The sequence below is a fragment of the Bradyrhizobium sp. CSS354 genome, from assembly GCF_029051725.1.
Lineage (GTDB): Bacteria > Pseudomonadota > Alphaproteobacteria > Rhizobiales > Xanthobacteraceae > Bradyrhizobium.
Genome location: NZ_JAACFU010000009.1, coordinates 57,672 through 170,436 on the forward strand (window position 1 = coordinate 57,672; position 112,765 = coordinate 170,436).

Annotated in this window: 104 protein-coding genes and 2 pseudogenes (1 of these 106 running past the window's edge); 60 read left to right on the plus strand and 46 right to left on the minus strand. The window is 64.2% G+C overall.

Translation table 11 applies throughout. The annotated features are described in order from the left end of the window. From ggt to GWG67_RS22405, 5 genes are all read left to right on the plus strand, one after another. Positions 1 to 1,300 carry the 3' portion of a gamma-glutamyltransferase gene (gene ggt / locus GWG67_RS22385; protein ID WP_275171449.1) on the plus strand. Its footprint begins 287 nt before the window's first position, so the window shows 1,300 of its 1,587 coding nt (coding positions 288-1,587); its start codon lies beyond the left edge, outside the window; its stop codon occupies positions 1,298 to 1,300. Between the two features lie 168 nt (positions 1,301 to 1,468). Beyond that, positions 1,469 to 2,083 carry a (2Fe-2S)-binding protein gene (locus GWG67_RS22390; RefSeq protein WP_275171450.1) on the plus strand — a complete coding sequence of 205 codons (615 nt, stop codon included), beginning with the start codon at positions 1,469 to 1,471 and terminating at the stop codon, positions 2,081 to 2,083. A gap of 4 nt (positions 2,084 to 2,087) precedes the next feature. Beyond that, positions 2,088 to 3,104, plus strand: a complete 1,017-nt coding sequence (locus tag GWG67_RS22395; protein ID WP_275171451.1) for a xanthine dehydrogenase family protein subunit M — start codon at positions 2,088 to 2,090, stop codon at positions 3,102 to 3,104. 2 nt (positions 3,105 to 3,106) lie between these two features. After that, the gene (locus GWG67_RS22400) at positions 3,107 to 5,398 is read left to right on the plus strand and encodes a xanthine dehydrogenase family protein molybdopterin-binding subunit (RefSeq protein ID WP_275171452.1); all 2,292 of its coding nucleotides are present in this window, start codon (positions 3,107 to 3,109) and stop codon (positions 5,396 to 5,398) included. 60 nt (positions 5,399 to 5,458) lie between these two features. Further along, a complete protein-coding gene (locus tag GWG67_RS22405; RefSeq protein WP_007606926.1) occupies positions 5,459 to 5,923 on the plus strand; it encodes an FKBP-type peptidyl-prolyl cis-trans isomerase in 465 nt (154 codons plus the stop codon). Positions 5,924 to 5,980: 57 nt separating this feature from the next. On the opposite strand, the gene GWG67_RS22410 is transcribed toward GWG67_RS22405, so the two are convergent. Then, positions 5,981 to 6,199 carry a CsbD family protein gene (locus tag GWG67_RS22410; RefSeq protein WP_275171453.1) on the minus strand — a complete coding sequence of 73 codons (219 nt, stop codon included), beginning with the start codon at positions 6,197 to 6,199 and terminating at the stop codon, positions 5,981 to 5,983. A gap of 127 nt (positions 6,200 to 6,326) precedes the next feature. On the opposite strand from GWG67_RS22410, the gene GWG67_RS22415 reads away from it, so the two are divergent. From GWG67_RS22415 to GWG67_RS22425, 3 genes are all read left to right on the plus strand, one after another. Then, positions 6,327 to 6,839, plus strand: a complete 513-nt coding sequence (locus GWG67_RS22415; RefSeq protein WP_275171454.1) for a cupin domain-containing protein — start codon at positions 6,327 to 6,329, stop codon at positions 6,837 to 6,839. A gap of 131 nt (positions 6,840 to 6,970) precedes the next feature. Further along, positions 6,971 to 7,399: a VOC family protein gene (locus tag GWG67_RS22420; RefSeq protein WP_275171455.1), complete on the plus strand. Its 429-nt coding sequence runs from the start codon at positions 6,971 to 6,973 to the stop codon at positions 7,397 to 7,399. A gap of 41 nt (positions 7,400 to 7,440) precedes the next feature. Beyond that, on the plus strand, positions 7,441 to 7,929 hold the full coding sequence (locus tag GWG67_RS22425) for a VOC family protein (RefSeq protein ID WP_275171456.1): 489 nt from the start codon (positions 7,441 to 7,443) through the stop codon (positions 7,927 to 7,929). A 158-nt stretch (positions 7,930 to 8,087) separates the two neighbouring features. On the opposite strand, the gene GWG67_RS22430 is transcribed toward GWG67_RS22425, so the two are convergent. Both GWG67_RS22430 and GWG67_RS22435 read right to left on the minus strand, forming a co-directional pair. Further along, a complete protein-coding gene (locus GWG67_RS22430) occupies positions 8,088 to 9,248 on the minus strand; it encodes a hypothetical protein (protein ID WP_275171457.1) in 1,161 nt (386 codons plus the stop codon). A gap of 2 nt (positions 9,249 to 9,250) precedes the next feature. Then, a complete protein-coding gene (locus tag GWG67_RS22435) occupies positions 9,251 to 9,952 on the minus strand; it encodes a FecR family protein (RefSeq protein WP_342761053.1) in 702 nt (233 codons plus the stop codon). Positions 9,953 to 10,003: 51 nt separating this feature from the next. Between GWG67_RS22435 and GWG67_RS22440 the strand changes: the two genes are divergently transcribed. After that, positions 10,004 to 11,434 carry a glycosyltransferase family 39 protein gene (locus tag GWG67_RS22440; protein WP_275171460.1) on the plus strand — a complete coding sequence of 477 codons (1,431 nt, stop codon included), beginning with the start codon at positions 10,004 to 10,006 and terminating at the stop codon, positions 11,432 to 11,434. Positions 11,435 to 11,490: 56 nt separating this feature from the next. Here GWG67_RS22440 and GWG67_RS22445 read toward each other — a convergent pair whose 3' ends face one another. Continuing rightward, a complete protein-coding gene (locus GWG67_RS22445; protein WP_275171461.1) occupies positions 11,491 to 12,132 on the minus strand; it encodes an OmpA family protein in 642 nt (213 codons plus the stop codon). Positions 12,133 to 12,637: 505 nt separating this feature from the next. Between GWG67_RS22445 and GWG67_RS22450 the strand changes: the two are divergent. The 3 genes and pseudogenes from GWG67_RS22450 to GWG67_RS22460 all read left to right on the plus strand — a co-directional run bounded on the left by GWG67_RS22450 (position 12,638) and on the right by GWG67_RS22460 (position 14,529). Then, positions 12,638 to 12,882 (plus strand): annotated as a pseudogene (locus GWG67_RS22450) (hypothetical protein). Between the two features lie 120 nt (positions 12,883 to 13,002). Next, positions 13,003 to 13,251 (plus strand): hypothetical protein, encoded by a 249-nt coding sequence (locus GWG67_RS22455; protein WP_275171806.1) that lies wholly within the window; start codon positions 13,003 to 13,005, stop codon positions 13,249 to 13,251. Positions 13,252 to 13,365: 114 nt separating this feature from the next. Further along, entirely contained in the window at positions 13,366 to 14,529 is a 1,164-nt protein-coding gene (locus GWG67_RS22460) for a winged helix-turn-helix domain-containing protein (RefSeq protein WP_275171462.1), read from the plus strand. A gap of 92 nt (positions 14,530 to 14,621) precedes the next feature. Here GWG67_RS22460 and GWG67_RS22465 read toward each other — a convergent pair whose 3' ends face one another. Next, complete coding sequence (locus GWG67_RS22465; RefSeq protein WP_275171463.1) at positions 14,622 to 15,050, minus strand: DUF2809 domain-containing protein; 429 nt, start codon at positions 15,048 to 15,050, stop codon at positions 14,622 to 14,624. Positions 15,051 to 15,129: 79 nt separating this feature from the next. On the opposite strand from GWG67_RS22465, the gene GWG67_RS22470 reads away from it, so the two are divergent. Further along, positions 15,130 to 16,461, plus strand: a complete 1,332-nt coding sequence (locus tag GWG67_RS22470) for an MFS transporter (protein WP_275171464.1) — start codon at positions 15,130 to 15,132, stop codon at positions 16,459 to 16,461. Between the two features lie 117 nt (positions 16,462 to 16,578). On the opposite strand, the gene GWG67_RS22475 is transcribed toward GWG67_RS22470, so the two are convergent. Beyond that, on the minus strand, positions 16,579 to 16,827 hold the full coding sequence (locus tag GWG67_RS22475; RefSeq protein WP_342761054.1) for an antitoxin MazE family protein: 249 nt from the start codon (positions 16,825 to 16,827) through the stop codon (positions 16,579 to 16,581). A 140-nt stretch (positions 16,828 to 16,967) separates the two neighbouring features. Between GWG67_RS22475 and GWG67_RS22480 the strand changes: the two genes are divergently transcribed. The 9 genes from GWG67_RS22480 (at position 16,968) to GWG67_RS22520 (ending at position 29,434) form a co-directional block, all read left to right on the plus strand. Next, positions 16,968 to 18,074, plus strand: coding sequence for an efflux RND transporter periplasmic adaptor subunit (locus GWG67_RS22480; RefSeq protein ID WP_275171468.1), 1,107 nt, complete (start codon positions 16,968 to 16,970; stop codon positions 18,072 to 18,074). A 179-nt stretch (positions 18,075 to 18,253) separates the two neighbouring features. After that, positions 18,254 to 21,391, plus strand: coding sequence for an efflux RND transporter permease subunit (locus tag GWG67_RS22485; RefSeq protein WP_275171470.1), 3,138 nt, complete (start codon positions 18,254 to 18,256; stop codon positions 21,389 to 21,391). Positions 21,392 to 21,426: 35 nt separating this feature from the next. Continuing rightward, entirely contained in the window at positions 21,427 to 22,026 is a 600-nt protein-coding gene (locus tag GWG67_RS22490; RefSeq protein WP_027516353.1) for a TetR/AcrR family transcriptional regulator, read from the plus strand. Between the two features lie 97 nt (positions 22,027 to 22,123). Continuing rightward, positions 22,124 to 22,747, plus strand: a complete 624-nt coding sequence (locus tag GWG67_RS22495) for a flavin reductase family protein (RefSeq protein WP_027516354.1) — start codon at positions 22,124 to 22,126, stop codon at positions 22,745 to 22,747. 168 nt (positions 22,748 to 22,915) lie between these two features. Beyond that, positions 22,916 to 25,183 (plus strand): acyl-CoA dehydrogenase, encoded by a 2,268-nt coding sequence (locus tag GWG67_RS22500; protein ID WP_275171472.1) that lies wholly within the window; start codon positions 22,916 to 22,918, stop codon positions 25,181 to 25,183. Then, positions 25,183 to 26,466: an acetyl-CoA C-acetyltransferase gene (locus GWG67_RS22505; protein WP_275171473.1), complete on the plus strand. Its 1,284-nt coding sequence runs from the start codon at positions 25,183 to 25,185 to the stop codon at positions 26,464 to 26,466. Before GWG67_RS22500 ends, GWG67_RS22505 begins: the two co-directional genes overlap by 1 nt. Positions 26,467 to 26,468: 2 nt before the next feature. Then, positions 26,469 to 28,565: a 3-hydroxyacyl-CoA dehydrogenase NAD-binding domain-containing protein gene (locus GWG67_RS22510; RefSeq protein ID WP_275171475.1), complete on the plus strand. Its 2,097-nt coding sequence runs from the start codon at positions 26,469 to 26,471 to the stop codon at positions 28,563 to 28,565. A gap of 50 nt (positions 28,566 to 28,615) precedes the next feature. Then, a complete protein-coding gene (locus GWG67_RS22515) occupies positions 28,616 to 29,026 on the plus strand; it encodes an acyl-CoA thioesterase (RefSeq protein ID WP_275171476.1) in 411 nt (136 codons plus the stop codon). 216 nt (positions 29,027 to 29,242) lie between these two features. Next, positions 29,243 to 29,434 (plus strand): hypothetical protein, encoded by a 192-nt coding sequence (locus tag GWG67_RS22520; RefSeq protein WP_008137732.1) that lies wholly within the window; start codon positions 29,243 to 29,245, stop codon positions 29,432 to 29,434. A 120-nt stretch (positions 29,435 to 29,554) separates the two neighbouring features. On the opposite strand, the gene GWG67_RS22525 is transcribed toward GWG67_RS22520, so the two are convergent. Then, a complete protein-coding gene (locus GWG67_RS22525; RefSeq protein WP_275171477.1) occupies positions 29,555 to 30,016 on the minus strand; it encodes a nuclear transport factor 2 family protein in 462 nt (153 codons plus the stop codon). A gap of 154 nt (positions 30,017 to 30,170) precedes the next feature. Here GWG67_RS22525 and GWG67_RS22530 point away from each other — a divergent pair, with 154 nt between their 5' ends. After that, positions 30,171 to 30,845 carry an HAD family phosphatase gene (locus GWG67_RS22530; RefSeq protein WP_275171479.1) on the plus strand — a complete coding sequence of 225 codons (675 nt, stop codon included), beginning with the start codon at positions 30,171 to 30,173 and terminating at the stop codon, positions 30,843 to 30,845. Between the two features lie 91 nt (positions 30,846 to 30,936). Next, on the plus strand, positions 30,937 to 31,779 hold the full coding sequence (locus GWG67_RS22535; RefSeq protein WP_275171480.1) for a DeoR/GlpR family DNA-binding transcription regulator: 843 nt from the start codon (positions 30,937 to 30,939) through the stop codon (positions 31,777 to 31,779). 2 nt (positions 31,780 to 31,781) lie between these two features. On the opposite strand, the gene GWG67_RS22540 is transcribed toward GWG67_RS22535, so the two are convergent. After that, positions 31,782 to 32,207 carry a type II toxin-antitoxin system VapC family toxin gene (locus GWG67_RS22540; RefSeq protein WP_275171481.1) on the minus strand — a complete coding sequence of 142 codons (426 nt, stop codon included), beginning with the start codon at positions 32,205 to 32,207 and terminating at the stop codon, positions 31,782 to 31,784. Further along, positions 32,204 to 32,485, minus strand: a complete 282-nt coding sequence (locus tag GWG67_RS22545; protein WP_275171807.1) for a type II toxin-antitoxin system Phd/YefM family antitoxin — start codon at positions 32,483 to 32,485, stop codon at positions 32,204 to 32,206. Before GWG67_RS22545 ends, GWG67_RS22540 begins: the two co-directional genes overlap by 4 nt. Positions 32,486 to 32,715: 230 nt before the next feature. Here GWG67_RS22545 and glpD point away from each other — a divergent pair, with 230 nt between their 5' ends. From glpD to GWG67_RS22580, 7 genes are all read left to right on the plus strand, one after another. Beyond that, positions 32,716 to 34,266, plus strand: coding sequence for a glycerol-3-phosphate dehydrogenase (gene glpD / locus GWG67_RS22550; RefSeq protein WP_275171482.1), 1,551 nt, complete (start codon positions 32,716 to 32,718; stop codon positions 34,264 to 34,266). Further along, positions 34,263 to 35,402, plus strand: a complete 1,140-nt coding sequence (locus GWG67_RS22555) for an ABC transporter ATP-binding protein (RefSeq protein WP_275171483.1) — start codon at positions 34,263 to 34,265, stop codon at positions 35,400 to 35,402. Before glpD ends, GWG67_RS22555 begins: the two co-directional genes overlap by 4 nt. Positions 35,403 to 35,414: 12 nt before the next feature. Next, positions 35,415 to 36,500 carry an ABC transporter ATP-binding protein gene (locus GWG67_RS22560; protein WP_275171484.1) on the plus strand — a complete coding sequence of 362 codons (1,086 nt, stop codon included), beginning with the start codon at positions 35,415 to 35,417 and terminating at the stop codon, positions 36,498 to 36,500. Further along, positions 36,500 to 37,402: a carbohydrate ABC transporter permease gene (locus tag GWG67_RS22565; RefSeq protein ID WP_275171486.1), complete on the plus strand. Its 903-nt coding sequence runs from the start codon at positions 36,500 to 36,502 to the stop codon at positions 37,400 to 37,402. The genes GWG67_RS22560 and GWG67_RS22565 overlap by 1 nt, the downstream gene beginning before the upstream one ends. Then, positions 37,402 to 38,208 (plus strand): carbohydrate ABC transporter permease, encoded by an 807-nt coding sequence (locus GWG67_RS22570; protein WP_007606994.1) that lies wholly within the window; start codon positions 37,402 to 37,404, stop codon positions 38,206 to 38,208. Before GWG67_RS22565 ends, GWG67_RS22570 begins: the two co-directional genes overlap by 1 nt. A 10-nt stretch (positions 38,209 to 38,218) precedes the next feature. Beyond that, a complete protein-coding gene (locus tag GWG67_RS22575; protein ID WP_211398805.1) occupies positions 38,219 to 38,548 on the plus strand; it encodes a DUF2160 domain-containing protein in 330 nt (109 codons plus the stop codon). A 127-nt stretch (positions 38,549 to 38,675) separates the two neighbouring features. After that, the gene (locus GWG67_RS22580) at positions 38,676 to 40,418 is read left to right on the plus strand and encodes an ABC transporter substrate-binding protein (RefSeq protein ID WP_275171808.1); all 1,743 of its coding nucleotides are present in this window, start codon (positions 38,676 to 38,678) and stop codon (positions 40,416 to 40,418) included. A 207-nt stretch (positions 40,419 to 40,625) separates the two neighbouring features. Here GWG67_RS22580 and GWG67_RS22585 read toward each other — a convergent pair whose 3' ends face one another. The 3 genes from GWG67_RS22585 to GWG67_RS22595 all read right to left on the minus strand — a co-directional run bounded on the left by GWG67_RS22585 (position 40,626) and on the right by GWG67_RS22595 (position 43,981). After that, positions 40,626 to 41,726: an alkene reductase gene (locus GWG67_RS22585; RefSeq protein ID WP_275171488.1), complete on the minus strand. Its 1,101-nt coding sequence runs from the start codon at positions 41,724 to 41,726 to the stop codon at positions 40,626 to 40,628. 184 nt (positions 41,727 to 41,910) lie between these two features. Next, entirely contained in the window at positions 41,911 to 42,414 is a 504-nt protein-coding gene (locus GWG67_RS22590) for a DUF1993 family protein (protein WP_275171490.1), read from the minus strand. 265 nt (positions 42,415 to 42,679) lie between these two features. Next, on the minus strand, positions 42,680 to 43,981 hold the full coding sequence (locus GWG67_RS22595; protein WP_275171491.1) for a lytic murein transglycosylase: 1,302 nt from the start codon (positions 43,979 to 43,981) through the stop codon (positions 42,680 to 42,682). 249 nt (positions 43,982 to 44,230) lie between these two features. On the opposite strand from GWG67_RS22595, the gene htpX reads away from it, so the two are divergent. Further along, on the plus strand, positions 44,231 to 45,163 hold the full coding sequence (gene htpX / locus GWG67_RS22600) for a zinc metalloprotease HtpX (RefSeq protein ID WP_275171493.1): 933 nt from the start codon (positions 44,231 to 44,233) through the stop codon (positions 45,161 to 45,163). Positions 45,164 to 45,297: 134 nt separating this feature from the next. After that, complete coding sequence (locus tag GWG67_RS22605; protein ID WP_275171495.1) at positions 45,298 to 45,939, plus strand: tetratricopeptide repeat protein; 642 nt, start codon at positions 45,298 to 45,300, stop codon at positions 45,937 to 45,939. A 194-nt stretch (positions 45,940 to 46,133) separates the two neighbouring features. On the opposite strand, the gene GWG67_RS22610 is transcribed toward GWG67_RS22605, so the two are convergent. Continuing rightward, positions 46,134 to 46,481, minus strand: coding sequence for a hypothetical protein (locus GWG67_RS22610; protein ID WP_275171496.1), 348 nt, complete (start codon positions 46,479 to 46,481; stop codon positions 46,134 to 46,136). Between the two features lie 164 nt (positions 46,482 to 46,645). After that, positions 46,646 to 47,452 carry a hypothetical protein gene (locus tag GWG67_RS22615; RefSeq protein ID WP_275171498.1) on the minus strand — a complete coding sequence of 269 codons (807 nt, stop codon included), beginning with the start codon at positions 47,450 to 47,452 and terminating at the stop codon, positions 46,646 to 46,648. 227 nt (positions 47,453 to 47,679) lie between these two features. Between GWG67_RS22615 and GWG67_RS22620 the strand changes: the two genes are divergently transcribed. Continuing rightward, positions 47,680 to 47,973: an antibiotic biosynthesis monooxygenase gene (locus tag GWG67_RS22620; RefSeq protein ID WP_007607017.1), complete on the plus strand. Its 294-nt coding sequence runs from the start codon at positions 47,680 to 47,682 to the stop codon at positions 47,971 to 47,973. Positions 47,974 to 48,084: 111 nt separating this feature from the next. Here GWG67_RS22620 and GWG67_RS22625 read toward each other — a convergent pair whose 3' ends face one another. Next, entirely contained in the window at positions 48,085 to 49,530 is a 1,446-nt protein-coding gene (locus GWG67_RS22625) for a short-chain fatty acyl-CoA regulator family protein (protein ID WP_275171499.1), read from the minus strand. 228 nt (positions 49,531 to 49,758) lie between these two features. On the opposite strand from GWG67_RS22625, the gene GWG67_RS22630 reads away from it, so the two are divergent. The 3 genes from GWG67_RS22630 (at position 49,759) to GWG67_RS22640 (ending at position 52,364) form a co-directional block, all read left to right on the plus strand. Further along, on the plus strand, positions 49,759 to 51,390 hold the full coding sequence (locus GWG67_RS22630) for an isocitrate lyase (RefSeq protein WP_275171501.1): 1,632 nt from the start codon (positions 49,759 to 49,761) through the stop codon (positions 51,388 to 51,390). Positions 51,391 to 51,420: 30 nt separating this feature from the next. Continuing rightward, complete coding sequence (locus GWG67_RS22635) at positions 51,421 to 51,627, plus strand: hypothetical protein (RefSeq protein ID WP_007595122.1); 207 nt, start codon at positions 51,421 to 51,423, stop codon at positions 51,625 to 51,627. A gap of 182 nt (positions 51,628 to 51,809) precedes the next feature. After that, positions 51,810 to 52,364, plus strand: coding sequence for a hypothetical protein (locus GWG67_RS22640; RefSeq protein ID WP_275171503.1), 555 nt, complete (start codon positions 51,810 to 51,812; stop codon positions 52,362 to 52,364). A gap of 128 nt (positions 52,365 to 52,492) precedes the next feature. Here the strand turns inward: GWG67_RS22640 and GWG67_RS22645 are convergent, their stop codons facing one another. Then, a complete protein-coding gene (locus GWG67_RS22645; RefSeq protein ID WP_275171505.1) occupies positions 52,493 to 53,374 on the minus strand; it encodes a metallophosphoesterase in 882 nt (293 codons plus the stop codon). Between the two features lie 80 nt (positions 53,375 to 53,454). On the opposite strand from GWG67_RS22645, the gene GWG67_RS22650 reads away from it, so the two are divergent. From GWG67_RS22650 to GWG67_RS22670, 5 genes are all read left to right on the plus strand, one after another. After that, positions 53,455 to 53,946, plus strand: a complete 492-nt coding sequence (locus GWG67_RS22650; RefSeq protein WP_275171506.1) for an NUDIX domain-containing protein — start codon at positions 53,455 to 53,457, stop codon at positions 53,944 to 53,946. A 62-nt stretch (positions 53,947 to 54,008) separates the two neighbouring features. After that, positions 54,009 to 54,956, plus strand: a complete 948-nt coding sequence (locus tag GWG67_RS22655) for a glycosyltransferase family 2 protein (protein WP_275171508.1) — start codon at positions 54,009 to 54,011, stop codon at positions 54,954 to 54,956. Positions 54,957 to 55,023: 67 nt separating this feature from the next. Continuing rightward, positions 55,024 to 55,539 (plus strand): GNAT family N-acetyltransferase, encoded by a 516-nt coding sequence (locus tag GWG67_RS22660; RefSeq protein ID WP_275171510.1) that lies wholly within the window; start codon positions 55,024 to 55,026, stop codon positions 55,537 to 55,539. Positions 55,540 to 55,576: 37 nt separating this feature from the next. Continuing rightward, positions 55,577 to 56,278: a class I SAM-dependent methyltransferase gene (locus GWG67_RS22665; RefSeq protein ID WP_275171511.1), complete on the plus strand. Its 702-nt coding sequence runs from the start codon at positions 55,577 to 55,579 to the stop codon at positions 56,276 to 56,278. Between the two features lie 40 nt (positions 56,279 to 56,318). Then, on the plus strand, positions 56,319 to 57,476 hold the full coding sequence (locus GWG67_RS22670; protein WP_275171512.1) for a hypothetical protein: 1,158 nt from the start codon (positions 56,319 to 56,321) through the stop codon (positions 57,474 to 57,476). 11 nt (positions 57,477 to 57,487) lie between these two features. Here the strand turns inward: GWG67_RS22670 and GWG67_RS22675 are convergent, their stop codons facing one another. The 7 genes from GWG67_RS22675 to GWG67_RS22705 form a co-directional block, all read right to left on the minus strand. Continuing rightward, positions 57,488 to 59,845, minus strand: a complete 2,358-nt coding sequence (locus GWG67_RS22675; protein WP_275171513.1) for a TonB-dependent receptor — start codon at positions 59,843 to 59,845, stop codon at positions 57,488 to 57,490. 148 nt (positions 59,846 to 59,993) lie between these two features. Further along, positions 59,994 to 60,398: a DUF2946 domain-containing protein gene (locus tag GWG67_RS22680; protein WP_275171809.1), complete on the minus strand. Its 405-nt coding sequence runs from the start codon at positions 60,396 to 60,398 to the stop codon at positions 59,994 to 59,996. Positions 60,399 to 60,556: 158 nt separating this feature from the next. After that, complete coding sequence (locus GWG67_RS22685; RefSeq protein WP_275171810.1) at positions 60,557 to 61,483, minus strand: alpha/beta fold hydrolase; 927 nt, start codon at positions 61,481 to 61,483, stop codon at positions 60,557 to 60,559. Positions 61,484 to 61,862: 379 nt separating this feature from the next. After that, on the minus strand, positions 61,863 to 63,926 hold the full coding sequence (locus GWG67_RS22690) for a hypothetical protein (RefSeq protein ID WP_275171514.1): 2,064 nt from the start codon (positions 63,924 to 63,926) through the stop codon (positions 61,863 to 61,865). A gap of 7 nt (positions 63,927 to 63,933) precedes the next feature. Next, positions 63,934 to 66,747, minus strand: a complete 2,814-nt coding sequence (locus GWG67_RS22695; RefSeq protein WP_275171515.1) for a DUF4159 domain-containing protein — start codon at positions 66,745 to 66,747, stop codon at positions 63,934 to 63,936. Beyond that, positions 66,744 to 67,688, minus strand: a complete 945-nt coding sequence (locus GWG67_RS22700; RefSeq protein ID WP_275171516.1) for a DUF58 domain-containing protein — start codon at positions 67,686 to 67,688, stop codon at positions 66,744 to 66,746. Before GWG67_RS22700 ends, GWG67_RS22695 begins: the two co-directional genes overlap by 4 nt. Then, positions 67,688 to 68,686, minus strand: a complete 999-nt coding sequence (locus GWG67_RS22705; protein WP_275171517.1) for a MoxR family ATPase — start codon at positions 68,684 to 68,686, stop codon at positions 67,688 to 67,690. Before GWG67_RS22705 ends, GWG67_RS22700 begins: the two co-directional genes overlap by 1 nt. A 280-nt stretch (positions 68,687 to 68,966) precedes the next feature. On the opposite strand from GWG67_RS22705, the gene GWG67_RS22710 reads away from it, so the two are divergent. From GWG67_RS22710 to GWG67_RS22730, 5 genes are read left to right on the plus strand one after another with little or no spacing between them, the layout of a single operon-like run. Continuing rightward, on the plus strand, positions 68,967 to 69,578 hold the full coding sequence (locus GWG67_RS22710) for a DUF1285 domain-containing protein (protein ID WP_275171518.1): 612 nt from the start codon (positions 68,967 to 68,969) through the stop codon (positions 69,576 to 69,578). Further along, positions 69,575 to 70,246 carry a CoA pyrophosphatase gene (locus tag GWG67_RS22715; protein ID WP_027568565.1) on the plus strand — a complete coding sequence of 224 codons (672 nt, stop codon included), beginning with the start codon at positions 69,575 to 69,577 and terminating at the stop codon, positions 70,244 to 70,246. The genes GWG67_RS22710 and GWG67_RS22715 overlap by 4 nt, the downstream gene beginning before the upstream one ends. Continuing rightward, entirely contained in the window at positions 70,243 to 70,506 is a 264-nt protein-coding gene (locus tag GWG67_RS22720) for a DUF6111 family protein (RefSeq protein WP_018454951.1), read from the plus strand. The genes GWG67_RS22715 and GWG67_RS22720 overlap by 4 nt, the downstream gene beginning before the upstream one ends. A gap of 9 nt (positions 70,507 to 70,515) precedes the next feature. Continuing rightward, positions 70,516 to 71,772, plus strand: coding sequence for a CCA tRNA nucleotidyltransferase (locus GWG67_RS22725; RefSeq protein ID WP_275171519.1), 1,257 nt, complete (start codon positions 70,516 to 70,518; stop codon positions 71,770 to 71,772). Then, on the plus strand, positions 71,769 to 72,536 hold the full coding sequence (locus tag GWG67_RS22730) for a sulfite exporter TauE/SafE family protein (protein ID WP_275171520.1): 768 nt from the start codon (positions 71,769 to 71,771) through the stop codon (positions 72,534 to 72,536). The genes GWG67_RS22725 and GWG67_RS22730 overlap by 4 nt, the downstream gene beginning before the upstream one ends. Positions 72,537 to 72,587: 51 nt before the next feature. On the opposite strand, the gene GWG67_RS22735 is transcribed toward GWG67_RS22730, so the two are convergent. After that, positions 72,588 to 73,007, minus strand: a complete 420-nt coding sequence (locus tag GWG67_RS22735) for a nuclear transport factor 2 family protein (RefSeq protein ID WP_275171521.1) — start codon at positions 73,005 to 73,007, stop codon at positions 72,588 to 72,590. Positions 73,008 to 73,048: 41 nt separating this feature from the next. On the opposite strand from GWG67_RS22735, the gene GWG67_RS22740 reads away from it, so the two are divergent. The 3 genes from GWG67_RS22740 (at position 73,049) to GWG67_RS22750 (ending at position 79,077) form a co-directional block, all read left to right on the plus strand. After that, entirely contained in the window at positions 73,049 to 76,585 is a 3,537-nt protein-coding gene (locus GWG67_RS22740; RefSeq protein WP_275171523.1) for a LuxR C-terminal-related transcriptional regulator, read from the plus strand. A 176-nt stretch (positions 76,586 to 76,761) separates the two neighbouring features. Continuing rightward, the gene (locus tag GWG67_RS22745; protein ID WP_275171525.1) at positions 76,762 to 77,955 is read left to right on the plus strand and encodes an L-dopachrome tautomerase-related protein; all 1,194 of its coding nucleotides are present in this window, start codon (positions 76,762 to 76,764) and stop codon (positions 77,953 to 77,955) included. Between the two features lie 39 nt (positions 77,956 to 77,994). Next, a complete protein-coding gene (locus GWG67_RS22750) occupies positions 77,995 to 79,077 on the plus strand; it encodes a two pore domain potassium channel family protein (protein WP_275171527.1) in 1,083 nt (360 codons plus the stop codon). A 95-nt stretch (positions 79,078 to 79,172) separates the two neighbouring features. Here the strand turns inward: GWG67_RS22750 and GWG67_RS22755 are convergent, their stop codons facing one another. Then, positions 79,173 to 79,388 (minus strand): hypothetical protein, encoded by a 216-nt coding sequence (locus GWG67_RS22755; protein ID WP_275171529.1) that lies wholly within the window; start codon positions 79,386 to 79,388, stop codon positions 79,173 to 79,175. 288 nt (positions 79,389 to 79,676) lie between these two features. On the opposite strand from GWG67_RS22755, the gene GWG67_RS22760 reads away from it, so the two are divergent. Beyond that, positions 79,677 to 80,750 carry a TauD/TfdA family dioxygenase gene (locus GWG67_RS22760; RefSeq protein ID WP_275171530.1) on the plus strand — a complete coding sequence of 358 codons (1,074 nt, stop codon included), beginning with the start codon at positions 79,677 to 79,679 and terminating at the stop codon, positions 80,748 to 80,750. Between the two features lie 107 nt (positions 80,751 to 80,857). Here GWG67_RS22760 and GWG67_RS22765 read toward each other — a convergent pair whose 3' ends face one another. The 11 genes and pseudogenes from GWG67_RS22765 to GWG67_RS22815 all read right to left on the minus strand — a co-directional run bounded on the left by GWG67_RS22765 (position 80,858) and on the right by GWG67_RS22815 (position 90,537). Next, positions 80,858 to 81,478, minus strand: coding sequence for an invasion associated locus B family protein (locus GWG67_RS22765; RefSeq protein WP_275171531.1), 621 nt, complete (start codon positions 81,476 to 81,478; stop codon positions 80,858 to 80,860). Continuing rightward, on the minus strand, positions 81,475 to 82,338 hold the full coding sequence (locus GWG67_RS22770) for a S9 family peptidase (protein ID WP_275171532.1): 864 nt from the start codon (positions 82,336 to 82,338) through the stop codon (positions 81,475 to 81,477). The genes GWG67_RS22765 and GWG67_RS22770 overlap by 4 nt, the downstream gene beginning before the upstream one ends. Positions 82,339 to 82,398: 60 nt before the next feature. Next, a complete protein-coding gene (locus tag GWG67_RS22775; protein WP_275171533.1) occupies positions 82,399 to 83,394 on the minus strand; it encodes an HAD family phosphatase in 996 nt (331 codons plus the stop codon). Positions 83,395 to 83,483: 89 nt separating this feature from the next. Further along, positions 83,484 to 85,209, minus strand: a pseudogene (locus GWG67_RS22780) (arylsulfatase). A gap of 33 nt (positions 85,210 to 85,242) precedes the next feature. After that, positions 85,243 to 86,226 (minus strand): formylglycine-generating enzyme family protein, encoded by a 984-nt coding sequence (locus GWG67_RS22785; RefSeq protein ID WP_275171534.1) that lies wholly within the window; start codon positions 86,224 to 86,226, stop codon positions 85,243 to 85,245. 595 nt (positions 86,227 to 86,821) lie between these two features. Further along, positions 86,822 to 87,025 (minus strand): YodC family protein, encoded by a 204-nt coding sequence (locus tag GWG67_RS22790; protein WP_027516401.1) that lies wholly within the window; start codon positions 87,023 to 87,025, stop codon positions 86,822 to 86,824. Between the two features lie 372 nt (positions 87,026 to 87,397). Next, positions 87,398 to 88,144, minus strand: a complete 747-nt coding sequence (locus tag GWG67_RS22795) for an HAD family hydrolase (protein WP_275171535.1) — start codon at positions 88,142 to 88,144, stop codon at positions 87,398 to 87,400. Continuing rightward, the gene (gene hemF / locus GWG67_RS22800; RefSeq protein ID WP_275171537.1) at positions 88,141 to 89,040 is read right to left on the minus strand and encodes an oxygen-dependent coproporphyrinogen oxidase; all 900 of its coding nucleotides are present in this window, start codon (positions 89,038 to 89,040) and stop codon (positions 88,141 to 88,143) included. The genes GWG67_RS22795 and hemF overlap by 4 nt, the downstream gene beginning before the upstream one ends. A gap of 3 nt (positions 89,041 to 89,043) precedes the next feature. After that, complete coding sequence (locus tag GWG67_RS22805) at positions 89,044 to 89,409, minus strand: 6-carboxytetrahydropterin synthase (protein ID WP_204514105.1); 366 nt, start codon at positions 89,407 to 89,409, stop codon at positions 89,044 to 89,046. A gap of 17 nt (positions 89,410 to 89,426) precedes the next feature. Continuing rightward, positions 89,427 to 90,059 (minus strand): 7-carboxy-7-deazaguanine synthase, encoded by a 633-nt coding sequence (gene queE, locus GWG67_RS22810; RefSeq protein ID WP_275171538.1) that lies wholly within the window; start codon positions 90,057 to 90,059, stop codon positions 89,427 to 89,429. A gap of 19 nt (positions 90,060 to 90,078) precedes the next feature. Next, positions 90,079 to 90,537, minus strand: a complete 459-nt coding sequence (locus GWG67_RS22815; protein ID WP_275171540.1) for a tRNA (cytidine(34)-2'-O)-methyltransferase — start codon at positions 90,535 to 90,537, stop codon at positions 90,079 to 90,081. 278 nt (positions 90,538 to 90,815) lie between these two features. Between GWG67_RS22815 and petA the strand changes: the two genes are divergently transcribed. The 6 genes from petA to GWG67_RS22845 all read left to right on the plus strand — a co-directional run bounded on the left by petA (position 90,816) and on the right by GWG67_RS22845 (position 98,524). After that, on the plus strand, positions 90,816 to 91,346 hold the full coding sequence (petA, locus tag GWG67_RS22820; protein WP_026232845.1) for a ubiquinol-cytochrome c reductase iron-sulfur subunit: 531 nt from the start codon (positions 90,816 to 90,818) through the stop codon (positions 91,344 to 91,346). 62 nt (positions 91,347 to 91,408) lie between these two features. Further along, entirely contained in the window at positions 91,409 to 93,481 is a 2,073-nt protein-coding gene (gene fbcH / locus GWG67_RS22825; RefSeq protein WP_275171541.1) for a cytochrome b/c1, read from the plus strand. A gap of 143 nt (positions 93,482 to 93,624) precedes the next feature. Further along, a complete protein-coding gene (locus GWG67_RS22830; RefSeq protein WP_275171543.1) occupies positions 93,625 to 94,299 on the plus strand; it encodes a dienelactone hydrolase family protein in 675 nt (224 codons plus the stop codon). Positions 94,300 to 94,391: 92 nt separating this feature from the next. After that, the gene (locus tag GWG67_RS22835; RefSeq protein ID WP_275171545.1) at positions 94,392 to 95,561 is read left to right on the plus strand and encodes a DUF4375 domain-containing protein; all 1,170 of its coding nucleotides are present in this window, start codon (positions 94,392 to 94,394) and stop codon (positions 95,559 to 95,561) included. A 249-nt stretch (positions 95,562 to 95,810) separates the two neighbouring features. Then, entirely contained in the window at positions 95,811 to 97,976 is a 2,166-nt protein-coding gene (locus GWG67_RS22840) for an anthranilate synthase component I (protein WP_275171547.1), read from the plus strand. Between the two features lie 8 nt (positions 97,977 to 97,984). Further along, positions 97,985 to 98,524, plus strand: coding sequence for an adenine phosphoribosyltransferase (locus GWG67_RS22845; RefSeq protein WP_007595035.1), 540 nt, complete (start codon positions 97,985 to 97,987; stop codon positions 98,522 to 98,524). A 25-nt stretch (positions 98,525 to 98,549) separates the two neighbouring features. Here GWG67_RS22845 and GWG67_RS22850 read toward each other — a convergent pair whose 3' ends face one another. The 9 genes from GWG67_RS22850 to GWG67_RS22890 form a co-directional block, all read right to left on the minus strand. Further along, positions 98,550 to 98,882 carry a GIY-YIG nuclease family protein gene (locus tag GWG67_RS22850; RefSeq protein ID WP_275171548.1) on the minus strand — a complete coding sequence of 111 codons (333 nt, stop codon included), beginning with the start codon at positions 98,880 to 98,882 and terminating at the stop codon, positions 98,550 to 98,552. 84 nt (positions 98,883 to 98,966) lie between these two features. Further along, on the minus strand, positions 98,967 to 99,635 hold the full coding sequence (locus GWG67_RS22855) for a hypothetical protein (RefSeq protein WP_275171550.1): 669 nt from the start codon (positions 99,633 to 99,635) through the stop codon (positions 98,967 to 98,969). Between the two features lie 60 nt (positions 99,636 to 99,695). Beyond that, positions 99,696 to 100,448, minus strand: a complete 753-nt coding sequence (locus GWG67_RS22860) for a hypothetical protein (protein WP_126260459.1) — start codon at positions 100,446 to 100,448, stop codon at positions 99,696 to 99,698. A 216-nt stretch (positions 100,449 to 100,664) separates the two neighbouring features. After that, complete coding sequence (locus GWG67_RS22865; protein ID WP_275171552.1) at positions 100,665 to 101,876, minus strand: M48 family metallopeptidase; 1,212 nt, start codon at positions 101,874 to 101,876, stop codon at positions 100,665 to 100,667. A gap of 32 nt (positions 101,877 to 101,908) precedes the next feature. Continuing rightward, positions 101,909 to 102,469 (minus strand): LemA family protein, encoded by a 561-nt coding sequence (locus GWG67_RS22870; protein WP_007595027.1) that lies wholly within the window; start codon positions 102,467 to 102,469, stop codon positions 101,909 to 101,911. A gap of 138 nt (positions 102,470 to 102,607) precedes the next feature. Next, positions 102,608 to 103,585, minus strand: a complete 978-nt coding sequence (locus GWG67_RS22875) for a small ribosomal subunit Rsm22 family protein (RefSeq protein WP_275171554.1) — start codon at positions 103,583 to 103,585, stop codon at positions 102,608 to 102,610. A 112-nt stretch (positions 103,586 to 103,697) separates the two neighbouring features. Beyond that, complete coding sequence (gene smc, locus GWG67_RS22880) at positions 103,698 to 107,162, minus strand: chromosome segregation protein SMC (RefSeq protein WP_275171556.1); 3,465 nt, start codon at positions 107,160 to 107,162, stop codon at positions 103,698 to 103,700. A gap of 218 nt (positions 107,163 to 107,380) precedes the next feature. Then, complete coding sequence (locus tag GWG67_RS22885) at positions 107,381 to 108,055, minus strand: DsbA family protein (RefSeq protein ID WP_275171811.1); 675 nt, start codon at positions 108,053 to 108,055, stop codon at positions 107,381 to 107,383. 127 nt (positions 108,056 to 108,182) lie between these two features. Next, entirely contained in the window at positions 108,183 to 108,677 is a 495-nt protein-coding gene (locus tag GWG67_RS22890; RefSeq protein ID WP_275171557.1) for a DUF721 domain-containing protein, read from the minus strand. A gap of 142 nt (positions 108,678 to 108,819) precedes the next feature. Here GWG67_RS22890 and mutY point away from each other — a divergent pair, with 142 nt between their 5' ends. Then, on the plus strand, positions 108,820 to 109,920 hold the full coding sequence (mutY, locus tag GWG67_RS22895) for an A/G-specific adenine glycosylase (RefSeq protein ID WP_275171558.1): 1,101 nt from the start codon (positions 108,820 to 108,822) through the stop codon (positions 109,918 to 109,920). 68 nt (positions 109,921 to 109,988) lie between these two features. After that, complete coding sequence (locus GWG67_RS22900) at positions 109,989 to 110,411, plus strand: PaaI family thioesterase (RefSeq protein ID WP_275171559.1); 423 nt, start codon at positions 109,989 to 109,991, stop codon at positions 110,409 to 110,411. A gap of 205 nt (positions 110,412 to 110,616) precedes the next feature. On the opposite strand, the gene GWG67_RS22905 is transcribed toward GWG67_RS22900, so the two are convergent. Next, positions 110,617 to 111,894 (minus strand): flavin-dependent oxidoreductase, encoded by a 1,278-nt coding sequence (locus GWG67_RS22905; RefSeq protein WP_275171560.1) that lies wholly within the window; start codon positions 111,892 to 111,894, stop codon positions 110,617 to 110,619. A 141-nt stretch (positions 111,895 to 112,035) separates the two neighbouring features. Here GWG67_RS22905 and GWG67_RS22910 point away from each other — a divergent pair, with 141 nt between their 5' ends. After that, positions 112,036 to 112,656 (plus strand): glutathione S-transferase family protein, encoded by a 621-nt coding sequence (locus GWG67_RS22910; protein WP_275171562.1) that lies wholly within the window; start codon positions 112,036 to 112,038, stop codon positions 112,654 to 112,656. Positions 112,657 to 112,765 lie beyond the last annotated feature (109 nt).

Genomic DNA, 112,765 nt, shown 5'->3' on the forward strand with positions numbered 1-112,765 from the left:
CGAGCGCAAGATCAACTCCGTGCCGCTGACCTCGGCGCACGCGGTCTCGATCCCTGGCGTGATCGACGCCTTTGCGACCGTTTTGCGCGATCACGGCAAGTTCGGCTTCGACCGGCTGCTCCAGCCCGCGATCAAGGCGGCCGAGGAAGGCTACGTCGTCGCCCCTCGCATCGCCTTCGACTGGAAGAACCAGTTCGAGAAGCTGAAGGGTGGCACGAACACGGAGCGGTATCTGCTGCCGCACGGCAAGCCGCCGGTGGCCGGCGACGTCATCCGCCAGGCCGAGCTCGGCAAGACGCTGCGGGCGATTGCCAAGGACGGACGCGACGCCTTCTACAAGGGCCCGATCGCGGAAGACATGGTGGAGACCCTGCGCGGAATCGGCGGCCTGCACACGCTCGACGATTTCGCCGCGCATACCACCGAAACGACGACGCCCATCGGCACCATGTACAAGGGCTACGACGTCTGGCAGTGCCCGCCTAACGGGCCCGGCCTCACCATGCTGCTGATGTTGAACATCCTGTCGCGGTTCGACCTGACGAAATATGCGCCGCTCAGCGTCGAGCGTTTCCACCTTGAGGCCGAGGCCGCGCGCATCGCGTACATGCATCGCGAGCTGCATGTCGCCGATCCCGAGCATATGCAGATCGAGGTCGCCAAGATCCTTGCCAAGGAATACTGCAACGAGCACATCGACAAGATCCGCATGGACGGCATGCTCGACCTGCCGAACGTCGCGCCGCCGATGAATCCCTCGACCATCTACATCACCGTCGTGGACAAGGACCGCAACGTCTGCTCGTTCATCAACTCGGTTGCGCATTCCTTCGGCTCGGCCATCGTCTCGAACAAGACCGGCGTTTTGCTTCAGAACCGTGCCGGCGGCTTCCGCATCCAGCCCGGCCACCCGAATTGCATCGCCGGCGGCAAGCGTCCGCTGCACACGATCATGCCGAGCCTGCTCACCAAGGGCGGCCGTTCCGTGATGCCGTTTGCGGTGATGGGCGGACAGTATCAGCCGGTTGGCCAGACCCATGTGGTGACCAACATCCTCGATTTTGGCTGCGACGTGCAGGAAGCGATCGATATGCCGCGCGGCCTGCATTACGAAGGACAGTACCAGCTCGAGGACAGCGTGCCGGCCGGTATCGTCGAAGGCCTGAAGAAGCTCGGCCACAAGACCACCAGCGTCGTCGGTCCGCTCGGCGGCGCGCAGGCGATCTGGATCGACTGGGACAAGGGCACGCTCACCGGCGGTTCCGATCCGCGCAAGGATGGTTGCGCGCTCGGATACTGATCACCGCGCACGGGTTCCCCGCGCAAGATCAGGAAAAATTGACAAAGGGCGACGCGGCATTTGCTGCGTCGCCCTTTCTCGTTCGGAACGGAGCTCATTGCTTCAGGTTAAGGGCCGATGAGCGGTGCAGGCGTGCGCTGCTTTTGCTCGAAGCGGCGGAGGCCCTCGATGTCCGAAAAACCAGGTTCCGGACCATCCGGATTCGATCGGCGCGCCTTCATCGCGGCGGCCGCCGGCAGTGCGCTGGTCCCTATGGCGGCGCGTGCCGCCGCGCAGGATGCGAACGTGTCGGCCGCCCAGGATCCGGCGCTCCCCGTCGATGTCACGCTGCGGGTCAATGGCAAGGACAAGCGCCTGCGCATCGATGCGCGCACGACGGTGCTCGACGCGCTGCGGGAGCATCTCAAGCTCACCGGCAGCAAAAAGGGCTGCGACCATGGCCAGTGTGGTGCCTGCACGGTCCTGATCGACGATCGGCGCGTGGTGTCGTGCCTGACGCTCGCGCTCGCGGCCGAGGGGCAGGAGATCACGACGATCGAGGGCCTTGCCACCGACGATCATTTGCATCCGATGCAGCAGGCCTTCGTCGACAACGATGCGTTTCAATGCGGCTATTGCACGCCGGGCCAGATCATGTCCGCCGTGGCCTGCGTCAAGGAGGGGCATGCGGGCAGCGAGGCCGACATCCGCGAATACATGAGCGGCAACATATGCCGCTGCGCCGCCTATCCCAACATCGTCGCCGCCGTGAAGCAGGCCGCGCCCGAGATCATGAAAGGCTAGGCGCATGCGACCGTTTTCCTATCAAAGGGCAACAGACCCCGACATGGCCCTGCAGGCGCTCAGCGCCGCCGCGGCTGCGAACAACCCGCTGACGAAGGCTACAGCGCAGCCGCTCGCGGGCGGCACCACGCTGATCGATCTGATGAAGCTGGATGTGATGCGGCCCGCCGCGATCGTCGATATCAATCCGCTGGCGCGCAGCTGGTCCGCGATCGAGCCCGGCAGTGACGGCTTGCGGCTCGGGGCGCTGGCGAAGATGTCCGACGTGGCCGCGCATGCCGAGATCCAGCGCAACTATCCAGTGATCGCGAATTCCCTGAAACTTGCCGCCAGCGCCCAGCTGCGCAACATGGCGACGCTCGGTGGCAACGTGATGCAGCGAACGCGTTGCAGCTATTTCCGTGATGTCTCCTATGAGAATTGCAACAAGCGTAATCCTGGCTCGGGCTGTGCCGCCATGGATGGCGTCAATCGCGTGCATGCGGTGCTCGGTACGTCCGATCAGTGCATCGCGACCTATCCCGGCGATTTTGCCCAGGCGCTGATCGCGCTGGATGCGATGGTCGAGATCACCGGCAGGTCCGGCGCGCGCCGCCTGCCGTTCGCGGACTTGCACAAGGCGCCTGGCAAGACGCCCGACATCGAGACCACGCTTCAGCCCGGTGAGCTGATCTCTGCGTTCTCCATTCCCGGCCGCTGGCCGCGCTCCGTGTATCTCAAGGCGCGCGACCGTCAGTCTTACGAGTTTGCGTTGTCGTCGGCTGCGGTCGCGCTCGACGTGCATGATGGCACGATCAGGGATGCGCGTGTCGCGCTCGGCGGTGTCGCCACCGTGCCGTGGCGGGCGCGCGAGGCGGAGGCGCTGCTGAAGGGACAGAAATTCGACGACGGTCTGGCGCAGCGTGTGGCGGATGCCGCGTTTGCCGAGGCCAAAGGCCGCCGGCACAATGGCTTCAAGATCGCGCTCGGCAAGCGCGTGGTGGCGCGCGCGCTCCAGCAGGCCGTAACGATGGAGATCTGATCATGACCGCTGCAGCTCCCGAGCCGAAAGCAAACATGGGCCGGCCCGTGCCGCGCTACGAGGCGGCCGCAAAGGTCACGGGCCGGGCGACATATGCGTCCGACATGCCGCTCGACAATCCAGCCTACGCATTCCTGGTCACCAGCGCCATCGCCAAGGGCCGCATCGACAGTTTCGATCTCGACGACGCCAGGCGGGTCCGCGGCGTAATCGACATCGTCACGCACGAGAACGCCCCGAAGCTGAAGGAATCGAAACTGTTCAGCAATGGCGGCTATGCCGGCACCACGATCCAGCCGCTGAAATCGGCCGACATCACCCATGACGGCCAGATCATCGCCGTCGTCATCGCCGAGAGTTACGAGGCGGCGCGCGAGGCCGCCAATCGCGTCAAGGTCAGCTACACGGCTGTCGCGCCGAGTGCGAGCTTCGATTCGCCGGGGACAACCACGGCAGCGGCAAAGGGTCAGAACGCACAGTTCAAGGAAGACCCGGAGGTCGGCGATTTCGCTAAGGCCTTCGACGCGGCCGAGGTCAAGCTCACCGCCTCCTATGAAACGCCGACCCAGCACCACAATCCGATGGAGCTGTTTACGACGAGTTGTGCCTGGATGGGCGACGAACTCGTCATCTACGAGGGCAGCCAGTATGTCTATGGCCTGAAGAACGGCGTCGCCGAGCAGCTCGGTATCGACGCCGACAAGGTCCGTGTCGTCAATCCCTATGTCGGCGGCGGCTTTGGTTCGCGCGGCTCGATGACGCCGCGGACCGCCATTATTGCCGGCATTGCCAAACGCTTGAACCGGCCGATCAAGCTGGTGCCGACGCGCGACCAGGGTTTCACCATCGCGACCCATCGCGCCGAGACGCGCCATGAGATCAAGCTTGGTGCGGGTCGGGACGGCAAGCTGGTGGCTTTGAGGCACGACGGCGCGGAGGTTTCGTCGCGCCCGGATGCCTATTGCGTCGGTGGCACCAAGACGACGACGCGGCTCTATGCCTGCCCGAACGTCGCCAGTCTGGTGTCGATCGTGCGCGCCGACCGCAACACGCCGGGCTTCATGCGTTCACCGCCGGAGGTGCCGTATCTCTTCGCGCTGGAGAGCGCGATGGACGAGCTTGCGGTGAAGCTGAACATGGACCCGGTCGAGCTCCGCCGCATCAACGACACCAATGTCGAGCCGATCGGCGGCAAGCCCTATACGTCGCGGTCCTTGATGGCGTGCTTCGATGAGGCCGCGAAGGCGTTCGGCTGGTCGCAGCGTTCGCCGCAGCCGAAATCGATGTCCGACGGCGACTGGCTGGTCGGCTATGGCTGTGCCGCCACCTGCTATCCGACGCAGATGGCGCCCTCTGCCGCGCGCGTCCGCCTCCAGCGCGACGGCCGTACCCGGGTCGAGATCGCCGGTCACGAGATCGGCACCGGTGCGTATACCGTCATCGCCCAGACCGCGGCCGAGCGGCTCGGCGTCCCCCTGGAGAAGGTCGCGGTCTTCCTGGGTGACAGCGATCTACCGCCGGCGCCTGTTGCCGGCGGTTCGAACTCGACTGCCAGCACCTGCTCGGCGGTGATGATGGTGTGCGACCGGATTCGTCAAAGGCTGTTCAAGGCCGTGATGCCGAGCGACAGCCTCACCGACAAGGCCAAGGAGACTGTCGGCATCAGCCAGGCGCCGAGCACCCAGGCGGCGAAGAGTGATCGTCCGCTCGACATCGAGAAGGCCTTCGACGCGCTCGGCGTCGGTATCGTCGAGGAATACGGCGAGTGGAAGCCTGAAGGCGCGCCGCTGGATTCCTTCACGGCGATGCACAGCGGGCACGCGCGGCTCGTCGGTGGCCATCAGATGAAGGACAAGATCGCCTACGCCTTCGGTGCCGAGTTCGTCGAGGTCCGCGTCAACCGCTTTACCCATGAAATCCGCTGCCCCCGGCTGGTGGGAGCGTTCGCGGCCGGGCGCATCATGAATCCGCGCACGGCACGCAGCCAGCTCATGGGCGGCCTGATCTGGGGCATGTCCTCGGCGCTGCTGGAAGCCACCGAGATCGACGAGCGCAATGCACGCTACGTCAACGACAATCTTGCCGACTATCTCGTGCCTGTGAGTGCCGACGTCCCCGGTGTCGAGGTGATCCTGCTCTCCGAGCAGGACGATCACATCAACCCGGCAGGCGTGAAGGGCCTCGGCGAGCTCGCCAATGTCGGCACCAATGCGGCGATCTGCAATGCGATCTATCACGCCACGGGCCAGCGCATCCGAAAGCTGCCCGTGCGGCTCGAAAATATCGAGGTGTGAGGGGTGGCAACGGCCTCGGCGTTGCGCTAGACACCTTGCGCCTCAAACGGAAGGTGTCTTATGCAGCGTTTACAGCGCGTGCTCCTCGCCATCATGTCGGCACTCGCGATCACCGTGATCGCCGGCGTGTCCGATTTCGTTTCCACCACGGCCTCGGCCCAGACCGCAGGGAAGACCATGACCACAGCTTCAGGTTTGCAGATCACCGACAGCGTCGCCGGCACCGGGGCTTCGCCCAAGCCGGGCCAGATCTGCGTGATGCATTACACCGGCTGGCTCTACGAGAACGGCCAGAAGGGCAAGAAATTCGACTCGTCGGTCGACCGCAACGAGCCGTTCGAATTTCCGATCGGCAAGGGCCGCGTTATCGCCGGCTGGGACGAGGGTGTTGCCTCCATGAAGGTCGGCGGCAAGCGCACGCTGATCATTCCGCCGCAGCTCGGCTATGGCGCCCGCGGCGCAGGCGGCGTGATCCCGCCGAACGCGACGCTGATGTTCGATGTGGAATTGCTCGGGGTGAAGTAAGCCCGCAAGAAAAAGACCGGCCTCTCGGCCGGTCTTTTCGCATTCAGTGCGACGCCGTTATTCCGTCGCGCGCTTGGCTGCAGCCGCGGCGCGATCGACCGCGTCCTTCGCGGCGTCCTTTGCGTCGCCCATGGCCTGCTGGCCCTTGCCCTTCACTTCTTGGACCGCACCTTCACCCTTCAGGCGCTCGGACCCGGTGGCTTCACCGATGCCCTGCTTGGCCTTGCCCATTGCCTCGTTTGCGGTGCCCTTGATCTTGTCGGTCGTGCTACCCATGAAACTCTCCTGCGGTTTGCTCGCTAGGACAACGTCCGGCGGCTACGAGGGTTCCGTTTTTGTTATGGCTCGATGTCGCGGCTTTGGGTTAGTTTGCCGCACACGGAACCAACAGAAAGCAAGTCCCATGACCGGCCATGACCATTCGCATTCCCACCATGACCACGATCACGACGATCGCTGGAAACATGATGGCGTGCGCGTCATTCCCGGCAACCAGCTCGATACCAACGTGCCGTCGACGGCGGGCATGGACCGCGCGGCCGCGATCAATTTCGCGCGCGTCGGTGCGCAGAAATTGTGGGCGGGCACGGTCAGCATCAAGCCCGACGCCAAGACCGGCGCGCACCACCACGGCCATCTCGAAAGCGTGATTTACGTGGTGAAGGGCAAGGCGCGGATGCGCTGGGGCGAGAACCTGCAATTCACTGCGGAAGCCGGTCCCGGCGACTTCATTTTCGTCCCGCCCTACGTGCCGCATCAGGAGATCAACGCCAGCCCGGACGAGGTGCTGGAATGCGTGCTGGTGCGCAGCGACGGCGAGGCGGTCGCGATCAACCTCGACATCGAGCCGGTCGAGAAGCCCGAGACCGTGCTGTGGGTCGATCCCATTCACCGCGACCCGAACGAGAAGAAGTGAGGGTCGCCTGAAAGCCAGCGGGTTCTGTGCGACAGAACCTCGCAGGCAAGGGTCCAAAAAAGATCCGGAAGCCGTGTCGGATCGCCGCTTGGCCGTCCGTCCTTGGGCAGAACCCCGCCCAAGGAGCTCCGATGCCCAGGATGATTTTCGTCAATCTGCCCGTGACCGACCTCAAGCGCGCCACTGCCTTTTACGAGGCGGTCGGTGCGACCAGGAACCCGCAATTCAGCGATGAAACAGCGAGCTGCATGGTCTTTTCCGAGACCATCTACGCAATGCTGACGACCCACGAGAAATTTCGTCAGTTCACGCCGAAGCCGATCTCGGACGCAAAGACCTCAAACCAGGCGCTGTTCTGCCTGTCCGCGGACAGCCGGACCGAAGTCGACGATATCGTCAGCAGGGCCAAGGCTGCAGGCGGGGTGGCCGATCCCAGCCCGAAGGACGAATACAGTTTCATGTACGGCCGCAGCTTCGAGGATCCGGACGGCCACATGTGGGGCGTGAACTGGATGGACATGGCAGCCTTCGCGGCGCAGTCCGAGATGGCGAACGCCTGATCTAAGCGCGCGAACATCACAACTGAAGAGGAGCATTCACGATGTCGAAGGTCGTTCCCTGCATGTGGTTCAATGGCGATGCCGAGGAAGCCGCGAAGTTCTACGTCTCGCTCGTGCCGAATTCGGCGATCACTCATGTTCAGCGCAACGTTTCAGATGGCCCGTCCGGCAAGGAAGGCTCCGTGCTCGTCGTCGAGTTCACGGTGGCGGGACAGCCCCTGGTCGCGCTCAACGGCGGCATGAAGATGGAATACACCCATGCGCTCTCGCTGATGATCCATTGTGACGATCAGGCCCAGGTCGACAGCGTCTGGAATGCCTTCCTGGCCCATGGCGGCAAGGAAGAGCAGTGCGGCTGGCTCCACGACCGCTACGGCGTGTCATGGCAGGTCGTGCCGAAGGTGATGTTCGAATTCCTCTCGAGCCCCGACAAGGCGGCTGCCGCACGCGCGATGCAGGCTATGATGAAGATGGTGAAACTGGACGTGGAGACCTTGCGCCGCGCGTTCGAGGGCAAGTCGGCAGCGTGAAGGGCGTGCCCTTGCCACATACTCGCTGTCATCGCCCGGCGTGACCGGGCGATCCAGTACGCCGAGACGGTCGTTGGTCAGTCGATAGGCCGCGGCGTACTGGTGGATGCCCCGGTCGAGCCGGGGCAAGACAGCGGAATTTGAGGCGAAGGTCGCCGCTAGTAATTGATCCGCAGCCCCACGCCGCCATGGATGGTGTTACCCACTGGCTGCGGGCCGAGCGTGCCGTTGGCGAACAGGTCGACGATCCAGCCCTTCTGCAAGCGGAAGCCGAGCCGGCCGCCATATTCGAACCAGCCCTGGTTGCCCATGGTCGGCACCACCACGCCGTCGCCGGTCACGGTGGCGACGATGCCGCTATGGCCAGCGAATGACTGCACCCAGCCGCCGTTGATGTTGGCCTCGATATTGCTGCCGTAGAGATGCGTCCACTGGCCGCCGATCTTGACCAGGCTGGTGCGGTCGGTGCCGGTCGCGATGCTGGCGTCGAACGGATTGAACGCCACTGCGCTGTCGGTGTAGCCCGAGACGCGCTGCCAGAGCTGCCAGACCTCGATCGAGGCGGCGACCTCGTCGCGGGGCGACACGCGGCTTATCCAGCCGGCGCGGCCGTAGACGGCGTAGTTCGCGGCGTTGGTCGAACTCGTGACACTCACCGGGCCGAGGCTGGTGTTGTAGCTGCGGGTGTAACGCGCCTTCTCCCACGGCGTCAGGATCGTGCCGACGTCGAAGAACGGACGCGACGAGCCCCAGTCGGTGAAGTCATAGCGCAGCGCGAACGCACCGATCGGCGCGCTGGTGATGTTGTAGCCGCCCTCGCTGTACTGCGTGTAGGCGATGCCGGCGAGCAGCGACAGATTATTGGTCAGCTCCTTGCGGCCGTGGATGCCCGCCGAAAACGAGCCGGCGGAGCCGAATGCGCTGACGCAGTTGCTGCAATTGACCTGCTCGTTGACGCCGAGCAGCACCGTGCCGAGCACCCGGTTGGTGATCATCTGGTTGAAGCGCTGGTTGGCGAGGCCGCCGATCGAGCCGCCGCTGGAATCCGCGCCGGTCGGCGTCGGCGTCGGGCTGGGCGAGGAGGACGGATAAGGGCTCGGCGACGATGACGGGTAGGGGCTGGGCGAGGGCGAGGGGCTGTAGGTCGGGGTCGGCGAGGGTGAATAGCTCGGCGCCGGGGTGGGCGTCGACCCTGCGCACTCGGACTCGCACGCCGTGGCGGCTGCCGCCGGAGGGGCCTCGACCGCGACAAACGCAAACGCGGCCACGGCGGTCAGCACGCTCGCGAGGATGAAGCGCCTGACGTTGAATACTTCCATCGTCAGCGCCCGCACAGCATGCCGTCGTCATGGACGGCGGGCGTGATGGTCGGCGAGGCATCCGCATATTGGTTGACCGCGCACAGTCCCGCGCTCGCGGCGCAGGTCGCGGCAAAGGTCCAGGGCGGCGTATTGGTTTTACTGATAGAGATCTTGCCGCCGGTCGAGGTGATGATTGCGGTGTCGCCGGGCTGGGTGAGCTGCACGCACTGTTGGCTCGTCGTGCAGACACTGGCGGCGCCGTCCTGCAGCACGACGACCGAGCGGCCGCGCTGGGAGAGGATATCGAGTGTGGTGCCGCGCACGCCGATGGTCGCGAGCGGCGTCGTGATCTTGTAGGCGGTCTTCTCGGAATGTCCGGTAACGAAACGGAATGCGCCGGTCGTCATGCGGATCGCGACGTCGCGATAGCTGTGCTCGTCGTTGAAGACCGTGCGGTCGAGCTTGAGCGTGGCGCTCGGACCGAGCGACAGATTGGTGCTGTCCGCCATCACGAAGCGCGCCGCACTGCCGGCGCCGGTGCGCACGGTCTCGTCGCGGAGCATGCTGTCGCCGACGCTGATCGGCGTCGTGGTCGCGGCTACGCGAACCACTTCATTCTGGATCACGACGGCTTCACCGACGCGCGTCTGCGCCTGGGCGCAAGGGGCCACGCACAAGGCAGTCGAGAAGAGCGTGGAGAAAAGCCAGAAACGCAAATTCATTTCGCAACCGATCGATGTGTCCCTGATCGTACCGGATCACGCGCGCTTGCGATGTGGCGGAATTATCACAAGCGCCGCGGGACCTGCGTTATGCTTAGTGACAGTTGCGGCAGAATGCGTTCAATGAAAACCGCGATCTCTATTATTCTCCGCGGTGACGCAAATTTGCCACGCAAAACATCTCCACAAGCGCAACTTGACTTGCCCGCGGTTCCGAAGGTGTCGCGGAGCGCAGTGATTGCTGTCGCGATTTTCCTGGTCGCGCATCTCGCGCTGCTGATCGGCTTGACGACGCCGGAGAAGTTCGTCTTCGACGAAGTGCACTATGTGCCGGCGGCGCGGCAGATGCTGGCACCAGCGGTGTCGCAACCGATGCTCAATCCGATGCATCCGCCATTGGCGAAAGAGCTGATCGCGCTTTCGATCGCGGCCTTCGGCGACACCGCGCTGGGCTGGCGCTATCCCGCGACGTTGTTCGGCGCGCTCGCGATCGTCGCGATCTATCTGTGCGGACTCGCGCTGTTTGCCGCGCAAGGGCCCGCGATCGCCGCCGCGCTGATCGCCGGCTGCAACCAGATGCTGTACGTGCAGGCGCGCATCGCGATGCTCGACATTTTTGCACTCGGCTTCGGCCTGCTCGCGATTGCCGCCTTCATGCACGGCTTTCGAAAGGATCGTCCCCACGCATTGTTCGCGGCTGCCGGCAGCCTGTTCGGCTGTGCTGCGGCCTGCAAATGGAGCGGCCTGTTTCCGCTCGGAATCTGCATCGTCATCGTCGCGGTGATCCGCCTGATGCAGGGCTGGCGCACTCTGTTTGCCGACGCGAAGCCGGGGGATTGGTACCGGCCCGATCTCTGGCCCGACTTCAGATTACATCACGTCGTGCTCTGCTTCACCGTCCTGCCCGCGGCGACATATCTTGCGGCCTTCGTCCCGCTCCACGGCGTGTCGTTGTCGGATCTGGTCGAGGCGCAACGTCGGATCTTCGCCGACAACACCACCACTGCCATCGCCGGACACACTTATATGAGCGCCTGGCCGTCATGGCCGCTGCTCGCGCGCCCGGTGTGGTTCCTGTTCGACAAGGGCGCGGACGACAATGTCTCCGCGATCGTCTTCCTCGGTAATCCCCTGGTGCTGTGGCCGGCGCTGCCCGCGCTCGCCGTCGTGCTGCGCGACTTCGTCGTTGCGCGTCGCTGGGATGCGTTCCTGATCGCGGTCTTCTATTTCGGGTGCTGGCTTGCCTGGGCGTTGCTGCCTCGTACGCTCGCCTTCATCTATTACTATCTGCCGGCTGCGACCGTGGCGTCGCTCGCACTGGTCTACGTGCTGCGCCGGGGCGGTCTGCCACGCTGGCTGTTGTGGGCCTATGTCGCGGTCGCGGCAGCAGGCTTTGTCGCCATGCTGCCGATCTCGGCGGCCTTCGTCGGCACGACGATGCAGACCTTCAACCGGCTGATGCTCTTCCAAAGCTGGATATGATATCGCCGCCTGCCGGGGGAACGGCAGGCGGCGTCTTTATTGGCGATGACCGAGAATTACTTCGACGCGGTCTGGGTGTCCATGTTCACGACCTGGACGCGGCGGTTGATCGGGTCGGCGCCGTTGGCGGTGTCCTTCAGCTTGGTCTTGCCGTAGCCGACGGTGACGAGGTCGGTGCCGGTGAGGCCGTAGTTCTGCACCAGGTATTTCTTGATGGTGTCGGCCCGCCGCTCGGAGAGCCCCTGATTGTATCCCTCGGTGCCGACCGCATCGGTGTGGCCGGCGACCACGAAGGTCGAGCCCTTCAGCGAGGGATCGGACAGCGCCTTGCCGAGCGCCTGCACCGACGGCACCGACGTCTTGGCGATGTCGGCCGAGTTGTAGTCGAACTGGATCTCCAGATCGATCTTCGGCTTGGTCGCGGCGAGCTCGGCAATCTGCTCGCGCTCGCCCGTCGACAGCGACCGCGTCGAGCGGTTGCGCACGGTGTTCAGGAACGTCGATTCCTTGGCCTGCACCGCCGGATCGACCTGCGGACCTGCGGACAGGCCGCGGGTCGCCGGCTTCGGCTTCAATGCATCCAGGATCTGGTTGGTAGAGACATTGCCGTCGCCGGCCATAGCCAGGCCGGCCGTCATCGACAGAACTGCCGAGAGGGTCATCGCCTTCAGTGCAAAAGACTTATTGAAACTAGTCATTGTCGTATCCTCGTTGTGACGCCTGATGGCTATTTGATGCTGCAAGCATAGGGCAGGTTCAAAAGCCCTGGTGTGATCTTGGTCACGGTGGAAACTGGGCCTCCGGGGCCACGGCAGCGAATTTCAAGCGGTTTCGGGCTCACCGAGGGCCGACCCGCGGTCCACTCCGAGGACGGACGCTAACGCGTGAACAGAGTGGTCGCACGCTGCCCGGCGAGCGTTCGAGCCGTCGCAGTCCTGTCGTGATCCGCATCACTGAGGACCGCCGCGCCCAGGTGCCGCTCGGGGTGGGGCCCGGTTCACTCAGGGAAACCTGCGCTGACCGATTGTCGCAAAGCCGTCGCGTGATGGCCTGTCTGCGGACAATTTTTCGGCCAGATGGACGCCTAGGGCGGAGCCTCCGACAAGGGCAACGAAGGGAGCCGAGTTCCATCCAGTGCCGAGGCCAAGTGATTACCAGTTCTATCGCAGTGGCCCGCCGGATCGGACCGTATCCCTGAGCTCCATGCCCATTTACATCGGCGCGGCGATGATCGCGGTGGCGATCCTGCTGTCGACGCTGATCACGGGGCTGACCTCCCGCTATGTCGGGCTTGGAGCGCCGACGGACGAGAACATGTGGCTGGTCGATCGTCTCACCGGCAATGTCTATCGCTGCCAGGCGGAGGAGCGCGGCAAGGCCTCGTGCGAACCCGATGTCGCAACAGGCAGCGTTGGCGCCGATCCAGAGCCCCGAAAGCTGGCCGCTGAGCCCTCCGCCTTCGCACCGCAGCAAGAAAATTGTCTTCTCCACGAAACGTCTTCGCCAGAGAATACGTAATTGCGGAGGCCGGCATGACGCCGGTTTCGTTTTACGGAGGAGACTTTTCGATGAAAATCTTGCTCACAGCCGCGGCTTTGGTTGCGTTCGCCATTTCCCCTGCATCGGCCGCCATGATGGCGTGCACGAGCGATAATATGATGAAGTCCGCCGCCATGATGGGCGGCACGGCGGATACGCCGGCCAAGACGGCCATGAACAAGGAAATGGCCATGGCCAACACCGACATGAGCAATGGCAAGATGAAAAGCGCCTGCATGCATTACATGAAGGCGCAGAAGGCGATGTCGATGAAGTAGGCGCGGCTCGCGCCTTCCAACCGCGCTGTCAGCAGATGGCGGCGCGGTTTTTCCTTGTCCGCTCCTGGATCGGCTTCTTGCCTGGATGCGAATCCCGCTACACTGCATTCCGCAATGTCCCGCGCGCCCAAACCGATTCCACTCACCACGACACAGGCCCGGCAAATCTGGCTTCATGCCCAGCGGCTGGACGAGCGCGCGCCGTTCGGTGACGGCGCGCAAGCCGTCGCCGACGCGGTCGCCCATCTCGGCTATGTGCAGATCGACACCATCAATGTGATCGAGCGCTGCCATCACCACATCCTGTTCAGCCGCATCCCGTCCTACCGCCGCGCCGACCTGCGCCACGCCCAGAGCGTCGACAAGAGCGTCTTTGAATATTGGACGCATGCGCTCTCTTATGTGCCGGCCGGTGACTTCCGCTTCTTCCTGCCGGCAATGCGCGAGCACCGGCGTGAGGGGCACAAATGGTTCGCCTCGGTGAAGCCTGCCGACATGCGCAAGGTGATGCGGCTGGTGCGCGCCGGCCCGCTGACGATCCGCGACATCGAGGACGACGTGCTCACCGCGAAGGAGCATCTCTGGCAAAGCCGAAAGCCCTCGAAGCGGGCGTTGCAGCTCGCCTTCTATACGGGTGCCGTGACCATCAGCGAGCGCCAGGGCATGCTCAAGACCTATGAGCTGATGACGCGCCATTTCAGCTGGGACAGGCTGCCGAAGCCCGCGTCGGCAAAGGACATTACGGCGTATCTGCTCGACCGCGCGCTGCGATCGCAAGGTGTCGTGAGCCTCGATTCGGTCTGCCATCTCAACGCGCCGCGCAAGACGGCGGTGGCTGCGCTGATCGCCTCGCGCGTCCGCCGTGGCGAGCTCGTGCCTGTCGCCATCGACGGGGCCGGCAAGCAGGCGCACTGGGCACCGCCGGCTGTGCTCGAGCCCGGCGAGCGCGCGCCGCCGGATCTCGTCCACATCCTCTCGCCGTTCGATCCGCTGATCATCCAGCGCAAGCGCACCAATCTCATTTTCGGCTACAACCATTTGTTCGAGGCCTATGTGCCGAAGGCCAAACGCAAGCTCGGCTATTTCGCGCTGCCCGTACTGGTCGGCGATGAGATCGTCGCCGCGCTCGATCTGAAGACCGACCGCCAGGCGAAGAAGCTGTTGATGCAGAAATGGACCTGGGTCGGCGAGGGGAAGAAGACCGTGCGGCGCAAGGAGCTGAAACGGGAGATCGAGGAGGAACTCGATCGTTTTGAAAAGTTTCAATTGGCGGAGTGAGATGCGCCCTCGTCGGTCTGTAGGGTGGATTAGCGAAGCGTAATCCACCTCTTTCACTTCCGCGGAGACAAACAGTGGTGGGTTACGCTGCGCTAACCCACCCTACGCACCTTGGCGAGCCGATCAATCCAAACGCCGAACGCGATCCCGGCCGCATAAGCCAGCAAGTTCCACGGCGAGAAGATGCGCCCCAGCAGCAGCGCACCGGCCGTCGTTAGCCGGAACGCATCGAGCCATGGCGTATGGACGTGCCGGGAAAACTCAACAGCGATCGCGATCGCCGCCGCGATGGCTGCGATCTGTGTCCGTGACAGCCGTGGCAGTAAAACCCCGACCAGCAGAAACACCATGGTCGCCCATAGCAGCGAGCCGCCATACTTCACCACGAAGGCGGGGAGCCCGAGCGGAAAGCCGTACCAGCGCAACGACAATCCACATGCGATCACGACCAGCGCCAGCCCGGCGCGGATCAGCGATGTCCGAAGCGGCGCAATGGGTTTGACCGGTTGCGCCTGATGCATTGCTTGCTCCATTGACTCTTTCGCGGCGATCCTCAAAACCCCGCATCAGCCCATAAAAGCAACAACCCCGGGGGAAGCCATGAGCCAGACTACGACCTATGCCGGTTCGACCGGCGCAGCCAAGTCGGAAATCGAGACCTCGACGATCCGCGCCATCTCGTGGCGCCTGATCCCGTTCCTGGTGCTGGCCTACTTCTTCTCCTATCTCGACCGCGTCAATCTCGGCTTCGCCGCGCTGACCATGAATGCCGAGCTGAAATTCACGCCGCTGATCTTCTCCTGGGGCGCCGGCATCTTCTTCATCGGCTATTTCATCTTCGAGGTGCCGAGCAATCTGGCGCTGGAGAAGTTCGGCGCCAGCCGCTGGATCGCCCGCATCATGGTGACCTGGGGCATCATCTCGGCGCTGATGGCGCTCACGAGCGGCGTCACGAGCTTCTACGTGCTGCGCTTCCTGCTCGGCGTCGCCGAGGCCGGCTTCTTCCCCGGCATCATTCTCTATCTCACCTATTGGTATCCGGCCGAATATCGCGCCCGCTTCCTCGCGGCCTTCGCCATCGCCGTGCCGGTCTCCACCGTGATCGGCGCACCGGTCTCGGGCCTGCTGCTCGGGCTCGACGGCGCCATGGGCCTGAAGGGCTGGCAGTGGCTGTTCATCATCGAGGGCATTCCCTCCGTGCTGCTCGGCATCGTCACCTGGTTCTATCTCACCGACAGGCCGGAGAAGGCGGATTGGCTCTCGGCCGAGCAGAAGGCCTGGCTCAAGACCAAGCTCGATGCCGAGATCGCGGCCAAGCAGGCGGTGAAGCATTTGTCGCTTAGTGAAGCGCTGACCTCACCGAAGGTGATCATGCTGAGCCTGGTCTATTTCGGCTTCGTCGGGGCGCTGTATGGCATGCAGTTCTGGCTGCCGCAGATCGTCAAGGCGTTCGGCCTCACCAACGCCCAGACCGGATTTGTCACCGCGATCCCGTATCTGTTCGGCACCATCGCGATGATCCTGTGGGCTCGGCATTCCGATGCCACGCGCGAGCGCGTGATGCATGTCGGCGCGCCGTTGCTGCTCACCGCCCTCGCGCTCGGCGTCTCCAGCTATCTCACCGACCCCACCCTGACGATGATCGTGCTGACAATCGCCGCGATCGGCGTGTTCTGCTGCTTCGGCGTGTTCTGGACCTTGCCGACCGCCTGGCTGTCCGGCACGGCGGCGGCCGGCGCCATCGCCTTGATCAACTCGATCGGCAATCTCGCCGGCTTCGGTGGGCCGTATCTGATCGGCTGGGTCAAGGAAGCCACCGGCCAGACCTCGACCGGACTGCTCGTGCTCGCGGTGCTGCCGTTGATCGCCGGCATCCTGGTCTTCATCGGCGGCCACGACAGCAAGCACGAGTTTGTCGAGCAGGGGCGGTGAGGGGCTAGTTGCGTAGGGTGGGCAAAGGCGCGTTCTTCGCGCGCCGTGCCCACCATCTATCTGGAGGTTTCTACGTCAGTGGCCAGATGGATAGCGACGGCAGAATCTATCCACTGGCTATTTAGGCTCGATGTCCCCGCGCCAATCAGAAACGGCATCGATGAACGCCTGATCCTCATCGGCACCAGTGCTCGTGGCGACGGCAAGCGACTGCCGATGTGCCTCCGCCCGAAATGATGCTGAGGTAACATCCGGGACCCAAGTCTCGATCGGCCGGAGCCCCCGCGCTCGGAGTTGCCGTCGATCTTCCCGAGTACTATCGCGTGATGGCTTCGCCATAAGGACCTCCGGCGGGACCAATAACATTGTGGCGTCCCGCTCCGTTAGAGCTGACTGTCATTCTTACCACCCCTTAACGATCACGCTTTCCTGATGACTGACGATTATTGACTTTTATCAGTGATTAGTCGACATTCCTCTCATTGCAGCCGAGGGAGTGTCCTCCGATGTTCGTCCGAACCGTTTTGTCCAGCTATTCCAAGCTCTTCGCCGGTGTTTCGCTGGCGTTGATGGCTGCCGCTCTCGCTGGGTGCAATGACACCGTCGCTGAAAAGGCGGAGCCGCCGCGGCCGGTTCTCGTCGCCACCGCCCACTACGATGCCGAAAAGCCCGAGCGCAGCTTCGTCGGCACCATCAGGCCGCGGATCGAGAGCGATCTGGGCTTTCGGGTCGCCGGCAAGGTCGCCAAGCGTCTCGTCGAAGTCGGCCAGACCGTCGAGATCGGTCAGCCCCTCGCGACCCTCGATGAGGTCGACCTGAAGCTCCAGGCCGAGCAGGCCGTCGCCGAGCAGAGCGCTGCGACCGGCGTGCTGGCTCAGGCCGCCGCCGCCGAGCAGCGCGCCAAGGATTTGAAGGCCAAGGGTTGGACCACCGATGCGCAGCTGGATTCGAGCCGCGCCGCCGCCGATGAGGCCCGCGCCCGCCTGAACCGGGCCGAGCGCTCGGTTGAACTGACCAAGAATTCCCTTTCCTACGCGACGCTCAACGCCGACGCCCGTGGCGTCGTCACCGCAACGCTGATCGAGCCTGGCCAGGTGGTCTCCGCGGGCCAGACCTCGATCCGCGTCGCCCGCTTTGCCGAAAAGGAAGCGGTCGTCGCGATCCCTGAGACGCTGGTCGGACGTGCCAAATCGGGCGCCGCCAGTGTCACTCTTTGGTCGGAGCCGGGCAAGAAATATACAGCCAAGCTGCGCGAGATCGCGCCCACCGCGGATCCTGCCACGCGCACCTATCTCGCAAAGTTCTCGCTACCCGAGGCCGACGACAAGGTTTCGCTCGGCATGACTGCGACGCTGACGCTGTCGGACGCCGCCACCGAGCGCGTCGCGCGGCTGCCGCTGTCGGCGCTGTTCAACGAAGGCGGCAAGCCGTCCTTCTACGTCGTCGACGACAACGGCGCGGTCACGCTGAAGCCGGTCGCGGTGAAGTCCTATGAGAGCAACGACGTCGTCATCACCGGCGGTGTCGAAGAGGGCGCCAAGATCGTCGCTCTCGGTGTGCAGAAGCTCGATCCAAGCCAGAGGGTGCGGATCGTCTCGTCACTGTCCTTTTAAGTCTCGCTTACGAGTTACGTCGTGTGAGGTGAGTTTCGGCCCAAGCGCAAATGCTTTGGCTGAAGCGGCGAAGCGATCCAGAACCTGCCCAGCCCCCTGGATTGCTTCGCTGCCTCGCGACGACGCATTGAACAGAGTGGCTGTCGTTTTTTTGCAACCGGATCTCTTTGGAGAGTGCGATGAAGCGCTTCAATCTTTCGGCCTGGGCCGTCAGCCATCCGACGCTGATCCTGTTCCTGATGCTCATTCTCGGCGTCGCCGGGTTCTTCTCCTATCAGAAGCTCGGCCGCGCCGAGGATCCCTTCTTCACGGTGAAGGTGGTCAACGTCTCCGTGCTGTGGCCGGGCGCGACCGCGCAGGAAATGCAGGCGCAGGTCGCCGATCCCATCGAGAAGAAGATCCAGGAGCTGCCTTACTTCGAGAAGGTCCAGACTTATTCCAAGCCGGGCTTCACCGCGCTCCAGGTGACCTTCCGCGATTCCACGCCGCCGAAGGACGTGCCGTATCTCTTTTATCTGTTGCGCAAGAAGCTGGCCGACGTGCAGGGCCAGCTGCCCTCGGGGATTTTGGGACCCGTCGTCAACGACGAGTTCTCCGACGTCGATTCCATCCTCTACATGATGACCGGCGACGGCGCCGACTACGCCCAGCTCAAGAAGGTCTCTGAGGGTTTCCGTCAGCGCCTCCTGAAGGTGCCGGGCGTGACCAAGGTCGACGTCTACGGCAACCAGGATGAGCGCATCTTCGTCGAGTTCAGCCATGCCAAGCTCGCCACGCTCGGCATCACGCCGCAGGCGCTGTTCGATTCGCTCGCCAAGCAGAACAATGTGACTCCGGCCGGTACGGTCGAGACCTCGTCGCAACGCGTGCCGCTGCGCGTGACCGGTGCGCTCGACGGCGCCAAGGCCGTCGCCGAAACCCCGGTCGAGAGCAACGGCCGCGTGTTCCGTCTCGGCGACATCGCCACCGTCACCCATGGCTATGTCGACCCGCCAAGCTTCATCGTGCGCCAGGAAGGCAAGGCCGCGATCGGCATCGGCGTCGTCACTGCCAAGGGTGCCAACATCCTCGATCTCGGCAAGGAGGTCGAGAAGGCGACGGCTGAATTCATGAAGGCGGTGCCGCAGGGCGTCGACATCAAGCTGATCGCCGACCAGCCCAAGGTGGTCGAGCACGCCGTCAGCGAGTTCGTGCACTCCTTCATGGAAGCCCTCGTCATCGTGCTGTTCGTGTCGTTCCTGGCACTCGGCTGGCGCACCGGCATCGTGGTCGCGTTGTCGGTGCCGCTGGTGCTCGGTATCGTCTTTGTCGTCATGAACACGATGTCGCTCGACCTTCACCGCATCACGCTGGGTGCGCTGATCATCGCGCTCGGCCTGCTGGTGGATGACGCCATCATCGCTGTCGAGATGATGGTGGTGAAGATGGAGCAGGGCTGGGACCGCATGCGTGCGGCGTCCTTTGCCTGGGAGTCCACTGCGTTTCCGATGCTCACGGGAACGCTGGTCACGGCCGCTGGCTTCCTCCCCATCGGCTTTGCCAATTCCGCGGTCGGCGAATATGCCGGCAGCATCTTCTGGATCGTGGCGATCGCGCTGGTCGCGTCCTGGTTCGTGGCGGTGATCTTCACGCCCTATATCGGCGTCATGTTGCTGCCCAACATCAAGGTGCACCACAATCACGATCCGCACGCGGTCTACGAGACCCGCATGTATCGGGGCCTGCGCGCCATCGTGCAGTGGTGCGTCAACCACCGCATTACGGTGGTGGCTGCGACTGTCGGCGTCTTCATCGCCTCGATCGTCGGATTCGGCCACGTCCAGCAGCAGTTCTTCCCGCTGTCCGAGCGTCCGGAGCTGTTCCTGCAGCTTCGCCTGCCCGAGGGCACCGCCTTCAACGTCACGGAAAAGGCGGTGAAGAAGGCCGAGACCATGCTCAAGGACGACAAGGACATCGAGACCTACACGGCCTATGTCGGGCAGGGCTCGCCGCGCTTCTGGCTCGGCCTCAATCCGCAGCTTCCGAACGAGGCTTTTGCCGAAATCGTCATCGTCGCAAAGGGCGTCGAGGCGCGCGAGCGCATTAAGGCCAAGCTTGAAAACGCCGTCGCCGACGGCGCGCTCAACGAAGCCCGCGTGCGCGTCGACCGCTTCAATTTCGGTCCTCCCGTTGGTTTTCCCGTGCAGTTTCGCGTCATCGGACCCGACGCCAACAAGGTGCGCGAGATCGCCTACCAGGTCCGCGACGTCATGCGGCAGAACAAGAGCGTCAAGGACGTCCAGCTCGACTGGAACGAGCAGTCGCCTTACCTCAAGCTCGTCGTCGACCAGGACCGCGCCCGCGCCATGGGCCTGACCCCGCAGGACGTGTCGCAGGCGCTGTCGATGCTGATCTCGGGCTCACAGGTGACGACCGTGCGCGACGGCATCGAGAAGGTCGGCGTGGTCGCGCGCGCCGTGTCGTCCGAGCGGCTCGACCTCGGCGCAGTCGGCGATCTCACCATCACCTCGCGCAACGGCGTTGCCGTGCCGCTGCAGCAGATCGCCAAGATCGAGTATGCCCACGAGGAGCCGATCATGTGGCGGCGTAACCGCGACATGGCGATCACCGTGCGCTCCGACGTCGTCGACGGCGTGCAGGCGCCCGACGTCACCGGCCAGATCGCGCCGAAGCTGAAGGCGATCAAGGACAATCTCGAGCCGGCCTACCGCATCGAGGCGGGCGGCGCGTTCGAGGAATCCGCCAAGGGCAACGCCTCGATCTTCATTCTCTTCCCGCTGATGGTCATGGTGATGCTGACGCTGCTGATGTTCCAGCTGCAGAGCTTCTCGCGCCTGATCCTGGTGTTCCTCACCGCGCCGCTCGGCATTGTCGGCGCCTCCTTCGGGCTCAACATCGCCAACGCCCCGTTCGGCTTCGTGGCGCTGCTCGGCCTGATCGCGCTCGCCGGCATGATCATGCGCAACGCCGTGATCCTGGTCGATCAGATCGAGACCGACGTCTCGCACGGCCTGACCCGCCGCGAGGCGATCGTCGAGGCCACCGTCCGCCGGGCCCGCCCGGTGGTGCTGACGGCGCTCGCCGCCATCCTCGCCATGATCCCGCTGTCGCGCTCGGCGTTCTGGGGGCCGATGGCCATCACCATCATGGGCGGATTGTTCGTTGCGACCTTCCTCACGCTGCTGTACCTGCCGGGCCTCTACGCCCTCTGGTTCCGCAAGAGCCTGGATGAGGCGGGCACGCCTGAGCAGCCTGCCGCGCCGCAGCATGGGAGCGATGACCAGCACGCAATTCCGCTTGCTGAGGCGGCTGAATAAGTGAAGATAAACTGCTGATTGACGAGTCCTGACAGATGACACTGGTTTCGGAACATATCGAAGGCGACACCCGGGATCGTATTCTCGAGGTGGCTGAGCGGCTGTTCCGCCAGATCGGCTATCTCAAGACCACGGTCGGCGACATCGCCAAGGAGCTCAAGATGAGCCCCGCCAACGTCTATCGTTTCTTCGAATCGAAGAAGGCGATTCATCAGGCGGTGGCCCGCTCGCTGATGGGCGAGGTCGAGCTGGAAGCGCAGCGGATCGTGGCGAGGCCCGGTCCGGTGCTGCCGCGCTTCCGTGAGCTGCTCACCACCATCCATCGCATGAACACCGAGCGCTATGTCGGCGACAATAAGCTGCACGAGATGGTCGAGATCGCGATGCAGGAGGACTGGGACGTCTGCGTCAACCACATGGAATGCATTGCCGGAGTCATCGGCCAGATGATCGCGCAAGGCGTGGCCTCCGGCGAGTTCGAGGCGCCGGACCTGCAACTGGCCGCGCTGTGCGCCTGCACGGCGATGATGCGCTTTTTCCACCCCCAGATGATCGCCCAGTGCGCTACCAAGCCGGGCCCGACCATCGACCAGATGATCGATTTCGTCATCGCGGGATTGTCCCCGCGGCACTGACGCGCCCAGGAATTTCCCCCTATAAGCGGATCTGCCGTCGTTCCGGGTTCGGTCCTGCGGACCGCCACGGAACGACGGGCAGTGGAGAAGCAAGCGCGTGACCGACAAAGACCTGCACTTTTACGAGCCCGCCAAGGGCCACGGCCTCAAGCACGATCCCTTCAACGCCATCGTCGCGCCGCGGCCGATCGGCTGGATTTCGTCGCGCGACACCAAAGGCCACGTCAATCTCGCCCCCTACAGCTTCTTCAACGCGTTCTGCTATGTCCCCCCGATCATCGGCTTCTCCTCCACCAACTGGAAGGACACGGTCGAGAACATCCAGCAGACCGGTGAGTTCGTCTGGAATCTCGCCACCATGGACCTGGCGAGGCACATGAACGCGACGGCGGCGCACGTTGGCCCTGAGGTTGACGAGTTCGAGGTCGCCGGCCTCACCGCTGTGCCCGGCAGGCTCGTCAACGTGCCGCGCGTCGGCGAGAGTCCCGTCGCCTTCGAGTGCAAGGTGTCCGACATCGTCCGGCTCAAGGGCGCCGACGGCAAGGAGGCCAATGCCTGGCTGACGCTCGGCGAGGTCGTTGCCGTTCACATCGACAAGGCTATGATCAAGGACGGCGTCTACCAGACCGCCGCCGCCCGCCCGATCGTCCGCGCCGGCCGCAGCGGTGATTATTTCGAGATCAAGCCGGAAAATATGTTCGAGATGGTGCGGCCGGATTAGATCGGCCGACCTCCGTACTCCCGGAACTGCCACCACGCCTCGGCCGTTATGGCCCTGGGCGGCTGCCCGGCCGCGTCAATTCGCGTCTTTTCGCAGGTGAAGTGTTCACCGCCGCCGGCCACTTTCCGCTAAAATGCCCGATCACCGCGCCGATGCATGAGGTCCGCCATGAGCTTCCGCCGCGACAGCCTGACAAAGCCGATCTTCTCCTGGGCACGCGGCGTGCTGCCGGCGATGTCGGACACCGAGCGTGAGGCGCTGGAGGCCGGCGACGTCTGGTGGGACGCCGATCTCTTTACCGGCAACCCTGATTGGTCGAAGCTGCTGAAGGTCAAACAGGCAACGCTGACTGAAGAGGAGCAGGCCTTCCTCAACGGCCCCGTCGATGAGCTCTGCGCCATGCTCGACGAGTGGAAGATCTTTTGGGAATGGCGCGACCTGCCGCCCGATGTCTGGCACTTCATCAAGCGCGAAAAATTCTTCGGCATGATCATTCCGAAGGAGTTCGGCGGCCTCGGCTTCTCGCCTTATGCGCACTCGGAAGTGGTGCGCAAGATCTCGACCCGCTCGATTGCCGCCGCGGTGACGGTGATGGTGCCGAACTCGTTAGGCCCTGGCGAACTCCTGATGCACTTCGGCACCAAGGAGCAGCAGCAGCGCTGGCTGCCGCGTCTTGCCGACGGCCGCGACATTCCCTGCTTCGGCCTCACCAGCCCCGAGGCCGGCTCTGATGCCGCCTCGATGGTCGACACCGGCATCATCTGCAAGGGCACCTTCGAGGGCCAGGAGGTGCTGGGTCTGAAGCTCAACTGGCACAAGCGCTACATCACGCTCGGCCCGGTCGCGACGCTGCTTGGCCTTGCCTTCAAGGCCTATGACCCCGATCATCTGGTGGGAAGCCAGGAAGAGCTCGGCATCAGCGTGGCGCTGATCCCGACCAACCTTCCCGGGGTCGAAATCGGCAAACGCCATCTGCCGTCGATGCAGGTCTTCCAGAACGGTCCGAATTGGGGCCGCGACGTCTTCATTCCGCTCGACTACGTCATCGGCGGCCAGGCGCGGCTGGGGCAGGGCTGGAAGATGCTGATGACGGCGCTCGCCCCCGGCCGCGGCATCTCGTTGCCGTCGCTCTCCGCCGCCGGCGCCGCCTATGCCGCCCGCACCACCGGCGCCTATGCCCGCATCCGCGAGCAGTTCGGCATCTCCATCTCCAAATTCGAAGGCGTCGAGGAGCCGCTCGCCCGCATCGTCGCGACCGCCTATCAGCTCGATGCGGCCCGCCGGCTCACATGCGCCGCGCTGAATGCCGGCATCCATCCGGCCGTCATCTCGGGCATCATGAAGCTGCACGCGACCGAGCGGATGCGCACCGCGGTCGACGACGCCATGGACATCCATGGCGGCAAGGCCGTGATCGACGGTCCGCAAAACTATCTCGGCAATCTCCACCGTGCCGTCCCTGTCGGCATCACCGTCGAGGGCGCCAATATCCTCACCCGAAATCTCATCGTGTTCGGACAGGGCGCCATCCGCGCCCATCCTTATCTGCTCGACGAGATGAATGCGCTCGCGGATGCCGATCGCGAGCGCGGGCTCACTGCCTTCGACAAGGTGTTCTGGAAGCATGTCGGCCACAGCTTCGAGACACTCTTGCGCGCCTTCGGCCGGAGCTGGAGCTTTGGCGTCTTCGCGCTTGCACCCGATGCGGGTGACGCCAGGCCATTCTATCGTCAGCTCTCGCGCTACTCCGCGGCGTTTGCCCTCTGCGCCGATATGGCGCTGTTGACGCTCGGCGGCGCGCTCAAGCGTAAGGAGATGCTGTCGGCGCGCTTCGGCGACATCCTGTCCGAGCTGTATCTGCTCTCGGCCGCGCTCAAACGCTGGCAGCACGAGGGCCAGCAGAAGGAGGACTTTGCCGCGCTCGAATGGTGCATGGCGACGGGCTTCCGGACCATCGAGAATCGGCTTGCGGAGATTCTCGCCAATCTGCCGAACCGTTTCGTCGCAGGCATCCTCAAATTCGTGGTCCAGCCCTTCGGCGCCCGCGTGCTGGGTCCCTCCGACCGGGTCGTGCATCAATGCGCGAGCTTGGTGCTGGAGCCGTCGGCCGCGCGCGACCGCCTCACGCCCGACCTCGCTTATGTCGACGACGATGGCGGCTTCGCCCGGCTGGAGCGTGCGTTCAACCTGGTCGCAGGTACGGACGCCATCGCCAGGCGCATGCGCGCGGCGCATATGAGCGACTGGAAGGATGCGGTGGCCAAGGGTGTGATCACGCAGGCCGAAGGCGAGCAGCTGGCCGCGGCCCGCGAAGCCGTCACTGAAGTGATCGAGGTCGACGATTTTGCGCCGGAGGCGCTGTCGCCGATTTACAAGAAAACCGGCGACGTGCATCAGTTCTTCCAAGAACTCGGTGAACAGAGGGCGGCGAGCTGATGGCACGACCGGTTTTCATCGTCGACGGCAGCCGGACGCCGTTTCTGAAGGCGCGCTCGGGGCCGGGGCCGTTCACGCCGGTCGATCTCGCCGTGCAATGCGGCCGGCCGCTGCTGGCGCGCCAACCGTTTGCGCCTGATACATTCGATCAGGTCATCCTCGGCTGCGTCAACGTGATCGCGGACGAAATGAACCCGGCCCGCGTCGCCGCGCTCCGGCTCGGCATGGGCGAGGACATGGTCGCCTTCACCGTGCAGATCAATTGCGGCTCGGGCATGCAGTCGATCGACACCGCCTACCGCTACATCCGCGAGGGCCATGCCGACATGATTCTCGCCGGCGGCACCGAGGCGCTTAGTCACGCGCCGCTGGTCTGGCCCAATTCCGGCGTGCGCTGGTTCGCCGGCCTTGCCACCGCCAAGGGCGTCGCCGCGAAGCTTGCCGCAGCCTTCAAGCTGCGGCCGCGCTATCTCAAACCGATCATCGGACTCGAGCGTGGGCTGACCGATCCCATCACCGACCTGAACATGGGCCAGACTGCCGAAGTCGTCGGCCATCTCTTCGGCATCACCCGCGCGCAGTCCGATGCCTATGCCGCCGAGAGCCATCGCCGGCTCGCGCATGCGCAGGCAGAAGGTTTTCTCAAGGGCGAAGTCGAAACCGCGTTCTCCCGCGACGGAAAATTCTTCAACCATGACGATGGCGTGCGTCCGGACTCGACAGCCGAGTCGCTGGCAAAACTGAGGCCGGTGTTCGAGCGTCCCTGGGGCCAGGTCACTGCCGGCAATTCCTCTCAGATCACCGACGGCGCGTCCTGGGTGATCCTGGCGTCCGACGAAGCGGTCGCCAGGCACGGTCTGACGCCGAAGGCCGTCATCGTCGACAGCAACTGGGCCGCACTTGATCCAAGCATCATGGGTCTCGGTCCCGTGATGTCTGCGACGCCGCTGCTGAAGCGCAACGATCTCACCATCCAGGACGTCCAGACCTGGGAGCTGAACGAGGCCTTTGCCACCCAGGTGCTCGGCTGCCTCGCCGCCTGGAATGACGACAAGTTCTGCCGCGAGATTTTGGGGCTGGACGGCGCTGCCGGTGAGATCGACCGCGAAAAACTCAATGTCGATGGCGGCGCCATCTCGCTCGGGCATCCCGTCGGCACCTCCGGCAATCGCATCGTGCTGCATCTCGTCAACACCATGAAGCGGCTCGGCACGCGGCGCGGCGTTGCCACCGAATGCATCGGCGGCGGGCTCGGCGGCGCCATGCTGATCGAGGCGGTGTGACCATGGATTCCAGGATCATGACCGCGCTCGGCGATCGCGTGCTGGAGCTCGGGCCCAAGCCCGCTGCCGACAGTCCTTACCGCCACTTCAAGCTGACGCGCGACGCTGACGGCATCGCCTGGCTTGTGTTCGACCGCGCCGATGCCAGTGCCAACACGCTGTCCTCGGACGTGATGGAGGAGTTCGACGCCGTGCTGGCGGCGATCGAGACCGAGCGCCCTGCCGGCCTCGTGATCCGCTCCGCAAAGCCGTCCGGCTTCATTGCTGGCGCCGACGTCAACGAATTTCGCGGCGTCGCTGATGCCGGGATGGTCGAGACGCGGATCCGCGCGGCCCATGCGGTGGTCGACCATCTGGAAGCGCTGAAGCTGCCGACGGTCGCGGTGATCCATGGCTTCTGCCTCGGCGGCGGGCTCGAAGTCGCGCTGGCCTGCCAGTCGCGCATCGCCATCGACGGCGCCCGCTTCGGCTTCCCTGAGGTGATGCTGGGGCTACATCCCGGTCTCGGCGGCACCGCGCGCTTCACTGCGCTGGTCAATCCGACCCAGTCGATGGCCCTGATGCTGACCGGCCGCACCATCGATGCCCGCCGCGCCAAATCGCTCGGCCTCGTCGACACCGTGACGCAGGAGCGCCACGTTCGCAATGCGGTGAAGGACGCACTGTTTGGCCGGCTAAAGCGGGTACGGCCGGGGATGCTCACGCGCGCAGCCAATTTCGGCCCGGTGCGCGGGCTGCTGGCCAGGCGCATGCGCTCGGAGGCCGCGAAGGCCGCGTCCCGCGAGCATTATCCGGCGCCCTATGCCTTGATCGATCTCTGGGAGACCCATGGCGGCCGCAAGGCCGCGATGCTCAAGGCAGAGCAGGCCTCGTTCGCCAAGCTGATGGTGACGCCGACTGCGCAGAATTTGATCCGCGTGTTCTTCCTGCGCGAGCAGATGAAGAAAGCGGCAGGCTCCGGCAACACGATCAAGCATGTCCACATCATCGGCGCCGGCGCCATGGGCGGCGACATCGCGGCCTGGTGCGCGGGGCAGGGGCTGCGCGTCTCGCTCGCCGACATGAAGGCGGAGCCGATTGCGGGCGCGGTCAAGCGCGCCGCCGAGCTCTATGGCAAGATCATCCGCAAGCCGACCGAGGTGCGCGACGCGCTCGATCGCCTGATCCCCGACGTGGACGGGGAGGGCGTTCGCAACGCCGATCTCATCATCGAGGCGGTGCCGGAGAAGCTCGAGCTCAAGCAGAAGGTCTATGCCGGTCTCGAGCCGCGGATGAAGCCGGGCGCGATTCTCGCGACCAACACGTCGAGCATTCCGCTCCAGGATTTGCGCACCACGCTGGCGCGGCCGGAGCGGCTGGTCGGCCTCCACTTCTTCAACCCGGTGTCGCGGTTGCAACTGGTCGAAGTCGTCAGCCATGACGGTAACGATACGCAGGCGCTGAAGCAGGCACTCGCTTTCGTCGGCACGATCGATCGGCTGCCTTTGCCGGTGAAGAGCTCTCCGGGCTTTCTCGTCAACCGCGCGCTGACGCCCTATATGCTGGAAGCGATGGTGATGCTGGACGAGAAGATCGACCAGCGCCTGATCGACGCTGCCGCGGAGCAGTTCGGTATGCCGATGGGGCCGATCGAACTGGCCGACCAGGTCGGGCTCGACATATGTCTCGATGTCGGCGACATGCTGCGCACCAAGTTCGGCGATCTGCTGCCGCCGACGCCGGCCTGGCTGCGCGAAAAGGTCGCCAAGGGCGAACTCGGCCGCAAGACCGGCAAGGGCTTTTACGTCTGGCGCGACGGCAAGGCCGAGAAGGCGCCGTTACCCGAGACCGGTCCGCGCGTCACCGACCAGATGATCGACCGCCTGGTGCTGCCGATGTCCAACGTCTGCGTTGCGGCGCTTCGCGAGGGTATCGTCGATGATGCCGACATGGTCGATGGCGCCATGATCTTCGGCACCGGTTATGCACCGTTCCGTGGCGGCCCGTTGAACTATGCGCGCACGCGTGGCGTGGATCACGTCGTATCCACTCTGCGCGCGCTGGCCGGCAGATTCGGCGAACGCTTTGCACCGGATCCGGGCTGGGATAATTTCAAGTGAGCAGTTTCAAGTGAGCGATTTCAAGTGAGCAGTCTTCGAGTGAGAGAGGCATGAACGAGCAAGACAACGCGGGGCCGGGCGGCGATCTCTGCATTCGCACGCTGGCGATGCCTGCCGACACCAACGCAAACGGCGACATCTTCGGCGGCTGGCTGCTCAGCCAGATGGATGTCGGCGGCGGCGTGTTTGCGTCAAAGGTTGCGAAGTCGCGCACCGTGACCGTCGCCATCGAGGCGATGAATTTCCGCAAGGCCGTCTATGTCGGCGATCTCGTGTCGGTTCACGCCCACCTCGTCCGCGTCGGGTGCACCTCCATCACCGTGCATCTGGAAGCGTGGGCGCTGCGCCGCGGCGAGCAGCAACCGTTCCTCGTCACCGACGGCAACTTCACCTACGTCTCGATCGACGAGCACGGCCGCCCGCAGCCGGTTCGCCCGACCGACACCGCGATCGCGACGTAATCGCGCGCGGCGTTGCGCCTCATCTCAGGTGCGGCGCTGCCAAACGCGGCGCGACTGAGTCACGACGCCGCGGCTTTGCCAAGAACCAGTCATAAAACGGATGAGGTCCCGGCGTACTCAGTTGCCTGTCGATTCGGGGTGGAAACGGCCTCATATGCCCTAGGAACCTTTGGGCAGAGCTGCCGTTATTTGCCCGCACTGAGGAATCTACGGGCCATGCCGGACAGCTACATCATCGAAGTTAATTCAGAGACCGCGGGAATCGTTGTTCGTGGCCAGGGGGGCTACTGCTTCTTCGCCTCGTCCCACCAATTCAACCGTCTCGAAGGCCAGCTCTTCCGCAACGCCCGCGAAGCCGAGCGCGCCGCGCGCAAGCTGGTTAACGGTGATGTGAAGGAAGCGGCGTAAGCGCAGCTGTCATTCCGGGGCGCGCGTAGCGCGAGCCCGCAATCCATTTTGCCGCAGAGAATGTCGACGAACGGATTCCGGGCCCGCGCCTTTCGGCGCGTCCCGGAATGACACCGTCAATCACAACTTCGTCGCCGCCCGTGAGAGCAGCTTCCAGTCGTCGCCCTGCTTCTGCCAGTTCATCAGGATGTGAAGGTTGGTCGGCACTTTTTTCCCATCGGCCGCCATCTCCTGTTCCGCCACCCAGTGGAAACGCACGATCGCGGCGGGGCCGACGACCTTGATGGTCGGGTCCTTGTACTCGATCGACAGGAATTTGGATTTGCCGTCGGTGGCGTTGGTGACGAAGGTCGCCTTGTCCTCGACCTTGCCGCTGGAATGGCTGTAGCTCACCTCGTCGGCGCAGAGCGCGCCGAGCGCCTTGGGATCGGCCGCGATCTGGGCGAGACGGAACGCCTCGACCTTTTTCGCCACGGCTTCCTCGTCCGCCGAGGCTGCCAGCACCGGTATCGTCAGCGCTGAGACTGCAAGAGTGGAGACAGCAAGAGTCGAGAGAGCCAGATCGCGTCGGTTGATCGTCATCGTTTCCTCCTTTTTGATCTTGCATGGAGTGTTGCAGCCGCGCGCGACTTTGTCGAGTGTCGCGTGGTGGTTATGCACGTGCGTCATTGCGCGATTGGCGCTGTATTGATACGGCTTTCGTATTGATGCGTCATATATTCGGGAAAGTACGGACATGATCAAGGCTATCGGCAGGGCGTTGCTGTTCGACATCGACGGTACGCTCGCCAACACCGATCCGCTGCACCTGAAGGCCTTCAATCAGGTGTTCGGCCCTCGCGGCCATGTCTTCGATCACGCACGCTTCTCCAGGGAGCTGCAAGGTTTCGCGAATATATCGATCGGCGAGCGCTTTCTGCCAGACGAGGCGCCGGAACGGCGTGCCTTGATCCTAAATGAGAAGGAGGAAGTCTTCCGCGAGCTCGTCGCTGGGCAGATCGAGCCGCTGCCGGGCCTGATGGCGCTGCTCGACAGGGCGGATGCGGCCGGTATTCCCATGGTTGCCGTGACCAACGCCCCGCGGCTCAATGCGGAGATGCTGCTGTCCGGCCTCGGCATCACGGACCGCTTCAAGGCGCTCGTGATCGGCGCCGAGCTGTTGCACGGCAAGCCGCATCCGCTGCCTTATCAGGAAGGGTTGCGCTTTGCCGGCGCCAGCGCGATGGCCTCGATCGCCTTCGAGGACTCCCGCACCGGCGTGCAATCGGCCGCAGCGGCCGGCATTCCGACCATCGGCATCCGGACCAGCCTCAGCCACGCCGATCTCGTCGCCGCCGGGGCTATCGCCTCCGCCAGCGCCTTCGACGATCCCACGCTGCTCGCGCGCCTCGCTGCCGCGATGGCGTGGTGAGGACCTTCGTCCGTTAACCGTGATCGGCGCGCGCATTGACCGAAGGCGCGAACCGCCGCACCATGCAGCTTCCTGACCTAAGGCTATCGCCGTGACCGGACTGACTCATCGCCAAGCCGAAATCCTCAACATCGCGCGAGCCTCGGGCCGCGTCATGGTCGAGGAGCTGGCGCGCCGGTTCGAGGTCTCGGCGCAGACCATCCGCAAGGATCTCAACGATCTCTGCGAGCGCCGCTCGCTGACCCGCATTCATGGCGGCGCCATCATCGCCTCCGGCGTGGAAAACCTCGCCTATGAGGCGCGGCGGTTCGTCGCCGCCGACGAGAAGAAGGCGATTGGAGCCGCGGCCGCCTCACTGATTCCGAATGGCTGCTCGCTCTTCATCAACATCGGCACCACGACCGAGGAGGTCGCGAGCGCGCTGACCTCGCACGAGGATCTCCTCGTTATCACCAACAATCTCAACGTCGCCATGCTGCTCTACCGCCATCCCCGCATCGAGGTGGTGGTCGCCGGCGGCACGGTGCGGCGCGCCGACGGTGCGGTGGTCGGCTCGACCGCGACGCAGCTGATCGGCCAGTTCAAGGTTGACTACGCCATCATCGGGGCGTCCGCGATCGACGAGGAGGGCGCGCTGCTCGACTTCGACTATCGCGAGGTGCAGGTGGCGCAAGCCATCATCGCCAACGCCCGCAGCGTCATGCTGGTCGCCGATTCCACAAAACTCCGCCGCAGCGCGCCGGTGCGCATCGCCCATATCAGCCAGATCCAGACCTTCGTCACCGACCAGGAATTGCCCGAGCGCCTCGCCACCATCTGCCACGGCAAGGGCATCGAGGTGATGGCGGCGATGCCGAAGGCGGCGGACGTCGATGATGCCCAAGCCGAGGCACAAGAAGCGCCCGAGGCCGCGCCGGTGGTGCGGCTGAGGTAGGACTATGGGTTGTCCCACGGGTTCAGCAGCGAGACTCCGAAGGCCGCAAAATCCTTCACGTTGCGTGTGACCAGCGTAAGGTTGTGCGCAAGGGCAGTCGCGGCAAAGAAGCCGTCCATAACAGACAATGCGACGCCGCTTCTGCGGCTCTGAGCCATCAGGTCACCCCAGCGTTCCGCCACCGCGTGGTCGATCGGCAGGGTGCGCCCGGCAAAACGCTCCGGCAGATCGTGGGCAAGCCAGGCGGCCAGTGCTGCGCGCCGACGGCCGTCCTCCAGCAATGCGATGCCGCGACGAAGCTCGGCGATCGATGCCACGCTGATGAACGCACGATCCTCGTCGATCGTATCAAGCCATGACAAGACTTTCGGCGAAGGGGCCGGCCTCTGGACCTCCGACAACACGTTGGTGTCGAGCAGTAGATTCACGGCGTCTCGTCGTGCGGCGCGTCGTGCACGCGTTCGAGCTCGAGGTCGGCGCTACGCAGCGGCGAAGCCAGCAGGAATTCGGCCAAGGTACCTTTGCGCGCCGTCTTGCGCGCCCATTCCTCGGCGGAAACGATCACCGCATTGGGCTTGCCGTGTCGGGTGATGATTTGCGGGCCAGCTTGGGCACGGTCGATCACCTCGGAGAGCCGGGCCTTGGCGTTAGCAAGCGTCCATGAGTCCGTCGCTGGTGAATCTGGTGCAGTGCTGTGTTCTGTCATGCAGATAAGACCAATATGACTATAGTAACTAATAATGGTCATCGCAGACTAATCAAGAGCAATAATGCTGCTCTAGTCCTCTCCTGAACTGCTCATTTCCGCACCCATTTGCCCCCTTAGAAGTTCCGCTTTCACTTCCTTCCGCCTCTCTTTCATCTTGCTTTCGTTTCTTGGTGTGATCTAATCAAAAACGAAAGTAACCGCTCGATTGAACGGGCGGTCGCCGGGGGATGCGTCTGTTGGAGCGTATTTTCGACCTCGCCATTATCGGAGGCGGCGTTAACGGCTGCGGCATCGCGCGCGACGCGGTGGGCCGCGGCAACTCCGTTTTCCTGTGCGAAATGAATGATTTGGCGAGCGGGACGTCGTCCTGGTCGACCAAGCTGGTGCATGGCGGCCTGCGCTATCTCGAATATTACGAGTTTCGGCTGGTTCGCGAGGCGCTGATCGAGCGCGAGATCCTCTGGGGCATCGCGCCCCACATCATTCGCCCTCTGCGTTTCGTCTTGCCGCACCACGCGGGCCTGCGGCCGGCCTGGCTGCTGCGCCTCGGCCTCTTCCTCTATGACCACATCGGCGGCCGTCATCTGTTGCCGGCGACGCGCTCGGTCGACCTTCGGCGTGACGAGGTCGGCCGCCCGCTGATCCCGAACCGCTATGGCCGTGCGTTCGAATATTCCGACTGCTTCGTCGATGATGCCCGTCTCGTCGTGCTCAACGCGCGCGATGCCGCCGACAAGGGCGCCGAGATCCGCACCCGCACCCGTGCGACGGATATCAAACAGTCAGACGGCATCTGGACCGTCAGCATGATCGACACGCTGACCGGCGCGCGTTCGTCGATCCAGGCCCGTGCGCTGGTCAATGCCGGCGGTCCCTGGGTCGAGGATGTGCTCGGCCGCGGCGCCGGCGTCAACGCCAAAGCCAAGGTGCGCCTGGTGCAAGGCTCGCACATTGTCGTGAAAAAGCTCTACGACCACGACCGCGCCTACATGTTCCAGAATGCCGACGGCCGCATCATCTTCGTCATTCCCTATCAGGACGATTTTACGCTGATCGGCACCACCGACCGCGACTATGACGGCGATCCTGCCAAGGTGAAGGCGACGGCCGAGGAGATCCAGTATCTCTGCACGGCGGCAAGTGAATATCTGGCGAAGCCTGTCACGCCTGACGACGTGGTCTGGACTTATTCCGGCGTGCGTCCGCTCTACGATGACGGCGCCAGCGAAGCCAAGGCCGCGACACGCGACTATGTGTTCGAGCTCGACACGCCCGGCGGCGTGCCGCTGCTGTCAATCTATGGCGGCAAGATCACGACCTACCGCCGTCTCGCCGAGGAGGCGCTGGAGCGGCTCGCGCCCTATCTTCGCAGTGCGAAAGCGCGCGAAGGCTGGACCGGCAAATGGCCGCTGCCCGGCGGCGACATGGGCGTGTCCGATGTCGACGGCCTGATCGCCGAGCTTCAGCGCGGCTATCCCTTCCTCAGCCACGAGCATGCGCGGCGCCTGGCGCGCGCCTATGGCACGAGGGCGATCAAGCTGCTTGGGGATGCGAAATCGGCGGCCGATCTCGGCCGGGCCTTCGGTGCGACGCTGACCGAGCGCGAAGTCCGCTATCTCATGGCCCACGAATGGGCCGTTACCGCCGACGACGTTGTCTGGCGCCGTTCCAAGCTCGGCCTGCGACTAAGTGCCGATGAGATCGCGGCGCTTGACGACTGGATCAGGACCCACGCCGTGCAGCAAAGTCCTCTGCTGGAAGCGGGAGGACGCTCATGACCGTGACACTCGATCACGTGACCCGGACTGTCGACGGTATCCCACATATCCGCGACGTCTCGCTGACGCTCGAGAGCGGCACGCTCAACGTGCTGCTCGGGCCGACGCTGTCGGGCAAGACCTCGATCATGCGGCTGCTCGCAGGCCTGGACAAGCCGACATCGGGCAAGTTGCTGGTCAATGGCAAGGACGTCACCGGTGTCGACGTGCGCCAACGCTCGGTCGCGATGGTCTATCAGCAGTTCATCAACTACCCCTCGCTGTCGGTTTACGAGAACATCGCTTCGCCCTTGCGCGTGCAGGGCAAGCCGCGCGCCGAGATCGAGGCGCGGGTCGCGGAAGCCGCCCGGCTGCTCCGGCTCGAGCCGTTTCTGAAGCGCACGCCGCTCCAGCTTTCCGGCGGCCAGCAGCAGCGAACTGCGATGGCGCGCGCGCTGGTGAAGGGCGCCGACCTCGTGCTGCTCGACGAGCCGCTCGCCAATCTCGACTACAAGCTGCGCGAGGAGCTGCGCACCGAGCTGCCGCGCATCTTCGAGGCGTCCGGTGCGATTTTCGTCTATGCCACCACCGAGCCGACCGAGGCACTGCTGCTCGGCGGCAATACGGTGTGCATGTGGGAGGGGAAAGCGCTTCAGATCGGCGAGACGCCGAAGGTCTACCGGCGGCCCCAGACCTTGCGCGTCGCGCAGGTGTTCTCCGATCCGCCGCTCAATCTCGTCGGCATCGAGAAGAAGAACGGTTCTGTGCAATATGCGGGTGGCATCGCCGCGCCGGCGTCCGGTCTTTATTCCTCGCTCGCCGACGGCGCCTATCGCGTCGGATTTCGTGCCCATCAGCTCGCGCTTGCCAATGGCGAGACTGACCGCCACGCCTTCCATGCCACGGTAACGGTGACCGAGATCACCGGTTCGGAGAGTTTCGTGCATCTGACCCGCGATGGATCCAACTGGGTGGCGGTGTTGCACGGCGTGCACGAGTTCGAGCTCGGCCAGACGCTCGATGCCGTGCTCGATCCCAACGACGTTTTCGTGTTCGATGCTGCCGACCGGCTGGTCGCGGCACCCGCCATAGCGTTTTCAAGCGAAGTGCGTAGCGGTTCGCGTGAAGAAAACGCGTCAACAATCAAAGTTTCCTGAGGGAGGTGCGACATGGCCCGCATTGACCTCGTCGATCTCGCCCACTCCTACGGCGGCAATGATGCGCCGCAGGACAGCTTTGCTCTCAAGCCTGTCACCATGACGTGGCGGCAGGGCGGCGCCTACGCGTTGCTCGGGCCGTCCGGCTGCGGCAAGACCACGCTGCTCAACGTCATCTCCGGCATCATCACGCCGTCGCGGGGGAAAATCCTGTTCGACGGCGAGGACATCACACCGCTGTCAACCCAGAAGCGCAACATCGCCCAGGTGTTCCAGTTTCCGGTGATCTACGACACCATGACGGTGGGGCAGAATTTGGCGTTCCCTCTGAAGAACCGCGGCGTGCCGAAGGTCGAGATCGACAAGCGCGTCGCCGAGATCGGCCGCCTGCTCGACCTCGAGCCCTATCTGAACCGCAAGGCGACACGGCTCACGGCCGATGCCAAGCAGAAGATCTCGCTCGGCCGCGGCCTCGTCCGCTCCGACGTCGCCGCCGTGCTGTTCGACGAGCCGCTCACCGTGATCGACCCCGAGCTGAAATGGCAGCTCCGCTCCAAGCTGAAGGCGCTGCATCGCGAGCTCGACCTTACGATGATCTACGTCACCCACGACCAGACCGAAGCGCTGACCTTCGCCGACACCGTGGTGGTCATGCATGACGGCCGCGTGGTGCAGAGCGGTACGCCGGCCGAGCTGTTCGACAAGCCGGCGCACACCTTCGTCGGCTATTTCATCGGCTCGCCCGGCATGAACATCCTGCCGGCCGAGGTGAGGGGCCGCGAGGCCAGGATCGGCGGTCACGTCATCGCGCTCAACCGTAGCTACGACAAGCTGCCTGATGGCGCGAAGATCGAGATCGGCGTCCGTCCAGAATTCGTTGAGGCCGTCGCGCCTGCGCCCGGCCTGCTCAGTGCGAAGATCGAACGCGTGGACGACCTCGGCCGCATCCGCTTCGCGCGGGCGCGGCTCGGTGACGCAAAACTCGCGGCACGCGCGCCGGCCGGCTTCACCAGCCCGGACGGCACGGCCGGCCTGAAATTCGACCCGTCGCACGTCCACGTTTATGTCGACAGCCTTCTGGTGGAGGGAGCCGCCTGATGGACAAGACCGTCAACCAAAAAGCCTGGTTCCTGGTGCTGCCGGTGTTCCTGGTCGTCGCCTTCTCGGCAGTGCTGCCGTTGATGACGGTAGTGAACTATTCGATGCAGGATACCTTCGGCAACAACCAGTTCTTCTGGAACGGTGTCGGCTGGTTCAAGGAATTGCTCGATCCTTCGACCGATCTCGGCGGCCGCTTCCTGGCTTCGCTCGGCCGCAATCTGTTCTTCTCGCTGGTGATCCTCGCGATCGAGGTGCCGCTCGGCATCGTGGTCGCGCTGTCGATGCCGCGCCAGGGCTGGACGGTCGCGGCCTGCCTCGTCATCCTGGCGCTGCCGCTGCTGATCCCGTGGAACGTGGTCGGCACGATCTGGCAGATCTTCGGCCGCCCCGATATCGGCCTGCTCGGCTATGTCCTCAACGCCATCGGCATCGACTATAATTACGTCTCCAACGAGATCGACGCCTGGGTCACCGTCATCGTGATGGACGTCTGGCACTGGACGAGCCTGGTCGCGCTGCTCTGCTACGCCGGCCTGAAGTCGATTCCCGAAGCCTATTACCAGGCGGCGCAGATCGACGGCGCCTCGCGCTGGGCGGTGTTCAAGGCGATCCAGCTACCGAAGATGAACCGCGTGCTGCTGATCGCGGTGCTGCTGCGCTTCATGGACAGTTTCATGATCTACACCGAGCCGTTCGTCGTGACAGGTGGCGGTCCCGGCAATTCGACGACCTTCGTGTCGATCGAGCTGGTCAAGATCGCGCTGGGCCAGTTCGACCTCGGCAAGGCCGCCGCACTGTCGCTGGTCTACAACCTCATCATCCTGATCGTCTGCTGGATCTTCTACACCGTCATGACCAATGCCGGCGCCGAGCGGAAGCCGCAGGAAGGAGCCGCGTGATGCACTCGATCCCCGGCCGTCGCCTCATTATGGCGCTGTTCTTGATCTTCCTGCTGTTGCCGATCTACTGGCTCGTCAACATGAGCTTCAAGACCAACGCCGAGATTGTCTCGACGATGACCCTGTGGCCGCACGCCCCGACGCTCCAGCATTACAAGCGCATCTTCACCGACGAGAGCTGGTATTCCGGCTATATCAACTCGCTGGAATATGTCGTCCTCAACACCATCATCTCGATCTCGGTGGCGCTGCCGGCGGCCTATGCGTTCTCGCGCTACCGTTTCCTCGGCGACAAGCATCTGTTCTTCTGGCTGCTGTCGAACCGCATGGCGCCGGCCGCGGTCTATGCACTGCCGTTCTTCAACCTCTATTCGGCGATCGGGCTGTTCGATACGCCCTGGGCGGTCGCGCTCGCGCACTGCATCTTCAACGTCCCGCTTGCGGTGTGGATCCTGGAAGGCTTCGTTTCCGGCGTGCCGCGCGAGATCGACGAGACCGCCTTTCTCGACGGCTATTCCTTCCCGCGCTTCTTCATCAAGATCCTGGTGCCGCTGATCGCGAGCGGCATCGGCGTCGCCGCCTTCTTCTGCTTCATGTTCTCCTGGGTCGAGCTGCTGCTCGCGCGCACGCTGACCTCGGTGCAGGCCAAGCCGATCGCGGCGATCATGACGCGTACGGTGTCGGCCGCAGGCATGGACTGGGGCCTGCTGGCCGCTGCCGGCGTGTTGACGATCATCCCGGGCGCGCTCGTGATCTGGTTCGTCCGCAATTATATCGCGAGCGGTTTCGCGCTCGGTCGGGTGTAGGGAGGCATCAATGGAATCTATTGCATGGATGGCCTGGACGCCGCCGACGGCGATCTTCTTTGTCGCGCTCGCCTGCACGTTGGCCGTGATGACCTGGCTTGGGGTGGCCTATCCCGAAGCCGAGCGCGTCGGCGTGCTGCGCATCCCGACCACGCGCGGCGACCGTCTGTTCATCTCCCTGATCACGGCGGCGGTCATCCACCTGCTCTGGATCGCTTTCGCCGGCACTGACGCCCTCGCCACGCTGCCGATCGGCGAGGACGGACTTGAAATTTCGCGCCTTTGGATCGCATCAGGAATTTCGCTGGCCACGGCCGTACTCATTTTCCGCACGGTCTAGCCCGCGAAGGAACGGCCAGATCCGGGACCAACCCGGGTCTGTAAAAAGTTTGTCGCTGCAATGGAGGAATAACATGCGGCAGTTTAGGAGAAGGGAACGTTCATTGACCAAGAATAGCTTTCTGACGATGTCCAGCGTCGCCGCCATCGTCGCGGTGTCGCTGGCCGTCTCGGCGCCGGTGCGCGCCGCCGACGACGCCGCGATCCAGAAGTGGATCGCGGAATTCCAGCCCTCGACGCTGTCGAAGGAAGACCAGAAGAAGGAGCTGGAGTGGTTCGCCAAGGCCGCCGAGCCCTTCAAGGGCATGGAGATCAACGTCGTCTCCGAGACCATCACGACCCACGAATACGAGGCGCAGACGCTGGCCAAGGCGTTCTCCGAACTCACCGGCATCAAGCTCAAGCACGACCTCATCCAGGAAGGTGACGTCGTCGAGAAGCTGCAGACACAGATGCAGTCCGGCAAGAACGTGTACGACGGCTGGATCAACGATTCCGACCTGATCGGCACCCACTTCCGCTACGGCCAGACCATCGCGCTGTCGGACTACATGACGGGCGAGGGCAAGGACGTCACCGACCCCATGCTCGACGTCAACGACTTCATCGGCAAGTCGTTCGGCACCGCGCCGGACGGCAAGCTCTACCAGCTGCCCGACCAGCAGTTCGCCAACCTGTACTGGTTCCGCTACGACTGGTTCACCAACGCCGACTACAAAGCCAAGTTCAAGGCCAAGTATGGCTACGAGCTCGGCGTGCCCGTGAACTGGTCGGCCTATGAAGACATCGCCGAGTTCTTCACCAACGACATCAAGGAGATCAACGGCGTCAAGGTCTATGGCCATATGGACTATGGCAAGAAGGACCCGTCGCTCGGCTGGCGTTTCACCGACGCCTGGCTGTCGATGGCCGGTAACGGCGACAAGGGCATCCCGAACGGTCTGCCGGTCGACGAATGGGGCATCCGCATGGAAGGCTGCCGTCCGGTCGGCTCCTCGGTGGAGCGTGGTGGCGACACCAACGGTCCGGCCGCGGTCTACTCGATCACCAAGTACCTCGATTGGATGAAGAAGTATGCTCCGCCGCAGGCCCAGGGCATGACCTTCTCCGAGTCCGGTCCGGTGCCGGCGCAGGGCAACATCGCCCAGCAGATGTTCTGGTACACCGCCTTCACCGCCGACATGGTGAAGCCGGGCATCGCCGTGATGAACGCGGACGGTACGCCGAAGTGGCGTATGGCTCCGTCGCCGCACGGTTCGTACTGGAAGGAAGGCATGAAGCTCGGCTACCAGGACGCTGGCTCGCTGACGCTGCTGAAGTCGACCCCGGCGGATCGCCGCAAGGCAGCCTGGCTCTATCTCCAGTTCATCGTCTCCAAGTCGGTGTCGCTGAAGAAGAGCCATGTCGGTCTCACGTTCATCCGTGAATCCGACATCTGGGACAAGTCGTTCACGGAGCGTGCGCCGAAGCTCGGCGGCCTGATCGAGTTCTACCGCTCGCCCGCGCGCGTGCAGTGGACCCCGACCGGCAACAACGTGCCCGACTATCCGAAGCTGGCGCAGCTGTGGTGGCAGAACATCGGCGATGCGTCGTCCGGTGCGAAGACGCCGCAAGCCGCGATGGACTCGCTTGCCGCTGCGCAAGATTCCGTGATGGAGCGTCTGGAGAAGTCCGGCGTGCAGGGCGCCTGCGGTCCGAAGCTGCACAAGAAGGAAACGGCCGAGTACTGGTTCGCCAAGGCCCAGAAGGACGGCACGATTGCTCCGCAACGCAAGCTCGCCAACGAGAAGCCGAAGGGCGAGACGGTCGACTACGACACCCTGATCAAGTCGTGGCCGGCACAGCCCCCGAAGCGCGCGGAAGCGAAGTAAGCGCTGCCTCGAGCGACATCAAAAAACGAAAGGCCGGGAGCAATCCCGGCCTTTTTCTTGTTTTGCGTGACGTAGTACTCTCTCGATTATCGTCCGCTGTCATCGTCCGCGAAGGCGGACGATCCAGTATTCCAGAGGCGGTCGTGATTGAATCGAGAAGCCGCGGCGTACTGGATGCCCGCCTTCGGGCATGACAGCTGTGCCCGCTTATTCAGCCGGTTCGGCCGCCAGCGTCGGATAGTCCGTGTATCCCTTGGCGCCGCCGCCGTAGAACGTGTTCTTGTCCCAATCGTTCAGCGTCGCGCCCTGCTTCAGCCGCTCGACCAGATCGGGATTGGAGATGAACGGCTTGCCGAAGGCGATGAGATCGGCCGCGTTCGCGTCCAGCACCTTGGTGGCGAGATCGAAATCATAGCCGTTGTTGGCGATGTAGGCGCCGGGGAAGCGCTTGCGCAAGCCGGCATAGTCGAACGGGGCGATGTCGCGCGGACCGCCGGTGGCGCCTTCGACGACGTGGAGATAGACGAGCTTCAGCGCGGCGAGCCCGTCGACGATATGGTCGTACAAGGCTTGCGGGTTCGAATCCGAGATGTCGTTGGCCGGCGTCACCGGCGAGATGCGGATGCCGGTGCGCTCGGCGCCGGCTTCGGCCGCGACGGCCTTGGAGACTTCCAGCATCAGCCGTGCGCGGTTCTCGATCGAGCCGCCATAGGCGTCGGTACGCTTGTTGGTGCCGTCCTTGGCGAACTGCTCGAGCAGATAGCCGTTGGCGCCATGGATCTCGACGCCGTCGAAGCCGGCCTCGAGTGCGTTCTTCGTGGCGCGCTTGAAATCGTCGATGATCCCCGGAATTTCGGAGAGCTCGAGCGCACGGGGCTCGGAGACGTCGGCGAAGCCGCCGTTGACGAAAGTCTTGCCCTTGGCGCGGATCGCGCTCGGCGCCACCGGGGCTGCGCCATTGGCCTGAAGGTCGACGTGCGAGATGCGGCCGACATGCCAGAGCTGGATGAAGATCTTGCCGCCGCGCTGGTGCACCTGATCGGTGACCTTGCGCCAGCCGGCAACCTGCTCCTTGGAGTAGATGCCGGGGGTGTCCTGGTAGCCTTGGCCCTGCTGCGAGACCTGGCTTGCTTCGGTAATCAGAAGCCCAGCCGAGGCGCGCTGGGCGTAATAGTCGGCGGCGAGCGCGACCGGTACGAAGGTGCCGGGAACGGCGCGGTTGCGCGTCAGCGGCGCCATCACGAAACGGTTCGCCAGCGTGATCGGGCCGAGCTTGTAGGTCTCAAACAATTTGGTCGAACGGCTCATGAGAATGCTTCCAGGCGGTGAGAGATCCGGAACACTTGTGCATTGCGACAGGAGGCGCAAGGGAGGAGCCATACGGAAAGCGCTGGCGAGCTGCGCACGGGCCTTGCGCAGCTTAATTGATGTGCAATTGCGGGCCGCGGCAGTGGATTTGATCTCCCTGCCGCGGTCGCACGAGTTGGAAAACTCAGTTCGCGCCCATGTAGTCGCGCTTTCCGATTTCGACGCCGTTGTGACGCAAGATCCCGTGGGCGGTCGCGGCATGGAAATAGAAGTTCGGCAGCGAGAACGCGCTCAGGAATTGCTGGCCCTTCATGGTGATGGACTTGTCGGGGCCGGCCGGGAAGGTGACGTCCTTGGTGTCGGCGCCCTCGAACTGCGCCGGCTTGAACGATTTCACATAGTCGATGGTCTTGGCGAGCCGCTGCTTCAATTCGGCAAAGCTGGTCTCGGTGTCCGGTGTGGACGGCACTTCGCTATGGGTCAGCCGGGCGCAGCCCTTGGCTGCGAAATCGCTGACCAGCTGGATCTGCTTCGAGAGCGGCAGCATGTCCGGAAACAGGCGGGAGCCGAGCAGGACGGCGGGATCGACCTTCTTGGCCGCACAATGCGCCTCGGCTTTCGTGAGCAGGCCGGTCAGGCTGTTCAGCATTTGCAAATAGGCGGGAACGACGGCGTCGTGGAAGGACATGTGATGCTCGCTCTGTGGTGGGAAATCTCAGGAGAAAAACCTGAGCCACTCACATGGGAACCTCATGGAAAAATACAATCGCGCGAGCGGCTTGTGCAGTGCGAAAATTCTACCGAGCGGGCTTGTGGTGCTATGGGCGCCATACCCTGCTGTCATCGTCCGGCTTGACCGGACGATCCAGTACTCCGAGGCAGCTGTGATTGTATCGACAGGCCGCGGCGTACTGGATGCCCGCTTTCGCGGGGCATGACAGCAATTCTAGTGCTTAGCGGATCGTGGCCGCCGGCTGTGCCTGCGCCGTGCCACCGCGCATGCGGGCGAGCAGCTCGGCCGTCGGCCAGGAATCGGCGGGCAGACCGTATTTGATCTGCATCGCCTTCACCGCGGCGCGGCTCTGCTGGCCCAGCACGCCGTCGACCTTGCCGACGTTGAAGCCGGCCTGGACCAGAAGCTGCTGCAATTGCTTGAGCTCGTTGAACGGCAGCTGCGCGACCGGTGTGGACGGCTTTCGCATCGGAGCCGCGCCCGCGATGCGGGTGGCGAGATAACCCGCGGTGGTCGAATAGATCAGCGAGTTATTCCACTCGGTATAAGCCGCGAAATTCGGGTACGCCATAAAGGCCGGACCGAAGCGTCCCATCGGCAGCAGCACGGAGGCCGCGAGATTGTCGTTCGGCAGCGGCCGGCCGTCGGGATAGGTGACGCCGAGTTGCGCCCATTTCGAGCGCGGCTCTCGCACCGTGAGGTCGGTCTGATCCCACGGCAGGTTTTGCGGCACCTTGATCTCCTCCAGCCACGGCTCACCGCGCCGCCACTTCAATCCGTTGGCGATGTAGTTCGCGGTCGAGCCGATCACATCGTCCTCACTGCGGAGGAGATCGCGTCGTCCGTCGCCGTCATAGTCGACGGCATAGTTGACGTAATGCACGGGCAGGAACTGGGTCTGTCCGAGTTCACCGGCCCAGGATCCGACCATCTCGTCGGGATGCAAATCACCGCGGTCGATGATCTTCAGCGCGGCGATGGTCTCGTTCACGAACATCTCCGAGCGGCGGCAATCATAGGCCAGCGACACCAGCGATTTCAGTGTCGGCAGATTGCCCATGTTGACGCCGAAGTCGCTCTCCAATCCCCAGAACGCGGCAATCACCGCCGGCGGCACGCCGTATTCCTTTTCCGCGCGGGCGAATGCGGCCGCATGTTGCTTGATGTGCTGCTGGCCGTTCTGCATGCGATAGGGCGCGGCCATGCGGCCGGCAAATTCGGTGAAGAGCTGGCCGAACACGCGCTGGCCGCGGTCGCGATTGACGATGCCCTGGTCGTAGACGAGGTAAGGCGAGGCCGCCGCGATCGTCCGCTGCGACACGCCGGCGGCAACAGCCTGCTGTTTCACATCGGCCAGGAAGCGATCGAAGTTCGCGCCATTGTGGCACGACGCCGCGCGTGGGGAGGGCGCGGCGGCCCTGGGGACCGCCGGCTTTGCGGGTGGCGGAGCGAACTGGGCAGAGGCGGGAAGGGCGAGCGTGAGCAGGGCGGCGGCCGCGATCGCAAATCGGGTCTGGAGCATGAGGTTTCCGGCGGGGAAGGGGCGTGGGGAATCTTGCCAAAGCTTAAGGGAATTGAGCGCCTCAAACCATCCCTTCGTCATGACCGCGCAGGCGGGACAAGCCCGGCCATGACGGAAAAGCAATGTTGGGCCAGTGCCGCGTCTCCGCGACGCACCCTGAAACCTTGCACGTGGACGGGGGTCATCCCTACCTCATGCTCGCCGGCCCGCAACGCCTCCAGCGGCCACGGCCGGCCTCGGGAGACGGCCATGAACTATCTTCGTACCGCAATGCTGCTCGCAGGCCTCACCGCCCTGTTCATGGGTGTCGGCTATCTGATCGGCGGTGCCGGCGGCGCCATGATTGCGCTCGTCATTGCCGCGGCGACCAATCTCTTCACCTACTGGAATTCCGACCGGATGGTGCTGTCGATGTATGGCGCCCATGAGGTCGACCGCAGCAGCGCCCCGGAGCTGGTCGGGCTCGTGGCCGAGCTTGCGAGCCGCGCCGGCTTGCCGATGCCGCGCGTGTTCCTGATGGATGAGCCGCAGCCCAACGCGTTTGCCACCGGGCGCAATCCCGAGAATGCCGCGGTTGCGGTCACCACCGGGCTGATGCGCCAGCTCAGCCGCGAGGAGCTCGCCGGCGTGATCGCGCACGAGCTCGCGCATATCAAGCACCACGACACGCTGCTGATGACTGTGACCGCGACCATTGCGGGTGCGATCTCGATGCTGGCGCAGTTCGGCATGTTCTTCGGAGGCAACCGCGACAACAACGGCCCGGGCATCGTCGGCTCGATCCTGATGATGATCCTAGCCCCGATCGGCGCCATGCTGGTGCAGATGGCCATCAGTCGTACGCGCGAATATGCCGCGGACAATCTCGGCGCACGCATCGCCGGTCAGCCGATGTGGCTGGCATCGGCGCTGGTGAAGATCGAAGGCGCAGCGCATCAGGTCCCGAATGTCGAGGCGGAACGAAATCCCGCCACCGCGCACATGTTCATCATCAATCCGCTGTCGGGTCATGGCGTGGACAATCTGTTCGCCACCCATCCCTCGACGCAGAATCGCATCGCGGCGCTTCAGCAGCTCGCAGCCGAGCTTGGTGCGCAGGCGTCGCCGTCGGTCGGCGCCAATGAGAACTATCCGCCGCGAGGCCCGTGGGGCCGCTCGTCCTCGCGCGGGCCTTGGGGCTGATGCGGACGCGGCCGGAATTTGCGCGCTTTGTGACCTGTCGCACACAGGGCGGTCCCGGCCGGTGTTAACACCCTGCCGTGACAGTTCCTGCGAAAGGGGATGCGTGGCCGGCCATTTGCCTGCCGCCGTCGAAGATGACCAAAGCTGCGGTACCATTGTTGATCGTCCTGGGCGTGCTGATTGGCCTGTCCACGCACACCGTCGTCAATTGCGGGGACGAGGACGACCCGGACATCTGCTCGGCGGTGATCGGCTTCTCGCCGTTGCGCGGCTCGCTGATCGCCTTCGCCTATGAGGGACGCGGACGGATCGCGCTACGCCACGGCGACTGGCGGCGAGCGATCGCGGATTTCGACGAGGCCATCCACCTCAATCCCAACCGCGCCTCGCTCTATCGCGATCGGGCGCTGGCGCGCCGGCAGAACGGCGACCTCGAACTTGCCATCGAGGATTATGACGAGGCGATCGCGCATGATCCCAGGCACGCCGGGCCCTATCACCAGCGCGGCCTCGCGCTCGCCGCCACCGGCGATCTGGATCGCGCGATCCTGAGCTACAACACTGCGGTTCGCGTCGACCCCTCGGATGCGCAGTCTCGGCTCGACCGCGGCCTCGCCTTCCTTGCCCGCGGCCAAGCGGATGAGGCACGCGCCGATTTCGAGGCCGCGCTGGCACTGCCCGCCGGCAAGGATACCCACACCCGCGATGCGGCGCGCGCTAAGCTCGCCGAACTGGCAAGCGCCGAGCCGACCCGCCTCGCCGCGCCAGGAAGGTAGAGATATCTGGAGCTGCGTGCGCCGCTGCAACCCTCTCCCCTTGTGGGAGAAGGTGGCGCGAAGCGCCGGATGAGGGGTTGTTTCCGCGGATTTCAACCGCAGCAGGCTCACGCGCGGAGAGATACCCCTCACCCGTCTCGCCGCTTCCCGGCGAGCCACCCTCTCCCACAAGGGGAGAAGGAAGAAAGTGAGCGCTACTTCGCCTTCTTGGCTTTGGCCTTCTTCGCCTTCTTCACCGGCTTTTCCTTGGGCGCCTTCTTCTCCACCTTCACCGCGACAGGTGTGCTGGCGGCGATCCGCATCGACCGCGCGTAGCTGTCGGCGACGTTGTCGGCGGACATCTGCAGGCGCTTGGCGGCGGCGATGGCCTGCTCCATGGTGGTCTTGGCCATCATCTTGAAGCGGTCGCCGGTCTCCTTGCTCTTGGCCTTGGCCGCAAGGCCGTTGAATCGATCCCGCCGCTCCTTGGCGCGGGTCATCAGGCCCGTATGCAGCTGTCTGGCCAGTTGCCGGATCACGACATCCAGGTCGGCGTCCGCCATGTTGTTCTATCCTCTTCGAAAACAGTATCGATGCGGGCGGGACTATGCAGATCGGCCCCCACCTTGGCAATTCCCGGCCACACGTCATCCGCAGCTTCCGGTGACCAAAACAAAAGAGCCGCGCTGCGCGCGCGGCTCTCTGGCTCGGTTTGGCGTTTTTGGCCTTACTTCAGCGAGGCGACCGGGCCGCTTGCCTCTGCCGGATCGGGGTCGAAGCCGAACACGCCGACCAGATATTTGTAATAGTCCGGCAGCTTCTCCTTGAGCGCCTCGCGCGACTTCGGGTCGTGGAATTCGCTCTTGCCGGCCAGGAAGATGCTGGCGGTCACCGCAAAGAATTCCATGTGATTCTTCAGCGCGTAGGAATCCTTGGGCAGGAGATCCTTGGACTTGGCGTAGGCGTAATAGCCGATCACGCCCTTGTTGGCGTAGCCGTCCGGCAACAGCCGCGCGTGGTAGGCGTGCAGCAACTCGTGCAGCAGCACGGCTTCCTTTTCGTACCGCATCATGTCCGGCCGCAGCATGATCACGCCAAGGCCGGAATCGACCGCGAGGTCGACGGCGTTCGGATTGCTCCAGCGCTGCTTGTTGGGATCCCAGACCGTCAGCGTGCGGGGAGCGGTGCGCTGGATGTCAGGCGTGACCCGGCCGTAGCAGGCGGTCGCGGCGCCTTCGTCGAGGCAGGCCAGCTCGCTGGCGATGATCGGGACGGTGCGGAAGAAGCGCAGCACGCGCGGCGAGAGGCCGGCAGCCTCGACCACGTCGATCTGGCTCTTTACATTGTCGGTGAGCTTGTCGACATCCTTGCGGTCGGAATTCTCCGACAGGTCGAACATGTAGCCGCGATAGCTCTGGAAGCCCGGCGGTAACGCCTGCGCTGCGCCGGCGGACGCATCAAGCGGTCCGGCATGAGCTGGATTGGCAAAGAGCGCGCCGACAATGGTCGCGGTCAGCAGCAACGCAATGCGCATGATGAACCCCCTGATGTCACTTCACGCGGCAGAATAAGCCGCCGTTGTTTGCGAAAAGTGAGTGGGGCGAGACTAAGGCAGCGATGTTGAGGCGTGCTTAATCGATGGTTGCAGATCGCTGAAGTCAATTAGTGCCGGGTTAACCAAGCGTGGATTGCCCGCGCGGTTCGGCGTAGCATGCGATCCGGGCACGAGCCCCAAACCAGATTGCCGGAAGGGAGGATGCCATGTACGCCGCCATCCGTCAGGCCAAAGCGAAAAGCGGGAGCGCCGAAGAGCTGGCGCGCCGTATCAAGGAAGGCGCCGTTCCGATCATCAGCGACGTCGACGGCTTCCGTGCCTATTACGTCGTCTACGCCGGCGACGACACCGTCACGGCGATTTCGATCTTCGACAAGTTCGAGCAGGCGGAGGAGGCGAACAGGCGTGCGATCGCCTGGATCGAGAAGGATCTGGGCGCGCTGCTTGCAGGCGACGCCCGCGCCGCCGCGGGTCCGGTCATCGTGCATACGCTGGCGTGAAGCCTTCGTCATTGCGAGGAGCGGAGCGACGAAGCAATCCAGGCTGTCACTGCGGAGACAGTCTGGATTGCTTCGCTTCGCTCGCAATGACGAGGAGGTAGATGTGCCCCCTCACAACTCTCTTGCATTCGAGAACGCAAAGCTCGACACCCGCCGCGTCGTCTCATCCAAAATCAGCGTGCGCGTGATCGGCGGTTCGGCGCGCTGGGCGCAGTTTTCCCGTTCGCAGAGACGGCAGTTGACGCCGATCGGCGTGCCCTCCGTTTTCTCCAGATCGATGCCGGCAGCATAGACGAGGCGCGCGGCGTGACGGATCTCGCAGCCGAGGCCGATGGCGAAGCGCGGCTGCGGCAGCGGGTGCGGCGCGACCGGGCGGCGCACCATCTGCGCGATCGAGAAATAGCGCGTGCCGTCCGACAGCTCGATGACCTGCTTCAGCAGGCGGTCAGGCGTGTCGAAGGTCGAGTGCACGTTCCACAACGGACAAGTGCCGCCGAATTTCGAGAACGGGAACGTGCCCGATGAAAATCGCTTCGACACGTTGCCGGCATTGTCGACACGAAGCAGGAAGAACGGGATGCCGCGCGCGTTCGGCCGCTGCAGCGTCGTGAGCCGATGGCAGACCTGCTCGAAGCCGGAATTGAAGCGCTGCGCCAGCAGATGGATGTCGTAGTTCAATGCTTCCGCCGCAGCCAGGAAAGCCGGGTAGGGCATCATCACGGCGGCCGCAAAGTAGTTGCCGAGCGTGATGCGGAACAGGCGGCGCGGTGTGTCGTCGAGCGGGCCGGCGCGGCCGATGATGGTCTCCAGATGCTGCGCGCATTCAACTAGGCCGAGCTGAAAGGCGAGCTGGAACGCGCGGCCGGGCGGGTCGACCAGCTCGGAGATCAGGAGCTGGCGGCGGTGGCGGTCGAAGCGCCTCAGCGTCTCGCGCATCACGTCGACCGGCATGATGCGGGTCTGGATCGAATGCTTTTCGCGCAGCCGTGCCGCGAGCGCCGCGTAAAGCTCTTCGGCCGGCACGTTCAGCTCGTCGCGCAGAGTCTCCGCGGCCTGCTCGAGTTCCGGAAAGTAGTTGCGATTGGCCTCGATCAGCTCGCGGACGCGCTCGACCGGATTGGCCTCATAGCGGGTGCCGACGTCGCGGTCGGCCATTTGTGCCGCGGCCAGCGTCTCGCCCTGGCGGGCCTCGGTATAGGCTGCATAGAGCCGTTGCAGCGCATGGGTGACGCCGGGGCAGAGCTCGGCGAGATCGCGCAATTCCTGCTTGGGAACGTCGATCTGGCGGAACAGTGGGTCGGAGAAGATCTCGTTGAGTTCGGCGAAGAAGCGGTCCTCGTCGGCGGTCGCGAGGTCGCGCAGGTCGAGGTCGTAGGTTTCGGCCAGCCGCAGCAGGATCTGGGCGGTCACCGGACGCTGGTTGCGCTCGATCAGGTTGACATAGCTCGGCGAGATCCCGAGCCCCTCGGCGATCTGGGTCTGGGACAGCCCCAGTTGCTGCCGAATCCGCCGGAAGCGCGGGCCGACGAAGAGCTTTTTGCTGGAACCGGCGGGCATTCTCAGGCCTCCAGAGGGACATCAAGGACAGCCTTGCTGACCTTCTGTGTTACAAGATTTACAAAGTGACATCTATTACAAGTACCGATGTTACATGACATCACCATTCAAATACAAGCGCACTATACGAGCTGAGCTTTCTCGCGTTTAGCTTCTGACACGCATCTCGCAATGCATTGTCAAGAATGTCGATGGCTGGTGGCCATCGTCAGCGAAAGGATCAGGCACATGAATTACCAACCCCGTGGCATCAGCACCCTCCAGGCCCCCGCCTCGTATCAGAGTGAGGTCGAGGCGGCCCGGTCGCTCCTGGAGACCCAGCCGACCTGGAACGGGGTGTCGGCCGAGGCGGTCGCCCGCATGCGCCTGCAGAATCGCTTCAAGACCGGCCTCGACGTTGCCCGCTACACCGCGGCGCTGATGCGGGCCGACATGGCCGCCTATGACGGCGATCCCACCAAGTACACGCAGTCGCTGGGCTGCTGGCACGGCTTTATCGCCCAGCAGAAGCTGATCTCGGTCAAGAAGCACTTCGGCAAGACCGATCGCACCTATTTGTATCTGTCCGGCTGGATGATCGCGGCGCTGCGTTCCGAGTTCGGCCCGCTGCCGGACCAGTCGATGCACGAGAAAACCTCGGTGCCGGCGCTGATCGAAGAGCTCTACACCTTCCTGCGTCAGGCCGATTCGCGCGAGCTGAACGATATCTTCCGCAACCTCGATAAGGCCCGCAAGGAAGGCGACAAGACCCGAGAGAAGGAGTTGATCGAGAAGATCGACAACTTCCAGACCCATGTCGTGCCCGTCATCGCCGACATCGACGCCGGCTTCGGCAATGCGGAGGCGACCTATTTGCTCGCCAAGAAGATGATCGAGGCGGGTGCCTGCGCGCTCCAGATCGAGAACCAGGTCTCGGACGAGAAGCAGTGCGGCCACCAGGACGGCAAGGTCACCGTGCCGCACGAGGTGTTCCTGGCCAAGATCCGGGCCTGCCGCCACGCCTTCCTCGAACTCGGTGTAGAAGACGGCATCGTCGTGACCCGTACCGACTCGCTCGGTGCCGGCCTGACCCAGCAGATCGCGGTCAGCCACAAGCCCGGTGACCTCGGCGACCAGTACAACAGCTTCCTGGATTGCGAGGAAGTGACGGCGGAGAACGCCCGCAATGGCGACGTCATCATCAACCGCAACGGCAAGATGATGCGTCCGAAGCGGCTGCCCTCCAATCTCTATCAGTTCCGCCCGGGCACCGGCGAAGACCGCTGCGTGCTGGACTGCATCACCTCCCTGCAGAACGGCGCCGACCTGCTCTGGATCGAGACCGAGAAGCCGCATATCGAGCAGATCGCCAAGATGGTCGACCGGATCCGCAAGGTGGTTCCGAACGCGAAGCTGGCCTACAACAACTCGCCCTCGTTCAACTGGACGCTCAACTTCCGTTGGCAGGTCTACGACGCGATGAAGGAAGCCGGCCAGGACGTCAGCAAGTACAATCGTGCCGAGCTGATGAAGCCGGAATACGACGATACGCCGCTGGCGAAGGAAGCCGACGAGCGCATCCGTACCTTCCAGGCGGATTCGGCCAAGCGTGCCGGCATCTTCCACCATCTGATCACGTTGCCGACCTACCACACGGCGGCGCTCTCGACCGACAATCTGGCGAAGGAATATTTCGGCGACCAGGGCATGCTCGGCTATGTGAAGAACGTCCAGCGCGCCGAGATCCGTCAGGGTATCGCCTGCGCCAAGCATCAGAACATGGCCGGCTCCGACATCGGCGACGACCACAAGGAATACTTCGCCGGCGAGGCTGCCCTGAAGGCGGGCGGCGCCCACAACACGATGAACCAGTTCGGCTAACGCATCACGCTAATCGACAGGAGACTGACAATGACCAACAGCAATTTCTGGGTGATCGGCGGCGAGTTCGGCTCGATGAACTTCCACAAGCTGGTGGAAGGTTCGGCCCAGGTGCAGGGTCCGTTCAAGACCCGCAAGGAGGCCGAGGACGCCTGGCGCTCGGTCTCGGAAGAGAACCGCCACAAGGCGGGCGTCCGCTTCTCGATCGTGGAAGAGCCGTCGCGGGTCTCGGCCTGATAACCTGGATAAGAAGACGTCCAAGGACGGAGGGTCCCATCCGGCGCAAGCCGGGTGGGACCGTCTGTTTTTGGCACAGGTGAACGGCCTGTGGGCACCGTAAGTAACTGGAATTGTAGGGCCTTTGCGGACACTTTGGTTGCTGATAGGTTAATCCGGCCAAGTGAGGGACGAGGCCGCCAATGTCAGAGCCCGAGACCAGCGGGATCCATCCCAGCCAGCCGCGCCCGGTGCGGCTGCGCGATGCGCTGTTGCGCGCGCGGATCGAGGCCGCCGACCGGACGGGCGTCGTCGTCGATTTGCGCGATGCCGAGGTGGCGCGGCTCGAGATCCTCCACGATTCGCTCGATCCCCTGTTCGCACAGGTGCCTGAGCAGATCGACCTGTTCGACCGCGGCATCAGCCAGGGCGATACGCCCAGGCTCTGGATCGACGTCGTCGCGCACATCTTGATGGGGCGCGACAAGCGGATGTACCGCTTCGTGCAGGACACCCGCTTCGGCCGCATCGTGCTCGCCGAATCGCACGACACGTCTGTCATCGTCGAGGCCGTGACCGATTACGTCGCGCGCCGCATGATCGAGCGCGAGCATGCGATGGTGGTCCCGCCCGAGCCGAAGCCCGACGTCGCGCCGCCGCGGCGCCGCTCGCGCTTCTGGCCATTCGTGCTGGGGTTCGTGCTCGGCGCCGCTGCGCTGTTCGGCGTCGCCGTGCTCGCGGCCCTGCGGAGCTGGTGAGGCGTCGTCATTGCGAGGAGCCCGCGACAAAATTGCGAAGCAATTTTGCGCTGGCGACGAAGCAATCCAGGCTGCCGCCGCGGAGGGACTCTGGATTGCTTCGCTGCGCTCGCAATGACGGCGTGAGACTAAATCAACTTCACATGCTTGATCTGCCCGATCTGAAATCCGGCCCTCAGGCTCCGCACCGTCTGCTCGCAATGCCAGCCGGTGTTGTCCTTATCGATCGTGAACAGATTGTAGGCCGCAGCCGGGGTGTGCCCGTGCGCGAGCGCGGAGGCCGAGGGCACGCCGATTGCGGGAATGTTGCGGTTGGGTCCTTCGAACCACATCGTCGAATGAATGTGGTCGTGCCCGTGCAGGATCAGCTCGACGCCATGGCGTTTCAAAAGCGTCAGCAGCCCGGCCGAGTCAGTCATCCGCTTGTGACGCGCGCCGGACTTCAATGGATGATGCACCAGCAGCACGCGAAAGACGTCCTCGGCCGCGAGCTGCTCGAGCACCTCTTCGAGCGATGCGAGCTGATCGCGTCCGAGCGTGCCTGTCGCCATCAACGGCAAGGTGGGCACCGCCGTGGACAGGCTGATCAGCGCGAGCGGCCCGCGCCGGCGCAGGCTCGGAAAGCCGATACGGCCATCGTCACCCGCAAGATAGGGCGCGAAGGTTTCGCCGAAGCGATGAGAGGAGGCGCGGACATAGGCGTCGTGATTGCCGGGAATCGTGGTGACGCGGTCGGGCGGACCGACGCCCTCGAGCCAGGCGCGCGCCGGCGCGAACTCCGCCTCCAGCGCGAGATTGACGAGATCGCCTGTGACCGCGATGTGGTCGGGACCTTGCGCCTTCACGTCGGCGACGAGTGCGTCGAGCACCTCGCGGCGCTGGTACTTGTGACGGTTGCGCGTCCAGTTGACATAGCCGAACGCGCGCTTTCCCGCGAGCTCGATCAACCGCGGCGTCGGCAGCGGCGGCAGATGCGGGTCGGATAGATGGGCGAGCGTGAAGGGGGCCATGGGGCGCGATTGCCTCGCTATTCGCCCGCTGTAATGGCAAGGTCGCAGGCCAGGTGCAAGCGCGGCATCGAGGGAGCCCGATGGCGGAACGTCTGAACAGCGTCCGACGGAGATTCGAGCCGCTGCTGCGGCGAATCTTCCACGCCTATTTCCTGCTGGTCCGCGGCATGACGCTCGGCGTCCGCGCGGTGGTGCTGGATGCCGACACCAGGGTGTTCCTGGTCAGGCACAGCTACGTCACGGGCTGGTATCTGCCCGGCGGCGGCGTCGATCTCGGCGAGACCATGGAGCAGGCGCTGCGGCGCGAGCTCAAGGAGGAGGGGGATATCGATCTCACCGGCGGCGCCGTGCTGCACGGCATCTTCCTCAACAGTCACGTCTCCCGCCGCGACCATGTCGCGGTCTACGTCGTCAGGCAGTTCAAGCAGGATCGCCTGCCCGCGCCCAACCACGAGATCGCCGAGTGCGGGTTCTTCGCGGTCACCGCGCTGCCCGAGGGGACCACGCCCGGCACGCGGCTGCGGATCGCGGAAGTGCTGGACGGCAAGCCCTTGATTGCGACGTGGCGATGATGGCGGCCTGTGCTAGTAAATCGCCGCGCCTGCGGTGTCGGCGCAGGGACGAGGGATGAAGATTGTCTGAATCGACAAGGCCATGGCCGTTTCGGGTCGCCGTGCTGGTGCCCTGCTACAATGAAGAAGCCGCCGTCGCGACGGTCGTCGCCGATTTCCGCAAGGCGCTGCCTGCGGCCGAGGTCTACGTGTACGACAACAACTCGACCGACCGTACCGCGGCGGTCGCGCGCGAGGCGGGAGCGATCGTGCGCAGCGAGCGGCGCCAGGGCAAAGGCCACGTCGTGCGCCGCATGTTCGCGGACATCGAGGCCGACATCTACGTGCTCGTCGATGGCGATGCGACCTACGACGCGCTGAGCGCGTCGCGCATGATCGACCAGCTCCTCGATGAGCACCTGGATATGGTTGTCGGTCTGCGTGTCGATCAATCGCAAGCGGCCTACCGGCGCGGTCATCGCATCGGCAACCGGCTGTTCACCGGTTTCCTGGCATCGACCTTCGGCCACGCCTTCAAGGACATTCTGTCCGGTTACCGCGTGTTCTCGCGCCGCTTCGTCAAATCCTTCCCGGTCCTGTCCGGCGGTTTCGAGATCGAGACCGAGTTTGCGGTCTATGCGCTGGAATTGTCGCTGCCGGTCGCCGAGGTCGAGACGCCCTATTACGCGCGCCCGGAAGGCTCCTTCTCCAAGCTCAATACCTGGCAGGATGGGTTGCGCATCTTCAACACGATGCTGAAGCTCAACCGGTCGGAGCGGCCGCTGCGGTTCTTTTCGGCGATCGGCATCGTCTTCGCGCTGCTGTCGATTGCTTTCGGGCTGCCGGTCGTGATCACCTTCCTCGAAACTGGCCTCGTACCGCGCCTACCGACCGCCGTGCTCTCCATGGGTCTGATGATCATGGCGCTGCTTTCGGCTTCGTCGGGGCTCGTGCTCGACACTGTGACGCGCGGACGGCGGGAAATGAAGATGCTCGCCTACCTGTCCCAGCCGCCGCTCGGGAGGACTTGAAATTGCCCCCGGGGCCGGGCGCAATCCCATGGACCGCTGCCCTCCAAGGTGATATCCCGCCGACGCGATGAACGATCTCTCCCTCACCATCCGGTCGGAAGCCGCCGGCGATGCTCAGGCCATCGAGCGGCTGCACGAACGCACCTTCGGCCCCGGCCGCTTCGTGCTCAGCGCGTACCGCATCCGCGAGCATGTGGATCATGTGCTCGATCTATCCTTCACCGCCCGCGTCGGTACGTTGCTGGTCGGATCCGTCCGGCAATTGCCGATCTGCGTCGGCGACACGCCGGCGCTGCTGCTCGGGCCCTTGACGGTCGAGCCTCCGTTCCGCAGCCGCGGCGTCGGCCGGCTGCTGCTCGAGCGCGCGCTGAAGGATGCGAAGGCGCAGGGCCATCGCCTGGTGCTGCTGGTCGGCGACGAGCCCTATTACAGTCGCGTCGGCTTCAAGCAGGTCCCTAAGGGACGCGTCACGATGCCGGGCCCGGTCGATTACAACCGGCTGCTTGTCATTGAGCTCGTCGAGGGCGCGTTCGAAGGCGTATCGGGGCCGGTCGGTCCCGACTGGGGCAAGACGCGAACCTGACGCGCCATCGCTTCGAAGCTCACATGAAGGTAGGGCAGTGCCGGTCGATCAGCAATATTACCGGGAAGTGTCGTCCGGGAGCACGGCGGAAAAGCTGCTGATTGCGGCGCGCGACCGCATCTTCCAGGATTTCATCGCCCGGATGCAGCCGTCCGCGGCGGACGAGATCCTGGATGTCGGCGTGTCCGACGTGATCAACGACGGCGCAAACGTGCTGGAGAGAAGCTACGCGCATCAGCACAAGATCACGGCCTGCGGGCTCGGCGAAGGAATCAGATTCAAGGCGGCTTTTCCGCTTTGCCGTTACGTGCAGATCGAACCGAATACACGGCTGCCGTTCGACGACAATGCGTTCGATGTCGCGACGTCCAATGCCGTGCTCGAGCATGCCGGCAGCCATGGAAACCAGGTGCTCCTGGTCAAGGAGCTTTGCCGCGTCGCGCGGCGGGTGTTCATCACGGTGCCCAACAGGTTCTTTCCGGTCGAGCACCACACGGCCATCCCGCTGGCGCACTATCTGGACGGCACATTCAGGATCGCCTGCATGATCGCCGGCAAGTCGGAATGGACCGACGAGCAGAACCTGATTCTGATGACGCGAAAACGGCTGCTGGAGCTCGCCGCGCTGGTTGCCAAATCTGCGAGTGCCAAGTCCTCCACCCCCAAGTCCGCCGCCGTGGGCTACACCGGTTTGTCGCTCGGCCCGCTCTCGTCCAATCTCTATCTCGCATTCCGCTGAAGCCGCGACGCCTCCCCGCAGCATGATCCCGATGAACAAAATGCGCACCAGCAAAGCCGTCTTCGCCGTGTTGTTTCTCGCGGTGCTGGTCGGCCATTTCTGGACCATGATGCGATGGAACGAGGCGCGCGGCGTCTATGACGACATCTGCTACCTCAGGCAGGCGCATCTGTTCCAGAGGTTCGGGCTTGTGGAGGGCTTCGACACCAGCCTCGCCCGCGACGACGACGGCTATCAGAAAGCAAAGCTGAAGGAGATCGGCTACCCCGACTGGAACGATACGACCGCTGCGCCCTGTCACAATCTGATGCCGGCCACGGGGAAGGTCGTCATTCAATACCCGCCGGGTGTCGGCCTCGTGTTGGCGTTGTTTCCGCCCGGTCACCAGGTCGTGCCCATGTACATGCTGGCGACCATTGTCGTCCTCGGCTTGGCGCTGTTTGCCCTTTCTCTCGCGCGCAGCATGAGGTCGGTCCTGATGGCCGGGACGTTCGGCTGTCTTGCGATCTACCTGATGGTCAATCCGGTCAAGGCGAGCTATTCGATGGCTCCGACCGTCGTCGTGTGCGCGCTCGCAGGATGTCTCACGGCGCGATGGCTGGCGGGCCCGCGATCTCAACCGGGGATCTGGCTGCTGGCGCCAATCGGCTTCCTGCTCGGATTGACCGTCGATTTCCGGTTGGCCAACCTCTTCCTGGCGTCCGGCTATGGCGTGTTTCTCCTCGTCGCGTTCCTTGCGGACCGGACGGTGTCCCGCTTCTTGCAGGGGCTCGTGTTCGGCGTCGCGTTGCTGGCCGGCGTGATCCCGACCATCGTGTCTTACGCCGTCAACGCCGGCAGTCCGTTCGCGTCGACCTATGGCAACAACCCCGATGTCAGGCCGCTGGATTTTTCGTTCTCGGTGGTCCGGGACTATCTCGCCGATCCGCTCCAGACCTTGCTGATCGTCATCGGAATTGTGGGCTCGATCTGGCTGTTGCGGCAGGCGAACGGCATTCGCCGCGTTGCGCAGCTCACGCTGGCCAATCTGGCGCTCAACCTCGCCTTCTTCTTCACCTATCCGATCGCGACGCCATACTACACGATCCCCATTTCTCTCCTGACATTGTGGACCCTGCTGTTTGCCGTGCTGTTTCAGGAGGAGGCAGAGGCCCCTGAAACAGCCGCTTTCAGCCAACGCGCGATGAAGTCCGGCTAGCTATCGCGCTTTCAGAACTTGAAATTCGCGAACGCCCGCACGCCGATGCCGGGCATCAACACCTCGTCCTTGGTGTAGGACACCGAGTTGCGGATGTTCTCGTTGAGGAGATTGTTGCCGACGAGGCCGGCGATCATCTCGCGCGCACCGAATGCATTCGGGTTGAGCTTGGTCTTGTAGCTGACCTCGGCCTTCAGCAAATTGTAGCCCGCCGTCGGCGTCTCCGCGATCACGGCGATGTTGTTCTGAGCGAAGGCGTGCAACAGATTGACGCGCATCAGCCAATTGTCGTCGCGCCAGAACACGCCGCCGCCCAGTCTCACCGGCGGAATGCGCGGCACGTTGGTGCCGTCGGTGAAGGTGGCACGGACCACGTCGAACTGGTTCTCGATGCCCCAGATGCCGCCCTGGAATGCTCCGACATCGAGCTGCGACTGGAATTCGCCGCCGCGGAAATTCGCGTCCCGCTGCGAATAGACCGCCTGGTTCACCTCGGCGCCGGGTGTGCCGCACGAGGCAAAGTCTTCGTCGCACATCACGCCGGTGAGACGGCGATAGATGAAGTTGTTGAAGTGCGTGTAGTAGACGGTCGCCTCAAACCGAAACGGCCCCGTAGCCTTGCGCAGGCCGACCTCGACGGATTTCGCGGTCTCGATGCCGAGGTTGGGGTTGCCGATGTCGAAGGTCGCGGTCGCATCATGCGCGCCGCGCGAGAACAGCTCGGCCGCCTTCGGCGCGCGCTCGACATATTGCGCGGTGATGCTGCCGACCAAGCCGCCCGGCAGGTCCTGCAACAGGCCGATGCTGCCGCTCTTCGGCGTGAAGGACGGATTGCGGCCGATGCCCGTCTGCGGCGTGCCGTCGGGCAGGAAGTCCGCGGGAAAATCCGGCGTCGTGCCGTGCAGCTCGACATGTTCGATGCGGCCGGCGATCTGGGCCCGTGTCGCGTCCGTGAACTTGAACTCGTTGAAGGCGTATCCAGCAACGCGCGTGCTGTTGTTCGGGTCCCACAGGCCGTTGAACAGCGTGCCCGGATTGTCCGGGCTCGGCGCGCTCAATTCCTGATGGCCGCCCTGGAAGCCCAACGCGGTCGTCACCTCGGCGAAGCGCGCGTTGAACGGCATCAGCTGCACCTCGGTGCGGATCTCCTGCTCCTTGTTGGTGAAGGTCTGCCGCACGCCATCGGTGTTGGGATCGGCGGGATCGGCAAGCCCGATCTCGTTGTGCCGGTAATCGGTCGCACCCGCCCAGAAGCGAACGACGTCGATCGCCGTAGCGTCGGGATGGTACTCGCCCTTGACGTTGATCTTGGTCTGGTGACCGTCGATCCGCGTGTTGTGGTCGGCGCCGTCGATGCCGGGAATGTGGTAGAGCGAGTCGTTCTGCGTGATCGCCGCGCCGATATAGCCGCCCTGGAAGAAATACGAGCCGCCGATCGAGGCGCCGTCCGAGCGTGTCGCCGAATTGGGCTGGCGTCCGTTGGCGACGGTCCGCGTCTGGTCATTCAGATACGGGTAGCTCGGGATGCTGTAGTCGGTGGTGTTGCGCCCGTAGACGTCAGCATGGAACGCAAAATTGCCGCCGCCGGTGTCGAGCAGCACGCCGCTTTCGACGCCGCGGTCGACCGAACTGAACGCGCTACGCGTCTCGGCGGTGACGCAAGGCGACGTCGCGGCCGTTGCGAGCGGCGCCTTTGCCGGCATGCCGTAAGCCTGGAACGATGGAGCGCAGGAGGGCAGCGCATCCGGAATCCGGTTGTTGGTGGCGCTGACGACGCCGCCAATCGACGTCGATCCGTAGCGTAGCGCAGCCGGCCCGCGCACCACCTCGACCTGGTTGGTCGCGAGCGGATCGATCGGGACGAAGTGATCCTCGCCGAGATCGGAGGCGCCGCCGGCATTGGTGCCGTTCTCGACGATGCCGACGCGGTTGACGTCGAGCCCCCGGATGATCGGCCGGCTGGAGGCGCCGGGCGCGAAGCTAGAGCCCGTGATGCCCGGCTTGGAGAACAGGAGATCGCCAAGCTGGCCGCCGCCCTCGCGGCGGATCTCCTCGTTCGGCACCACCGTGACCGTCGCGAACTGGTTGGTGACGATCGGCAGCACGCCCTGCTGAGGTGCGGTCGGCGTGGAGGCTGCCGGCGTGGTGTCCGCGGTGCGTTCGTGGCTGCGGGCCCGCGCGGTTCGCGTGGGGCGGCCCGGATTGCGGTTCGGCACCACGGCCCTGCGTACGATGGGGCTCGGAGCCGTCACGGTGACGGCGGGGATCTCGGTCGATGATTTATCCTCGGCGAGCGCCGAGGTGGCGGCGCCGAGCAGGAGCAGGCTTGCTCCACCAAGACGCTGCGCGCGCCGCAATTTGAATGACATGGTCCTGATTCCAGTCAGGCGCCGTCCGCAAGTTCGTCTGCTGATCGGAGGCGGCCTGCCGTCGCTGCGCGACGGAATTCGACTTCAACGTCTCCCGGGCATGCGCCTGAAAGCGGCGAGCCTGGGCGTGATCAAGCGATGTTGGAAGTCAGGACGCGGGAGGGGCGCGGGGTTGGAATGCCGTGCCGGCCGATTTCAGATGGACGAATTCGGCGTCGGTGGTGCGGTAGAGCAGGTCAATTGCCTGCGGCAGCAACAACACAGGCGGCGCCGCGAACATGACGGTGCCGGCCATCGCGACCAATGCGCAGATCGCGCAATTGTCCTCGCCCGGGTGCTCCCTGTCCGGAGCCAACGGCGATTGCCTCTCGATCGCAGCGCGGTCGATCGAAGCGAGACTTTGGTTGCTGTCGGTCTGCTGAAGCGAGGATTGGGCAAGGGGAGCGGCCTGGGCGAACCAATGGCTGTGGCCGAACGTCAGCGCGAACTGCACCAGCATCGCGAAGATCGCGAGCCGGGCGCCGTGCCTGATATTCGACCGGAACCACTTCATCTGGAAACGCCACCCCACATCGCGAGGTATCATCCCCTGATCCCGCGACGTTATAATGTAACATCGCCCGATCGGTCTGCGGATGTCAACTGCTGTCGAGCCGACCTACGCGAGCCGGCTCCTCGACGTGTCGTGCGGGCAACTGAAGGCCTACGGCATCAGAGCTTTTTGCTCTGGAGCCAGGTGCGAATGGCCTCGATGTGTTCTGCCTTGCGCTCCAGCGGCAGCCAATGTCCTGCGGGCATGCTCGTCACGGTCAGGTCCGGGCAGGCGGCGCGCATCGGGTCACCTTGGCGATTTCTGGTGATGCTGCAGATCTGATCAAAGTCGCCGTTAACGAACAGCACCGGCTGCGACAGGCGGCCGCCGTTGGGTGCCTTGCGCGCATAGGCGATGTTGGCGTCGTCGTTCAGGTACCACGCGCAGGATGGGCGGAAGCCATGAGCCTTGAACATCTGCACCAGCACGTCGAAGTCCGCCGGCGGCCAGAGAGCCGGATCGGGCTCAGTCGGCGGAGCGCGGTGCGCGGCGCCAAAGCGCCCTCCATTGCGCGTGACCATCGCATTCGGCGAAACCTTGCCGATGCCGGCGGGGTCGCCTGGCCGAAAGATCGACGCCAACGATGCTGCCAGATCTGCATCGAGATCGGCGACTGCCGCCTCGAAGTGCGTGTTGTAGTAGCGGTAGTAATCCCATTGGCCGTCCGGATATTGGTCAACCGGATAAATCGTTCGGTCGACCAGCGGGACGACTGTGCGCATGGCGTGCCCGTCGGGTTGATACGCCAGTGAGGTCAGCACGACGCCGCGGCTGCGCCTTGGCTGATGCGCGACCAACTGACCAACCACAACACAGCCCCAGTCGTGACCGACCCAGATCGCAGGCTTGCCGCCAAGGTGATCATGGAGTTCGGCCATGTCCGTCACGATTTCCTCGATGGTATAGGCGTCGTTGGCTGCAGGCGTGGAAGAGCCGCCGTAGCCGCGCAGATCGGGAGCGACGCAGTGCCAACCGTCGGCGGCAAACGCGTCCATCTGAGCGCGCCACATCAAACCGATGCTCGGCCAGCCATGGACGAAGATCATCAACGGTCCGTCGGCCGGCCCGCACTCGATGTAGCGCGTTGTCTGACGAGGCGAGCTGAACGTGCGCTGGTCGAGCGTTAGTTCGGCTCCAGAACTGATCGGATGAAGTGGGCCTGTCACGGTCGAGTAACTCCGCTTCTCACTGAGCGCTCGCGCTGTTTAAGTGCTGCGAAGGCTGCGTCCAGAACTGCTCTTGTCCGCGGGGGCGATGCTTGGACAGGGACACGCCTGCCCAGGGGAGAGGAAGAAGCGCCCCCAGATTTCACAAGCGCTACATTCGACCGAGTTCGGGGCCGAAGGCGCTATGGAGCTTCGGCGAAGAACGGGAGATGGGGATTCTATCTGACTGACGGGAAGCGAAGGGAGGCGCGTAAGCCGCCTAGCGCCCCTCGCGCATCCACGTCGCAGCAAACGCGCCGAGCAGCAGCAGCAGCCCGACCAGGCCGGCAAAGATCGGCAGCACGCCGACGCCCTTCACGACGCTGGCGTCGCGCATCCGCACGCCCATCCAGCCGTCACCATGGAAGACGCTCGCCGAGCGGACCGGCAGGATGCGCGGCAGCTCGACGCTGGCGCCGTCGACCACGCGCACGGCGTCACCGCCGGTCGCCTGGGTCAGCGGCTTCAACGTGTCGACGGTGGAGGTGACTTCCGAAAACTCCTTCGGATTGGTCGGGCCGACATTGATCAACGCCTTCAGCGTGCCGTCGGTCGCTTGCCACAGGCCGAGCTCGCTCGCCGGCAGGCTGGCGCGCCATTCGCCGGGATCGCCGGCTGCAAGCGTCAGGTCGCGCGACACGCCCGACGGCGAGGTCACGCTCACCGGCTGAACGCTGTCCGCCATGGTCTGGCGCACCACCACGAGATTCTTGCCCTGCACCTGCAGGCGCAACGCTTCCTCGTCCAGGTCAGGCTGCTTCATCAGCCAGTGCGACATCCGCCGCAACAGATCGAGATGCGGGCCGCCGCCTTCGTAGCCGCGCGCCCACAGCCAGATGTGGTCGGAGAGCAGCAGCGCGACGCGGCCCTCGCCGAAACGCGACAGGAACAGCAGCGGCTTGCCGTCGACGCCCGTCATAACGGGCGGGTTGACCGCATTGCGGGTGTCGACGGTGCGGAAGAACCGGCTCCAGCGCGGCGGCTCGGAGGCCGAGCCCTCGAGGCCGCGCGTGACGGGATGGCGTTTGCCGACGTCGGACAGATGCGCGTAGAACGGCTTTTCCGTCACCCCGACCGGTTCGGCCGGCAGCACCGAATCCAGCGGCGTGCGCCAGATGCTGGTGTTGGAGGCGTAATCGGGGCCGGCCGAGACCAGCACCGCGCCGCCGGAACGCACGTAGCGTGCGATGTTGTCGAAATAAGCGATCGGCAGCACGCCCTGGCGGGCATAGCGGTCGAAGATGATCAGCTGGAATTCGTTGATCTTCTGCTGGAACAGCTCGCGGGTCGGAAACGCGATCAGCGACAATTCGTTGATCGGCGTGCCGTCCTGCTTCTCCGGCGGCCGCAGAATGGTGAAGTGGACCAGATCGACGCTGGCATCGGACTTGAGCAGATTGCGCCAGGTGCGCTCGCCGGAATGCGGCTCGCCCGAGACCAGCAGCACGCGCAGCTTGTCGCGCACACCGTCGATGGCGACAACGGCGCGGTTGTTCACCGGCGTCAATTCCCGCTCGAGCGGCGAGGCCTCGATCTCGACGATGTTCGGCCCGGAATGCTTGATGTCGACTTCGACGCTTGCCGCCTGGCCGCTCGAAAGCGTGCGCTCGTTGATGACCTCGCCGTCCCTGCGGACCGTGACCTTGGCGCGCTCGCCGCTGACGCCCTGGTCGTCGAGGCGGTAGGTGATGGTCTGGGGCTGCCCGACGATGCCGAAGCGCGGAGCAGCGATGACCGCGATACGGCGGTCGCGCTCGTCTTTTTGCCCGGTGATCAGCGCGTGCACCGGCGCCTGGAAGCCGAGCCCGGCAGCGTTGGCCGGAATGTCGTGAACGCGGCCGTCGGTGATCAGGAAGGCGCCGGCGACGCGGTCGACCGGCACGTCGGACAAGGCCGACGCCAACGCCCCGAACAGCTTGGTGCCGTCGGTCTCGCCGTCGGCCTGTCCGGCATCGACGACGCGGACCTCAAGCCCCTTGATCTTCTTCAGGCTGTCGACCAGCGCTTCCTGCGCCTGAGCGGCCTCGCGATTGCGATTACCGAAATTCTGGCTCGGGCTCTTGTCGACGACGATTGCGGCGACCGAGGTGAGCGGATCGCGGTCCTCGCGGGTGAAGGAGGGATTGGCGAGCGCCAGCAGGAACAGCGCCAGCGCGGCCACGCGCACGGCAGCGCCGCGCGCCCGCGCCAGCAGCAGCACGATCGCGATGACGACGATCGCGGCCAGCGCGATCCACAGGACGATCGCGGGAACCAGCGGCGTGAATGCGATGCCGTAATTCATATAGATCCTACTGCCCCAGCCGTTCGATCAGAGCCGGTGCGTGCACCTGGTCGGCCTTGTAGTTGCCGGTCAGCGTGTACATCACGATGTTGGCGCCGGCGCGGTAGGCGAATTCGCGCTGGCGGGGGTCGCCGCCGGTCACCGGCAGCATGGCCTGGCCGTCGGGCCGCACGGCCCAGGCGCCGGCAAGGTCGTTCGAGGTGATGATGATCGGCGAGACGCCGTCGCCGCCGCGCGCCGGCCGCTGCGCGCTGTCCTCGTCGTCTTCGCGCGGCAAGGTCTCGACCCAGGTCTGGCCGGTTGTGAAGCGGCCGGGGAAGTCGCGCAAGAGGAAGAAGGTCTTGGTCAGCACGTGCTCGCGCGGCACCGGCTCCAGCTCGGGCACGTCGAGCGAGGACAGGATCTCGCGGAGCGTCTGCATGGCCGGGGTCTGCGCGGCGCCGTTGGCGCCGGGCGGCGCTTCGACCGCATCGCGGGTGTCGAACAGCACGGTGCCGCCCTGCTTCATGTAGGCGTCGATCTTGTTGATAGCGTCCCGCGACGGCTTGGGCGCGCCGGGAACGATCGGCCAGTAGATCAGCGGGAAGAAGGCGAGCTCGTCGCGCGCCGGATCGATGCCGACGGGATCGCCGGCTTCCAGCGCGGTGCGCTGCGCCAGGAACAGCGTCAGTCCTGACAGCCCGGCCCTGACGATGGAATCGACGTCGGCATTGCCGGTCACGACATAGGCGAGGCGGGTCTGCGACACCGCCTTCATCGCGAACTCGTCGGACGCGCTGTCCGCGCGCGACGGCGTCGGCCCGAACGCGGCGAGGCCTGCGAGAACCAGTCCGACGACGATCATCGCGGGCGCTGCGCGGCGGCGCAGCAGCGCGGCGAGGCCGCCACCGAGCACCGCGACGATGATGGCGTCGACCAGGAATAGCGCGAGCGCCGTCGACAGCAGCCAGCCGCGCAAGTCCTGCGGCTCGGCATTGGTGTAGGTGGCGTGCCGGGCGCGCAGGCTCGCGGTGTTCAGGGCTGCGATACGGTCGGCGCTGGCAAGCGTGTTCACGGCGAGCGGTCCTTCTGCCGGACCATAAAAGCCCGGCGGATGATCGGGTGTGGCGCGGTCGCGATAATCCGCGGGCAGCGGCTTTGCGGCGGCCGGCGGCGGGCCGAAGGCGCCGAAGCCGTCGAGGATATGCAACGGCGCCACCGTCTCGGCGGTCGCCTCAGTGGCAACGCCTGGGCCGGGCTTCGCGGTATAGCCGGACATGTCGACGACGCGCCGCAGGATTTCGACGAAGGTGCCCGACATGGGCAGATCCGACCAGCGCATGTCGGCGCTGACGTGGAACAGGCTGACGACGCCCTTGCCGCGATGCTCGCCGGTCACCAGCGGCGTGCCGTCTTCCAGCGACGCCCAGCTCTTGGTAGCGAGCACGGCGTCGGGCTCGGCCAGCACCTGGCGGCTTATGGTGACGTCCTTGGGGACCACGACGCCGGCAAACGGACCGTCGGCGGCAAAGGAGGCCAGATGTTGCGGCTTTTCCCAGGTCAGGCTGCCGCCGAGCGTCCGGCCGCCCTTGCGCAGCTTGACCGGGACGAGATCGTCCTCGGCCTGCGCCAGCCGCGGACCGGCGAACCGCACCAGCACGCCGCCCTGATCGATCCAGGCATTGAGACGCTCGCGGATTTCAGGGGCGATGGTGCCGACATCGGCAAGGATGATCATCGGCAGCTTCTGGTCGAGTAACTGCGTGATGCCCTGCTGCGGCGAGCCCTTGTCGGCGAGCCGCACGTCGGCGAACGGCGCCAGCGCGCGGGTGAGATAGAAGGTCGGCGCCAGCAGCGGCTGCGCGGTCTCGCTGGTCGAGCCCGAGACGATGCCGATGGCGCGGCGGCGCCAGCGCTTGTCGAGCAGCTGCACTGCGCCGGCGGAGCGCTCACCGGCGATTTCCAGCCGCGTGATGTCGTTGCGCAGCTCGACCGGCAGATCGAACGACGCTTCGGCTTCCGTGTCCTGCGGACCGAACGAAAAACGCGCTTCGCCGATCGGCGATGACTTCTGGTCCAGCGCGCGCACGGTGCCGATGGCGATGCCGCCGTCGGTGCGCAGCACCTTCACCGTCATCCTGGCTGCGGCGTTCTCGGCCGCGACCAGGGCCAGGGCTGAGGAGGTGCCGCCTTCGAACACGGTCAGGCTGCGATCGCCGACGGTCTTGCCGAGGCCAGCGACGAACTCCTCGCCGCGACCGGTGTCGACACCGTCGGAGAGCCAGGCGATCTCGCAGTCGCCGGTCGCTTTCAGGAAGCGATCGATTGCGGTCAGGGTCTCGACGCGCTCGATCGAATACGGCTTTGGCGTGAGCTGCCGCAGCGCGACGCGCGCGGCGCCCGCCGGCATCAGGGTGATATCGCGGTTCGGCTCCGACAGCGGCACCAGCGCAATCGCACGGCGGTCGTTCTCGGCACCGGCGATCAACTCGTCGGCGGCCCTGATCCGGATGTCCCAGTTCGAGGCCGCGCTCCAGCCGTCGTCGAACATGATCATCAGCGGCGCCTTGCTCGCGGCCGCGCCTGTTTGCGGATTCCAGATCGGACCGGCGGCGGCGAAAATGACCAGCGCCGCAGCCAGCAGCCGCAATGCGGTCAGCCACCACGGCGTCCGCGACGGGGTCTCTTCGCGCGGTGCGATGTCGAACAGCAGGCGGGTCGGCGGAAACTCGATGCGGCGCGGCCGCGGCGGCATCACGCGCAACAGCCACCACAGCACCGGCAGGCTGACAAGGCCGATCAGGAGCAGCGGTTCGGTGAAGGCGAGCGGCAGTCCCATCATGCGGCCGGCCCCGCCTTGATCGTGGTGGTGCGCGCCCCCGATTTGCTCACCTGCATGCCGGCATGCAGGAATAGCAAGAGCTCAGCGGCCGAGCGGTCGGTCGCATGCGTCGTGAACAGCCAGTCGAGCTTGTTGGTCTCGGCGCGGATCTGGTCGCGGTGCAGCGCGAGCCGCGCGGTGTAATCCAGCGCCCAGCTCTCGGCGCGGCCGGCGGTGATCACGCCGAACCCCTCGGGCTCGACGAACTCGACGCGGCCGGAATAGGGGAATGATTCCTCGGCGGGATCGACCACCTGCACCAGCGTGCCATGCGCACCGGAGCCGGATAGGCCGGCGAGCGTGGTCCTGATCTCGGAGATCGGCGACCAGAAATCCGACAGCACGATCGTCTCGGCCAGCGCCGCGGGCACGAAGGACGGCGGCAGGCTCAAGCGGTCGGCATCGTCATGCAGCATTGCCTGCGCCATCTTGTCGATGACGCTGCGGCTCGCGGTCGGTGCCATCAGCCCGGGAATGCCGACGCGCTCGCCGCCGGACACCAGCAGCTCGGCCAGCGCGAAAGCGACGATCAGCGTCCGCTCGAGCTTGGATTCGCGCGCCTGCTTTGAAGCGAACGCCATCGAGGGCGAGCGGTCGGGCCAGATCCAGACCGTGTGCGACGCTTCCCATTCGAGCTCGCGGACATAGAGCAGATCGTCGCGCGCCGAACGCCGCCAGTCGACGTTCTGCGACGGCTCGCCGGAGACGAAGCGGCGGTACTGCCAGAAATTTTCGCCGGAGCCGGCACGACGGCGGCCGTGCAAACCGTGGATGACGTTGGCGGCGATACGGCGGGCCTCGAGCACCAGGCGCGGCAGCGAAGCGGCGAGCGTGCGGCTTTCGCCATCGGCACGTCGGATCGCGATGATCTCCTTCGCTGCGTGCCCGTTCTCTGCGGCCATCAACCGATCCGTGTCTTGAGCTGCTTGATCACGTCCGGAATCGTGCGGCCTTCGGCGCGCGCCTGGAACGTCAGCGCCATGCGGTGCTTCAGCACGGGCTCGGCAAGGTCGAGCACGTCGTCGATCGAGGGCGCGAGGCGGCCGTCGATCAGCGCGCGTGCGCGCACCGCGAGCATCAGCGATTGGCTGGCGCGCGGGCCCGGTCCCCAGGCGATGAACTTGCTGGTGTCGCCGCCGTCCGGACCCGGACGGGCCGAGCGCACCAGCGACAGAATCGCCTCGACCACGGAATCGCCGACCGGCAGGCGCCGGATCAGTCGCTGCGCGGTGATGAGTGCATCAGGCGTCATCGCGCCCTTCGCAAGCGTCTCGTCGGCGCCGGTGGTTTCGAACAGGATGCGGCGCTCGGCGTCGCGGTCGGGATAGTCGACGTCGATCTCCATCAGGAAACGGTCGAGCTGGGCTTCAGGCAGCGGATAGGTGCCTTCCTGCTCCAGCGGGTTTTGCGTGGCGAGCACGTGGAACGGCTTCGGCAGATCGTGACGCGCGCCGGCAACGGTGATGTGCTGCTCCTGCATCGCCTGGAGCAGCGCCGACTGCGTGCGCGGGCTGGCGCGGTTGATCTCGTCGGCCATCAGCAGTTGCGCGAACACGGGGCCCGAGATGAAGCGGAAGGCACGCTTGCCGGAGGTGCTCTCGTCGAGCACTTCTGCGCCGAGAATGTCCGACGGCATCAGATCGGGCGTGAACTGGATGCGCTTGGCATCGAGGCCGAGCGTGATGCCGAGCGTCTCGACCAGCTTGGTCTTGGCGAGGCCGGGGACGCCAATCAACAGCGCATGGCCGCCGGAGAGGATGGTGACCAGCGTGTTCTCGATCACGCGATCCTGACCGAAGATGACGGACGCGATCGCATCCTTTGCCGCGCGAATTTGGCTCGACACCTGCTCGGCCGAACGGACGATCCCGTCTTCGAGCTTCTCGACACTCTCCGCCATCCGTTAGCTCCTTCAGCCTGCCATGCGGCTCGCTTGCGTCGTCATGTCATCACGTCCTCAACTCAAGACGTGGGCCCTATGCTAGACTTGCAGGAAGGCCATGTATTCGTTGAATTAACCTATCCCCACCTTATCGGCTTAGGGATATGTAGGGCATCACGAAGTGGCGACCTCCACACCGGACTAATGCGGGGTGGAACCGAGCACCCGGATACAACGTAAACCTGCACCAATCGTGCCAAATGACCGATCGTGCCAAATGACAAAGTCAGGGCAAACCATGGCGAACCAAGGGCAGAGCGCCGATCGCGGTCTTGAGGGGCTGACTGCCGCTGCCAAAACTGCTGCCGATGTCGAAGGGGCCAAAAAGGGCCTGCCTCCGGTGCATTTGTGGAATCCGCCGTTCTGCGGCGATCTCGACATGCGAATCGCCTCCGATGGTACTTGGTTCTATTTGGGGACGCCAATCGGCCGTCATGCTTTGGTTCGCCTGTTCTCGACCATCCTCAAGCGTGAAGGCGACAAGCATTTCCTCGTCACGCCGGTGGAGAAGGTCGGCATTCGCGTCGACGACGCGCCGTTCATGGCGGTCGAAATGCAGAAGGACGGCGAGGACAACCACCGCGTGCTCCGCTTCCGCACCAATGTCGACGACTGGGTCACCTGCGATGCGGCGCACCGGCTGCGCTTCGAGCAGGCCAAAGACGGCGGGCTGACGCCCTATCTGCACGTCCGCGCCGAGCTGTGGGCCAAGGTCACCCGCGCGCTCTATTACGATCTGGTTGACATGGGTGAGGAGCGGATGGTCGATGGCCAGCCGATGTTCGGTGTCGAATCGGCCGGCGAGTTCTTCGCCATGGCCGATGCGGAGCAGGTGAGGGCCGCGCTTTGAACAAGCCTATCTCCAGGAACGATCCTGCCGTGATCGGTGCGGCCGATTTCTTCGCCCGCTCCGCCGCGCGGCTCGGCTTCGACGTTCCGCCCGGTCTCTACGATCCCAACATCATTCCGGCCTCGGGCGATCCCGGCACCGACAAGATGCTCGAGATCATCGCGCGGGAGCAGCCGGTGCGGCCGGCGGCGGTCCTGATCGCGGTGGTCGATCATCCCGAGCCGACCATCCTGCTGACGCAGCGCTCGGCGCATCTGAACGACCATGCCGGCCAGATCGCCTTTCCCGGCGGCAAGATCGACGCGACCGACCGCTCGCCGCTCGATGCGGCGCTGCGCGAGGCCGAGGAGGAGGTCGGGCTGTCCAGAGACTTCGTCGAACCGATCGGCTATCTCGATCTCTACGGCACCGGCTTCGGCTTCCGCATCCTGCCGACGGTTGCCAGGGTGCGACCGGGTTTTGAGCTGACGATCAACCATTCCGAGGTTGATGATGCGTTCGAAGTGCCGCTATCGTTCCTGATGAACCCGGCCAACCATCAGGTGCACAGCAAGGAATTCCGCGGCATGGAGCGGTCCTACTACGCGATGCCGTTTGCGGAACGCTACATCTGGGGCGCGACGGCCGGCATGCTGCGCGTGCTCTATGAGCGGATCTACTCATCATGATCCGGCCGATCCTGACCGAGATCGGAATCTTCCTCGTTCCCTTTGCCGTCTATGCGCTGTTCCTGGCCGCCACGCGCTCCGGCCTGTTCGTGCAATCGTCCTGGCCGATCACCATCGTCGCGCGCCTCATGCTGGCGGCGCTCGTGCTGGTGATCGCGGGGCTGATCGGGTTTGCGCATTTCTCCGGCGCTGCGCCGGATTCGACCTATGTCCCCGCCCATGTCGAGAACGGCAAGCTCGTGCCGGGCGTGGAAAGATAGGACCGGCCGATGAGCGCGGTGCCCATGCTCGCCGATGCACCCTGGCTGATTTCGGGCGGGACCGCGCGCGTCCTGCAATTGCTCAATGCGGATGGCGAGGAGGCGCGGGTCGTCGGCGGCGCCGTGCGCAACGCGCTGCTCGGCCTCGTGCCCGGGGACATCGACATTGCGACCACGGCGCTCCCGCACGAGGTGATGCGGCGCGCCAAGAGCGCCGGCATCAAGGCCGTGCCGACCGGCATTGAGCACGGCACCGTCACGCTCGTCATCGACAGCCAGCCTTATGAAGTCACGACGCTGCGCGAGGACACCGAGACCTTCGGCCGCAAGGCCAAGGTCGCGTTCGGCCGCGACTGGGTGAAGGACGCCGAGCGCCGCGACTTCACGATGAACGGGCTTTCGGTCGATGCTGACGGCATCGTCCACGATTACGTCGGAGGCATCGCGGATGCGGCGGCGCGGCGCGTGCGCTTCATCGGCGATCCCGACCAGCGCATCGCCGAGGATTTCCTGCGCATCCTGCGCTTCTTCCGCATCCACGCCGCCTTTGGCGCCGGCGATCCCGACCGCGACGGCTATCTTGCCTGCATCCGGGGACGCGCGGGCCTCGCGAGCCTGTCGGCCGAGCGGCTGCGCATGGAGACGCTGAAGCTGCTGGTCGCCCCCGGCGCGTCCGCCGCCGCGGTTGCGATGGCCGATGGCGGATTGCTGCAAGCACTGACCGGCGGCGTCGCCTATACCGGACCGCTCTCGGCGATGATCGCGATCGAGCGCGAGCTTGGCCTCACCGCAAGCAGCACGCGGCGGCTCGCCGCGCTGACGGTCGCCGTGACCGAAGACGCCAAGCGCGTCGCCACGCGTTTGAGGCTCTCCAATGCGGAAACCAAGGCGCTGGATTCGATGGGGCACCGCTGGTGGCGCCTGGCCACCAAGGGCGAAGCCGATGCGCGGCGGCTGCTCTACCGGCTCGGCGCGGAGCGCTATCACGATCGCGTGTTGCTGGGCTGGGCGCGGGCCGGCGGTGATGTCGGCTCGTCGCGATGGCGTGCGCTCGCCGAGTTGCCGCAGCGCTGGACTGCGCCGAAATTTCCACTTCGCGCCGCCGACTTCGTCGCGCGCGGCATGGCGGAAGGACCTTCGCTCGGACATGTGTTGACGCTCGCGGAGGACGCTTGGCTTGCGGCGGATTTTCCCCTAGAGGAAGCCGCAATCGCTTCCATCGCCGATCAAGCTGCGGCACGCGTCAGCCGCGACGAGAGAACGTGACCATCGTCTCAGGCTTCGCCGACATCTCGATCTTTCAGCTCCTGCTGGTCGCGTTGATGGCGTTGTTTGCTTCGATCATCGGTGGTCTCGCCGGCTACGGCACCGGCGCCCTGATGCCGCTGGTGCTGGTGCCTCTCGTTGGCGCCGAGCCTGTGGTGCCGATCATCGCGATCTCCGCGATCTTCACCAATTCCAGCCGCGCGATGGCCTATCTCCGCCATGCCGATCGCCGCCGCGCGCTGATCGTGCTGGCCTGCGCAGCGGTCACGACCGCGCTTGGTGCCTACGGCTATACGCGGCTGACCAATGCGGGCGCGGCACTGGTGATCGGCTCCATGCTGATCCTGAGCGTGCCGCTGCGTCGTGTGCTCCGCCGCCGCCAGGTCAGGATCGGCGACACCGGTCTCGCGGCAGGCTCGGTCGGCTATGGCGTGCTGGTCGGCGGCACTTCCGGCTCCGGCGTGATCCTGCTGTCGCTGCTGATGGCCGCGGGGCTCGAGGGCGCCGCCGTGATCGCGACCGATGCGATGATCTCGCTCGGCACCGGCCTCATCAAGATCTCCGTGTTCGGCCTCGCCGGCGCCGTGACCGCGCAGGTGCTCGCCTTTGCATTGCTGATCGGCGCCATCGCGATGCCCGGCGCGTTCCTGGCCAAAGCCTTCGTCGAGCGGATGCCGGTACACATCCATACCGCGATCCTTGACGTCGCCGTGATCACCGGTGGGCTGGTGATGATCTCGGCTGCGGCGAGGCAGCTCATCTAATCAATCGGATGTGGCGCGTGTCCCGCTGCAGGTTTGGATCACGCCGCAGGTCTAATGTGAGGGACTGCAGTCCAGTTCCTTGATCCTGCCGGCGGCGTCAAACGCTAAAAGTGCACTCATGACGCCAGCACTGGTGATGTACGAGATAACGGTCCCGTCGTTCTGCCAGGGATTGAGATCATCCAACGTGCCTGCCGGATATTTTCGGAGGCGATCGACCCAATAGGCACGAAGTGCCTCGCGGCCGGTAATGGTTTGGACGCCGGCGCAGCCGCAGTGCACAACGGCATCTTCGGCATAGAGCTCCAAGATCGCCTCGATATCGCCTGCGCGATAGGCATCAAGCCAGTCTACCGCGACGGCCATCGGGTCAAAGGACATATTTTTCACTCGCATACCGTCCAAATCTGCTTCAGGCTCTGGAACTGCTAGGCCTTTTTTGATTTTAATATCCCACCCGGGCACGGCCATATGGCGAACGACATAGCGGACCGGGCCGAGGGCCAAAGTCGATGTTGGACGCGTCCGCCAGGCAGGGGATACTCAAGCCCATCCGGCTTGTGATCGTCGATCCACAGCCGATCGTTTTGCAGGGACTGAGGTCGGTCCTCGGGACGCAGCCGGACTTCGACGTTGTCGCATCGTCCAGCGATCGGACAAGCTGCCTCGAAGCAATTCGGAAGCTGACACCTGACGTCGCGATTCTCGCCGACAAGGTGCCAGATCTGACGGTCTCCGAGATCCTCGCGATTGTGAAAGCTGAGAAGCTCTCCACGCGCCTGGTGTTCTTCACCGAGTCCGACACCAACCACGATCTGACTTCCGCCATCGCAACCGGCGCCTGCAGCGCAATTTCGAAGTATGCCTCTCCCGCCACGATGCTGCGATCGCTGCGGCTGATGACGAAGAGCGGTGTGGCACTGGAGAAGTCCGATCTCTCGGCAGCCGGCAAGGAGGCGGACGGCGACGGCAAAGTCGAAAAGATGCTGGAGCTGTTGACGCAACGGGAACGTCAAATTGCACGACTCGTGTCGGAAGGAATGTCGAACAAGGAGATCGCGCGTCAGCTCAACGTTTCCGACGGGACGGTCAAAGTCCACCTGTACAATATTTTCCAGAAGCTTGAGATCACCAACAGAACTGTGCTCGCGACCATCGCATTGCTGCAACGCCCCTCCGGCCTGGCTGCGCTCTCCCTGGCCTTTCTGGCGTTGGCAATTGCGGACGAACTCAAGGCGTCGGAAGCGAATGGCATCTTTCCGGATGAGAACGGCGTCGGCCACGCGGACGAGCACGCCGCGTACGAGCCCTGGAAAAAAGGGATTCTCCGGCACCTCATCGCCTGGGAATCCGGCGAGACGCCCACGCTCGCCCAGAGAGACTTGTTCGCCAAGGCCACCCAAATCACCAACCCGGCGGCGGCCATGGAAGCGCTGCGCACGGCCGAGCAATCCGGAGGATCGAAACCGTGGACGCACTTCGCTCCTGTTGGATCGAGCGCGCCCGATCTTCCCGTGCCCTTACTGCGAGGAGCAAACGACATACAGGTCGGAGTTGACCCGGCCCCGGAACATCAATTCCCGCGGCTTCTTTCCAATGCGATGTCGATGCACGGAGGGTATGGCAACTTCGCTATTCTCACCGGTGCGTTGATCTACGCACTGCAGGACCCTCAACTCGCCGCCCACGCGCATGACCTCCGCGAAGCCTCGATCGACAGCATCCTGGCCGTCACCCAAGAGAGTGCGACTACAAAGCTGGCTGCGATCACTCATGCTGCCGCCAATCATGACGACCATTCAGCCCCAAGTATCCTTCCGCACGATGTCCACCTGTCTTCCGCCGTAGTGACCGCTGGACACGACAACGCCGCTCAAGAAGGCGCTCTGGGTCCAAATGGGCCGGGCGATGCGGGTGACAACCTCCATAAACCTGTTGGCGCGGACCCTGGTCACGATGCCAGCCTCGGCGTAGGCGGCAACGTTAAAGAAATTGTTTATCGCTTCCCGATCGATTCCGAGTCTAACAATTCCAGGTCGACCGCTTCCGATACCGTGTTCGATTTCGCATCTGGGCCTGGCAGGATCAATCTTGCGGCTTTCGGAGCGCTTGCTTGGCTGCATATGACGGCCGCAAGCAAGTCCATACCGCCACACACACTCGCCTGGGTCTACGACTCCGCAAGCAACGAAACGATCGTCTATGTGAATGCGACCGACCGTATCCTCGATATCGGCGATCGCAGCCTGCTGGAAATCCATCTGGAGGGGATTGTATCCATTGCGGAGGCGGACGTCGCCTCCGAGCCGGATGGCGCGGCTGTTGCGACCACCTTGGAGCAGCTCGAAGCCGCGCTGATACAGGCGGTGGCACCCGATGAGACTGTTCTGACGAAGGACAATGTCCAAACCAGTATCGAGGGGAGCGAGAGCTCGCTCGGGACGGCCGGAGCGTGGGCCCTTCTGGCCAACAACGGCTCGGGTTTCCATTTCGGGCAGACCCGGACCGGATTGGGAACGCCGACGAAGTTCGGAAGCTCCAACGGCCCGTCGGCGGATGCAACGGAAGAAAGCGATGCTGCATCTGCCGCGTCGGCTCACGCATCGCCAGTCCAACTTGCTCATAGCGCGACGGCGCCGGCAGTCGCAAATGTCACATCGACCAGTGGTCCGATCAATGCGGGTACCGGAGTTTCCTCGACTGGGCCTAACGAGATCGGCCAACCGAGCGTCGTAACGGCCGACAACGCGGGGCACGGCAACTCGCAGCACGCTTCGGAGCCAGGATCTGCAAAGGATGCAGCTACCGAATCGACTGGAGCCGGCTCCAAACCGGGCAATGACGACGGCAATGGCGCCCAGCATCACGCCGCGGCTTCGGAGGCTGCACCAGGGGCCGCGACGGGAGAACCAGCGGGCGCGGAACACGGCAAATCGGGGCACCCAACCACTGGAAGCGCGCCGGCCGCAGCCGAGATCAATCCGGGCACAACGGGTGCCAGCCCAGGAAACGGCAACGCGCAGCACGCTTCGGAGCCCGGGCCTGCAAAGGCGGCATCAACGGAACCCACTGAAGATGGGGCCAAAGCGGGCAACGCCGCCGACCGTGGTGCCGAGCACCACGCTTCGGCTTCTGACGCTGCGCAAGCACCAGCGAAGACGGCAGAACCGGCGAAGACGGCAGAACCAGCGGGCGCGAAACACGGCGAATCCGGGCACTCAACCGCCGCAAACGCACCGGACGCAGCCGAGATCGATCCGGGTGTCGCAACGGCCGCCAGCGCGGGCCACGACAACTCGCAGCACGCATCGGAGCCAGGGTCTGCAAAGGCGGCAGCTACCGAATCGACTGAAGCTGGCTCCAAACAGGGCAATAACGGCGGCCATGGCGGCGATCATCATCACGCTTCGGCTTCTGACGCCGCGCAAGCACCAGCGACGTCGGCAGAAACAGGCAGCGCGGAACACGGCGGATCCGGGCACTCTGCCGCTGCAAGCTCGCCGGACGGAGTAGAGATCGATCCGGGCGCCGCAACGGCCGCCAGCGCAGGCCACGGCAACTCGCAGCAGGCTTCAGAGCCAGGGTCTGCAAAAGTGGCATCCACCGAGTCGACTGAAGCTGACTCTAAGCCGGGCAACGGCCCGGGCGATGGCGGCGAGCATCACGCTTCGGCTTCGCAGGCTGCGGGGACCGTGAAGACGGCAGAACCAGCCACCGTGGACCACGGTAGCTCCCAGCACGCTGCGCAATCTGCAGCAATCGCATCAGACGACGCACACCCGGCCAAGGCTGCGTTCGAAACCGGCGGCGCAGACCAAGGACCGGTGTTCCGGTTCGATAGCGGACCAACTCCTTCTCCTCTCGTCGCGATAGTTGAGGTTAAAGAGTTCAATCATCCGCTCGATGCGCACGTTCCGCCCGGTCAGGAAGAGAGCATCGGGTTCAACGGCAAGATCGTCCCTCATGCACTGAACGGACACGCGGACGACCACGGCAATAACGGGCCGCATCAAGCCATTGTACCTGCGCATCATGATTTGCTGATTTGAACTGTGACCGCGACGGGGGCGATGCTCTCGCTCGCCCGGCCATATCCCTCGGCAACCATCATCGCTGGACCGCTGGTTGGAACTCCCCATCAAAGGCGCGTTGGCAGATGTGGAGTTGCTAGGAACGATCGAAGCAAAGCCGGATTGGGCCCTAAACTTTTTGGAAAGGGCCTCTCATGCGTCCAATCGCGTTCAGCTCCTGCGTAGCAGTCGTGCTATCCATTTCGTCCGCGGTTCATGCGCAATCCGCAACAGAGGATATCAAGTCCAAGGCCCAACGGCTTGTCGCGCCTCTTGTCGAAAGTCGCGACAGCCGGCTGCAATCGGTCGCGACGTTCGAGCATCAGGTGACCGGCGTTACGGTCGCTCCGGACGGCCGCATATTCGTGAACTTCCCGCGCTGGACGGAGGATACGCCGGTTTCGGTGGCCGAACTCATGCCGGACGGGTCGACCAAGCCATATCCCAATGAGGAATGGAACGGCTGGCGCAATGCGCGAATGTCCGAGGTGTCGCCCAATGATCACTTCGTTTGCGTTCAAAGCGTTGTTGCGGACCGGCGCGGATCGCTTTGGGTCGTCGATCCCGCGGCTCCCAATGCCGAGAAGACCGTGAAGGGTGGACCCAAGATCGTCGAGGTCGATCTGAAATCGAACAACGTGAAGCGGACCTTTCCGATCGGGCCGGACGTCGCTGGTCCGGCCAGCTACCTCAACGACATCCGTATCGCCCCCGACGGAAAGTTCGCCTATCTGACCGATTCCGGTTCGCCCGGCGGCCTGGTCGTTCTCAACATCGAATCCGGGCAGGCTTGGCGTGTGCTGAGCGACGATCCTTCGACCCAATTCGATCCGAGCGTCACCGTGATGACAGATGGCCAGCCCTTGCGGCGGCCGGACGGACGGCAGCCCTTGTTCAATGCCGATAGTCTGGCGCTGTCGAAGGACGGCAACACCCTCTATTGGCAGGCCCTGACCGGAAAGACTCTCTACCGGATCGCCACGTCCAGCATCCAGAGTGCGGACGCGGCGGCTCGCGCTCGCCCGGAAACAGTGGCAACGACGGAGCCCGTCGATGGGCTCTGGACCGGCGAACATGACGAAATCTATCTGAGCTCGATCGCCGACAACGCCGTCAAGGTTCTCAACCCCAGCGACGGTACCGTGCGACAGCTGTTGACGGATTCGCGCCTGCGCTGGCCGGACACCTTCTCGCAAGGTCCTGATGGCGCAATCTATGTCACCGCGTCGCATATCCAGGATTCGCCCTGGTTTCACATGGCCTGGACGGACAAGAACTTCACGTTGTTCAAGTTCATGCCTGAACACGCGAACACCGTCGGGTCAAGTCGCGAGCCGAACCGGCAGTAAACGTACGACTTCGGAGGCGGCTCAGGACGAGGAGGACAGATGGCCCATTGGGTTGAGCCTATAGCCGGCACGCTGCTGATGGCACTGGACCTTGCCGACGTATTCCTCACGGTTCTCTACGCACGCGCCGGCACCGGAATCATCAGCGACCGCCTGGCTAGAATGGTCTGGCTTGCGCTGCGCCGGCTTTCCTCGGCCGGCGACGGCAACCATCTGCTTTCATTCTGCGGCCCGTTGATCGTGGTCGGCTTGCTGCTGACCTGGTCTATTCTGCTCGCGCTCGGGGCCGCCCTGATTGTGCACCCTCAGCTCGGGACCAGCATCACCAGCAGCAGCCAGGAGACTCCAACCGACTTCGTGACCGCGCTTTACGTCGCGGGAAGCAGCCTCTCGATCGTAGGCGGCAGCAATTTTGGTCCGCAAAGCGCCGGAGCGAAACTGTTGTTTCTTCTGAATTCAGTGATCGGGACGTCAGTCATATCGCTCACGATCACTTACCTGATGCAGATCTACGGCGCGCTCAGGAGCAGGAACTCGCTTTGCCTCAAGATTCACGCGCTCTGCGGTGAGACCGGCGATGCCGCGGATCTGCTCGCGCATCTGTTCGCAAATAACCAGCTGAGTGCGGGTTACAACAATTTGTCCGAGTTGGCCGCAGAGGTCACCGATACCAAAGAAGCTCACCACTTCTATCCCGTTCTGTTCTACTTCCGCTTCCCTGAACCGTTCTACTCCGTGTCCCGGTCGTCACTCATCGTCCTCGATGCCGTCTCGCTGATCAAAAGTGCATTGCCGAAGGACGCCGATTGGCTCAAGCAATCCGGCGCAGTCACCCAGCTATGGTCCTCCGCGCTGCTACTCCTTTCGACCCTCAACAACGTTTTCCTGCACGAGAAAGCATCGGCTGAAGCCGACGAGGGAGATCGGCAAGTCTGGCGGGTCCGGTTCGACAATGCACGACGGCGGCTGCGGCAAGCAGGCATCAGTGTCACCGACGATCTTCCGCATTCGTGCGAATCCTACATGGAACACCGAAGAAGGTGGGACTCTCTCGTTTGCGTGCTTGGCAATTCCATGGCTTACCAGCCCTCGGACATCGATCCGGCGATACAAAGGGCGTAAACCGCTGCCGGACTTCTCGACGAGCGCACCTGGCCTGGTCTCGCGTCTCAGAAACGCGACGCCTTCGGCGGATCAGCCTCATTGGGCGGAATTGTTCAGGGTTGCAGCCGTGAGAGCAGACGTTGCCGATCCTGATCGCGACGTCGCTGCTCCATCCGCATCCGTTCGAGTTCGCCTTCAGCTTTGGTTGTGTCCTCGTTCTGGCGCTTCATTTCAATGATCAGCGCCTCCTGCTCTGCGAGCCGCCGTTCTCCTTCGACGACGTCGCGCTCGATCTGCCTCAGCTCATCGTATATCGCCGTCGTGTACATCGCCGTCCTCGCGCGACCGTGCTGCCAAGCACGCAGCAAAGTAGCTTTCGCCTCTTGCAGGGCCTTACCGGGGCCGCGCGGTGCGGGTACGACCGCAGCACGAGGCGCATGACTTTCAACTCAACCAGCTTCGCGAACGTTCCGGCTGATGCCATTTTTTCCCGAGCTTCGTTTGGTCGCACGGGGCACACGGCTGTGCTTCGGCCAAGTTGCAAACAGGCGGTCGGCACAATATCGTCGATCGTCCGCGCCCATGTCTGACGTCCGATCTCCCCAGGAGCCAACACGATGAATGTGGTCTCAGTGCCCGGCGGGATTCATCGCCCTCCAGGGAAGGTCGATATCCCGTCCGCCTGGCAGGGCGCTGAGATGAAAGCCAATCCTGATCGATGGTTGATATCGCTTGCGGCCGGCGAGATCGCGGAACTCGAGGGCGCGGCTGAAACATATCTCGGCAGAAACAAAAAAATCGCCGAGATCACGAAGGAAAGCTTTCCGCTTCCCAATCTCGGTGCGCACCTGGAAGATCTCAAGACAAAGCTCCTGGTCGGCTTGGGCTTCGAGGTCATACGCGGCCTCCCGGTGGCAAAATATAACCAGGAGTTCGCCGCTACGATCTTTTGCGGAGTGGGCGCGCATCTCGGATCGGCGCGATCCCAGAATGCAGCAGGGCACATTCTCGGTCACGTCCGTGACACCGGCGCCGATGCGAAGGATCCGAACACCCGAATTTATCAAACTTCGGAACGGCAAACATTCCACACGGATTCGTCCGACGTGGTTGGATTGTTATGCATTCGCGAGGCGATGGAGGGAGGGGATTCCCTCCTGGTCAGTACGACGACGATCTACAACGAGATGTTTGACAGACGTCCCGACCTTGCCGCTCTCTTGTTTGATCCGATCGCGACAGACCGGCGAGGCGAGGTGCCGGAGAACGAAAAGCCATATCTTGAAATCCCGGTGCTGAATTGGCATGCGGGGTTCCTGACCGGGTTCTATCAGCGCCAGTATATCGATAGTGCGCAGCGCTTTCCCGATGCGCCGAGACTGACGCCGGCTCACGTCGAGGCGCTCGATCTCTTTGACGCGCTCGCAAATGACCCCGCGCTGCATTTCGGCATGCGGCTTCAGCCGGGCGACATGCAGTTCGTCTACAATCATGCTTTGCTGCATGACCGGACCGGATTCCGCGATTGGCCCGAGGCAAGCCAGAAGCGTCATCTGTTGCGCCTTTGGCTCAGCATGGAAGGCGACCGGCCGCTGCCCGATTGTTTCAAGCAGCGTTATGGTTCGATCGAGATTGGCAACCGTGGTGGCATCATCACCAAAGGTACCAGTTTGAACGTTCCGTTGGATTGACGTTCGAAGCATCCAGCGATGTCCGCGGAAGTCTCGGATTCTGAGAGTTGCTCGGCTCGCGTCCTCTACTCGTCTTCTCGATATCGTTGAGCACCCCAGGTCTAGGTCTAGTTCCTGAGGCTCAGCGATTGATCGAATAGCTGAGCCGGCGGCCCGCTCTGGACTGACGCGAACTGATCTAGCGGAACTGCCAGCGAAACCGTCAGCAGGCTCGGGTCGACCACTTCTATCGTTAAGATGCGACCGGACCGAAGATCGCTGACGAAGCGAGGGGTGGCGGGGCCCGCGGCGACGCACGCGTTTGCAAGGCACCAGCTATATGAAATGTGGAGCGGCTCATTCTGGTCGACCGTCAGCGTAATACCGGATCGCAAATACATTCCGGGCGGCAGCAGCATCTGAATGCGGCCCTCGGCGGCCCCCGCGTCGATGAGATCGAACCGGATCATTTCCTGCCCGGTATTCATCACGCCGACGTTCGTTGTCCGGCACACTTTTTCCGCAGGGGACACTTCGAAGCACAGTTTACGCCAGCCACTCAATCGAATGTCCCGGATAGCCCGCTTTCCCAGCGGCTTGACGCCCGAGTTGATGGACATGTCGGGTTTGGTGTCCGATGCCTGTTGAGCCGAGGACCCGGTAAATCGCATGCCAGCGACCAGGATCGTGCACACCCACGTCGCAACAACCGTCGATGAACGCAGCGTCGATTTCTTGATCCCTCTCATGGATGGGCCTCCAGAAACCGGCTCACGATGGGTGACCAGATCGGAATGGCGTTCGGGTCATCTATCAGGAAGTGGCCCTCATTCCCGAACGGCGGCACCAAGTGATATTCGCCTTGTCCGCCTGCGGCATTGTAGGCTTCGAGCAACTTTCCCGAGAGCGCCGGACCAAAATAAGTATCATTCTCGGTGTATATCGACAGCGTGGGCACGCGTGCAGAACTGCCGAATTCACGCGCCGCTTCGATCAGCTTTTCGGGATTGCAGTTGTTGTTGGGCTTGCCGTCCACCCGGCCGCCCCGGCCGGCCTCGAAGGTGATGACGGCTCGCACACCGGTCGGATTCAAAGACGAGAATGCCAAAGCGCCCCAGCCGCCGCCGGACTGGCCGACGACGATCGTTCCGGACGCACTCGCAAGCTTTTGGCCGACGACATAATCGATCACCCACTCATTGAGCCTGGCGATTGCGATGCCGGCCGTTCGAAAGCTTGCGTCGGTGCATTTACCGACGGTGCCGAAATAGGTGCTGAATACGCCCTGGTCCGGCAGATCGATCGCCGAACTGCCGAAGCCCGGCCGGATCGGCACGACGACGAGATGTCCGCGCCTGGCGAACCAGAAGGCGGCGTCGCGGAATTCAACCATCGGATAAAAGCTGCGCTCCTTCGGGTCCAACGTTTCGCCGTGGTTCATGACGACCAGAGGAAGCGGCGCATCCACGAGCGGTCTCACCACATAGGCGAGGACCGGGATCGGAAGCGGCAGAACAAGAAGCCGCTCATCCAGTCGCGGTTCCTGAGCATGGCCGGCGCCGGCAAAAAGCATTGCCAGGCAGGCTGCGACAGCCGCAAAGTTTTTCATTGGTTCGCTCCTCAGACTGGTCAAGGTCGTCGATGCCATCCCCCGCTATTCTGACCCGTGTCATTTCTCCGGGAACACCGCCTTCCAGTCCCGCTTCATGTCGACGACCGTCCAGCCCTTCGCAGTCGACTCGTCCAGCGCCTTGTCCAGCTTGCCCACCTTCGATCGCCGGTCGTAGGCGTACTCCCGTTCGGCATCGGTATGATGGACAATCCCGGCAAAGCGGGCACCCGCGCCGGCCGTCGTCCACTGCAGCATCTGCAGGTCGCCGTCGGAGTTGCCGAAGGCGAAGATCGGCCGCCGTCCGATGAAACGGTTGATGCCGACGGGCTTTCCCGGCCCCTCATCGACGAACTCGATCTTGGGCATTTTGAGAAGGAACGGCTTGCCACCGGTATCCATCCGGAACGTCACGACGCCGGACGAGCCGACCACCTGTTCGGGCGGGATGCCGTAGACCTTCTCCGTCCAGGGCCGCATGAATTCGACGCCGCCGGCAGAGACGATGAAAGTCTTGAAGCCCTTGGCGCGGAGGAGCGCGAGCAATTCCAGCATCGGCTGGTAGGTCAGTTCGGTGTAAGGGCGGTTGAAGCGAGGATGTCGCGCGGTTGCGAGCCAGTCGACCACCGACTTCGAGAACTCGTCCGTGGTCATGCCGCTATGGGCGACGCCGACAATCTGCATCAGGCCCTTCTCGCCCGAGCCGGCCAGCGCCTTCATGTCTCCATCGAGCACCGCCTTGAACGGCTGCGTCGTCTTCCATTCCGGATGCTGCGGGGCCATCGCCTTGACGCGGTCGAGGGCGAAGAAGCCCTGGAAATAGAACGGCTGCTCGGTCCAGAGCGTGCCGTCGTTGTCGAACACGGCCACGCGCTCGGGCGCCGGCACGAAGTCCGGCCCGCCCTCGGCGGTGACGCGTTCTACGAAATCGGTGATCGACTTCTTGACCTGGCCGTCGTTCCAGGAAGGCAGCGGATCGGTCTGCGCCCACGCGACGCCGGCAACGAAGGAAAGAATTCCCCCGACCAGAAGGCTTGAGACGCTCTTCCAACTCATTGTGCCACCTTCGTTGCCCCCGATCAGGAGGTGGGCCTATAAGCACCACCTCCATCACTTGATTGATCACGACCTCGTCGGGTCGGACGTCAGTTTTTCGCGGCTCCCTGCTGCAGCGCCTGCAACGCCTTCTCGACGCTCAACGACCCCGAGACCTGGCTCGGTGGGTAGTCCTTGAAGGTCGCGAGGAACTGACCCATGACCGTCGTGGCGGGCATCATGACCCAGAGCTTCTTGCCCCACCATTCGCCGTAGGAGGTCGACTCGGTCTGATAGCGCTCCCACGGGTCGACGCGAAGGTTGGTCACGATCGGGACGTTGGTCGAATCCTCCTTACCGGAGAACAGGTTTCCGACGATGGTCTTGAAGGTGATCTTCCATTCGTTGAAGCGCACCGCCATCAGATCGGCGTTGTCGCTGAAATAGAAGAACTCCCGGCGCGGACTCTCAGTCACCTTGCCTTCGAAGAACGGCATGAAGTTGTAGCCGTCGAGATGGTTCTTGAAGGTCTTCTCGCCCGCCTTGTAGCCGGTGAGCAGCTTGCTCTTCAGATCCGGATCGCCGCCGGCAGCGGCAACGAGGGTCGGCATCCAGTCTTCGGCCGACATGACGTTGTTGATGATGGTGCCGGGCTTGATGACGCCGGGCCACTTGGCCAGCATCGGCACGCGAAAGCCTCCTTCGTACACGGTGCCTTTTTCGCCGCGAAACGGATGATTGCCGCCGTCCGGCCAGCTGAAGATTTCCGCACCATTGTCGCTGGTGAACATCACGATCGTATTGTCGGCAACGCCGAGTTCGTCCAGCTTGGCGAGCAGCTCGCCCACGACCCAGTCCAGTTCGGCCATCGCATCGGCAAACAGGCCGAAGCCCGTCTTGCCGTCCCACTGCTTGGACAGATGCGTAAAGGAGTGGCACCGCGTGGAGTTGTGCCAGAGGAAGAACGGCTTGTTGGCCTTCACCGAGCGGTCCATGAAGTCGCACGAACGTCTCACCAGATCCGGCTCGATGTCCTCCATGCTCACCTTGGCGGCGGGATCCATGCCCGGATGTGGCGGCAGGGGGCCCGCGTCCGTGATCTTCTGCTTGCCGACGCGGCCCCAGCGCGGATCCTCCGTCGGATCATCGGCGTCGGTGGCAACGCTGCTGATAATGTTGCGCGGGCCGAATCTTTCGCGGAATTTCGCGTCCTTTGGATATTGGAGGGTCGTACGGTTCCTCCAGCGCGTTGAGGTGGTAGAGGATCCCGTGGAATTCATCGAAGCCATGAACCGTCGGCAGATATTCGTTTCGATCCCCCAAATGGTTCTTGCCGATTTGCGCCGTCGCGTAGCCGAGCGGTTTGAGGAAATCCGCGATCGTCGGATCGGACCTCTGCAACCCCTGTTTGGCCGCGGGTAGGCCGACTTTCAGCAGGCCCGTGCGGAACGGCGTCTGCCCGGTAATGAACGCAGCGCGTCCCGCAGTGCAGGATTGTTGTCCGTAGTAATCGGTGAACAGCGCGCCGTCGCGTGCGAGTCGGTCGATGTTCGGCGTGCTGCCGCCCATCATGCCGCGGTGGTACGCACTGATGTTCCAGATGCCGACGTCGTCGGCCATGATCATGACGATATTCGGCTTGCGGCCGCTTGAAGCAGGTGATGGCGTGGGACTCGGCGCCGCCTTCTGCGCCTGAGCCAACGCACCGGAAGTTATCGTCGCCGCCGCCACCAGAGCCGACGAGCCCAGCAAGATGTTTCGGCGGGTGGGGGCGCGGTCTTCGACCGCGTGCAACTGCGCTTCGTTCTTGTCTTGCTCCTTGGTGTCGTTGGGCATCTTGGGCTCCTTCTTCACGGTGAGGTCTGACAATCATTCCGCAGCAGGGGATCTCTTTACGCAGCGAAATCCGAGATGGCTGGTCGAGGTATCGATGGCTTCGGCGTGACGCGCCGCCGGCCGATAGCGGCGGCAGTAGTTCGGCGCGCACAGATGCGAGCCGCCCTTGATGACCTTGCGCGGGATCCGGATGTTCGGTTGGCTCGGGTCGAGGCTCGCTTCCTCACGACCGCCGCGTGGATTCTCCGGAATGCAGCAGGCCTTTTGCGCAACGGCCTCATGCTTCGGAGTGTACCAATCCGACGTCCACTCCCAGACGTTCCCGATCATGTCGTGCACGCCGTACCCGTTCGGTGGAAACGCTGTCACCGGCGAGGTGCGCTCGTAACCGTCCTCGCTCAGATTCTGCCGCGGAAATTCGCCCTGCCAGGTGTTGGCCAGGTGTACGCCGCCGGGGGTTAGCTCGTCACCCCAGGCGAACTCGGAGCCCTCGAGACCTCCGCGCGCGGCGAACTCCCACTCAGCCTCTGTCGGAAGATCCTTTCCCGCCCATCGCGCATAAGCCAGTGCGTCCGAAAACGACACGTGCACGACGGGATGGTCGTCCTGTAATTTGATGTTGCTCTTCGAACCATACGGATGACGCCAGTTGGCCCCCTTCATGAAGGTCCACCACTGGCTCCAGTCGCGTAGGCCGTTCACGGTTGGCGGTGGCACGAATACCAGTGAGCCCGCATAGAGCATGTGTTGAAGAGCGCCGGGGTAATCCTTCGGATCGGGTGGTATCTCCGCATAGGTCGCGTGTCCCGTCGCGTTGACGAACGCCTTGAACTGCCGGTTCGTCACCGGCGTGCGGTCGATCCAGAAGCTGTCGACCGTTACGCGATGGACGGGCGCTTCCTCGGGGTAGTGATCATCGGAGCCCATGCGGAACATGCCACCGGAAATCCGGATCATGTCGTCAGTCCGATCATCCTCCGACGGTCGGTAGCATTGGTCGGGACGCGGCAACGTCATTGCGGCGACAACTCCAATAACCTCGCAGCGTCATTGATGTGCGCAGCGATGGCCTCGTTGATGTCAGGAACTCTTTCTTGCTGATCGCCCGTCTGACACACTGTTCCTCGGGTTTATGCAGGTCAACCCCAAATTGAAGACATATCGATGCGCATTTGCAGTTCATGCGACAAACTGCCTGCTTGAATTGGTAGGTTTGGTCGCCCTCGTGGCGATGGCACGATATTGGTCTGGAATGGCAGCGCTCTGGCGATCACACTCGGCTAGCCGCTTCAATCAGAATTACGGCTTCTCGGCCGCGAAAGCGAAACAGGCTTATCAAGACGGGCAGCCTACATTTCTGCACCGTCGGGGCCAATCAGCCCGCCATGAGTTTCAATAAGAGGCCCGGCGCCGAACACCACTGGTTTCGAGCGCGCTAGCTTTCAAGGATTCTGGCGTTTGGGGAAGCATCGTTTCGCTCGCATGCGTGATCGCCGGCCCGTCCGCGCTGTACAGCGATGTCCGCTACCGCACCATTATCGGCGGATAAGCGGACATCACGCGGGCCGGAGCCGAGCACTCCGACCTAACGAGGACGCGGCCTCAGCCGCGCTTACTCTTCGTCTTCGTCATCATCCTCGTCTTCGTCGTCGAGCTCTTCCAATCGATCGAGCACCGCGAGCGGCAGCGTCTCGCGAAACAGATCGCCTTCCGCGCCCATCCAGAGACAGATCACGTCGTCGCCCTTCACGTCAGCGACGGTGAGCGGCTGGCCGCCGGATTTCAGCATGACGATATCGCCGGCTTTTAGTTCCATGGATGGTCCTTTCGAGTTGAATGACGGGAGAAGCTAGCAAAACGGCATGACATGCCGATCACGGGCTACTCGGTCAGTGGATGTGTTGTGGTAGCGCGCATGCGCCGGCCGGGCCGCTGAAACGTCGATCAGAGAGCTTTAGGCCGGAGCGATCCCATCACGAGAGGCAATGGCGCCTGTTCGATGGATGGCGCAAGGGCTCTTCCGTCCCGTGCGTCGCGACGATGACACCATGCGCCTGTTTTGCCCGACGGAGCAACCGATTTCGTCAGATCCCCAGTTTGCGTTTTCCGCAAGTCGTTGATTTTGCTGCGGCCGTCTACTGTGCATGGGGTTGTTTTCGAAGTTTTTGTTTGCGCACCCTGATTGCAGTCAGCCCGGCACCAGTTCTGTCAGCGAGCGGATGATGCGGTCGGGCTTGACGATCGAGCCCTCGGGCAGGCCGTCGCCATGCACGTCGATCCAGATCGAGTAGATGCCGAGACGCTGCGGAGTCACGACTTCCCATTCCAGATTGTCGCCGATCATCCAGGTATCCTCGGCGGTGACGCCGAGCGCGTCCATCGCATGCAGATAGGCGCGCTCCTCGGGCTTGCCGAAACCGTGCTCGCCCTCGATCTGGATGTGGTGGAAACGGTGCGCCAGCTCGAACCGCTCGACCTTGGCGCGCTGGGTGTCGGCGGCGCCGTTGGTCACCAGCGCGAGCTTGATGCCGAGCGTCTTGAGCCTGTCGATGGCGTCATGCGCGCCCGGGAAGACGAACATCTCCTCCTCGCGATAGCTTGTGAAGCGGTCGGCGAGGCGAATGGCGAGGTCGTCTGATAGTGCGCGATGACCGGCGGCCGCGAGCGTGGCGAAGCCACCCTTGACGGTGAGATGCCGGGCCTCGGCGAGCTTCATCCGCCACGAGGCGTCCGCATTGGCCCAGAAGTTTTTCGCGAAAGCGAGCACCGTGGTTGCGACCAGTTGCGGCGGCAGCGGCGCGAGCTCCTCGGCGAACTCCGCCGCGATCGTGTTCCAGGCGATCTCGGGCCGGCCATAGGCCGACAGGATGGTGTCGTCCATGTCGATCAGCATGGCGCGCGGCAGCGGCTTCATTGCGGGCTTCATCGTCGTCATGGCCACTTCACCTCCGGCGGCAGCGACGACAGGATCGAATCCACATTGCCGCCGGTCTTGAGACCGAAGATGGTGCCGCGATCGTAGAGCAGGTTGAACTCGACATAGCGCCCGCGCCGGACCAATTGCTCTTCGCGATCCTCCGCGGTCCAGCTTGTCGCGAAATTGCGCCGCACGATGTCGGGGTAGATCTTCAGGAAGGCGCGGCCCACGTCCCGGGTGAAGGCGAGGTCGGCGTCCCAGTCGCCGCTATCGTGCCAGTCGTAGAAGATGCCGCCGATGCCGCGCGCCTCTTTGCGATGCGGCAGGTGGAAATACTCGTCGCACCACTTCTTGTACTTGTCGTAATCGGCGATGCCGTTCGGTTGCGTGCAGGCCTGTTTCATTGCGGCGTGGAAGGCGATGCTGTCGGCATCGTCCTGCGTGCGGCGGCGGTCGAGCACCGGCGTGAGATCGGCGCCGCCGCCGAACCAGGCTTTTGTGGTGACGACGAAGCGCGTGTTCATGTGCACCGCCGGCACGTGCGGATTGCGCAGATGCGCGATCAGCGAGATGCCGGAGGCCCAGAACTTCGGGTCCTCCGCCGCACCGGGAATCTGCGCGCGAAACTCGGGCGCGAATTCGCCGTGCACGGTGGAGCAATGCACGCCGACCTTCTCAAACAGGCGGCCTGACATCATCGACATCACGCCGCCGCCGCCGGCCGCGCCGGTATGATCGGTGCGCTGCCACGGCGTGCGTTTGAAGCGGCCCGGCTCGCCCGAATAAAGGCCTGGCGGGGCATCGTCCTCCAGCCGCTCCAAGCTCGCGCAGATGTCGTCGCGCAGCGCTTCGAACCAGGCGCGTGCGCGCGTCTTGCGGTCTTCGATCAGGCTCGGGTCCAATGTTGATGTCATTCTCTAACCCTGCGGACCGTAATAGGTGCAGCTCTCGTTGCAACTGTCGCGGTGGATGCTGACGCGGGTGAGCTTGCCGATAGGCGCCAGCCGCTCCCAGACGAAGCGCGAGAGGTTTTCCAGCGTCGGTGTGCCCAGCGCCTCGATCTTGTTGAGGTACTTGTGGTCAAGCGTCATGCGCACGTCCTCGATGGCGCGCTGGACCAGGCCGAGATCGACCACCATGCCGGTTTTGGGATCGGGCGTGCCGCGCAGCGTCACCTCGGCGCGAAAGGAGTGGCCGTGGATCTCTTCGCTGGCCGCGCCGAACGTCGTTCCCGACAATGAGTGCGCCGCCTCGAAGCGAAACGATTTCGTCAATTCCCACATCTGTTCGAAAACCAATCCTATCTGATACCGAGCGATTTATGCGTCTGCACGCTGAGCCGCCATTGCGGATGATTGAGGCAATAGTCGATGGCGCCCGCGGTGTTTTGGGCGACCTCGGGCCCGTCCATTGGCTGCAGCGAGAAGCGCTCGAAGGCGAGATCCGCGAAGGCCTCCGGCATGGCGAGCGGCTGCGGATAGACCAGCTTCAGCTCGTGGCCGCGCCGGATCACCAGATCGCTGCCGCCCTTCGGGCTGACGCAGATCCAGTCGAGCCCCTCGGGCGCGGCGATGGTGCCGTTGGTCTCGACCCCAATCTCGAAGCCGCGTGCATGGAGCGCGTCGACCAGCGCGGTATCGACCTGGAGCAGCGGCTCGCCGCCGGTGAGCACCACGTAACGGTTGTCGGTGGAGGCCGTCCATTGCGCCGCGATGGCGCCGGCGAGTTCCGCGGCCGAGGCATAGCGCCCGCCGAGCGTGCCGTCGGTGCCGACGAAATCGGTGTCGCAGAATTTGCAGGTGGCCTCGCTGCGGTCCGCCTCGCGCCCGCTCCAGAGGTTGCAGCCGGCAAAACGGCAAAATACGGACGCGCGCCCGGCATGGGCGCCTTCGCCTTGCAGTGTCAGGAAGATTTCCTTGACCGCGTAACTCAACCGTCTCTCCTCAACATTATCAAACTTGCGGGTTCCGGAGCTGCCGCAGCGCTTCGCCTGCGGCCATCGCCGCGGTCATGGCGACATTGAGCGACCGCAGCCCCGGAGCGATCGGGATCACCAGCCGCGCGTCCGCGGCGTCGACCACCGCCTCGGTGACGCCGGCGCTCTCGCGCCCGAATAGCAGGATGTCCGCCGTCTGGTAACGGAAATCGCGGTAGTCGGTCGCCCCCTTGGTGGTGAACAGCAGCAGGCGGGCCCCCTGCGCCGCACGCCATTGCTCGAATTTCGACCAGGAGTCGTGCCTGACGATGCTGACCTGATCGAGGTAATCCATTCCCGCCCGGCGGAAATGCCGGTCGGAGACGGGGAACCCCGCCGGTTCGATGATATGGGCGGCCACGCCCAGGCAAGCGCAGAGCCTGAGAATCGTGCCGGTGTTCTGGGGGATGTCGGGTTGGAAAAGCGCTATCTGCATGGGCTCTGCCGGGTTCGGTGCGGGCCGGAAATGTCTCAATAAAACATCGCTGGCCGCGGAATTCGTGCATTGCACGCTCCCGCGCCGATAGCGGGCTTGCGCTCGCCCGGCAAGGGTGCCAATAGAACGATTCTGGACTGCTGTTTTCGCCTTGTTTTGGTGGGGGCACGTGAAGTTCTGCCGCCGCGGGGGGCCGCGGGCGCCGGCAGACTGTTCTGGGGACCTTGGGGGCTCCTGGAGCGGTTCCGCCGGCTGCATAAGAAGAAAGGGTTGGAATCGTGACGACAGCGTCTTCGGCGGACCATCCGACACGCCGTGATTTCTTATTCGTTGCAACGGGGGCAGCTGCAGCAGTAGGGGGCGCAGCTGCGCTCTGGCCCTTTATCTCCCAAATGAATCCTGATGCGTCGACCATCGCCGCCGGTGCGCCGATCGAGGTCGATCTCAGCCCAGTCGCCGAGGGGCAGGACATCAAGGTGTTCTGGCGCGGCAAGCCGATTTACATCAGCCACCGCACCAAGAAGCAGATCGACGAGGCGCGCGCCGTCAACGTGGCGAGCCTGCCCGATCCGCAGTCCGACGAGGCCCGGGTCAAGTCCGGCCATGAGCAGTGGCTGGTCGTGATCGGCATCTGCACCCATCTCGGTTGCATCCCGATCGCCCATGAAGGCAATTACGACGGGTTCTTCTGCCCCTGCCATGGTTCGCAGTACGATTCGTCCGGCCGCATCCGCCAGGGGCCCGCGCCCGCGAACCTGCCGGTGCCGCCGTACCAGTTCGTTTCCGACACCAAAATCCAGATCGGCTGAGCTTCGGACCCTCGTCCGAAGCTTCGCGCCGTCTCGTCGTATTATTTCCTCAGGATCGCATCATGAGCGGACCATCCGACTACCAGCCGAGCAATCCGGCCCTGCAATGGATCGAGCGACGTCTGCCGATCCTCGGCCTCATGCACTCCTCCTTCGTGGTCTATCCCACCCCGCGCAACCTGAACTATTGGTGGACCTTCGGCGCCATCCTCTCCTTCATGCTGGGGATCCAGATCCTGACCGGCGTGATCCTGGCGATGCACTACACGCCGCATGCCGACCTCGCCTTCAAGTCGGTCGAGCTTCTGGTTCGTGACGTCAATTACGGCTGGCTGCTGCGCAACATGCATGCCGTCGGCGCCTCGATGTTCTTCGTCGCCGTCTACGTCCACATGCTGCGCGGCCTCTATTACGGCTCCTACAAGGAGCCGCGCGAAGTGCTGTGGATCCTTGGCGTCATCATCTACCTCCTGATGATGGCGACCGGCTTCATGGGCTACGTGCTCCCCTGGGGCCAGATGAGCTTCTGGGGCGCCACCGTCATCACCAATCTGTTCTCCGCCATCCCCTATGTCGGCGAGAGCATCGTGACGCTCTTGTGGGGCGGCTATTCGGTCGGCAATCCGACGCTGAACCGCTTCTTCTCGCTGCACTATCTGTTGCCGTTCCTGATCGCGGGCGTCGTCGTGCTCCACGTCTGGGCGCTGCATGTCTCCGGCCAGAACAACCCTGATGGCGTCGAGCCCAAGACGGAAAAGGATACGGTTCCGTTCACGCCGCATGCGACCATCAAGGACATGTTCGGCGTCTCCTGCTTCATGCTGCTCTACGCCTGGTTCATCTTCTACATGCCGAACTACCTCGGTGACGCCGACAATTACATTCCGGCGAACCCGGGCGTGACGCCGCCGCACATCGTGCCGGAATGGTATTACCTGCCGTTCTACGCAATCCTGCGTTCGATCCCGAACAAGCTTGCGGGCGTGATCGGGATGTTCTCGGCGATCATCATCCTGTGCTTCCTGCCCTGGCTCGATGCCGCCAGGACGAAATCGTCGAAGTACCGTCCGCTGGCCAAGCAGTTCTTCTGGATCTTCGTCGCGGTCTGCATCCTGCTCGGCTATCTCGGCGCGCAGCCGCCGGAAGGCATCTATGTGATCGCCGGCCGGGTCCTGACGTTCTGCTACTTCGCCTACTTCCTGATCGTGCTGCCGCTGCTCTCGCGCATCGAGAAGCCGCGGCCGGTGCCGAACTCGATCTCGGATGCCGTCCTGGCCAAAACCGGGAGCAGGTCGACGCCGATGGTGTCGAGCGCGATCGTGCTTGCGCTGGCGGGCGCGTTGTTTGCGGGCTCCGCCGACAGCGCGCGTGCCTCCGAAGGCAGCGACAAGCCGCCGGGCAACAAATGGTCGTTCGCCGGTCCGTTCGGCAAATACGACCGCGGCGCATTGCAGCGCGGCCTGAAGGTTTACAAGGAAGTCTGCGCCAACTGCCATGGCCTGTCCTACGTCGCCTTCCGCAATCTCGCGGAAGCCGGCGGTCCCGGCTATTCGGTCGCGCAGGCTGCAGCCTTCGCCTCCGACTACAAGGTCAAGGATGGTCCGAACGATGCGGGTGACATGTTCGAACGCGCGGGCCGGCCGGCGGATTATTTCCCCTCGCCATTCCCGAACGAGCAGGCCGCGCGTGCGGCGAATGGTGGCGCGGCGCCGCCGGATCTGTCGCTGATCACCAAGGCGCGTTCCTACGGTCGCGGCTTCCCGATGTTCATCGTCGACTTCTTCACCCAGTATCAGGAGCAGGGCCCGGACTACGTCTCGGCGTTGCTCCAGGGCTTTGAGGACAAGGCGCCCGAAGGCGTGACCCTCCCCGAGGGCTCCTACTACAACAAGTACTTCCCGGGCCACGCCATCAAGATGCCGAAGCCGCTCAGCGACGGCCAGGTGACCTATGACGACGGCTCGCCGACCACGATTGCGCAATATTCCAAGGACGTCACCACGTTCCTGATGTGGACCGCCGAACCCCACATGGAAGCGCGCAAGCGCCTCGGTTTCCAGGTGTTCATCTTCCTGATCATCTTCGCCGGCCTGATGTACTTCACCAAAAAGAAGGTCTGGGCTGACTCGCACTGAGCGGCCCGAGGCGAGAATGAAGAGGCCCCCGCGAGGGGGCTTTTTTGTTGGGCACGAGAGTGTGTTGTCAGGCGCGATTGCCTATCGTCCGCTCAAACGCCAAAATGCCGCCAACGCTCCCCAAAAACTCGTCGGAGGACACCATGGGAACCGCCATCACCTTCAAGCGCCCGGACGGCAAGGACGCATCGGGCTATCTCGCCAATGCCGCGCGCGGCAACGCGCCGGGCGTGGTGGTCATCCAGGAATGGTGGGGCCTGTCGGACCAGATCAAGGGCCTGTGCGACCGCTTCGCGCTCGCCGGTTTCGATGCGCTGGCGCCCGATCTCTACAAGGGCAAGGTGGTGCCGTATCACGACACGGACGCGGCCGGCAAAGAGATGAACTCGCTCGATTTCATGGACGCCACCACGCAGACCGTGCGCGGCGCCACGCAATATCTGTCACGCAACGGCGCCAAGGTCGGCCTGACCGGCTTCTGCCTCGGTGGCGCCGTCACCATCATCGGCGCGGTGCATGTGCCGGAGCTCGCGGCCGGCGTGGTGTTCTACGGCATTCCACCCGAGCAGGCAGCCAAGCCCGCCGACGTCAAGATCCCGCTCCAGGCCCATTTCGCCAACAAGGACGATTGGTGCACGCCGGAACTGGTCAACGGCTTCGAAAAGGCCATGAAGACCGCCGGCAAGTCGCTGGAGCTGTTCCGCTATGACGCCGAGCACGCCTTCGTCAACGAGCAACGCCAGGCCGTCCACGACCGCGAAGCCGCCGAGCTCGCCTGGGGCAGGGCGACGGAGTTTTTCCGCAAGCATCTGGCCTAGGGAGCGGCGGCGCGCCGCGATCGACGCTATCGCCGCATCACGATTGAAAATCGATCACTGCAATCATAGGCTGCAGTCGCAGGGCGTTCGCCATGCGACTGCAGGAGAGCACGATTGTGGACGGCCGCTTGACCAAGGCTGTGGTGCCCCGCGAAGCGCTGGAAGCGGCTCGGGACCCCGAGAAAGCCGAATATCTGACTGGCGCTGTGGTCGACTACGTCAACGCAATTCAACGCGCCGGCGTCTACACGCGACGTGAGCTGCCCGCACCGGCCATGCAAGCCTATCACGCCGACTACTATCTCACTCAGGTCGACAACGGCGGTCACAGCCAGTTCATCGGTAATACGGGCATCGCGATGCTTCCGACGACATCCGGCGATGCGCTCGCTGGACTGAAGGCCATGGGAGCGAACGCGCAACACCAGATCTTGCAGGAGATGATCGCCTGGGTAGAGGCACATCCCGGCGAGGCTGCGCTACAGAACGGGTTCGAAAATCGCGCCGCGGAGCTCAATGCGCTTGACGATCGCTTCTATGCGGCCGAGCGACTTCAACCGATGACGCCACGCGCGGCCCGATGGATCGCGAGCTGGCCCGAATTGCACGCCGTCGCGCAGGAGCAATATTCTTCTGAAATCGAGCGGCTTGCGCAGCTTAACCCGCATCTGTCCCACCGCCGGATCTGGCAAAGCGTTCGCCACATCAGCTTCCAGATGACTGACGACTTGCAGATCACGGTCGCGGCGGCCTGCGGGGCGGTGAGGCCTGACCCAGAGCTCAAGGTCATGGTGCTTCCAGGATTCGACACGGATGTGGAGGGGCAGCAATGCACGGCGTTCGGCGTAAGGACCAACAAGGGCTCGCGGCTATGCGTCTTTGACGAGGCGGGTGGACGACTTTATGAACTTGCGACGCCCCCTACGATAGTGGGCGCGCGGCTGTCGACTGTCGGGACTGACACGATCCAGAATTTCTTGAGAATTGCCGAGCAGAACTTTGCGGCCGAAGCGACCGACCTGCTGTTGCGGAAGTTGGGTCTGGATCCCGCCGCGGCGATCACGGCCTTGAGCGTGAACGACGATCGAGCCACTTGGTGTGCGGTCACAGGAGAGACCAGCGTTTTAGTCGAAACCTTTGGCGATCGCGCCCAGGTCATCGGATCTGACGGCGAGCTCGTGCTCACGGTCATGCGAGACGAAATCGAGCGTCATGCCGCAGACGCGGCCGTGGGGCACGCCAGCCTGCAAGACCGGCGATAATCCTCGTTGCGATTTGCGCCATTTTGCCGGTCGAGCCTGCCCAGCGGCTCTTGACGCCGTTCCCGCGCCATGATGAGTATCCGCCCATGAGCACCGCCGTCCGCCCATCCCGTCTTTGGTGGCGCACCTCCTGAGAGGTGGCCGGTGCGATTTATTCTCCCAAAATCGTCTGAGGTCGCCCACGCAGTGCGGCGGCCTGATCGTTTGTCCTGTGTGGCGTTCCCTCGACAAGTTTCGTAAGAGGACCCCATGAACAGGACCGTCTTTGCCCTTCCGGCTCGAAGCGACTATGTGACCCGCGCGGGCCTCGCGATCACGCGCGTGGCGGAACAGTTTTCCGGCGGCGCCAACCGGCTGGACGATCTCGTCAGCCTGCTCGACCGCCGCCGCGGCGTGGTGCTGTCGTCGGGTACGACCGTGCCCGGCCGCTACGAGAGTTTTGACCTCGGCTTCTCCGATCCGCCGCTCAAGCTCGAGACCACTGGCGTCAATTTCAAGCTGGAAGCGCTGAACGCGCGCGGGGAGGTGCTGATCGCCTTCCTGACTGACGTCTTGCGCGAGCCCTGCGTCGTGATCTCCGAGACAACGCCCACGCGCCTTGCCGGTCATATCATCCGCGGCGAAGCCCCGATCGACGAAGACCAGCGCACGCGGCGCGCCAGCGTGATGTCGCTGGTGCGCGATCTCGTCGCCGCTTTCTCCGCCAATGACGACGGGTCGCTCGGCCTGTTCGGCGCCTTCGCCTACGACCTCGTGTTCCAGATCGAGGACCTCGTGCAGAAGCGCGCGCGAGAGAGCGACCAGCGCGACATCGTGCTCTACGTCCCCGACCGCCTGCTGGCCTATGACCGCGCCACCGGCCGCGGCGTCGTGCTCACTTACGATTTCGCGTGGAAGGGCAAGTCCACCGCGGGCCTGCCGCACGAGACCGCCGAGAGCCCATACCTCAAGACGCCGCGCCAGGGTTTTGCCGATCACGCGCCCGGCGAATATCAGGCCACGGTCGAGACCGCGCGCGCTGCCTTTGCACGCGGCGATCTGTTCGAGGCGGTGCCGGGGCAGCTCTTCGCCGAGCCCTGCGACCGCTCGCCGGCCGAAGTGTTCCAGCGGCTCTGCGTCATCAACCCGTCGCCGTACGGCGCGCTGATGAATCTTGGCGAGGGCGAATTTCTCGTCTCGGCCTCTCCGGAAATGTTCGTGCGCTCGGACGGACGCCGGGTCGAGACCTGCCCGATCTCGGGCACGATCGCGCGGGGTACCGATGCGATCGGCGATGCTGAGCAGATCCGCCAGCTCCTGAACTCCGAAAAGGACGAGTTCGAGCTCAACATGTGCACGGACGTCGATCGCAACGACAAGGCGCGCGTCTGCGTTCCCGGCACGATCAAGGTGCTGGCGCGTCGGCAGATCGAGACCTATTCAAAACTCTTCCACACCGTCGACCATGTCGAAGGCATGCTGCGCCCCGGCTTCGATGCGCTCGACGCGTTCCTCACCCACGCCTGGGCCGTCACCGTCACCGGCGCACCAAAACTCTGGGCGATGCAGTTCGTCGAGGATCACGAGCGCTCGCCGCGCCGCTGGTATGCCGGCGCCATCGGGGCGGTGAATTTCGACGGCAGCATCAACACCGGCCTCACCATCCGCACGATCCGGATGAAGGAGGGCCTCGCGGAAGTGCGTGTCGGCGCCACCTGTTTGTTCGACTCCGATCCCGCCGCCGAGGACCGCGAATGCCAGGTCAAAGCTGCCGCTTTATTCCAGGCCTTGCGCGGTGATCCGCCAAAGCCGCTGTCGGCCTTTGCGCCCGATGCGACCGGAAGCGGCAAGCGGGTGCTGCTGATCGACCATGACGACAGCTTTGTGCATATGCTGGCCGATTACTTCCGCCAGGTCGGCGCCGATGTCACCGTGGTCCGCCATGTGCATGCGCTCGACATGCTCAAGCAGAAGCGGTGGGATTTGCTGGTGCTGTCGCCCGGCCCTGGCAGGCCTGAGGATTTTGGGATCAGGAAGACCATCGACGCGGCGCTGGAGAACAAGCTGCCGGTGTTCGGCGTCTGCCTCGGCGTCCAGGCGATCGGCGAATATTTCGGCGGCGAGCTCGGGCAGCTCACGCATCCCGCCCACGGCCGGCCCTCGCGGGTGCAGGTCCGCGGCGGACGGCTGATGCGCAATCTGCCGAATGAGATCGTGATCGGCCGCTATCATTCGCTCTATGTCGAGCGCGCCAGCATGCCGGAGGTGCTATCCGTCACCGCCAGCACCGAGGACGGCGTCGCCATGGCGCTCGAGCACAAGACCCTGCCGGTCGCCGGCGTGCAATTCCATCCGGAATCGCTGATGTCGCTGAGCGGCGAGGTGGGCTTACGAATTGTCGAGAACGCGTTCCGTTTGGATGCGCGCGCTGATTGAGAGGCACCATGACTTTTGACCACGATCTGAAGGCAAGCGTCCGCACCATCCCGGACTACCCGAAACCCGGGATCTTGTTCCGCGACATCACCACGCTGCTCGCAGATGCGCGTGCGTTCCGCCGCGCGGTCGACGAACTCGTCAATCCCTGGGCCGGCAACAAGATCGACAAGGTCGCCGGCATGGAGGCGCGCGGCTTCATCATCGGCGGCGCGGTGGCGCACCAGGTTTCGGCCGGCTTCGTGCCGATCCGGAAAAAGGGCAAGCTGCCGCATACCACCGTGCGCATCGCTTACTCTCTCGAATACGGCATCGACGAGATGGAGATGCATGTCGACGCCATCCAGCCCGGCGAGCGCGTGATCCTGGTCGACGACCTCATCGCCACCGGCGGCACCGCGGAAGGCGCGGTGAAATTGCTGCGCCAGATCGGCGCCAATGTCGTTGCCGCCTGCTTCATCATCGACCTGCCCGATCTCGGCGGCGCGGCCAAGCTGCGCGCGATGGACGTGCCGGTGCGCACGCTGATGACGTTCGAGGGGCACTGAGCGGCAACGGCGCCGCTGGCGACGTTCAGATCGGCTCCGCCTTCAGCTCCGACAGCCAATGCAGCATGCGCTCTTTGAGCAGCGCATTCCTGACATAGGCGGTCTCCTCATCCTCCAGACGCTCACATTCACCAAACGTCAGGCCTGCCTCGCCATGCGTGTTCCACGCATCCTGGAGGCTACGGCAGGTGTGGCTACCCTGGCGCAGCGAGAACCAGATGCGGTTCTGGATTGTGTCGAGGTTCGGGGCTTGGCCGACCCAGGCCTCGCCCGAGGCCGCGCAGCGGACGACGTAAATGCCTGCAACGGTCTTCCGCTCCTTGTAGGCGGCGATCGCTGCTTTCCGGTCGATGGTCACGGTGAGGTCCTTGCTGAGGAACGCTGGTGCGTGGACTCAGTGACCGCAGGACCGCTCGGCGTCAATATTATCCGGGTAAAATATTCAGGACCGTTGCAGGATCAGGCTGAGCTCGAGCTCGCGGAAGGCGAGGTAATTGCGCCGGGTCCACTGATGCAGCTCGGTCGAGGCATCCTTCTCCTGGCGCAGATAGCCGGTGAAGGAAAAATTCAGGCGGCCGATATAGGTCTTGAGGAAGCCGGGCAGCGCCGGCAGGCGCAGCAGCCGGCCGCCGGCCATCGCGGCCGGCAGCTCGCCGCGCACGACGTGCTCGTTGTCCACCGTGATCAGGTTGATGCGCGGGATCTGTTCGCGCAGCGTCTCGTGCGCGCGGGCCGAGACGCGGTCGGTGTCGGCGACGAACAGGATCATCGGCGCGACGTGGCGGCGCGCCGCCTCTTTCAACAGGCCGATCTCCTCGGTCATCTTGAAGAACTCGTCAAAGGCGTGGAAGCCGAGGTCGATCACCTTGGCCACCCCGTCATCGACGATGACGCGATCCATCAGCTGCATCTTGCCATAGGTGTCGATCACATCGGCTGTCTCCGTGATCTTCGGCAGATAGTCGAGCAGCGACGGCTCCTTCAGGTTGACGTCGAAGGCCACGACGTTGCCGTTCTTGAGCAGCAAAAATTCGCTCAAAAGCCGCGCCAGCAGGGTCTTGCCGACCTGCGGGCGGGGCGAGCAAATGATGTAGAGGGGCGTCGCGGGCATCGATAGCTATATCAGTCGAACTCGGCGACCAATCCAGCCGTATCCGCCCGGCTTGCGCAACTATTTTTCGCTGTTGCGGCTGACGGGCTTGGAGCCGACGATGTCGGTCAGCCGGATCCGGTCGAATTCGCTCCAGACGTTCGCCAACCAATGCCGGACATAGCCGCGCAGCACGAACGAATAGTTCGCGGCCTCGTCGTTGATGCCCTTGTTGGCGACGAATTTCAGGAACGGGACGGAGGACACCTCGACCTGCTCATAGGCCATTTCGTTGAGCTTGGGGATGGTCAGCTCGGTCGCATCCTTGATGCGGTGGAAGTAGGAATTATAGGTCGCCTGGTCCCACTGGAAGAACTGCGTGTCGTTGATGAAGTTCTTCACCAGGAAGTATTTGGCGCCGGTCATGAAGCCTGCGGTCTCGGCGATTTCGTCCAGAGAGGCGATCGAGGGGCCGAGGATGTGGAACACGGCAAAAGTGATCTGGCCGGCCTTGGCGGCGTCGAGGAAACCGATGTCGCGCAAGGAGGCCAGCGCCGGCGACAGCAGGCCGGCGCGGACGTCGATCACGGTGACCGACGGGCTCGTCGCGTTGAGCGTATCGAAGATCTTCATCTGATCCGACGTCGTCGTCATGTCGACGATCTCGGTGATGTCAGGGTGGAAGCGCTTCAGGGTTCCGCGCGGCGACTCGGTGTCGAAGGCGCGCGTCGGCACGTTGTTGGCGGAAAAATAATCGAGCAAGGTCCGCGACACCGTGGTCTTGCCGACCCCGCCCTTGTCCGCGCCCACCACAACCACTGCCGGCTTTGCCATTGCTGTCCCCTAACGCGCGCCCCCGATCGCGAAGTCGCAATCGGCCGGGCCCCAAATCGATGTCCCAAGGATGTCCCGAGGATGTCCCATGCCTGCTGTTGGGCGCGAACATGGCAGAAACAAGGGAGAATTCAATTCCGCGGGGCCCAGTTACGGCAATTCCCGAGGTTTTTCCCAATCGCGACGATGCATGCCGCGCGTGGCGTCAAATCACGCTCAATGGCGGCCCCAAGGACCTATCGGGTTGCTGGTGGCGGTTCCGGCGGGGCTGGGTGCGGGCACGGGCGGCGGACTGGTCGCGCCGCTGGCGTCGTTCCAGGGACCCTGACGCAGCGGCGGTGGGGTGTCCTGCCGATCGGCTTGCGTGTCTGGCTCCTCGGCCTCGTCGGCGGGAGACGGCAGCGGGCCAGGATCATGGCCGCCGGCGAACTTGACCAGCGCGTCGACCCGGGACTGCACCGAGGGGTGGGTCGCGAACAAATCGGCAAAACCCTCGCGCGGATTGTCGACGCAGAGCTCCATCACCGCCGAGGTTGCGCCCGGCAGCTCGCCGCGGTTCTCGATCTTGCGCAGGGCCGAGATCATGGCGTCCGGGTTTTTCGTCAACTCGACGGAGCCCGCGTCCGCGAGATATTCCCGCGAGCGCGACAGCGCGAGCTTCACCACCTGCGACAACAGCCAGGCCACCACGATCAGCACGATCGCAATGATGATGACGATCACCGCGCCGCCGCCGGAACTCTTGCTGTCACTCGACGACGAGGATGATCGTGACGACGAGGAGGAGCCTGACGACCACGAGCCGCCGGAGCCGGAGCTCCAGCTGAAATTCGTGAACAGGCGGAAGAACAGTTCGCCGAAGAAGCCGACCACGCCTGCGATGATGACGGCGACCACCATGAGCTGCACGTCGCCGTTCTTGATGTGGGTCAGCTCGTGGCCCAGCACGGCCTCGATCTCGTTGTCGTTCAGCGCATTGAGGAGACCGGTGGTAACGGTGATCGAATATTGCCGCGGGTTGAGGCCGGTCGCGAACGCGTTCAGCGCCGGGCTCTCCATGATCTTCAGCTTCGGCATCGTGATGCCGCGCGAGATGCAGAGATTTTCGAGCAGATTATAGAGCCGCGGCTCCTCCTGCCGGGTGACGTCGTGGCCGCCGGTCACCGCATCGATCATCGACTGGTGGAAGAAATAAGCGATCGCGATCCAGGCCGCTGCCACGAGGGTCGCAACCGGTGCGGCGACTTTCAGGTCATAGAAGGCGCGTCTCAGATAATGGACGACAGTCTCGTCGCCGTTGATGACGACTTCGGCGATCAGCGCGCCGGCGTAGACCAGCACATAGACCAGCGCGAACAGGCCGGCGAGCAGGAGCATCGAACGAAACTTGTTCGAGGCGATGTGCGTGTAGAGACCATACGCGGCCATGACGCGATGCCCTGCCGGCCTATCGGCTCAACTCAGAACTTCACCTGCGGCGTGGCTTCGACCTCGGAGCGGCTGGCACCGAGATCGAAGAAGTCCTTTTTGGTGAAGCCGAACATGCCGGCGAACAAGGCGGCCGGCATCTGCTGGATGCCGGTGTTGTATTCCTGGACCGCGCTGTTGAAGAAGCGGCGGCTGGCCGCGATCTTGTTCTCGAGGTCGGACAGCTCGCTGGCGAGTTGCTGGAAATTGGCGTTGGCCTTGAGGTCGGGATAGGCCTCCGACAGCGCAATCAGCCGGCCGAGCGCGCCCGAGAGCTGGTTCTCGGCCGCGGACACCTGCGCCGGTCCCTGCGCCGACATCGCCGAATTGCGCGCCTTGATGACGTCGTCGAGCGTGCCGCGCTCATGCGATGCGTAGCCCTTCACGGTCTCGACAAGGTTCGGGATCAGGTCGTGGCGCTGCTTGAGCTGCACGTCGATGTCGGCAAAGGCCTGGCCGACGCGCTGGCCCAGCGCCACCAGCCGGTTGTAGGCGGCGAAGGCAAAGAACACGAGGACGACGATAACGCCGAGGACGATCCAGCCGGTCGACATCGAGAACTCCTGCAGGGGGAAGAAGGCGGGCGCAGCCTAGACCAAATTGGCGCGGAGCGAGAGCCCCGGCGCAGAAGGGAGGTAGGATTTGGTCGGATGAGGGACTATCCGAGTTCAAGGCGAAAGCGCCGGAGGAGGTTAACTTTTGGAGAGGACGGTATCGCCCCAGCGCCAGCGGCGGGCGCTTGCATAGGCGGCCTTGTCGCGGCGCGGGATCCTGGCGAGTTCGACGCTTTGCTCCGTACAGAGCTTTGCTGTGATCTCGGCCTTGCTGACGTCCGGCGGCGCCAGCACGCGCGCGCCGCGGGTTGCGGGCGGCGTACGGGTCAGCGCCACGTAGATGAATCGCTCGTCCTCGAACGGCACCTCGGCGCCCTTGATCTGGCGGTGAGCCTGCGAGCGCGGCAGGCGCTGGGAGAAATGGCACCAGTCCGGCGTCGCCAGCGGACATGGCTTTTCGTGCGGGCAGGGTGCGGCGACATAGGCGCCGGCCGCGATCAGTTGCTGGCGCAACGCGAGGATGCGGCCGTAGCCGGCGGGCGTACCGGGCTCGATCACGACCAGCGCGTGGCGCGCTTTCGCCCACATCGTTTCCGCGAGCTTGCGTTGATCGCCTTCACTGAGCTCGCCGATGACATAACTCGCGACGACGAGATCGGCTTGCGAGACCTCGGCGAGGTTCGCGCCGGCATCGCCCGGCAGATAGCGGCAATCCGCCAGACGGGTGCTGTCGCGCGCCAGTTCGAGCGCGAGACGGCTGAGCGTGCCGTTGGCATCGAGCAGGGTGAAATCCTGCAGCGAGGAGAACGCCTCCGCCGCGGCCCAGCTCGCGGTGCCCGGACCAGCGCCGACGTCGAGCAGCGTTTCCGGAGCGAGGTCCGGCGCGATCTCGGTCAGCGCATTCAGGCTCGCCGCCACCGCCGCGTAGGTTGCCGGCATGCGTGTGAGCGCATAGGCGAGCGCGTCGGCCTCCGACTTGATCGTGCCGGAGCCGCCGCCTGCGCGATAGCTGGTCGAGATTTTCTGCGATCGCTGCGCAGCGTCGGTGCGCGAGAACCCCTGGAGCTTGCCGTCGAGGGCCGCCTTTAGCTCAGCGGGAAGCGTGGGCGAGATCATCTTAATTCGTCGTCATTCCGGGGCGCGTGTAGCGCGAACCCGGAATCTCGAAATGGTGGCGCGAGATTCCGGGTTCGATGCTGCGCATCGCCCCGGAATGACGTCCCAAAAATCACGCCACGTTCTGGTCGAGAATGTCCACCGCCTCTTGCAGGTTCACCGACACCAGTTGCGAGACGCCGCGTTCGGCCATGGTGACGCCGAACAGGCGGTTCATCCGCGCCATCGTGATCGGGTTGTGGGTGATGATGATGAAGCGCGTGTCGGTCGAGGCGGTCATCTCGTGCAACAGGTTGCAATAGCGCTCGACGTTGTGGTCGTCGAGCGGCGCGTCGACTTCGTCCAGCACGCAGATCGGCGAGGGATTGGTGAGGAACACCGCGAAGATCAGCGCCATCGCGGTCAGCGCCTGTTCACCGCCGGAGAGCAGCGACAGCGTCTGCGGCTTCTTGCCCGGCGGCTTGGCGATGATTTCGAGGCCGGCTTCGAGCGGATCATCGCTCTCGATCAGATGCAGCGCGGCTTCGCCGCCACCGAACAGCTCGACGAACAGGCGCTTGAAGTGGTTGTTGACGACCTCGAACGAGGTCAGGAGCCGCTCGCGCGCCTCCTTGTTGAGGCTCTGGATGCCCTGGCGCAGCCGCTTGATGGCCTCGACGAGGTCGTCGCGCTCGGTGACCAGGCCGTTGTGCTGGGTTTCGACCTCGCGCAGCTCTTCCTCGGCGCGCAAATTGACCGCGCCCAGCCGCTCGCGATCGCGGCGCATTTTTTCGAGGTCTTCCTCGATGTCGTGCAGCGGCGGCAGCTCCGTGCCGGGTTCGATCTCGGCGAGGCCGGCAACGGCCTGCGGTTCGACCTCGAGCATGTCGCGGATTTCGCGCTCGATGTCCTCGAGCCGGCGCCGCGCGCCTTCCATGCGCTCCTCGGCGCGGGCGGTGGCCTCGCGGGAGCTTGAGAGCGCTTCGAGCGTCAGCTTCGCGACGCGATCGGTTTCGGCCATCGCGGTCTCCGCGCTGGCGAGCGCATCGGCGGCCATGCGGCGCTCGTTTTCGGAGTATTCGATCTCGGTGATCAGCGCGCTGCGCTTCTCCGCGAACACGGCCGGCGCGTTCTCGAGATCGCTGCGCTCGATCGAGACTTCGGTGATGCGGGTCTGGATCGTGTCGATGTGGGAGGCTGCGCTCTCCTTGCGGTTCTGCCACTCGGTGCGTTCGGCGAGGATCGCCTGCACGCGGCGGTCGGCCAGCTCGGCCTCGCGCGCCAGCGCCTGTGCCTCGGCGCGGACCTGGGCGGCCATGCGGCGATGGCCTTCGATGTCGCTGCGGACGGCGGCCAGACGGGTTTCGGTGTCCTCGCTCGACGGCAGCTCGGAGATCCCGGCTTCGGCGTATTCGTAGGCGGCTTCGGCCTCGGCGCGGTCGGCGGCCAGACGGCTGTGCGCTTCCGACAGCGTCGCCTTGCGCGCGGCGTGGCGGCTGATCTCGCGCTCGACCGTGGCATGGCGCTCGCGCGCGACGTTGAGCTCGCGCTGCGCGGCACGCCAGGCTTCGCGGCTCGCACCTTCGGTGCTGGCGGCCATCTGCAGCTCGGCTTCGGCGTTCTCCAGCGCCTGACGCTTGATCTGCGCGTCGATGCGGGCCTGCTCCAGCTCGTTCTCGATGTCGATGAGGCGGGCGCGCTCGGCAAGCCGCCGTGCTGCGCCGGTCGGCGCGTGGGCGGCTGCGACAAAACCGTCCCAGCGCCAGACGTCGCCTTCGGGCGAGACCAGCCGCTGGCCGGTCTTGAGCTGCGAGACCAGCTCGGCGCCGCGCTCGCGCGGCACCACGCCGATCTGCGCCAGGCGGCGGGTCAGCTCGGCCGGGGCCTGAACGTGGCTGGCGAGAGGCACGACGCCTTCGGGCAGTTCCGGATCGCCGTCGGTGACGCCGGCATTGGTCCAGCGCATCGGCGCGGACGGATCGACCGGGGCGTCGAGATCGTCGCCAAGCGCTGCGCCGATCGCCTTTTCGAATCCCTTGTCGACGGTGATGCCGTCGATGATCGGCGGCCACAGATTCTTGGTCTCGCCGTTGAGGATCTTGGAGATCGTGCGCGCCTCGGTATCGAGCCGCTGCACGCGCTTGTCGGCTTCGACGAGCGGCGAGCGCGAGGATTCCAGCGTCTGCCGCGCGACGACGTGCGCGGCTTCGCTGGCTTGAGCCGCGGCTTCCGAGGCTGCCAGCGTCTGCTCGGCGTTCTCGACGGTCGCGGTCAGCTCGTCGAGATCGCCGAAGCCGCCGGTCTCCTCGGTGAGCTTGTGCTCTTCCGCCGCGACGTTCGAAATCTCCTGGTCGAGCCGGGCGAGCTTGTCGCGGTGGGTTCGAACGTTGGCTTCGAGTTGATTGCGCTTGGCGGTGAGGTCGGCGAGCGCGGTGGTGAGCTCGGCGAACTGCTGCTCGGTTTCGGTCAGCACCGCCTCGGCTTCGGCGACACGCTCATCGACGCCGGAGCGCTTCTGGACGCGCGACTTGATCTCTTCCTTCAGCTCGGCATCTTCGGCGTCGAGGCGCTGCAGCGCGACATCGGCGTCCATGGTCTGCTGCTGGGCGCGCGAGATGTCGCCTTCGAACTGTGCGAGGCGCCGCTCGAGTTCCGCGACGCGATCCTTGGCGCGCTCTTCCTCGCGATCGAGCAGCTCGCGGGCGTTGGTCAGGCGCTGCAGCCCCGCCGCGGCGCGCGCTTCGGCATCGCGCAGCGCCGGCATTTCGGCGGCGCGAATCGCCTGGATGCGAGCGGCCTCGGCCTGGTGCTGGGTACGCTCGGCCATCTCACGGACCGCAAGATCGTGGGTCTGGCCGGACTCGTTGACGTCCGCATGGGCGCCGATCCAGCGCAGGTGGAACAGGGTGGCTTCCGCCTTGCGGACCTTGGCCGCGACCTCGCGATAGCGCACGGCCTGGCGGGCCTGCTTCTTCAGGCCTTCCATCTGCCCGGCGAGCTGGCCGATCACGTCCTCGACGCGGGTGAGGTTGGTTTCGGCCGCCTTGAGCCGCAGCTCGGCTTCGTGGCGGCGGGCGTGCAGCCCGGCGACGCCGGCGGCGTCTTCCAGCACGCGGCGGCGCTGCTCGGGCTTGGCCTGAATGATCTCGCCGATCTTGCCCTGGTGGACGAGGGCGGGCGAGCGCGCGCCGGTGGCGGCGTCGGCGAATAGAATCTGCACGTCGCGGGCGCGCACGTCGCGACCGTTGATGCGGTAGACCGAGCCGGCCTCGCGCTCGATGCGGCGGGAAATTTCCAGAAGCTGGCTGTCGTTCATCGCCGCCGGCGCGGTGCGATCGGAATTGTCGATCGTCATCGTCACTTCGGCGTGGTTGCGCGCGGGACGATTGCCGGAGCCGGCGAAGATCACCGCGTCCATGTCGGCGGCGCGCAACGACTTGTAGGAGGTCTCGCCCATTGCCCAGCGCAGTGCCTCGACGAGATTCGACTTGCCGCAGCCGTTGGGGCCGACCACGCCGGTCAGGCCGGGCTCAATGACGAAGTCGGTGGCCTCAACGAAGGACTTGAAGCCGTGGAGGCGCAGGCGGGTGATTTTCATAAGCACGCATCTCTGTTGGCAGGCGCGAATCCCCCTGCCGGGACAATACCATGGAAGGCAGTGTCGCTATCCGGGCGAGTCGCGCGAGGGCGCCTCATGCGGTCGGACAATGGCCGCGGTGCGCCGCGAGGGCAACCGGCGAAAGCCGTTTTTCCCAAGGGATTTATGCCGGGAAAGATACGGCTATCGAGATGCGAATCAGGATTGTGCCGTGCGAATCAGCTCTTGAGCAGCGGATTGATCTTCTTGGCGAATTCCTCGAACGAGGTCTCGCCCTTGACCTTCTCGCCGTTGACGAAGAACGTCGGCGTCGAATCGACCTTCAGAACGTCGCTGGCATATTTCTGGTCGGCGGCGATCTTGTCGAGCAGCGCCTGGTCCTTCAGGCAGGCCTCGACCTGCTGCTGGGTGAGACCGGCCTGCTTGCCGATCCGCGTCAGGGTCTCCGTGGTGTTCTTCATCACCCAGTCGTTCTGCTGGCGGAACAGCATGTCGGTGACGGCAAAGTATTTCGGGGCGTCGCCATTGGCGATGCAGCGCGACAGCATCGAGCCGGCGGCGGCTTTGATGTCGAGCGGGAACTCGCGGAAGATATAACGCACCTTGCCGGTGTCGATGTATTCCGACTTGATCTTGGGAAACACCTGCTCGTTGAAGGCCGCGCAATGCGGGCAGGTCATCGAGGCGTATTCGGTGATGGTGACGGCGGCGTCCTTCGGGCCCAGCGCCATGTCGGGCAGCGACACCGGCTTGGCCACGTCGCCAGGCGCCGCCTGCGCCATTGCTTCAGGGATCATGGCATCGGAGATGAACCGCAGCGGCGAGAACCCGGCGAGCGCGGCAAGCCCGGTCAGCGACAGCATCGACGTGAAGGCGCGGCGGGTGATGATCAAGGTCGGCTCCCGGATTGGCGTGGTCTCGCCTGAAATTCCCATTCAGACGGCCTGTCGCTAGCTTGAAACGTCGTTTGAGGCAATGGCGAGCGGCAAGGACAGGTCCAGTTTGACCGCAGAATAAGGCTCAATTTCGCTTGATGGCGGCCCCGAGGCGCGCCAGCGCCGACTTCAATTGTTCATCTTCGATGTCGCCCAGGCTCTCAGCCACCTCGGCCACCGATTTGGCGTCCGGCGGGCTGGGCCGGGTCGGCCGGCGAGCGCGCGACAGCGGTGCCTGGCGGAAGGCCAGCTTGCCGACCGCGCTCCAGCCGAAGAAGCGGTTGACCCGCTGCAGGATCACATCGGCGGAGTGCTGGATCTCCAGCGCCATCGGCCCCTCGACCCGCAGCACCAGCGTGGCCGGCTCCTGCGGCTGACCCTCGACCGGCCGCGGCCATTGCATCTTCAGCGGCTCGGCATGGGCCGCGATCTCCGGCCCTGCAATCTGCGCCCACCGCGTCACCAGCTCGCGCGCGGCAAATCCCTGCTTGGCATAGGCCTCGGCAAAGACGTCGTTGAGCAGGAGCGACAGCGGCTTGGCGCTGATGGGACCGGGTTTGATGGGGCGAAGCTTGGACATGGGACTTTATAGCACTCCGGAGCGTCGGCCACAGGCTCTTGGCCGCGAAGACAAGCTCTTGGCCGCGAAGAAAGACGTGGACGCCCGCGACAAGCGTGGGCATGACGTGGAGAGATCGGTGCATTGCCGTTACAGTGCGAACATGAGCCCCAAATCCGCCCTCAAGGCGAAATCGGAACCAGTTCAGCCGGAGACCTCGTCGCGCCCGCTCTCGCTGCTCGACTGGTACGACCGTCACCGCCGCCGATTGCCCTGGCGCGCTGCGCCCGGCGAGGCATCCGACCCTTACCGCGTCTGGCTGTCCGAGATCATGCTCCAGCAGACCACGGTGAAGGCGGTCGGGCCCTATTTCGAAAAATTCGTCGCGCGCTGGCCGGATGTCACCGCGCTGGGACGGGCCTCGCAGGACGACGTGCTGCGGATGTGGGCGGGGCTCGGCTATTATTCTCGCGCGCGTAATCTCCGTGCCTGCGCGGTCGCGGTGACGCGCGAGCATGGCGGCACCTTTCCCGACACCGAACTGGGCCTGCGCGCGCTGCCGGGCATCGGGCCCTATACGGCGGCAGCGATCGCGGCGATTGCGTTCGACCGCCGCACCATGCCGGTCGACGGCAATATCGAACGCGTGGTCTCGCGGCTCTTTGCAGTTGAAGAAGAGCTCCCGCAGGCCAAGCCGCTGATTCAGGAGTTGGCTGCGACGCTGCTCGCCGATTCTCGCGCCGGTGATAGCGCGCAGGCGCTGATGGATGTGGGGGCCTCGATCTGCACGCCGAAAAAGCCGGCCTGCTCGCTATGCCCGCTGAACGAGGACTGCACGGCGCGTAGGCTGGGAACGCAGGAAACGTTTCCCCGCAAGGCCCCGAAGAAGAGCGGCGCACTACGGCGCGGCGCCGCCTTCGTTGTCACACGCGGCGACGAGCTTCTCGTCCGCAGCCGTCCCGAAAAGGGTCTGCTCGGCGGCATGACCGAGGTACCGGGATCGGATTGGCTTGCCGGGCAGGAAGACGCCAAGGCAAAACAGCAGGCGCCCGCGCTGAAGGGGCTGTCGCGCTGGCACCGCAAGGCAGGCGTGGTCACCCACGTCTTCACGCATTTTCCGCTGGAGCTCGTGGTCTACACGGGCAGGGCGGAAGCGCGGACGCGGGCACCCGCGGGCATGCGCTGGGTGCCCATTGCCACTCTCGCCGACGAAGCATTGCCCAACGTCATGCGCAAGGTGATTGCGCGTGGATTGGACCCCTAGCTGCCCATCCTGCTGACAACATGCTGGCAGCAGGGCTGCGTTAGCTGTGGCCGGCAACGGAGGCTCCCATGATCAAGACCGCGCTCGACAGTTTTCCCAGGCCGCCTTGTGCCGAGCTGCTCGGATGGCGCTTGCTCGACGCCCGTCCCGGGGAAGGCTGGATCAAGCTCGCCTTCGACGGCAAGCCGGAGTTCTGCAATCCGGCCGGCTTCATCCAGGGCGGCATGCTCTCGGCCATGCTCGACGACACGATGGGCCCCGCCGTGCTGGTGATGAGCGAGGGCCGGCTCTACACCACCACCATCAGCATGACCGTGAATTTCCTCGCGCCCGCGAAGCCCGGGCCGATCATCGGCGAGGCCAAGGTGACGCAGCTCGGCAGGACGATTGCGTTCGTCGAGGCCAGGCTGACGGCGGAGGACGGCACGCTGCTGGCGACGGCGACCGCGAGCGAGCGGCTGCTCGAAGCGGCGAGGGTGGTGGGCAAATAGCTGCCGCGGACTCTTTCTTCCTTCTCCCCTTGCGGGAGAAGGTGGCGCGAAGCGCCGGATGAGGGGTTGGTTCAGCAAGTTCTAATGCGGGTTGGCTTCGCGGAGGCAGACCCCTCACCTGAGTGAGTCCGCGTCTACCGGCGCCGCTGCCCTCTCCCGCAAGGGGCGAGGGCGCATCAACGTGCGTCTCGCTTCGTGCGAATACTCATTTCGTCGCGCGCGCACCCGCGCCCACGATCGGCGGCTTCGCATTCAGCGCTTCCACCTGGAAGCCGGCGACGCGCTTGTAGTTGGCGGCAACATCCTCGAGCTCCTGTTGCGACAGCACGTCAGTGACGACCTTGTAGCCATCCGGCGCGCGCTCCTCGACGAGCTGCATCACCTGCTCGGGGCCGTTCTTGCGGTTGAGCAGGACGAGACTGGTGGTTGCAGGCCGCCGCTCGGCCTCATAGGCGAGCAGGGCCGCTTGCGTCGGGCCGTGCGCCAGGATCTCGCGGGTGATGGTGCGGGCATCGAGGATCGCCTGCGAGGCGCCGTTCGAGCCGATCGGGTACATCGGATGCGCGGCGTCGCCCATCAGCGTGACGCGGCCGAGAGTCCATTGTGACACCGGATCGCGATCGACCAGCGGATATTCATAGGCGTGCGGACAGTTCTTGATCAGGCCGGGCACGTCGAGCCAGTCGAACTGCCAGCTCTCGAACCAGGGCAGAAACTCCTCCAGCCGCGCGGTGCGGTTATAGTCTTCGCGCCGCCATTGATAAGTTGGCGGCATGTGGCGCTCGGCAACCCAGTTGATCAGATGGTTGCCCGCGGCGTCCGGTTCCTTCGAGATCGGATAGCAGACGAATTTCAGGATCTCGTGGCCGGCCATGATCATGGTGCGACCGCTGAGGAAGGCTTTTGCAGGCGTGACGCCGCGCCAGAGGATGCGGCCGTTCCAGATCGGCGGACCTTCGTTCGGATAGAGTTTGTCTCGCACGGCGGAATGGATGCCGTCGGCGGCGATCAGGATCGTGCCGTCGTAGGTCCCCGCGGCCTTGCCGGTGGCCTTGTCGATGAAATCGGCGCGCACGCCGTCAGCGGTTTCGCTCCAGCCGGTCAGATGATGGCTGGTCAGGATGTTGTCGCGGCCGAGGCGCTCGATCGCGGTGTCGAGCAGCAATTGCTGAAGCGTGCCGCGATGGATCGAAAATTGCGGCCATTTATAGCCGGCTTCCAGCCCGCGCGGCTCGCTCCAGATCGGCTTGCCGTGCTTGGAGAAATAGGCCAACTCGCGGGTGCGCACGCCGGCGGCATCGAGCTTGTCCATCAAGCCGAGCTCGATCAGCTCGCGCACCGCGTGCGGCAGCACGTTGATGCCGACACCGAGCGGCCGCAGCTCGGCGACGCTCTCGAACACTTTTACGGGAATGCCGATTCCGTGCAGGCTGAGCGCAAGCGTCAGCCCGCCGATGCCGCCACCGGCGATGAGTACGGTCATGGGAAAGCCCCTCCAACTCAGGGCGTCTTGGCACAGCCGGGCGCCGGTGGGCAACTGCGAAGAACAAGAGCGCTGAGAACGCTGTGCTATGGACCTCGGGGCCCGCAGCCGTTACCTTCCGGCTTTCCCATGAGGTCCGACATGCTCAAGCTCTACTACGCCACCGGCACCTGCGCGCTCGCCACCTATATCACCCTGGAAGAAGCCGGCGCCGACTACGCGGCGGAGCGGCTGAGCTTCAAGACCAACCAGCAAAACAGCGCGGAGTACCTCGCGATCAACCCGAAAGGCCGCGTGCCCGCGCTGGTGACTGATCGCGGCGTCCTGACCGAGACCCCGGCGATGCTGGCCTATCTCGCCCAGACCTTCCCCAAGGCGAAGCTGGCGCCGCTCGACGATCCCTTCGACTTCGCCCAGGTGCAGTCGTTCAACTCCTATCTCTGCTCGACCGTGCACATCAACCATGCCCACAAGATGCGTGGCGCACGCTGGGCGAGCGAAGAGAGCTCGTTCGCCGACATGAAGGCGATGATCCCGAAGACCATGGGCGCCTGCTTCTCCTTGATCGAGCAGAAGATGTACAAGGGACCCTGGGTGATGGGCGAGCAGTACACGATCTGCGATCCTTATCTCTACACCCTGTCGACCTGGCTCGAAGGCGACAGCGTCGATATCAACGCGACGCCGAAGATCGCCGATCATTTCAAGCGCATGTCCGATCGCCCTGCCGTGCGCAAGGTGATGGACGCGCAGAAGGCGTAGGAGCGCGGCAACATATTCCCCTGTCGTCCCGGGCAAGCGTCAGCGCAGACCCGGGACCCATAACCACAGGGAGAAGTTGTGACGCAAGCTGACAATCGCAAGTCTTCGC

Excerpts from the sequence above, each read along its gene's own strand:
- GWG67_RS22510 (WP_275171475.1), top strand. The coding sequence starts at position 26,469 with ATGGATTCCAGGATCATGACCGCGCTCGGCGATCGCGTGCTGGAGCTC.
- GWG67_RS22605 (WP_275171495.1), top strand. The coding sequence starts at position 45,298 with ATGACCAAAGCTGCGGTACCATTGTTGATCGTCCTGGGCGTGCTGATT.
- GWG67_RS22565 (WP_275171486.1), top strand. The coding sequence starts at position 36,500 with ATGGACAAGACCGTCAACCAAAAAGCCTGGTTCCTGGTGCTGCCGGTG.
- GWG67_RS22455 (WP_275171806.1), top strand. The coding sequence starts at position 13,003 with ATGAAAATCTTGCTCACAGCCGCGGCTTTGGTTGCGTTCGCCATTTCC.
- GWG67_RS22585 (WP_275171488.1), bottom strand. The coding sequence starts at position 41,726 with ATGAGCCGTTCGACCAAATTGTTTGAGACCTACAAGCTCGGCCCGATC.
- GWG67_RS22890 (WP_275171557.1), bottom strand. The coding sequence starts at position 108,677 with ATGTCCAAGCTTCGCCCCATCAAACCCGGTCCCATCAGCGCCAAGCCG.
- GWG67_RS22630 (WP_275171501.1), top strand. The coding sequence starts at position 49,759 with ATGAATTACCAACCCCGTGGCATCAGCACCCTCCAGGCCCCCGCCTCG.
- GWG67_RS22445 (WP_275171461.1), bottom strand. The coding sequence starts at position 12,132 with ATGACTAGTTTCAATAAGTCTTTTGCACTGAAGGCGATGACCCTCTCG.
- GWG67_RS22570 (WP_007606994.1), top strand. The coding sequence starts at position 37,402 with ATGCACTCGATCCCCGGCCGTCGCCTCATTATGGCGCTGTTCTTGATC.
- GWG67_RS22660 (WP_275171510.1), top strand. The coding sequence starts at position 55,024 with ATGAACGATCTCTCCCTCACCATCCGGTCGGAAGCCGCCGGCGATGCT.
- GWG67_RS22870 (WP_007595027.1), bottom strand. The coding sequence starts at position 102,469 with ATGTCGACCGGCTGGATCGTCCTCGGCGTTATCGTCGTCCTCGTGTTC.
- GWG67_RS22545 (WP_275171807.1), bottom strand. The coding sequence starts at position 32,485 with ATGACAGAACACAGCACTGCACCAGATTCACCAGCGACGGACTCATGG.
- GWG67_RS22835 (WP_275171545.1), top strand. The coding sequence starts at position 94,392 with ATGCGACTGCAGGAGAGCACGATTGTGGACGGCCGCTTGACCAAGGCT.
- GWG67_RS22905 (WP_275171560.1), bottom strand. The coding sequence starts at position 111,894 with ATGACCGTACTCATCGCCGGTGGCGGCATCGGCGGGCTGACGCTTGCG.
- GWG67_RS22520 (WP_008137732.1), top strand. The coding sequence starts at position 29,243 with ATGCCGGACAGCTACATCATCGAAGTTAATTCAGAGACCGCGGGAATC.
- GWG67_RS22620 (WP_007607017.1), top strand. The coding sequence starts at position 47,680 with ATGTACGCCGCCATCCGTCAGGCCAAAGCGAAAAGCGGGAGCGCCGAA.
- mutY (WP_275171558.1), top strand. The coding sequence starts at position 108,820 with ATGAGCCCCAAATCCGCCCTCAAGGCGAAATCGGAACCAGTTCAGCCG.
- GWG67_RS22745 (WP_275171525.1), top strand. The coding sequence starts at position 76,762 with ATGCGTCCAATCGCGTTCAGCTCCTGCGTAGCAGTCGTGCTATCCATT.
- GWG67_RS22760 (WP_275171530.1), top strand. The coding sequence starts at position 79,677 with ATGAATGTGGTCTCAGTGCCCGGCGGGATTCATCGCCCTCCAGGGAAG.
- GWG67_RS22900 (WP_275171559.1), top strand. The coding sequence starts at position 109,989 with ATGATCAAGACCGCGCTCGACAGTTTTCCCAGGCCGCCTTGTGCCGAG.
- GWG67_RS22590 (WP_275171490.1), bottom strand. The coding sequence starts at position 42,414 with ATGTCCTTCCACGACGCCGTCGTTCCCGCCTATTTGCAAATGCTGAAC.
- GWG67_RS22530 (WP_275171479.1), top strand. The coding sequence starts at position 30,171 with ATGATCAAGGCTATCGGCAGGGCGTTGCTGTTCGACATCGACGGTACG.
- GWG67_RS22515 (WP_275171476.1), top strand. The coding sequence starts at position 28,616 with ATGAACGAGCAAGACAACGCGGGGCCGGGCGGCGATCTCTGCATTCGC.
- GWG67_RS22640 (WP_275171503.1), top strand. The coding sequence starts at position 51,810 with ATGTCAGAGCCCGAGACCAGCGGGATCCATCCCAGCCAGCCGCGCCCG.
- GWG67_RS22480 (WP_275171468.1), top strand. The coding sequence starts at position 16,968 with ATGTTCGTCCGAACCGTTTTGTCCAGCTATTCCAAGCTCTTCGCCGGT.
- glpD (WP_275171482.1), top strand. The coding sequence starts at position 32,716 with ATGCGTCTGTTGGAGCGTATTTTCGACCTCGCCATTATCGGAGGCGGC.
- GWG67_RS22815 (WP_275171540.1), bottom strand. The coding sequence starts at position 90,537 with ATGCAGATAGCGCTTTTCCAACCCGACATCCCCCAGAACACCGGCACG.
- GWG67_RS22395 (WP_275171451.1), top strand. The coding sequence starts at position 2,088 with ATGCGACCGTTTTCCTATCAAAGGGCAACAGACCCCGACATGGCCCTG.
- GWG67_RS22695 (WP_275171515.1), bottom strand. The coding sequence starts at position 66,747 with ATGATGGGACTGCCGCTCGCCTTCACCGAACCGCTGCTCCTGATCGGC.
- GWG67_RS22720 (WP_018454951.1), top strand. The coding sequence starts at position 70,243 with ATGATCCGGCCGATCCTGACCGAGATCGGAATCTTCCTCGTTCCCTTT.
- GWG67_RS22865 (WP_275171552.1), bottom strand. The coding sequence starts at position 101,876 with ATGGCCGCGTATGGTCTCTACACGCACATCGCCTCGAACAAGTTTCGT.
- GWG67_RS22470 (WP_275171464.1), top strand. The coding sequence starts at position 15,130 with ATGAGCCAGACTACGACCTATGCCGGTTCGACCGGCGCAGCCAAGTCG.
- GWG67_RS22505 (WP_275171473.1), top strand. The coding sequence starts at position 25,183 with ATGGCACGACCGGTTTTCATCGTCGACGGCAGCCGGACGCCGTTTCTG.
- GWG67_RS22685 (WP_275171810.1), bottom strand. The coding sequence starts at position 61,483 with ATGATCTTCGTCCATGGCTGGCCGAGCATCGGTTTGATGTGGCGCGCT.
- GWG67_RS22860 (WP_126260459.1), bottom strand. The coding sequence starts at position 100,448 with ATGGCAAAGCCGGCAGTGGTTGTGGTGGGCGCGGACAAGGGCGGGGTC.
- GWG67_RS22680 (WP_275171809.1), bottom strand. The coding sequence starts at position 60,398 with ATGAAGTGGTTCCGGTCGAATATCAGGCACGGCGCCCGGCTCGCGATC.
- GWG67_RS22415 (WP_275171454.1), top strand. The coding sequence starts at position 6,327 with ATGACCGGCCATGACCATTCGCATTCCCACCATGACCACGATCACGAC.
- smc (WP_275171556.1), bottom strand. The coding sequence starts at position 107,162 with ATGAAAATCACCCGCCTGCGCCTCCACGGCTTCAAGTCCTTCGTTGAG.
- GWG67_RS22770 (WP_275171532.1), bottom strand. The coding sequence starts at position 82,338 with ATGAAAAACTTTGCGGCTGTCGCAGCCTGCCTGGCAATGCTTTTTGCC.
- GWG67_RS22700 (WP_275171516.1), bottom strand. The coding sequence starts at position 67,688 with ATGGCCGCAGAGAACGGGCACGCAGCGAAGGAGATCATCGCGATCCGA.
- GWG67_RS22420 (WP_275171455.1), top strand. The coding sequence starts at position 6,971 with ATGCCCAGGATGATTTTCGTCAATCTGCCCGTGACCGACCTCAAGCGC.
- GWG67_RS22560 (WP_275171484.1), top strand. The coding sequence starts at position 35,415 with ATGGCCCGCATTGACCTCGTCGATCTCGCCCACTCCTACGGCGGCAAT.
- GWG67_RS22435 (WP_342761053.1), bottom strand. The coding sequence starts at position 9,952 with ATGAATTTGCGTTTCTGGCTTTTCTCCACGCTCTTCTCGACTGCCTTG.
- GWG67_RS22635 (WP_007595122.1), top strand. The coding sequence starts at position 51,421 with ATGACCAACAGCAATTTCTGGGTGATCGGCGGCGAGTTCGGCTCGATG.
- GWG67_RS22875 (WP_275171554.1), bottom strand. The coding sequence starts at position 103,585 with ATGATCTCGCCCACGCTTCCCGCTGAGCTAAAGGCGGCCCTCGACGGC.
- GWG67_RS22845 (WP_007595035.1), top strand. The coding sequence starts at position 97,985 with ATGACTTTTGACCACGATCTGAAGGCAAGCGTCCGCACCATCCCGGAC.
- GWG67_RS22460 (WP_275171462.1), top strand. The coding sequence starts at position 13,366 with ATGTCCCGCGCGCCCAAACCGATTCCACTCACCACGACACAGGCCCGG.
- GWG67_RS22775 (WP_275171533.1), bottom strand. The coding sequence starts at position 83,394 with ATGAGTTGGAAGAGCGTCTCAAGCCTTCTGGTCGGGGGAATTCTTTCC.
- GWG67_RS22705 (WP_275171517.1), bottom strand. The coding sequence starts at position 68,686 with ATGGCGGAGAGTGTCGAGAAGCTCGAAGACGGGATCGTCCGTTCGGCC.
- GWG67_RS22465 (WP_275171463.1), bottom strand. The coding sequence starts at position 15,050 with ATGCATCAGGCGCAACCGGTCAAACCCATTGCGCCGCTTCGGACATCG.
- GWG67_RS22690 (WP_275171514.1), bottom strand. The coding sequence starts at position 63,926 with ATGAATTACGGCATCGCATTCACGCCGCTGGTTCCCGCGATCGTCCTG.
- GWG67_RS22485 (WP_275171470.1), top strand. The coding sequence starts at position 18,254 with ATGAAGCGCTTCAATCTTTCGGCCTGGGCCGTCAGCCATCCGACGCTG.
- GWG67_RS22650 (WP_275171506.1), top strand. The coding sequence starts at position 53,455 with ATGGCGGAACGTCTGAACAGCGTCCGACGGAGATTCGAGCCGCTGCTG.
- GWG67_RS22425 (WP_275171456.1), top strand. The coding sequence starts at position 7,441 with ATGTCGAAGGTCGTTCCCTGCATGTGGTTCAATGGCGATGCCGAGGAA.
- GWG67_RS22855 (WP_275171550.1), bottom strand. The coding sequence starts at position 99,635 with ATGCCCGCGACGCCCCTCTACATCATTTGCTCGCCCCGCCCGCAGGTC.
- GWG67_RS22675 (WP_275171513.1), bottom strand. The coding sequence starts at position 59,845 with ATGTCATTCAAATTGCGGCGCGCGCAGCGTCTTGGTGGAGCAAGCCTG.
- GWG67_RS22755 (WP_275171529.1), bottom strand. The coding sequence starts at position 79,388 with ATGTACACGACGGCGATATACGATGAGCTGAGGCAGATCGAGCGCGAC.
- GWG67_RS22405 (WP_007606926.1), top strand. The coding sequence starts at position 5,459 with ATGCAGCGTTTACAGCGCGTGCTCCTCGCCATCATGTCGGCACTCGCG.
- GWG67_RS22490 (WP_027516353.1), top strand. The coding sequence starts at position 21,427 with ATGACACTGGTTTCGGAACATATCGAAGGCGACACCCGGGATCGTATT.
- GWG67_RS22390 (WP_275171450.1), top strand. The coding sequence starts at position 1,469 with ATGTCCGAAAAACCAGGTTCCGGACCATCCGGATTCGATCGGCGCGCC.
- GWG67_RS22555 (WP_275171483.1), top strand. The coding sequence starts at position 34,263 with ATGACCGTGACACTCGATCACGTGACCCGGACTGTCGACGGTATCCCA.
- htpX (WP_275171493.1), top strand. The coding sequence starts at position 44,231 with ATGAACTATCTTCGTACCGCAATGCTGCTCGCAGGCCTCACCGCCCTG.
- GWG67_RS22580 (WP_275171808.1), top strand. The coding sequence starts at position 38,676 with ATGTCCAGCGTCGCCGCCATCGTCGCGGTGTCGCTGGCCGTCTCGGCG.
- hemF (WP_275171537.1), bottom strand. The coding sequence starts at position 89,040 with ATGACATCAACATTGGACCCGAGCCTGATCGAAGACCGCAAGACGCGC.
- GWG67_RS22910 (WP_275171562.1), top strand. The coding sequence starts at position 112,036 with ATGCTCAAGCTCTACTACGCCACCGGCACCTGCGCGCTCGCCACCTAT.
- GWG67_RS22575 (WP_211398805.1), top strand. The coding sequence starts at position 38,219 with ATGGAATCTATTGCATGGATGGCCTGGACGCCGCCGACGGCGATCTTC.
- GWG67_RS22840 (WP_275171547.1), top strand. The coding sequence starts at position 95,811 with ATGAACAGGACCGTCTTTGCCCTTCCGGCTCGAAGCGACTATGTGACC.
- GWG67_RS22400 (WP_275171452.1), top strand. The coding sequence starts at position 3,107 with ATGACCGCTGCAGCTCCCGAGCCGAAAGCAAACATGGGCCGGCCCGTG.
- GWG67_RS22790 (WP_027516401.1), bottom strand. The coding sequence starts at position 87,025 with ATGGAACTAAAAGCCGGCGATATCGTCATGCTGAAATCCGGCGGCCAG.
- GWG67_RS22615 (WP_275171498.1), bottom strand. The coding sequence starts at position 47,452 with ATGCGCATTGCGTTGCTGCTGACCGCGACCATTGTCGGCGCGCTCTTT.
- GWG67_RS22430 (WP_275171457.1), bottom strand. The coding sequence starts at position 9,248 with ATGGAAGTATTCAACGTCAGGCGCTTCATCCTCGCGAGCGTGCTGACC.
- GWG67_RS22725 (WP_275171519.1), top strand. The coding sequence starts at position 70,516 with ATGAGCGCGGTGCCCATGCTCGCCGATGCACCCTGGCTGATTTCGGGC.
- GWG67_RS22525 (WP_275171477.1), bottom strand. The coding sequence starts at position 30,016 with ATGACGATCAACCGACGCGATCTGGCTCTCTCGACTCTTGCTGTCTCC.
- GWG67_RS22805 (WP_204514105.1), bottom strand. The coding sequence starts at position 89,409 with ATGTGGGAATTGACGAAATCGTTTCGCTTCGAGGCGGCGCACTCATTG.
- GWG67_RS22765 (WP_275171531.1), bottom strand. The coding sequence starts at position 81,478 with ATGAGAGGGATCAAGAAATCGACGCTGCGTTCATCGACGGTTGTTGCG.
- GWG67_RS22785 (WP_275171534.1), bottom strand. The coding sequence starts at position 86,226 with ATGACGTTGCCGCGTCCCGACCAATGCTACCGACCGTCGGAGGATGAT.
- GWG67_RS22795 (WP_275171535.1), bottom strand. The coding sequence starts at position 88,144 with ATGACGACGATGAAGCCCGCAATGAAGCCGCTGCCGCGCGCCATGCTG.
- GWG67_RS22740 (WP_275171523.1), top strand. The coding sequence starts at position 73,049 with ATGTTGGACGCGTCCGCCAGGCAGGGGATACTCAAGCCCATCCGGCTT.
- GWG67_RS22625 (WP_275171499.1), bottom strand. The coding sequence starts at position 49,530 with ATGCCCGCCGGTTCCAGCAAAAAGCTCTTCGTCGGCCCGCGCTTCCGG.
- GWG67_RS22610 (WP_275171496.1), bottom strand. The coding sequence starts at position 46,481 with ATGGCGGACGCCGACCTGGATGTCGTGATCCGGCAACTGGCCAGACAG.
- GWG67_RS22440 (WP_275171460.1), top strand. The coding sequence starts at position 10,004 with ATGTGGCGGAATTATCACAAGCGCCGCGGGACCTGCGTTATGCTTAGT.
- GWG67_RS22750 (WP_275171527.1), top strand. The coding sequence starts at position 77,995 with ATGGCCCATTGGGTTGAGCCTATAGCCGGCACGCTGCTGATGGCACTG.
- GWG67_RS22595 (WP_275171491.1), bottom strand. The coding sequence starts at position 43,981 with ATGCTCCAGACCCGATTTGCGATCGCGGCCGCCGCCCTGCTCACGCTC.
- GWG67_RS22475 (WP_342761054.1), bottom strand. The coding sequence starts at position 16,827 with ATGTTATTGGTCCCGCCGGAGGTCCTTATGGCGAAGCCATCACGCGAT.
- GWG67_RS22710 (WP_275171518.1), top strand. The coding sequence starts at position 68,967 with ATGGCGAACCAAGGGCAGAGCGCCGATCGCGGTCTTGAGGGGCTGACT.
- fbcH (WP_275171541.1), top strand. The coding sequence starts at position 91,409 with ATGAGCGGACCATCCGACTACCAGCCGAGCAATCCGGCCCTGCAATGG.
- GWG67_RS22645 (WP_275171505.1), bottom strand. The coding sequence starts at position 53,374 with ATGGCCCCCTTCACGCTCGCCCATCTATCCGACCCGCATCTGCCGCCG.
- GWG67_RS22670 (WP_275171512.1), top strand. The coding sequence starts at position 56,319 with ATGCGCACCAGCAAAGCCGTCTTCGCCGTGTTGTTTCTCGCGGTGCTG.
- GWG67_RS22830 (WP_275171543.1), top strand. The coding sequence starts at position 93,625 with ATGGGAACCGCCATCACCTTCAAGCGCCCGGACGGCAAGGACGCATCG.
- GWG67_RS22410 (WP_275171453.1), bottom strand. The coding sequence starts at position 6,199 with ATGGGTAGCACGACCGACAAGATCAAGGGCACCGCAAACGAGGCAATG.
- GWG67_RS22500 (WP_275171472.1), top strand. The coding sequence starts at position 22,916 with ATGAGCTTCCGCCGCGACAGCCTGACAAAGCCGATCTTCTCCTGGGCA.
- GWG67_RS22735 (WP_275171521.1), bottom strand. The coding sequence starts at position 73,007 with ATGGCCGTGCCCGGGTGGGATATTAAAATCAAAAAAGGCCTAGCAGTT.